Below are 93,351 nucleotides of genomic sequence, written 5' to 3' on the forward strand. Positions count from 1 at the left end.
GAAGCTTTCTGTACTAGTAAATTTAATAAATGTTGTACCATAAAAATTATTTAATAATGCAATACTAAAAATTAATAAAAACCATATCGCACCGCTTATATACATAATTAAAAACTCAGTTCTTTTATGCTTAAATGATGCTGTTCTCATCCCCCATATTAATACAGTAATTCCTACAAAAATCATAATCGGATAGCCAATTAACTCAATTAAAGAATAAGACAAACGATGGTCGGCTGCACTAAAGAATACGCTCTTCATCATCGTGAAAGCCAATAAATTTACAATAAAGTAAAGTAATAATTTATAATTACCTTTTCTATCTATATCCATCTCTTTTGCAAGTTGATTAGCATATTCTTTTGGAGCATGACCGAATATATCACTTACCGTCTTACCTTTCTTCTCACCTTCTATTAAATGTAGTTCTGCATCTTCTATAAAAGAAATAATATCATCTTCTCTAATGCCCTTCGTTCGTAAATAACCTTTGGTATCCTCTAAAAACTTTTGTCCTTCATTCGATAGCACTTTTATCCCCCCTTTATTTAACCATTTCTCTTCTATTTGTCTTCATCATAATTTCAACAAAAATTAAAATAAATAAACTTCCATATAAACATATAATTTGAAATAACATTGGCATGAGATCTTCAGATGTAAATGTTTTAAACAGTAACATAATAGAAAGCGGAATGATTAAATATAAGTTTTTAAACCATCCTTCAAAATACATATTTATCACTACTGTGATGATAAAAATACCACCAGCCAATAAATAACTTTGCATTTGAGTGAATATAAACATTTTTGTAGGATATATCACATCTAGTACCATAATAACTCCCATTAAAAACATTGGCGCTATCATTACTAAAAACCACATAGAAAACCACGTTTTTGAAAAACTTGTTACAAAAGTCATTTTGCGAAGTAGAAAATTAGGACCTATAACAACTAAAATAAATGAAAAACTGTAACCGATACACTGAATAAGTGAAATCTGTAACATTCCATGGTTCACTATTAAGATAGAAGCAATAATCCAAAACGATACGATATTCATTACTGTAAAACCAATTTGCTTCCACGTTTCCTGTCTATCCCTTTCCATCACTTTTACAAGTTCATTTGCATATTCTTTCGGTGAGCTTCCGAAAATATCTTCTACACTCTTCCCCTCACTCTCACCTTCTATTAAATGCAACTCTGCATCTTCTAAAAAGTTTTCAACATCACTTTCTTTTACACTCTTTGCCGTCAAAAATAATCTCATATCTAACAAAAACTTTCGTGCTTCTCTTGATAGCATTATTTTTTTCTCCCCTTCCCTTCAAGTAGACGCTCTACACTACTTTGCATCGCTTCCCAGCGATCCATAAATTCACCAAGTGCTTCCTCGCCTTTTTCTGTTAATGTATAATATTTTCTCTTTGGACCAGATGGAGATTCCTTCATTACGCTTGTTATTAGTCCTTCTTTTTGCATTCGTATTAATAACGGATAAATACTTCCCTCACTCGCCATTGTAAAACCATACTTCGCTAGCTTTTCACTCATTTCATAACCGTATATTTCGCCTTCAGAAATAATAGCAAGTAAGCATCCTTCTAAAATCCCTTTCAGCATTTGACTTGTCGACATAATTTAAATCCTCCTACTATCTTGTTTTACAAGATAGATAAGCGTAAGTATCTTGCTTTACAAAATAGTATAGCAAAGACTATTTTGCAAAACAAGATAGCTAATGATATTTTTTTCCAAATGTTTGCAGGAATTTCATTATAGCTTCTCTAAATAGAGCACTATGAAAACTTTATTATGAAGGGATGTTTTTCATCATGGTTACAAATCGAGTTGTCTTTTTAACAGGTGCTGCAAGTGGTATTGGTTATGAAATGGGAAAGGCTTTTGCAAAAGAAGGTGCAAAAGTTGTGATTACCGATCGACTTGAAGAACGTGCAAAAGAAGCTGCTGAACAATTACAAAATGAAGGTTTTCAAGCTATCGGTTTAAAATGTGACGTTACATCTGAAGAGGAAATTACAGCAGCAATTTCTCAAACAGTTGATCATTTCGGTTCATTACATATATTAATTAACAACGCAGGAATGCAACACGTTTCACCCATTGAAGACTTTCCAACTGAAAAGTTCGAGCTACTAATTCAAATTATGCAAATTGCTCCGTTTATCGCAATTAAGCATGCCTTTCCGATTATGAAACAACAAAAATATGGTCGTATTATTAATGTCGCTTCTATTAACGGCCTTGTCGGATTTGCTGGAAAAGCTGCCTACAATAGTGCAAAACATGGCGTAATTGGATTAACAAAAGTTGCTGCTTTAGAAGGTGCTACGCATGGTATTACTGTTAATGCCCTTTGCCCTGGTTATGTCGATACCCCTCTTGTACGTAATCAACTACAAGACTTAGCTACTACACGAAATGTACCACTTGAAAATGTTTTAGAAGATGTTATTTATCCACTCGTCCCACAAAAGCGCTTATTACAAGTACAAGAAATCGCTGATTATGCGATGTTTTTAGCGAGTGAAAAAGCTAAAGGTATAACGGGACAAGCTGTTGTTATAGATGGTGGTTATACCGCTCAATAAAAATAAAGTTTGCTCAAGAAGAGCAAACTTTATTTTTATTCCCGAGGATCTTCGTACTTTAGTAATTGCCGCGGGAGCTTCTCAATTGCAACAATTACCCCCTCTAGTTTACTTTCAATACGGTGGAGTAAATATAATGTTACAACAATCGGAAACCCTACATTACCTATCATCTTGATCCACTCTTCCATCCTCTTCCCCTCCTTTCATTATATAAGTAAGAGAAAACACTGCATTTAGGCATAAAAAAACAAGCTATTATGTATTAGCTTGTTTTTCAAATAATGATGCAATTTCTCGTTTATAGTCCCCGCGTATAATACCTTTCTCAGTAATAATTCCTGTAATTAATTCATTCGGCGTTATGTCAAATGCTGGATTATAAACATCCGTTCCAATTGGTGCTACTTGTTTTCCAAAGATTTTCGTAACTTCTGTTTCATCTCTTTCTTCAATAATAATTTCAGCTCCAGTTTCTTTCGTAACATCAAATGTTGACAGTGGAGCAGCAACGTAAAATGGGATATTAAAGTGCTTTGCTAAAATAGCTAAATTCATTGTCCCTATTTTATTTGCCGTATCTCCATTTGCGACAATTCGATCCGCCCCTACAATAATTGCATTTATTTCTTTCGTTTGAATAGCATGAGCTGCAGTATTATCTGTAATAAGGGTCACATCAATATTTGCTTGCTTCAATTCCCAGGTCGTTAAGCGACCACCTTGTAAAACTGGTCTCGTTTCACACGCATATGCATGTAAACGCACACCTTTCTCTTTTCCAATATAAAAGGGAGCTAATGCAGTTCCATATCTGGCAGTTGCGATACTTCCAGCGTTACAGATTGTTAAAATATTATCGCCATCTTTAAAACATGTTAACGCATATTCCCCAATATTTCGGCACACCTCTTCATCTTCCTGCTGAATGCGAAGCGCTTCTTCTTCTAATGTTTTTTGTGCTTCTTTTATTGTAGTAATCTCTCGAATAGATTCTCTCATACGATCAATTGCCCAAAATAAATTTACTGCTGTCGGGCGTGACGTTCCTAAATAATTACAATCTCTATTAAACTTCTTTTGAAATTCTTCAATATGTACAGTGTTATATTTTTTTGATGCAAGCGCCAAGCCAAATGCAGCTACAATTCCAATTGCAGGCGCTCCTCGTACTTCTAACATTACGATGCTTTTCCAAACCTCTTCAATAGTCGTCAATGTTTTGTATTCTGTGCTATGCGGCAATTTCGTTTGATTTAATACCGCAATTGCATCACCTTTCCAGCTTACAGATCTCGGAACAGTAACAATTGTACTCACGCTTTTACGCCCCCTGAAACTGTCTGTTGAAATAATGTTCGAAACAGTTGAATATCAGCACTTTTAGATTCATATTTTATTAGTTCTTTACCTAAGGATAGCGCTTGTTTCTTAGCTTGAATTCTTGTTTCTTTATTTTCTATTTCATCTAAATCTGCTACATGAGCTAAACCAATTGTTCTACGAATCAGTTCACATCCGGCAAATCCAACTGCATCAGTAAAGATATTTTGCAAAATAATTGGTAACCATTGTTTTTCTTTCGTATATGCTTCTACACCTTCTCCAATCCATAACTTTGTAAAAGTTTCTACAAAATAACTCCACGTCTTTTCTATATGGAAAAATAGTACACTTCTTTTTTCTTCTTCTCTAGATAAAGCATTTAATAATAGATTTGCAATAAATTGACCTATGTCAAATCCAAATGGGCCATATGTCGCAAATTCTGGATCAATCACTTTCGTTTCAGAAGGTGACGAAAAAATACTACCAGTATGTAAATCACCATGAATAAGAGTTTCTTTTCTTGTTAAGAACTTATATTTATATTGTGCTACTTTTAGTTTTAAAGTTTTATCACTCCAAAGTTCATCAACCACGAGCTGTAAATCTGGCTCATAATCATTTGTATCATAATGTCCAAACGGATCTGTAAACACTAAATCCTCTGTAATTTTACAAAGGTCCGGATTTACAAAGGTACCTTCTAGTACCCTCTTCTCTTCTGACTGTAAACCAAAATCTGAAGTATAAAATAAAACATGTGCTAGAAAACGGCCGATATGCTGGGATAAAAGCGGATATTCTTCTCCGTCTATTAATCCTTTTCTTGTAATTGTTAGTCTTGATAAGTCTTCTATTACCGTTATCGCTAACTCTTCATCATGACTGTACACTACTGGAACATAATCCGGTACATACTGCGCAAAAATTTGTAATGCCTTGCTTTCAATCGTTGCTCTTTTTATAGACAATGGCCAGCTTTCACCAACTACTTTCGCATAAGGCAGTGCTTGTTTTATTATAATTGATTTCTCTCCATCATCTAATTTGAACACGTAATTTAAGTTTCCGTCTCCAATTTCATGACAAACGACATTTGCCTTCGCTTCAAAATAGCCATGATCTTTCGCATATTGTACAGCTGTTATTTCTGGTAATGAATAATATCCCATCGTCTTCTCCCCCTTTTTAAATTCAGAGGTTTTTCTAACATAGAAAAACCTCTTTCCACTAAGAAAGAGGTTTGAAGTTTATCTTCTCCCCTCTTATCTGCCAGAAAGTTTTACTTTCTGCTGGAATTAGCACCGTGCCTTTTGGCGTAATAAACGCCCCATTTCACAATGGTATTACGGTCGGTTGCTGGGCTTCATCGGGCCAAATCCCTCCACCTGCTCTTGATAAGAGTTGTATAATTTTTTGAATTTTTAACTTTATGTTGAAGACTATACCAAGAATAAAAATCACTTGTCAACATTTTATTTGTATAATTCTGGACGGCGATCCGCAAAAACTGGAATTCCTTTACGTACTTCTTTAATTTTCTCGAATTCAAGCTCTCCAAATAAAATTGATTCCTCTTCATTCGCCTCTACTACAACTTCACCCCAAGGGTCCACAATTAAAGAATGACCCGCAAATACATTATTTGGATCCTTTCCTGCTCTATTACACGCAACAACATAACACTGATTTTCAACTGCTCTTGCTTGCAATAGCAAACGCCAATGTGCTAAACGAACTAATGGCCATTCTGCTACAACAAATAATACTTTTGCCCCTTTAGCAGTATGGACACGCATCCACTCTGGAAAACGAATATCATAACAAATTGTTCCAGCGCATTCGACATCATCTAGCTTAAATTCGCCCGTACCATTACCGGCTATTAAATATTTATGTTCATCCATAAGCTGAAATAAATGTACTTTACTATATTCGTTGACTAGCTGTCCTTCATTATTTACAACATACATCGTATTTGTAACGCCTTGCTCTGTTTGCTTTGCTATAGAACCACCAACAATATGTATATCATATTGCTTCGCCCATTCTATTAACTTTTCTTTCGTTTCCACTCCATCCCTATCTGCAATTTCAGAAAGTCTCGTTAAATCATATCCTGTTGTCCATAGTTCTGGTAAGACGATAACATCTGGCCTTTCCTTCATAGCTTCGCTTATTTTATTTTTAGCATTCTCAATATTTTTTTCTACATCTCCAAAAACAATATCCATTTGAATACATGCGACTTTCATTTTTTCAGCCCCATTCTTATTTTTTTCTTTACAAAATACTGGAAAGATTATATCATTTGTCACTAGAATTGTAACAACTTTCAAAAGAGGTGGAAAGTATGAAATTATTTCAACCTTCTGAGATAGTAACATCATTGCCAACACAATTTTTCGCTTCACTTGTTGCAAAAGTTAACAAAGTCGTTGCAGCTGGTCACGATGTTATTAATCTAGGTCAAGGTAATCCAGATCAACCAACACCGCAGCATATCGTAAAAGCTTTACAAGATGCTGCCGAAAAGACCATTCATCATAAATATCCGCCATTTCGCGGACATGAAAGCTTAAAGGAAGCCGTGGCTACATTCTATAAACGTGAATACGGCGTCGAATTAAACCCCAAAACTGAAGTTGCTATTTTGTTTGGCGGGAAGGCTGGACTAGTAGAATTACCGATTTGTTTTACAAATCCTGGTGATACGATTCTCGTTCCGGATCCAGGTTATCCAGATTATTTATCCGGGGTTGCTTTAGCAAAAGCACACTTTGAAACAATGCCGCTTATTGCAGAAAATAACTTTTTACCAGATTATACGAACATTGATGACTCTATTGCAGAGCGTGCAAAATTAATGTTTTTAAACTATCCAAATAATCCTACCGGTGCTACTGCATCAAAAGATTTTTTTGATGCAACCATTCACTTTGCTAATAAACATAATATATTAGTTGTTCACGATTTTGCTTATGGCGCTATCGGATTTGATGGTCAAAAACCTGTTAGTTTCTTGCAAGCAGATGGTGCGAAAGATATAGGAATTGAAATTTACACATTATCAAAAACTTTCAATATGGCTGGCTGGCGCATCGCTTTTGCTGTAGGGAATGAAAGTGTGATTGAAACAATTAACCTATTACAAGATCATATGTATGTTAGTATATTCGGTGCAGTTCAAGATGCTGCTCGAGAAGCGCTATTAAGTTCACATTCTTGCGTAATAGACCTTGTAAATAGTTACGAATCTCGAAGAAACGCTCTTATTTCAGCCTGTCACTCAATTGGTTGGAATGTAGACATTCCAAAAGGATCATTCTTTGCATGGCTTCCCGTTCCAAAAGGATATACCTCTGAGCAATTTTCTGATATTTTACTAGAAAAAGCACATGTCGCAGTTGCTCCTGGTGTTGGATTTGGTAAGCATGGGGAAGGGTATGTCCGTGTTGGTCTCTTGCATGCAGAAGATAGATTACGAGAAGCCATTAATCGAATTGATAAATTAAATTTTTTCAAAAAGTAATTGACAACACGAAAAATATCTGACAAAATTCAGTTATCTTAAAAATTTAAACATTTCTAAATACTTCTTATCAAGAGCAGGTGGAGGGACGAGCCCGACGAAACCCGGCAACCGATCTACAATGTAGACACGGTGCTAATTCTCGCAGCATTACGCTGACAGATAAGGAGCTGGTTGTAAAAAAACCTCTCCTTAGCTGAGAGGTTTTTTTATTTAACTAGGAGGTTATAACAATGAGCGGAATTATAGCGACGTATTTAATCCATGATGATTCACATAACTTAGAAAAAAAAGCTGAGCAAATTGCACTCGGTTTAACAATTGGCTCTTGGACTCATTTGCCACACTTATTGCAAGAACAATTAAAGCAGCATAAAGGCAACGTCATTCATGTTGAGGAATTAGCTGAACATGAATATACCAATTCGTATTTACGTAAAAAAGTAAAACGCGGAATTATTAAAATCGAATATCCGCTATTAAACTTCAGTCCAGATTTACCAGCGATTTTAACGACTACATTTGGAAAGCTATCACTTGATGGCGAAGTAAAACTAATTGACTTAACTTTTTCAGACGAGTTAAAAAAACATTTTCCTGGTCCAAAATTCGGGATAGATGGTATTCGAAATCTTTTACAAGTGCATGATCGTCCCCTTTTAATGAGTATTTTTAAAGGAATGATTGGACGAAACATTGGGTATTTAAAAACGCAATTACGCGATCAAGCAATTGGTGGTGTAGATATAGTAAAAGATGATGAAATATTATTTGAAAATGCATTAACACCACTTACGAAACGCATTGTATCTGGAAAAGAAGTTTTACAATCTGTCTACGAAACATACGGTCATAAAACGTTATATGCCTTAAATTTAACAGGACGAACTTTTGATTTAAAAGAAAATGCTAAACGTGCAGTGCAAGCTGGAGCTGATATTCTATTATTTAACGTATTTGCTTACGGACTAGATGTACTACAATCACTTGCAGAAGATGATGAAATCCCAGTTCCTATTATGGCACATCCTGCTGTAAGTGGTGCTTATTCAGCATCCAAGTTATATGGAGTTTCATCACCATTATTACTTGGAAAGCTACTACGTTATGCTGGGGCTGACTTTTCATTATTCCCATCTCCATACGGAAGTGTTGCGCTAGAAAAAGAGGAGGCTCTTGCTATCTCAAAATATTTAACTGAAGACGATGCATTTTTCAAGAAGAGCTTTTCTGTTCCGTCTGCTGGTATTCATCCTGGTTTCGTTCCCTTTATTGTACGAGATTTCGGTAAAGATGTTGTTATTAATGCTGGCGGCGGGATACACGGACATCCAAATGGAGCGCAAGGCGGCGGTAAAGCTTTCCGTACTGCAATTGATGCTACTTTGCAAAATAAACCACTCCATGAAGTAGACGACATAAATTTGCATAGTGCACTACAAATATGGGGAAATCCCTCTTATGAGGTGAAATTATGAGTATTCAAGTATTTTGTGATTTCGATGGCACGATTACAAATAATGATAACATTATGTCCATTATGGAAAAATTCGCACCACCAGAAGCCGAAGAAGTAAAGAATAAAATTTTATCACAAGAACTATCCATTCAAGAAGGTGTTTCTCGATTATTTCAATTAATACCTACTAATCTGCACGATGATATTATTCAATTTTTAATAGAAACTGCTGAAATCCGTAGTGGTTTTCATGAGTTTATACAATTCGTAAAGGAAAATAACATTTCTTTTTACGTGATATCAGGTGGAATGGATTTCTTCGTCTATCCACTCTTACAAGGAATCATTCCAAAAGAGCAAATTTATTGTAATGAAACAGACTTTTCAGCAGAGTTTATTAAAGTTAAATGGCCTCATTCTTGTGATGATCATTGTCATAATCATTGCGGATTATGTAAATCATCATTAATCCGTAAATTAAGTGATACAAATGACTTTCATATTGTAATTGGAGATTCTATTACTGATTTACAAGCCGCGAAACAAGCTGATAAAGTATTCGCTCGCGATTTTCTTATTACAAAGTGTGAAGAAAATCATATTGCTTATACACCGTTTGAAACGTTTCAAGATGTGCAAGCTGAATTAAAACTTTTGTTGGAGGTGAAGGCATGAAACAACTTTTTCGTCAATGGTATGACTTAAGCGAGTTAAAAAAAGAGTTAACAACACGAAATTGGTTTCCAGCAACAAGTGGTAATATTTCTATAAAGGTTAGCCATGAACCACTTACTTTTCTTATTACAGCAAGCGGTAAAGATAAAACAAAAACCACTCCAGATGATTTTCTATTAGTAGATCATGTAGGAGTTCCCGTTTTAGAGACTGAATTACGCCCTTCAGCAGAAACAATATTGCATACACACATTTATAACAATACGAATGCCGGGTGCGTACTTCATGTTCATACAACTGATAATAATGTCATCACAAATTTATATAGTGATGCAGTCACCCTTCAAAATCAAGAAATTATTAAAGCACTCGATATTTGGGAAGAAGGTGCAACAATTCAAATTCCTATTATTGAAAACCATGCCCATATCCCAACGCTTGGAGAAAACTTCCGAAAGCATATACAAGGAGATTCGGGTGCAGTATTAATCCGTAACCACGGTATTACTGTATGGGGCCGAGATAGCTTTGATGCAAAGAAGAGATTAGAAGCTTATGAGTTTTTATTCCAATTTCATATAAAACTATTATCAATTCAAGGAGGCGTTTCTAATGGCGCAAATTCGTATTCATGAAGTAAATACTCGTATTGAAAATGAAGTGGAAGTATCTAAATTTCTACAAGAGGAAGGCGTTTTATATGAGAAATGGAATATTTCTAAACTTCCTACTCATTTAAATGAAAATTATTCGTTAACAGATGAAAACAAAGCTGAAATATTAGCTGTGTTTTCAAAAGAAATCGCTGATGTTTCAGCACGCCGTGGTTATACAGCACATGATGTAATTTCACTTTCAAATAGCACCCCTAACCTTGACGAATTATTAATTAATTTCCAAAAGGAACACCATCATACAGATGACGAAGTTCGCTTTATCGTCAGTGGTCATGGCATTTTCGCTATTGAAGGTAAAGATGGGAAATTCTTTGATGTTGAACTTGAGCCAGGCGATTTAATATCTGTTCCTGAAAATGCAAGACATTATTTTACCTTGCAAGATGATCGCCAAGTTGTAGCTATTCGTATTTTTGTGACAACTGAAGGCTGGGTTCCAATCTATTAAGGTAGTTAGTTGAATAAAAGGACTTGGACCCCCTTTTCCAAACTTTTATTCACTCTACATATATACATCCTCCTATGGAACAGGCTTATTTCATTTTGAAATAAGCCTGATTTTTTATTTACTTGAAAGTACTATTTCATCACAAATTTAACATCTTGATTTTTCAAGTGCATTTTTCGAACATTTTTTGAACATTTATTGAATTTTTTCTGAAAATTCTGTTTTATATGTGATATACTACAATTAACTAAGAAGGAAAATAATATCGCAAACAGAGGGGGATAATCATGAGCTTACTTATCGCACTTATACTTGGAGTTACATGTGGAGCATTTCCTGTTATTTTAGGAGCTATTATGGAAGAGTTAGAAATTGGTGTTTTAGGATTTGTCGCATCTTGTGTAAGCGCTTTATTATTTGGTTTATTCGGCGCTATTCCTGTTTCAATTCTGTGTGCTTTTTATATAATACGCCATGCTCGTACAAAACAATTTGGCCCTAATCACATCGCACAAATTATCCCGTTCCCGGTTGAACGATGCCGCCGGGCTTCTAACTTATAATTATAAAAATTAAAGATGACTAAATAAATAAAAGTCCTCATTTGAGGACTTTTATTTATTTTCTTCTAGAAATTGAAACAATTCTTGTAGATGTAGGGCATCTTCACCATAGCTAATAGATACATAAAATATGCCGTCAATCTCAGCTTGCATATAAAGATCCACTCCATCACGATCATATTTCAATGCTAAATAAAACTCCATTTCTTCTAACATCTTTTTTGAGGTTCGAATTACATAATGCCCCTTCTCATCTCTTCCATATTCAAATTCTGGTTCAAAATCATATTTTTGTTTAAAAGCTTCTTTTTGTCTTTCATTAATTTGCATACAAGTAGCTCGCTGTACAGTATCAATCATCTCATCAAACTTTTGAAGGTCCACCTCGTTTACCCCCTTATATATTTTTTATATAATACTTGTGTTCCACTATTTTCTTCGCCATCCTTAATTAACTCTTCATACAATTCTTTCGCCAAACTTAAGCCTGGGACTGGTAATTGTAATTTTTCTGCTTCCTCTAAAGCAATTTTCATATCTTTCATAAAATGCTTTACATAAAATCCTGGCTCAAAGTCTCCTTTTAACATTCGAGGAGCTAAATTACTTAATGACCAGCTACCTGCTGCTCCTGTTGAAATACTCTCTAACACTTTATCTGGATTCAGTCCAGCCTTCTTCGCGTAAGCAACAGCTTCACATACTCCAATCATATTGGAAGCAATGGCAATTTGATTGCACATTTTTGTATGTTGTCCACTCCCAGCTGGTCCTTGTAATTGAATGTTTGTTCCTAACTTTTCAAGTAAAGGTAAGCATCTATCATATATTTCTTTCTCTCCACCTACCATAATTGCGAGTTTTGCTTCTTTCGCGCCAACATCTCCTCCTGAGACAGGTGCATCTAACGTATATATTTTTTTGCTTTTTGCAACTTCATTAATACGTTTTGCTAAAGTAGGTGTAGATGTCGTAAAGTCAATTGCTATCGTACCTTCTTTTGCATGTTCTATAATTCCTTCTATACCAAAATACACTTCTTCTACATCATGTGGATATCCAACCATTGTCATTACAATATCAACTTGCTTCACTAACTCTTTTGGCGTATTACACCAATTTGCACCAGCTTGCACTAAAGAATCTGTTTTTGCTTTCGTTCTATTATATACATATACTTTATGACCATCTTGCATTAAGTGATAAACCATACTTTTTCCCATTACGCCAATACCAATGAAACCTATTGATACAGTTTTATGTTCCATTTTCTCATCCCCTTTGTTCTAATAAATCATTTACCATCTTTCGGAACTCTTTATTAAAGTCATCATCCATACTATTTTTCACATTTGAAAATAACATAACAAAAATTCCTTTTTCTTTATTAAAATTATTGAAAGTGTTCCAACCAGATAACACACCATGATTATGAAAATAATCTGGATATATATAAAAACTAAATGCATATTTCCGTTCTGCTGAAGGCGAAAACATTGCTTGTATACTTTGTTCAGAAAGAAGTTTTCCATTTATAATTGCTTCGTCTAACTTCTTCATATCTCCAACTGTCGTATACATCTCACCACAACCATATAGCCAATCCATGCCTAACTTCTGCGCTGGTACAAGCTCTTTATCTTTTTTCACATAACCCTTTGCAAAATTTTTATCTCCAGGTACCATATTTCCCATACCGGATTCATGCATATCTGCTTTTATAAATATGTTTTCTTTTATGTAATCTCCTAAAGGTTTTTTGGAGATATGTTCTATTATATAAGCAAGAACCATATAATTATAATCTGTATATCTCCAACCTGTTCCTGCAGGAAATTCTAAATTTTGACGTCCAATCCAATTAATTAACTGTAAACGGGAAGCAGCATTCACATTTCCTTTCGCATGTTCAGGTAAACCAGAGGTATGCGTTAATAAATGATATAGCGTAATATTTTTATTCTCCGGAAATGAAGGAATATATTTATTTACATTATCTTGAATATTCAATTTACCTTGTTCTTGCAACTGTAAAATAGATGTGGCAACAACTGTTTTCGTAATAGAACCGATACGATATTTTGTTTGAGGCGTATTTTCTATTTTATTTTGAACATCAGCATACCCATATCCTTTATTCAATATAACATGCTCTTTATCTGTTACCAAAACTGTTCCATTAAATTGCTTTCCGACTAAATATTGATCTAATTTTTGAGATATGCTAGCATAATCAATTTGTTGCTCTTCTTTTTCTTCTATATTCCCTTGTACTTCCGATTCAATAGTAGGATTCACTTTAGTTGTTAATACAGTGTTTTCCTTTATATTGGGGCTAACAAGAAAATAGTATACTCCGCCGCCAACTATAGCAGACAGTGAAGCCATCACCATTACTTTTTTTATCATATTGATCCTCCATAATTCCTTCGCTAAAAATTATCCCCCCTATTCTATTATCAAACAATAAAAAAAAATCGCAACAATTTGTTGCGAAAAATTACATTTTTTCTTTTCTATACACACATACTTGATTCTTTCCATTTTTTTTCGCTTCATATAATGCAATGTCCGCTCGTTGCATTAATTCTTCTCTTGTAGTTCCTTGTTCATATAACGCAACTCCAAAGCTAGCTGTTAACTTCGAAATTCCAGTAAATTGCTTTGTTTCAATAAAGAATCGTAATGACTCCGCAACTTGAAATGCTTCCTTTTCTACTGTATTTGTCACTAATATAATGAATTCTTCTCCTCCCCATCTTGCAAATACATGTTGCTGCTCCACTTTAGATTTCATAAGCTCTGCAAGTTGTATTAATGCTAAATCGCCAAAATCATGACCATATGTGTCATTAACTGTTTTAAAATTATCTATATCAAATAAAATGATTGCTATTTTCTCATCACTACGTATTACCTTTTCCCATTCTACCTCTAGTATTTGTTGAAACTTTAAACGATTATAAATCTCTGTCAATGAATCTATCATAGCAAGTCTTTCTTGTTCTTGATAGATTTCATCTAATTCTGTAATTTCCGTGCACTTTACAATAAATCTTGATAAATCTTCTGGCAATGGTGTCGCACGTAATAGAAAAGTAGATACTGCCCCTTCATAATTTAACATCTTAATTCTTCTACCACTAGATAAAGTATCGTCTAGCCATGTTATATCATGCGTCGTCGAGTAGTATCCATTTTCTCTAATAAAATGTTCAGCAAATACTAAATGTTGCTCACGATAGGCAAACAAATTTTCATATCCGAAAAAAGCTAAAAAATTTGTATTACAATCAACTATTTCATCATCTTCTACTATAAATAATAGATCATTTTGAAAATCAAACATCGTTTGAAGCAATTCCTGCTGCAAACTAACTTGCCTTACTAAAGAAAGTTGATACAAACTCTTATTCACTTCCTCTAACACTGCTTGCGGAGTTACAGGAGCTATTACAATATTACGTATTCCTAATGCAAGTACATCTGTGAATTCTTTTGTTATTTGTTGATCCCAAATGACAATGAATGTACTGTGCGGAGTATACATATTCTTTATATATTTTATTTGAGAATAATCTGTTACATACGTAATGATAATGTGTGGTTTCGTTCTTTGAAATAATAGTTCGCCCTCTTCAAAACTATTTGCTATAAACATACATTTTGGATGGATATTTTCTACCGTTTGTTGATGCTTACATCCATTTTCTATATAAAGGACATTTAACTGCAGATCTTGTAACACATTTTGGAAAACCGTATTCTCTAATAAAAAATGTAGTATGTTCATCACTAGTCTTCACTCACTTCATATATCTTGTTCTACTGAATTCCTCACAAACTTTTTTAAAAGACTGGTCTCCAATAAACTTTAATTTGTGAGAGATACATATTAACAAGCTAATTGAGAATGTTATCTTCGCTTTTCACTCTATAAATTCCTTTTTTAGTGTATGATTGTAGGAATTGTATCGTTTGTATGAATGCCCTAGCTAATTTTTAAAACTTGACAATTAAAATAAAGATATTATATTCTTAAATTCGATAACTTACAAAATGTAAGTAGTGTATATTATTTTTTTGAAAATAATTCGATATACAATTTGGAGGATATACAATGACAAACGACAACTTTTTTGACGTTCTATATGAACGCACATCTACACGTGCATTCAACCCAAATAAAGAAATCTCATCTACAGAATTACATGAGATTTTAAAAGCCGCAGCACAAGCACCTTCCGCTTGGAACTTACAACACTGGAAATTCCTTGTTTTTCAAGGCGAAGATGTACAAAAACGATTACACCCAATAGCTTATAACCAACAACAAATTCTTGATGCTTCTGCAGTAGTCGCTATTTTAGGCGATTTAGAAGCTTATAAAAATGTTGAGCCAGTATATGGTCCAATTGTAGAACAAGGATTTATGAAAGAAGAAGCAAAAGAACGCTTAGCTAAAAATATTGAATCTGCATATGCTCGTGAACAATTCCCAAGAGATGCTGCCTTTTCAAATGCATCTTTAGCAGCAATGCAACTTATGCTTGCAGCTAAAGCAACTGGTTGGGATACTTGTGCTATTGGTGGCTTCAATCCACAAGCACTGACAGACGAATTTAACGTTTCATCTCGTTACGTTCCAATTATGCTTATTACAATTGGTGAATCAACTTTAAAAGGCCACCCTGCACCTCGCATGAGCGTAGAGCAAGTGAGTGAGTGGGCAAAATAATAAAAAACGAAGGTAACTACGTTGCCTTCGTTTTTTATTTTCTGTCATACTTTTGTAATATTACTACAAATCATTCGACATTTATACTTATGGAAAAGTATATTCTATTCCCTCCTCATAAATAAACGTGACGTTTCGTGTCGAATTTTGTTAAGGTGTTGAAATATACCCGTGTATTTTTGTTACAATTATGATACAATGATAACAAATAGATAACAAGAGAGGGATTTTCATTGAGTTCATACGGAAGCTTTATCGCACTTTTATGTTACATAGTAACTGTACTGCTTCTATATTTTATTGGTGATGCCGCAAACATCTCCATTTTACAATTTCCAAAAGAAGAAGCATTCCAATTAGAATCAGAAAAACATACTGCACGATCCATTGTGCCACTACTCCTAGCTCTTCCTGTATATATCATCGTTTTATATAAAAGTAAAAAAGTGTAAAGGCTACCCATTTCATTTATTTCGGTGGTTTTTACATTTTTTTGTTATATTCCCCCTATTTTAAACATCATTCCATACTAAACACCCAGCTAGTCATTTAAAATGAGAAAATCCCCTAGAAAAAATTCCACTCTCTGTCCAGTCACTAACTACCGAACTTACATAGATTATAAGTGTGAAGGGGGTGATGAGGATTATGTTTGGATCATTTGGATGCTGTGATAACTTTAGAGACTGTCATCATCGTGAAAGAGAGTGTGACCATCGCGAACATCGCGAGAAAGAGAGAGAAGTAGTTAGACCACAACAACCAGCTGTATGTAACGTACTTGCTAGCATTTCAGTTGGAACAGAGCTTTCTCTTTTAAGCATTAGAGGTAATGGCACTTTCAATAATGTAATTTTTGAAGGTTTCGCTAACGGTGTTGCTCTTTTCTCTGCTTTAGCTCGTAATAACAAAGATAACAAAGATAACAATAAAGACGATAAGAACAATCAAAATCGAAATACTTTTACTGGTATTTTACGTGTATGCCCAACTGATATCGTTGCAATCGCTATCTAATTCTGTCTCTTATCCTCGATAGTAAGCAAATAAGATTTACTTTTCTCATAGAAAAAACCTGAGACCGATTTCAAATCGGCTCAGGTTTTTTTATTGATTATATGCTTTTAACTAGTTCAACAACTTCTTCAGCAGTTGACATCATTAATGCTTTTTCTGCTAATGTTTCCATTTCTGCTTTCGACAACTTGCTTAGCTGTGTTCTTGCAGGAAGAATAGATGTTGCACTCATACTGAACTCATCTAAACCTAATCCTAATAATAATGGGATAGCAAGTGAATCGCCCGCCATCTCACCACACATACCAGCCCATTTGCCTTCTTTATGAGCAGCATCGATAACCATTTTTACAAGACGTAAAATAGATGGGTTATATGGTTGGTATAAGTAAGATACTTGTTCGTTCATACGGTCTGCAGCCATTGTGTATTGGATTAAATCATTTGTTCCGATAGAGAAGAAGTCAACTTCTTTCGCGAATTGATCTGCTAATACTGCTGAAGCTGGGATTTCAACCATCATACCAACTTCAATAGAATCAGAAACAGTTGTACCCGCTTCTACAAGTTTCGCTTTCTCTTCTAATAAAATTGCTTTCGCTTGACGGAACTCATCAAGAGTTGCAATCATTGGGAACATAATTTTTAAGTTACCGTATACGCTAGCACGAAGTAATGCACGAAGTTGTGTACGGAACACATCTTGCTCATCAAGACATAAGCGAATTGCACGGTATCCTAAGAATGGGTTCATTTCTTTTGGTAAATGTAAGTATGGAAGCTCTTTATCTCCACCGATATCAAGTGTACGAACAACGACTGGTTGACCTTCTTTTACACCTTCAAGAACTGCTTTATACGCTTCGAACTGCTCTTCTTCTGTTGGAAGATTGTCACGGCCCATGTATAAAAATTCTGTACGGTATAAGCCAACGCCTTCTCCGCCATTATCGATAATACCTTGTACATCATTTGGTGTTCCGATATTTGCAACAAGCTCAACGTGATGTCCGTCACTTGTTACAGTAGCTTGGTCTTTTAATTTAGCCCATTCAGCTTTTTGCTCTTCAAATTTCGCTTTCTTTTCTTCAAACGAACGAAGAGTTTCTTCTGATGGGTTTACGATTACTTCTCCATCTAAACCGTCAATGATAACGATATCGCCGTTTTGGATTTTCTCCATAACAACTTTCGTACCAACAACAGCTGGAATTTCCATAGAACGAGCCATAATTGCAGAGTGAGATGTACGTCCACCGATATCAGTAGTGAAACCTTTTGCATACTTACGGTTTAACTGAGCTGTATCAGATGGTGTTAAATCTTCAGCAATGATGATTACTTCTTCAGAAATTGTACCAGGATTTGAGAAGTTAATTCCTAGTAAATGTGCAAGAACGCGTTTTGTTACGTCACGAATGTCCGCAGCACGTTCTTTCATATATTCGTTATCCATGTTTTCAAACATAGAAATAAACATTGATGCAACTTCATCCATTGCAAATTCAGCATTTACTTTTTCGCTATTTACTTTATCTTTTACTGGGTTTACTAGTTCTGGATCATTTAACACTAATAAATGTGCTTCAAAGATCGCAGCTTTGTCAGCACCTAGTTCAGCAAATGCGTGGTCCTTAATAGCTTCTAATTCAGTTTTTGCTTTCTCAAGCGCAGCGTCTAAGCGTGCAATTTCTGCAGCTTCGTTTGTAATTGATTTCTTTTCAATGTTAAATTCAGGATTTTCAAGTCTGAAAGCCTTTGCAATAGCAATCCCACTTGATGCAGCGATCCCTTGAATGTTAAGAGTCATTATTCTCCTAATCCTTCGTTTTTCATAGTTTCTTCGATAGCTGCTAGTGCTTGAGCTGCATCATCACCATTTGCAGTGATTTTAATTTCTGCGTTTTGTTGAATACCTAAAGACATAACGCCCATGATTGATTTTAAGTTAACGTTCTTTCCGTTATACTCTAAGTTAATGTCAGAACCGAATTTGCTTGCAGTGTTTACAAGTAGAGTTGCTGGACGAGCATGAATTCCTGAGTCGCTAGTTACTTTAAAGATTTTTTCCATGATAATTTATCTCCTTTAAATTACAGTATTTTTTAGTTGTATAGACGTGAGTACTACACCATCTATTGTATATAATAGGCGATGTTCGGTCAACCACATCGCCTATTATAATTATAAACATTTTGCGTCAAATTCCTACTGAATGTCAATAATAGCGGTTTCGCCCTTCTTAACATTTCCATCTTTTTTCAATTCGACTTGTTGCCCTTGTTGTAAGTTTGTAAAGACAATTGGTGTAATGATAGATGGTGCATTTTCTTTTACAAATGCAAGATCTACTTTTAATAATGGTTGGCCTTGTTTCACCTTGTCGCCTTGTGCTACAAGCGCTTCAAAACCTTCACCATTTAATTTTACAGTATCAATACCGAAGTGGATTAAAATTTCTTTTCCGCCTTCAGATTGAATGCCAATCGCATGTTTTGTAGGGAATACATTGACAATCTCACCGTTCACTGGAGAAACTACTGTTCCTTCAGTTGGTTCAATTGCAAATCCGTCTCCCATCATTTTTCCTGAGAATACTTGGTCAGGTACTTCTGTAATTGGTAAGATTTTTCCTTCGATTGGTGATACAATTGTTTCATTTTCATCAACTTTTTGAGGAGTTTCTTCCACTTTTACAGGTTCTTCTTTTTCAACATGAGGTGTACGACCTGACATAATATCATGAATTTGTGATTTTAATGTGTCAGATTTCGGCCCGAAAATAGCTTGAATGTTATTTCCAACTTCAAGTACGCCAGCTGCTCCAAGTTCTTTTAAGCGGTCTTTGTTTACATTCTTTTGTTCGTTAACTTGAACACGTAAACGAGTAATACAAGCATCTAAAGAAGCAATGTTTTCTTTACCACCAAGTGCTACTAATACTTCACGAGGAAGTTCGCCTGCTTCTGCTTTTCCTGCGCCGTCATTTGCATTTGCCACTTCACGACCAGGTGTTTTTAGATTCCATTTGCGAATTGCAAAGCGGAATCCGAAGTAGTAAATAACTGCTAGTACAAGACCAACAATAATTACCCACCACCATGCTGTACGGCCTGGTAATACACCGAATAATAGGAAGTCAATTAAACCACCAGAGAATGTCATACCAATTTTAACACCTAAAATTTGCATTGTCATAAATGATAGACCAGCAAATACAGCGTGAATTCCGAATAATACTGGCGCTACGAATAAGAATGAAAATTCAAGTGGCTCTGTAATACCTGTTAAGAAAGATGTTAATGCTGCAGAACCTAAAATACCTGCTGCTAATTTTTTATTTTCTGGACGTGCTTCATGGTACATTGCTAAAGCTGCTGCTGGAAGACCAAACATCATGAACGGATACTTACCAGTTGTAAATGTACCTGCTGTTAATTCTACACCGTCTTTTAACTGTGCCATAAAGATTTTTTGGTCACCACGGATTAATTCGCCAGCTGCATTTGTATACTGACCGAATTCGAACCAGAACGGTGAATAGAAAATGTGATGTAATCCAAATGGAATTAATGAACGTTCAATTAAACCGAATATAAATGCTGCGATTGTTCTATTTGCATCAATCATTTGATGTGAGAACGTGTTTAAGCCACCTTGAATGTATGGCCAAATGAAGCACATGATAATACCTACTATTAAAGAAAATGTTGCAGTTGCGATCGGTACGAAGCGCTTACCTGCAAAGAAACCTAAGTATGATGGTAATTCAATGTTGAAGTATTTATTATAGCAATATGCCGCTACTATACCGACGATAATACCACCAAATACTCCTGTTTGTAGCGTTGGAATACCTAATACGTTTGCATACGCTGGATCTGCAAATCCAATTTTTACTGGGTCTGCTCCAGAACTTGTTACTTTCACTAGCTTATCTACTTCTAAGAACACACTCATCGTTTTGTTCATAATTAAGTAGCCGACGAATGCTGCTAAACCAGCTACTCCGTCTCCACCAGCTAAACCAATTGCTACCCCAACTGCGAATAATAATGCAAGGTTAGCGAAAATAATATCACCAGATTGTTCCATAATTTTTGCAACCATTACGAACCAATCTGCTTTTAAAGCAGGAATAACATTTGTTAACTGTGGATTTTGAAATGCATTACCAAATCCAAGTAAAATACCTGCCGCCGGTAAAATCGCTACTGGAAGCATTAACGCTTTTCCGACTTTTTGAAGAACACCAAAGATATTCTTAAACATGGAAACCCTTCCTCTCTTATCTATATTGATACCTTCCGACAAACGCCAAAAAGACATGAGGAAAAAAAGATAGAACGATAGCTATACAAAGGGTAGTATATCCCTTTCTCTAGCTTACATTCCTTACTTTTCTCCACTCATGCCTGATCGAATCAGTAACACGTGTCAAAAATAGGTTTACGTATAAGTTCACTATAATTAAGGCAAACGTTTTCGTTACTCACCTTAATGTGTTTGTCGAAATTTGTATAACTTTGCAATAGTTATTATACATAACTATTGTAAGCGATTCAATCATTTTTTTTAACGTTTTCATTTTAGACAAAAATATATGACTTTTTACACATGCTCTGCCTTTACTAAGCGTTGCAAGTGCATCGTTAAATAAATACTTTCAGCTTCATATACAGGTAGTTGCAACTCTTTTTGCATGACCTTAACTAGCTTCCAAGCCAAGTTATAGCAAACTGGATACTCCGCCTTTAATAAATCAGCAAAACTTTGCGATTCTTCTACTTTTTCTCCTTTTTTCACCCTCTCAATGGCATATTGAAGATGACGAATAAGGCGTAAATAATGAATGCTCTCTTGGTCTAATGTAATTTGTAAGTTTGTCTCAATTAAAGATACAAGTTGTGCAATGAGACGGGAGTTTTGATTAACTGAAGATAAATCAGAATTTGTAAGCGAACTGTAAATGTGAAGTGCAATAAAACCAATTTCTCCTTCTGGCAATGTAATTTGCAAACGAGAATTTAAAAGTTGTACAACACCTTCCGCAATTTCATATTCCTCTGGATAGAGCATTTTTGTTTCAACTAAAAAAGGGTTATCAATTGTAAGTCCTTGTTTTAACCTTTTAATCGCAAATGAAATATGATCCGTTAACGCAATATGAATATGTTCATTTAGTGGAGATTTCGCTTTTTCTTGAATGTACAGCATAATATCGTTCATCAATTCAATTAATTTTTCACTAATATGCGGCACTAATAATTTGTATTGTTCACGATCACGTTCATTTTTTAAGACAAACATTTTTTCGATTTGTTCTTGCTCCAATACATCTTTCGCTTTTTTCCCAAATCCAATTCCTTTACCAATCACTACTACTTCCTCGTGTTCCGGATGGCTAGCAATGATGACATTATTATTTAAAACTTTTTTAATTTCTAGATAATTACTCATATAACACCACCCTCGTACTTAAATAGCCTACTTTTATGTTACAGAATATTCTTCTTTGTCGTCAATGTAAAACATCTGCCATTTAATAAAAATTCATTTTTTAGACATGTTTATATATGATGCGTATAATGTAAGAGCAACTGTACATAGAAAGGAGATAACAGCATGATTAAAATGTTTGTAAGTGATATCGATGGTACAATGATGCAACACGGAGGTCTTATTGATGAACAAGATGTTGCGGCACTACGCAGCCTTGCCGAACAAAATGTTATTCTTTGCTTCGCTTCCGGAAGACTTGATAATGAAATTGCAGACTTAATGAAAGCTGTAAATACAAATTTTCATCGCATTAGTGTAAATGGTGTTTTTGTATATACACATGAAAATAAACAACTATTATCTGCAACTTTTGATTCCAGCATACTTCCCGATTTGTTAGCTATGACGAATGAAGATCCTTATTTCCGTTATGTAAGTGATGAGCATAATTATTACATTGAAGAGAAAACACCTTTTATTCAAGAACTTGAACAACAAGTAACTATGACTTCTGTTGAAGAACCAAACTTACTACAGAAGATTGATGATACAATTTTCCCAAATAAAATTTCTGTCGGTGGAACAAAGGAGAGCTTACAACTCCTTCAGAAAAAAATTGATGAAAAATTCCACGGGAAAGTTAGTACTTTCATCTCAGCAGAACAATGTTTAGATGTAATGCCACCGAATGTTAGTAAAGGCTCTGCCATTTCTGTTTTATTAAATGAGTTTCAAATAAAACCTGAGGAAATTGCTTGTATAGGGGATTCTTACAATGATATTCCTATGTTTTCTTTAACTCCTCACAGTTTTGCTATGTCACAAGCAGATAATGCAGTAAAAAATCACGCTCACTATGTAGTAAATCACGTCAAAGATGCTGTTAACCACGTAATTGCTCATAATAAAAATACGACTCATTCCTTATAAGGATGAGTCGTATTTTTATTTCTTTACATGTTAACCATTTTCAATTCCACTGTACTTCACAAACTGAAATATACTATTTGTTACGTGCGATATTCGTAATAAATTTATAACGATCTCCACGATAAATACATTTCACGTACTCTAGCGGTACCTCACCTTCTGAATATGACCATTGACGCATTACAAGTACAGGCGCCTTTTTAGGAATATGCAGATGTTCAGCTTCATTTTCCGTCGCAACGGAAGCTTCAATTGACTGAGTAGCGCTAACAAGTTTAAAGCCCAGTTTTTTCTCTAAATGTTCATATAAAGATTGTTGCAATATCTCTTCGTTAATATCTTTTACAAGAGCTGGCGACAAATATGTCGTCTCAAAAGCAATCGGTTCATCATCAGCTAAGCGAATACGCCTCACTTCATAAACCGATTCCCCCTCCTGTATTCTCAACCGGTCTGCTATTTTCGCAGTAGCTGGAACTAGGCGGAAACTAAGTAATTGACTACTTGGGTTCATCCCACGAGAAATCATGTCTTCTGTGAATCCCGTCATTCCTTGCAATTTTTGTTCCACTTTCGGAAGTTGGACAAATGTTCCAATTCCACGCTTCCGATATAAATAGCCCTGTTCCACTAAATTATTAATCGCCTGTCTGATTGTCATTCGACTCACTTCGAACTTATCACAAAGTTCATTCTCAGATGGGATTTTATCTCCCGGCTTCCATTCGCCGTCCTCAATTAGCTGTTTCACCCACTCTTGAATCTGATAATAGATCGGAAATGGTGAATACTTGTCGATGTTCATCAGCAATCGCCTCACTGCATAAAGATAGAGCTTCTTGATCAGCGATTACGGTTACATTCGGATGACGTTGTAAAACTGTAGCCGGACACTCTTCACTATATTCACCTTGCAATAATTCTTTAACAGCTTCTGCCTTTTTAGAACCCATAGCAACAAGTAGAACTTGTTTCGCTTTCATAATGCTTCCAATTCCCATTGTAATCGCATGAGTTGGCACATCTTCTTCTTTTTCGAAGAAGCGAAGGTTTGCTTGGCGTGTAGATTCTGTTAATTCAACAATGTTTGTTGGAGAATTAAACGGTGTTCCTGGCTCATTAAATCCGATGTGACCGTTTTCACCGATTCCAAGAATCTGTAGGTCAACTGGGTTAGCAGCTAGAATGCTCTCGTAACGTTTGCACTCTTCCTCTAAATCACTTGCCATCCCGTTTGGTACATAAGTTTGTTTAAATGGAAGATGATCAAACAACTGTTCTTGCATGAAATAGTGATAGCTGTTTTTATCTTCATGTGGTAAATTTACGTACTCATCTAAGTTTACAGTGGTTACACGGCTTGTATCAAGTTTATTTTTTCGCATTTCTGCATAAATACCTAATGGAGAGCTTCCTGTAGCCATTCCTAACGTTGGATTTTCTTTTGTTTTTACAACTTCTTCAATTAATTTATAACCTGCTTCTGCTAGTTCTTCTGGAGTTTTTACAACAAGAATATTCATTTAATTACTTCCCTTCCTTCATATGAATTCCTAAACGAACCGTATCATATACATGTAAATCTTCATTCATCACAACAAAGTCTGCATCTTTTCCTACCGCTAATGCACCTTTATTATTTAATCCAAACTCTTCTGCTTGGTTAACTGATGTCATCAGTACTGCATCTTCGATTGAACAACCTGTAAATTCAATTACATTTCGGAAAGCTTGATCCATTTTTAAAATACTACCAGCTAACGTTCCATCTTCTAATCGAGCACTACCATCTTTTACATGTACTGGCTGTCCGCCAAGCTCATATAATCCATCTTCAAGACCCTTTGCACGCATTGCGTCAGTGATAACACTTACTTTTTTTGGTCCTTTTAACTTATATGCTAATTTCACCATATCAGGGTGAATATGAATGCCATCTGTAATTACTTCAACCATTACATCTGGATTTAATAACACATGACCAACAACTCCTGGTTCACGGTGATGTAATCCACGCATTTGATTGTATAAATGTGTCGCATGTGTAATCTTTCTATTTTTTAGTTGCTCATCAATTGCATCTGTATGCCCCATTGTGCCAACTACACCAGTTTCAGCAAGATATTGCTCAAACTCTAATGCTCCCTCTTCTTCTGGTGCATATGTTACTAATTTAATTAAATTCCCACTTGCTTCTTGCCATTGTTTAAATTGCTCAATATTTGCAGGAACGATATGTTCAAGTGGTTGTGCACCTGCACGTTTCTTTGAAACATAAGGTCCTTCTAAGTGAATATATTCGAAATGCGCTCCTTTTTCTTTTGCTTCTTTTGCAGCAGTTAACGCTGCTTCAATTGCCTCTGGAGCTTGTGTCATTGTTGTTGGGAAGTAAGTTGTAACCCCTTCTTTTAACATTTCTTTACCTAGAGTTACTAACCCATCGCTATTTGCATCCATCGCATCAATATCGTATCCACCATGAATATGAACATCGATCATACCTGGAATTACAATCTTCCCTGTAGCATCAAAAACAGTTTCATTTTCTTGTGGTACATATTGAGCCATCAAACCAATTTCTTTAATGGTTTCTGCGTAACGAATAAATCCGTTTTCCACTATTTCTTGACCTGTGTAAATTTTGGCATTGATGACAATTTGCGTTTTCATTTTCATCGATCCTTTCCCATGAATTACCTACTTTTTATTATTACCTTATTCGCCTAGTTCCATCTTAATATACGCACGAGTAGTTGTCTATACATTCTAATGAAATTTCCTTTTTATTCAACAGAAAAGGAAATTTCTTACGTCTCTTATAATTATAATATATATTATTCATTTTTCCAAAAAGGGACAGTATCGCCCCCTAATCTAGAAATCACTTCAATAATGGCATTAACCCGCTAGACTCTAACATAATATGTTCACCATCTGTTTCCATTTCTACTGTACGTTTATTCGTTCTATATACCATTATACCGTGCCTTTTTAAGCGTTTCACTACACTTTGGTGAGGATGTCCATACGGATTACTACTCCCGTACGACAAAATAGCAAACTGCGGTTCCACTTTTTTTATAAACGTTTCACTTGTTGAAGTATATGAGCCGTGATGCCCTACTTTTAACACATCTGCATGGACATCAAATTGTTTTAATATTTCATGTTCTGTCCGTACATCCGCGTCACCCATTAATAAAAAATCCGCTTTTCCATATCGCACCTTTAAAACAATTGAGGATTCATTATTTTCATCTTTTGATTTCCCGTTGTTTAATACTTGTATAGAAACATGTGGATCCAGCGGTATATATTGTCCTTCCTTTACTGAAACGAAAGGTATCCCTCTTTTTTTAATATTATTCCGATACGTATGATAAGTAAGAGAACTATATGTTTTTCCGCTATCTAATATAAGCGATACCGGCATTTGCTCTACAATTGGAATTAACCCCCCTATGTGATCCATATCGGGATGCGTACTGACAATTACATCTAAATGATTAATCCCTTTCTCAATTAATTTCTGAATAATAACCTCTCCTGCTTCATAAGGTCCTCCATCAATTAACATTGTTTGTCCATTTGGCATTATAATAAGTGTTGCGTCACCTTGCCCCACTTTTAAAAAGCTCACTTTCATTTTACTAAGATGTTGCCGATGCATATGTAAAGGAGACGTAGTATGAATGGACATCATATACCTTTTAGCTGATGCGCTATTTAAAGAAAAACATAATAAAACAGAAACTAATAATAAAATAATCCGCATACCTCTCATAACTCGTCTCCTTTTTTCATTTAGTATGGCACTGTAAATAATTGATATACAAAAAAAGCTTAGCAAAATGCTAAGCTTTTATTTCGATATCTCTTGTAAGGAACCGAAGAATAAATCTGCTTCATTCATTTGTTCATTCTCTTCAGAAAGCAGTGGTAAATCATCTAATGTTTTCAATCCAAATGTGTCCAAAAATTCTTTTGTTGTTCCGTATAAAATAGGACGCCCTGGTCCTTCTGCTCTTCCCATTTCTTTTATAAGTAAATGTGAAACCAACGTTTGTAACGCCTTATCGGTTTTAACTCCTCTAATCTCTTCCATTTCAGTCCTTGTGATTGGTTGGCGATATGCAACAATCGCTAAAGTTTCGAGGGCAGCTTGTGAGAGTGAAGCAGCTGTTGGTGTATCTATTAATTTTTGATAATATGAAGCATGTTCTTTCTTTGTAGCAAAACGATATACTTTTGCATACTGTACAATTTGCAAACCACGGTTTGCACCTTCACATTCTTGTTGCATTTCTTCTAAAATATTAATTACTTCATTCATTTCAATTTCAAGAACTTTTGCTATTTGTTCTGGATAAATCCCTTCATCACCAGAAACAAATAAAAGGCCTTCAATAATTGACTTTTGTTCTTTCCTATCCATTTCACGAGCTCCTTCCTTCTATTTTCCCATAAAAATACACATCAAAAAACCGAATCACAATTAATGCGTTCGGTTCAATATTTTTTCTCTTGTTCCAAACGATACATTAAAACATAGCATGAGATAAAATGTTTGTATCCCATTTTCACATACTTGCTCTATGCAGATTTATTAGAGCTTGATACGAAAATTTCATCAAAATTATGTTCTTGCTCAATTATGATTTGTTGATTTTTCATAAGTTCCAGAACTGCTAAAAATGTTACAACCATTATTTCACGTTCAGCATCAACAAACAAATCGTAAAAGCTTTGGCGACCACCCTTTATTTTTAACTGCTTTAAAATATCAGTCATTCGCTGTTCAATTGGTATTTCTTGACGAGTAATACGTGTTGTTACAGGTTTTTTTGCCTTTTTACGGCGCATTAATTTTTGAAATGCTGCTAGCATATCATATAACGTAACATCAAGAGGTAAGCTTGTCTCCTCTTCTTGTTGCAACGATGTAAAGTCAATTGGTGGACGTGTATATAGCTGTGCTCTTTCTTGTTCTCTTTCTTTTAACTCAGTAGCAACTTGCTTATATTTCTTATATTCAATTAACCTCTCCATCAATTCTTGACGAGGATCATCTATAAAATCATCACCGTTATCAAGTACATCTTCTTCGTGTTTCGGCAACAACATCTTACTTTTAATTTGTAATAACGTTGCAGCCATTACTAAATACTCACTTGCAACATCTAATTGAAGTTCTTTCATCGTATGCACATAAGATAAATATTGCTCTGTAATATCTGCTACAGGAATATTATATATATCAATTTCATAACGATGTATTAAATGTAACAATAGATCTAACGGCCCTTCAAAAGCCTCTACTTTAAAATTATATTGCACAAAGCATCCCACCACATTTTTTCTATAACAACATAAGTATAGAGCATACTCATGTTCTATCCAACCTTTTTAAGAAATTTAATTAAAAATAGACCGATGCCTATGTCATCATGCCCACCACTTCATATGATAACAGTGTAGTAAGAACAATGTAGGAGGTCAAAAAACTATGGGTCACGTTGATTGTGGTTTTAGCGGTGGGTTCGCATTACTTGTTGTACTGTTTATTTTACTAATTATTGTAGGAGCAGCTTGCTTCTGCTAATATGAACAATAACGGCTAGGGGGAAACCTCCTAGTCGTTTATTGTTCATATTTCTATGATACACTTATATGTATAACCGTTAGATAGGAGCGAGAAAACATGTATCCTACCGAATACATACAATTTTTAATTCATTTCCATGGAGATTATGACTATTTTGAATGCCACGAAATACTAGAAGAGTATTGGAAAACAAAACCAAGAGGTAATCGTGATTATTACTTAGTTGGTCTCATTCAAATCGCAGTTTCTTTATACCACCAAAGACGTGCTAATTGGAATGGTTCCACAAAAATGATGAAAAGCGCAATCACAATTTTAGAAAAAAGCGGTGTGCCTTTACAACGTTTAGGAATTAATCAAGTACAACTTCTTTCCTTGCTCAATGAAAGATTGCAATCTATCCATAAAAAAGAACGTTTTTTACCTTTATTTTTACCCTTATCAGATCCATCGTTAGAGAAGCAGTGCATAGAGTTATGTCAAAAACAAAACCTCTCTTGGAAAGACTTGAATGCTATCCCAGGTGAATATATTATAAACAAGCACACTATGCGTGATCGCACAGAGGTCATTACTGAACGAAACAAACAATTACAAAAAAGAAAGCAGAGATAATAAACTACTTATCTCTGCTTTCACGAATGTATATTTTGTTCTAGCCCTTTACATTTTTCGCAAAAACTTGCCGTTTGCTCATTTCCGCAAATTGTAAACTCAAGAAATTTACTCTTTAACTCTTGAACCATCTTCGTCCCAATCCCCACATGACGGTGAGACGGGTTCACACTCAAATGCTGAATTTCTAATACTTGATTCTCTTTTTTTACAATCCCCATTATTCCAACAAAATCTTCATTTTCTTTCCACAAATACAATTGCCAATCATCTTTTGCTTCATATTCTTTCATTGTCAATTGTAATGTTTTCACATCTTTTTCAGTTGGCATAAACGAAAGAAGCCCCATTGCAATTTTTTCATAACTTTTTTTAAAACGAATTAACATAACCCTTATCCCTTCTTACAAAAGTTACAAACTAGTAATCCCCTCAATCACTCTTTTCATATCACATTCATTTTACAATATTTTCAACAGAGTGAGAAGAGTCTAAAACAACTTGATAATCATACAAAGCGAAAAGAAGAAAGTCAAATCTATGTTTCAGCACTATTCCTTTAATAAATAGAGTTAAAAAAAGAAAATTTTATATGGAATGGAAAGAAACATATCATTCAACACCACTTCATTCATAGTTACCCTAAAGCAGCACAATTCTAGCAAAATTAATATAACAAAAAATATTTATTGAAACATATAATGTAATGTATTCTATGTAATTGGTTAAAGGTTTGTTCTCACAAGCAATATATTTTAGCAACAATACTACTTGTATGATGAGCTGTAGAAGAAGTACTCAATCTCATTAAAAATAAAAAAGAGAGCAAAAGCTCTCTTTTTCCTTACCTTATTCTTCCCAAACTTTAACTTCTTTCATTACATCGCCTTGACGCATTTTTAATACTGTTTCAATACCGCTTGTTGCTTTACCAAATACAGTATGAACACCATCTAAATGCGGTTGTGGCTCATGAACGATAAAGAATTGGCTACCGCCTGTGTTACGGCCAGCGTGAGCCATAGAAAGTGATCCTACAAGGTGTCTATGAGGGTTTCCATCAGTTTCACATGGAATAGAGTAACCTGGGCCACCTGCACCTGTACCTGTTGGGTCTCCACCTTGGCTTACGAAGCCAGGAATAACACGGTGGAATGTCACACCATCATAAAATCCTTGCTCTGCTAATTTTTTAAAGTTTTCTACTGTTTTCGGTGCTTCTTCTGGGAAAAATTCCAAGTCGATTTTTTCACCGTTTTCCATTAATATGTATCCTAAAGTTTTCATGCGTATATGTCTCCTTTCAATTATCTCAGCACTATATTACCACATTCATGACTAGAAACAAAAAGAATCCGACAATCTAGATACTTCTTTTTTGAAATGTGGAAAAAGCTAGGTGACAAATAAGAAATATATACTATAATAACTTTGTTGCCCGAAAATTTTAGAAAGAGAAAGGGAGCGATTTTTCGTGAAAACGAAATTATTAGCTCTGCTATTAGCTGTAACGGTATTTATGATGCCAACAGCTTCATTTGCAGACATCATCGAGGGAGAATCAATTGTTACATTAGGAGAGAACTTATCCGAACAACAAAAACAAGATCTGTTAAAAGAAATGAAAGCACCAAAAGATGCTACAATTATCACTGTATCTAATGCGGAAGAACATAAATTTCTAGAAGGCATTGTTCCAAAAGCACAAATTGGTACGAGAGCAATTTCTTCTTCTATGATTACATACACAAAACCAGGATCTGGTCTTATTGTACGATCAAAGAACATTAACTGGGTAACAGATGCAATGTACACTAACGCTTTGATTACAGCAGGTGTAAAAGATGCAGAAATTCAAATTACTGCACCTTTTAAAGTTTCAGGAACTGCAGCTTTAACTGGATTAATGAAAGCATACGAAACTGCGTCCAATAAACAAATTCCTGAAGAAGTTAAAAAAGTAGCGAATGAAGAAATGGTACAAACAGCCCAGCTTGGTGATAAAATTGGTGAAGAAAAAGCAGTTCAACTTGTTGCAAAAATTAAAGAAGAAATTGCAAAAGAACAGCCAAAAACAACAGAAGATTTACGTTCATTAATTAAAAAAATTGCTGATCAACTCGGCATTACATTAACAGATGAACAGTTAGATAACTTAGTATCGTTATTTGATAAAATGAAAAATCTTAATATCGATTGGAATCAAGTTGGTAGTCAATTAAACAAAGCAAAAGAACATGTTTCTGCCTTTTTAGGATCTGAAGAAGGGCAAAGTTTTCTAGATAAAGTGAAAGATTTCTTCTCAAGTATCATTGATTTTGTTAAATCTTTATTCAAGTAAAAAAGAAGCCCGCCAATGACGGGCTTCTTTTTTATACAAGTAACGGTAATTTCATAACAGCCTCTTCAACCGAACGCACTATATGATTTGCTTTCTCCTTTACATATGGATGGGCATGATGAAGAGTAAATGAATGTGGGGTTACTTCAAACATAGAAATATCATTGAAAGAATCTCCAATACAAGCAACTTCATTTGCTTCAATTTGCAAATGATCCATTAGTCGCTTTAGAGCACTCCCCTTACTCACGCCTCTTGGCATAATATCAACATAGCGTTTACCTGATATAAAAACTTCCGCTTCGCCTTGAAACGTATCTCGTAGCTCTTGATCTAACGTCACAATTTTCTCTTCTTCTCCAAAAACAAACAATTTTGCAGGGTGTACAGTCTTACCAAACTCTTCTTCTAACGCTTCAATTTCAGCGATATGCACGCCCATATATGCTTCAAAATTATGGTGATGTTCATTCTTCCTTTTTGTATATCGCTGCTCATTTGCACAAACAATATCCGCTAGTCCTTTTTTATGTATATATCGATATATTTCCTGGGCAACCACATTTTCAAAACTCGATTCATGAAATAAATTTCCATCCGGAAGTAACATTGTCGCTCCATTTAAGCCAGTTGTGTAATATGGGAATGCAAACCTTTTTACAACTTCATCAATTCTGTGTGTAAAGCGGCCAGAGGCAAAACAAATATTTGTCCCTTTCTCAGCTAACCAACACAGCGCACGTTCATCTTCTTTTTGCATATGATTCACATCGTAAACGAGCGTGTCATCTAAATCACTTACAAATAATTTAATCATGTCCTCTTCCCCTTTCATACACAATATCTACTCTAAGTGTACACAAAAAATGTTTGATTTTTGTTAAAAAATAATAAATTTTTTGCTAAAAAAAATAAACGGGTGTATAATCCCGTTTATTTTTGTCTTTTTACATTTTGAGGTCTTACAATACTTGGTCGTACTTTTAAACTAGACATCGTTGGACGGAGTAAAATTTTTGTTAACGCGCCCCAATCAAATGGTAAAAACGGCCATAAATAAGGTGTTTGTAAACTTTTTATAGACGTTAAAAATAAAATTAATATCGTCATACCAATTACAAATCCCATCTCATGGAAGAGACCTGTTAAAATAATAACAAACAATTTCCCAACCTTATTCCCTAATCCTAATTCATAACTCGGTGTTGCATATGCACCAACCATCGAAACTGCTACATACAAAATTACTTCTGGCACAAACAAACCTACATCAATTGCAATTTGACCAATTAATATAGCGGAAATCAACCCTGCTGCAGACGATAACGGCGTTGGAGTATGAATGGCTGCCATCCTTAAAAACTCAAGTCCGACCTCTGCCATTAACACCTGTAATAAAATTGGTAAATGCGTCATCTTAGTCGGTCCAATAAAAGCAAGATTTGCTGGCAAAAGAGTTGGATCAAATACAAACACTAACCAAAATGGTAATAAAAATAACGAGAATATAACACCTAAAAAGCGCACCCAGCGTAAAAATGTACCGACAGCTGGATTTTGTCTAAACTCTTCCGCGTGCTGTAAATGATGAAAATATGTTGTCGGTGTAATCATAGCACTTGGCGATGTGTCAACAAGTACTAACACATGTCCTTCTAGTAGATGATTTGCTGCTACATCTGGCCTTTCTGTATATCGAATAAGTGGGAATGGGTTATAGCTTTGCTTTACAACAAATTCTTCTACTGTTTTATCCGCCATCGTAATTCCATCTACATCGATGTTATTTAATTCTTGTTTTATAATCTTTACTAAATCTGGATTTGCAACATCTTGAACGTATGTAATACAAATATCCGTTTGCGATCTATCTCCTACTCGAACCATTTCATTTCGAAGACGTGGATCTCGAATTCTCCTACGAATTAACGCTGTATTTACAACGATATTTTCAACAAATCCATCCCTCGCACCTCGTACTACCTTTTCGGTATCTGGTTCTGTCGGTGTTCGCCCTGGATAACTACGAACATCGATCGCGAACGCTTCCGTTTCACCTTCCACAAATATCACGATGAGTCCTGATAATACTTGGAGCATTACCTCATCCATCGTTTTCACTTTACTTACTTGTTGATGGATTAAGCGATTCTCTAAAAGCTTCACTGTATCTTCTTCTACATCCCTTATCTCATTTGTATCCACCGCTTCTTCTAAAATAGGGATAATATAATTTGTATCACAAAGTCCGTTTACAAATAACACACCAATTTCTTTATTCAAAATTTGAAATTTACGAATGCCAACATCGTATGTAACGCCTAGTCCAACTGTCTGCTTTAAATAATTTTCATTGTCACTTATGAAAGTTGATATAGGGATATCCACTTTTTTAGGCTTCGTCATAAAAACCACTCCTTTCCAAAATTAATTGAATTGCTTTCTTTGTAATAGGTGACCCTCTCTCCCATTCATCATTTCCGCACATTTTACCAATATCACCAACTCCAACAATGACAGGAACATTTAAATCGTCTAAACAATATATTGTATCTCCACTAATCCTGCCAATTTCACCATCTGGAAGTCCAAATTTATCAACACCATATTCGGTTAAATTCCCGTTCCGATCTACACTTACATCTACACGTGCCCATTCCCAATGATGCGTATTAGACGCCACTGCTAAAATACCGAGCACATCAATTTGTTTATGGGTAGCCACATATTTTAATGCCTTTTCACCAGATCCTTCTCCAATAAATCCACTGTCATCAAACATGACAAATACAGGGTCATATGGCGTTTGCATAATAAGCTCAACAACTTTTTTCCCTGTCAATTTGGTTGGATTACTTTGTGATGCTGAAATACACCTTCCCCCAAATTCCTTCGTTAAAAGCTCAATTGTCCGCTTTGCATATTCATCTCCATCTGTGACCAAAACAACCCTTCGTCTCATTTGATTTATCCTTTCGGTTTACATATAAGTGCTATAAAAAATGAAAACAATATCGCTGCGGAAATGCCCGCAGACGTTAAACTAAACATGCCAATACCAATTCCTAAATATCCATGTTTTTCTGCTGCATGCATTGCTCCGTGCAATAGTGAATGTCCAAAACTTGTAATAGGGACTGTCGCTCCAGCACCTGCAAATTTTATTAGTTTATCGTACAATCCAAATCCATCTAAAATTGCTCCGATGACTACAAAAGTTGCCATTAAATGAGCTGGTGTTAACTTTACGAAATCTAACAATAGTTGCCCAATTAAACAAATAGCTCCACCTACAAGAAATGCATATATAAAATCCACAATTCACTCTCCTTTAACTCTCTCAAATACGACACCATGTGCAATTGTTGGAATCGTTTCCTTCTGTTGCATCATCATCGGGCTTAATAATGCACCAGTCGCAACGACAAAAATTCGTTGTAAATTCCCTTTTTGCATCTCGTGTAATAAATGGCCATACGTAACAACTGCTGAACAAGCGCAACCACTACCACCTGCAAACACTTCTTCTTGACTTGATTCATAAATCATCAATCCACAATCATTGTATATATGCCCAAGATCATAACCTTCCTCAAGTAAAAGTTGTTTCGCAATCGGCGTCCCAACAGCTGATAAATCACCCGTAACAATCAAATCATAATCATCGGCACTTCTTCTTAAATCTTCAAAATGTTGTTGAATTGTATGAGCTGCTGCTGGAGCCATCGCTGCCCCCATATCCAAAGGATTTGTGATTCCTAAATCTTGCACTTTTCCGATTGTAGCTGACGTAATTTTAATTGCACTTTTTTCATTGCTAATTAATATAGATCCTGCACCAGTCACAGTTGAATTTGCTGTCCCTGGTTTTTGCCCACCGTACTCTGTTGGATAGCGAAATTGTCTTTCAGCCGTTGCATTATGACTGCTTACTGTAGCTAAGACACGATTTGCAAATCCACCGTCTATAAAAGCTGAGCCAACTGCTAAAGTCTCCATAGACGTTGCACAAGCGCTAAACATTCCTAAAAAAGGAATGCCCCACTTACGCGCAACATAATTTGCTGTCACTGTTTGATTTAATAAATCTCCCGCTAAAAAGAAATCAATTTGCGATGTTTTTATATTCCCTTTTTGCACTGCTTGTTGAATTGAGTCTGACATTAATCTTCGTTCGGCGAGCTCCCAATTTTCTTCTCCACAATGCAAGTCATCATATGAAATATCAAATTTTTTCCCAAGAGGGCCCTCAGCTTCTTTCGGACCGACAGCAGTACCCGTTGCATTCACATATATATCATTTTGAAATACCCACGTTTGTTTTCCGGTCAACCTCATACTAGCCCCTCCTTTAAGACATAAAAATTTTAAAGGTATACCTTATTAACCCAATGATATATGCACCAACAACCCCAAATACAATCACACTTCCTGCCAGTTTAAACATATTTGTAGCAATCCCTAGAACAACCCCTTCGCTCTTATGTTCTAAGGCAGCGCTCGCCATAGAATTTGCAAATCCTGTTACCGGTACCGCTGATCCTGCTCCAGCAAATTGACCGATTTTATCATATACACCACACCCTGTTAAAATCGCGGATAATAAAACAAGGGTTGCAACAGTTGGGTTTCCTGCCTCTTGTTCACTGAAGTGAAAATAATGTATATAAAATTTCATCAATACTTCTCCAACTGTGCAAATGAGTCCACCTACAAGAAATGCTTTGATACAATTTAGTAAATAGTTTGGCTTTGGATGATACTCCTTCACTTTATTTATGTAATCATCCTTCAATTTCTGACTTGTCATTTATATACTGCCTCCTACTTTACGAAATAAATCCAGTGAAACAACGATCCTATTACTTTCCCAAGTACAAGAGCAACGAGTAAAACAATAATCTTCCCCTCTACCCCTACTCGTTTCGCTAAAATAGGTAGAACATTTAACACCTCTGTTAATGCCGCAGCAAGCATTCCAATGAACGTGCCACAAAATATCCCTAATATAACGAGCCAATATTGCGACGTTTGAAATGTAATGTTTTTCAAACTGCACCAAGCCCCTGTTAAAGTACCTGCAATGACTGCCCACTCAAAATATTGAATATGCTTTCCACTTCTCGTTAATTGGGCTAAACGGGGGATTATACCAAGTACAGCTAAAAATGCGACATATCCGCTACCTACCGCAATCCCTCCAGCTAAACCAATTAAAATAACAAATCCAGACTCAATCATCGGTAAGTTGTTTCATATTATCCTTGTTTTCATTAACGATTACATACTGATCAAGTGACTGTTGGTATTGAAACATCTCAACTTCTAGCGGACTTGGCTCTTCATTAATTCGCTTTTGAAATACATGATTAAAGAATAAAACCATCCCTAAACCAAGACCTAAAGAATAAGGAATTTGAAATAAAAGTGGTTGCGCATTAAATTCTCCAGTAATCATGTAATATAACCGTTGATGTACTTGTTGCATACTTACATCTTCATGGAAATAAATGATCGCAAGGGCCGCTCCAATGAAAAGTAATAGCCATACAAGCCCGAAAAAAATTGGGTGTGTCTTCTTTTTTTCGTATATAATTTCAACAAGAGTTTGTCCAGAACCGAGTAAATTAATTTGTAGATGAGATGCTTTCTGTTGAATAATCTCAATTACTTTCATAACATCAATTACAACATGCGTCTTATCATGCGCTGTTATTTTGTAAACTATCTCATTTTGTAACAACTCAACTACGGAAGAATCTCCGGCAAGTTGAGCAACATCGCCCAGCTTTACTTCATAAGTAGGAGAAACTTTTAAACGATTGCGCATTTTAATATAAATCGTTTGTTCCAACTTTCATTCACCCCTTCACTCTTCCTCGTAGTTGTAGTATGGTTATTGAATTTTTTTCTAATACAATTTTTTCATAAAAAAACATCTGCACCATTTCGGTACAGATGTTTTTTACTTATGCCTTTTTCTTAAATAAGTTTGCAATACTTAATGCAAGCCCTCCCCAAATGACTACTATTCCAATAACCATCATCATAATTGCTGATCCACTCATTATGAAACACCTCGATCTTTCCATTCTTTTTCAAGCTTGGCAGAATCCGAATGTATTTGTGCATTCCATTTCTTTAGACTAATAATTAGCGCAACGATAAGGAAGGCTGCTGCTATCGACCAACCATACGTTACAACAAACTCAGTCGGATAATCTCCATAATTCTTTTTAATGTTTTGGATTGTACCATCAATTAGCATATACCCTAACATAAGCGGAGTAATAACGAGTAAACTTACTCTCCAAAACGTTCCTAATTTAATATCAGATACAAAGTTTGCATGATTTTGATAAACTGGTAAACGACGTAAAATGAGCCCTATCGTCACTACTTCCGCAAGTGCAATTGTAATTAATCCGAAATTATTAGCGAAATAGTCGACAACATCTAAGAACATAAGCCCACCACGTGTTGCAAATACAAGAGAAACTAACACGAGAAGGGTTCCCATAATTCCAATGGTTTTTTCCCGACTCAAACTGAATTTTTCAGATACAGCGGCAAAACATACTTCCGCGAGTGAAATAAGTGATGTGATTCCAGCAACCGTTAACGATAAGAAAAATAATACACCAAACAACGGTGACATCGGCAATTCATTAATAATTTGCGGAAATACTACGAACGCAAGCCCAACGCCAGCACTTGCTACTTTATCAACCGGTACTCCCATATTATTCGCCATAAATCCAAGAGCTGCAAAGACCCCAATACCTGCTAATAATTCAAATCCTGAGTTGGCAAATCCAGTAATAAAGGCATTATTTGTTGTATCCGAGTTTTTCGGTAAATAACTAGAATACGTAATCATAATTCCAAATGCTAAAGATAGACTAAAGAATATTTGACCATAAGCAGCAAGCCATACTTTCCCATCAAAAATACGACTCCAATCTGGTTTAAAGAATGCATCTAGTCCTTGCATAGCACCTTCCATCGTCACTGCACGAACGACGATAATAAGGAACATAACAACTAATAAAGGAATAAATATACGGTTAACAACTTCTATTCCTTTTTTAACTCCTTTAAATGCAACGCCAAGCACAATAATCCAAACGAGAGCTAATGGAATTAATACTTCCGGTACAAGTCCTCCAAATTGCCCTGGCTTATCTGCAACATGTAAGTACTCTTTAAATAAAAATGATTGCGTGTCTTTTCCCCATGCTCCAGTAATTGCAAAGTATGTATACGATATAGACCAAGCAATAATCACTGCATAATATGTTGAAACGATAAATGTTACGCACATTTGCCACCATCCAATAAATTCGGCACGCGGGCTAATACGGAAAAATGTAAGTGGTGCTGAACCACGATGACGATGACCAAGGGCAAACTCAAACGCTAACAATGAAATACCAGTCGTTAATAATGCAAATAAGTACGGTAAAAAGAATGCTCCTCCTCCATTTTCATACGCTGTATAAGGAAAACGCCATATGTTTCCTAATCCAACGGCAGATCCGACCGCTGCAAAAATAAATCCAGCTCTCGTTCCCCATTGTTGCCTCGTTTCCATGTTTCCTTCCCCCTTTATGACAAGTTCATACTTGGATTATATTTTAAATTGACTAAATTATCAATAAATTCTGTTAATTTTTGCGAAAATTAACATCTCTCTCCTATTAACGGCATAAAAAAATCGAATAGACAATTATTCGTCTATTCGATCTTTCATCTGTTTTAATATTTTCTTTTCAAGTCTTGAAACTTGTACTTGCGAAATGCCTATGCGCTCTGCTACTTCTGACTGTGTTTGATCTTTATAGTAACGCAAGTATACAATTAAGCGCTCTCGTTCATCTAGTTCTCTAATCGCTTCTTTTAAAGCAATTTTATCGAACCATTTCGTTTCAGATTGATCTGCAATTTGATCTAAAATAGTGATTGGATCTCCATCGTTTTCATATACAGTTTCATGTATAGACGAAGGGGCCCGGCTCGCTTCTTGTGCTAGAACAACTTCCTCTGGCGTTAGTTCTAGTGCCTCTGCCACTTCATTAATCGTTGGAGCCCTTCCGAATTCTTTCGAAAGCTCATCTCTCATCTTTCGAATTTTGTTTCCTGTTTCTTTTAAAGACCTACTAACTTTCACTGATCCATCATCACGTAAGAAACGTTGTATTTCACCAATAATCATTGGAACTGCATATGTTGAAAATTTCACGTCGAAAGATAAATCAAATTTATCTACCGATTTCAAGAGCCCAATACATCCAATTTGAAATAGGTCGTCTGGTTCGTATCCTCGATTAAGAAACCGCTGTACAACCGACCAAACGAGGCGCATATTACTTTGAACGATTGTATCTCTCGCTTGTTGATCTCCATCTTGACTTTTTTGAATTAACGCTTTTAGCTCGTGGTCCTTTAACTGAGGTTTCTTCTTCTCATTTTTGACCTCTATGTCCATAGGCTATTCTCCTTAATTGCATAGAGCGTTACTATTTGATAAGTATTTTGTCAAATGGATTGTTGTCCCGAAAGATTCGTTTGAAATAACTTCTACTTCATCCATAAAATTTTCCATGATAGTAAATCCCATTCCGGAACGCTCTAATTCAGGTTTAGTTGTAAAAAGGGGTTGTCTCGCTTCATCTAAGTTAAAGATTCCAATCCCTTCATCTCGAATCGTGAGTTTCACCATTGCTTCTTCCAAAATTACAGAAATATAAACAATACCTTCTGCATTTCCTTCGTATCCATGAATAATTGCATTTGTAACCGCTTCTGACACAACTGTTTTAATCTCCGTTAATTCTTCCATCGTTGGATCTAGTTGTGCAATGAAAGCCGCTACTGTAACGCGAGCGAACGATTCATTTTGACTTAATGCTGAAAATTGAAGGTTCATTTCATTTCTCATCTATGCCACCCCCAACGTCGCGAGCGCGTGCGCTTCACTTTCTTCTAAGCGAACGATTTTGAATAAGCCCGACATTTCAAATAAACGCTTAACAGGCGGTGAAATTGCACAAACAACCATTTCTCCACCTAATCCCTTTACGTGTTTATATCGGCCTAATATAACACCTAGACCAGAACTATCCATAAAAGATAAGTTCTCTAGGCTCAAAACAATATGATGAACACCATGTGTCTCAATCATATCTGTTACTTTCGTTCGCAACTCTTCAGCCGTATGATGATCTAATTCACCCTCTAGTCTCACACATAGGACGTCACGTTTTACTTCTAATTGCATGGAAAGACTCACACGATTTCCTCCTTATGCTCAAACTTTACTTATTCACATACATAAAGATTTTCGTGATACAAAATAAGAATCCTTCCTGCTGACAAAAGAAGAACTATTTCGTCATAAAGTGAAACCTTTCAGCATTATTCACTTACATACGAATAGAAAAGCGGCAAAATATTTGCCGCTATTTTGATGTTGAAAACATCCCAAAGCTTCTTTTAAATAACTCCCACCAGCTCGCTGCAGCAACATCTTCTTTTGCTACAATTGTTTGTTTTAATAAAACATCCTTATCTTTTTTAATAACAAGTGTACCAAGCGCGTCACCTTTTTTAATCGGTGCTTTTACTTTCTTTTCAGCAATTACTTCTTGTTTTACCTTGTCCATATTCTCGCCCTTCTTCATAAGAAGGGAAACATTATCTGATGCAACTAAATCTACTTTTTCTTTTTTCCCTTTCCCTACTTGAACTGTCTTAATTTTTTCGCCGCGCGTATACAATTTCTTTGTCATATATTGACCAAATGCATAGTCAAGAAGCTTCGTCACTTGGTTGTTCCGTTCTTTTGATGTTGGTGCTCCCATGACAACTGAAATGACACGCATGCCATTTTTTTCAGCCGATGCTGTTAAACAATATTTCGCTTCTGTCGTAAAACCTGTTTTTACTCCATCTACGCCAGGATAAAAACGTACTAGCTTATTCGTATTAACGAGCCAAAACTTTTTATCCGTATCTTCACGTAAATAATCTTCGTACTTACCTGTATATTTACGAATAAGTGGATACTTCATCAATTCTCTCGCCATTATAGCCATATCATTTGCTGTCGAATAATGGTCTTTGGCCGGAAGACCTGTTGGGTTTTGAAAATGTGTATTTTTCAGCCCTAGATCTTTCGCCTTTTTGTTCATCATATTTACAAATCCTTCTTCTGAACCTGCGATATGCTCGGCTACTGCAACAGATGCGTCATTTCCAGATGCAATGGCAATACCCTTTAACATCTCATTTACAGTCATCTCTTCCCCAGGTTCTAAAAAGATTTGCGATCCACCCATTGAAGCTGCATGTTCGCTCGCTCTAACTTTATCGGTCAGCTTTAATTTTCCTTTTTCAACTTGTTCCATAATTAAAAGCATTGTCATAATCTTTGTCATACTAGCAGGTGGTAATTTTTCATTTGGGTTTTTATCAAATAAAACTTTACCTGTATCTTGCTCAATTACGATTGCTGACGACGCTTGTTCCGCTAACTTCGGTGTTGTTTCTTCTGTTTTCTCCTGCTTCGTTTTCTCAGATTGTGCGAAACTCACTGAAGTTCCAGAAAGCAATAACATGAAACAAACAAGTATTCCAAAAACTCGCTTCATGACTAACCCTCCATTCTATATCAGACCTATTTTTTCCAATTTACCTTTTTTTAATACCAAATTTTTCTAAAATTTTCAGTTGACAAATACATTCGTCCCCTATATTGTATTAAGTGTATTACACACAGTAGTACACTTAATACATATGAGGAAGGAGACATTGCTCTTGCATATTCAACTTGACCCAAGAAGCAACACTCCGATATGGGAACAAATTGTTCAAAATATAAAAGAACTCGTATTGAAAAACATGTTGGCTCCAAGTGATAAACTTCCTTCTGTACGCGAACTCGCTTCTTTACTCGTTATAAATCCAAATACAGTGAGTAAAGCGTATCAAGAGTTAGAGCGACAAGGAATTATTGAAACGTTACGAGGAAAAGGAACATTTGTATCCCAATCGATTACCCCAACATTAGACGAAAGGAAAATCGCTATGGTTGAAAAGCAATTTCATCAATTACTATTAGAAGCCTCTTATCTTGGTATTACGAAAGATAAAATTCATGATTGGATAGATTCATACTATAAAGAGATTGGAGGGAATACGGATGTTGAAAGTGACAAACTTGAAGAAAACAATTGATAATCAAACAATTTTAGACGATGTTTCTTTCACATTGCAAAGAGGGAGTATCATCGGATTACTCGGAAGAAACGGTGCGGGGAAAACAACTTTATTGCGAACGATGGTCGGTATTTTAGACCCAGACGAGGGAACTGTTACATATGAAGATACAAACATTCATCAGTTTCCTGAAATAAAGAAAAAAATTGTATATGTTCCTGATTCTACTAATATATTGAACGGCTATACGATAAAAGAAATCGTAAAGTTTTATAAAGAAGTTTATACCGCATTTGATGAAACACATTTCTATGAACTGTTAGAACGTTTTAACTTACCAAATAAACGAATTCGTAGTTATTCAAAAGGAATGAAAGCACTGCTCGCCATCATTTTAGCCGTTTCTACAAAGGCAGAATATATCATTTTAGATGAACCGACAAATGGACTTGATCCTATCGTGAAAAGGAAAATTTTACAGTTTCTCGTTGGAGAAGTTGCAGAAAAAGAGATTACCATTTTCATCTCCACCCACCATTTAGATGAAGTAGAACAAATTGCAGATACAATTATTATATTAAAAGGCCATACTATCTCGTCTATTACATCACTAGACGATGCAAAATCACGATTTGCTAAAATACAAGTTGCTTATGAACGTTCATTACCTCAAAAACTAGAAAACTTAAGCAATATTAAAATATTAAATCAAACAGGAAAAGTATATACAATCTTAATCGAAGGAAATGTGGCTACAACACTGGAGAAGTTTTACAAAGAGCAACCTATACTTATTGAAGAATTAACAATGTCACTTGAAGATGTCTTCGTTACGACACTGGAGGAGGATGGGTATGTTTCATAAAGCGTTGTGGATGTGGAATTGGAAGCGTGGGAAATATGCTGCGTTACTTTTTCTCTTCAGTTCACTTTATTTTTTATCTTTCGAATACTATCAAGAAGCAGAAACTCAACAGTCTCTCTTTCTCCATCCAGAAAAAATAGGTGAAGAAAAGTTCTACTATCATTATTCTTTTTATTCTTCTAATAGCTTTTGGTTAGGTATTATTACAATTATCCTATCCTGTATATTAATTGGCTGGGAGCGAAGTAATCAAAATGGAGATTCACTTATGACATTTCCATTTAAAAGACGTGATATGTTCTTATCGAAATGGGTTTTCGGTGGATTTTTCATTGTACTATCATTTCTAATCAATTGGGGTCTTATGTATTTTATTTATAAATCTACGATTCACTTTGAATATCAATCTTTCGAACCATTTCACCGATATTTCCTGTACGCAATTTTCACATATATCGCTATCTATACTGTCTCTTTATGTATAGGTACATTTACTGGCAGTATTATTTCACAAAGCATCTTCAGCATTACTTTTTGCATAATGGGAATGGGAATCTTTTCACTCTTACTCCTTTTCTTTACAGCTCACGCTGAGGCAATACAGGGGAATAAAAGTTATACGAATTTCGAAAACATTTATAAATTCAATAAAAAGACCAACATTTCAAGCGCTATATTAGACTTTTCAATTAGTTATAATTACCACCCTACTGTCCAATCAGATGAAGATCATGGAAAAGTAATACAAAGGGGACCCACTTTTCATAGTTACTACTCTGCAAAAGTAATACTTGTTCCTATCTTCTATACTATTTCCAGCTTACTAATTGGTATGTTTCTTTATGCACGATCACCTAATGAACATAATAAGAAAATTTTCCTTTTTCCAAAATACAACTCACTCTGGATGTGGGGTACTACCTTTTATTTTGCATTAATAGGTGGGCAAATGTTAAAACGTTTTGATTTATTATTTAGTTACTATGTTGGATTCTTTTTATTTGGAATCGTCACTTATTTTATATTATCACGTCTTACAAACTATAAAGTTTTTTAAAGGAGAGATCCTATGTTTCAAAAAGCATTATGGGTGCATACCTACAAACAAAGTAAATATATTGTTTGGCTATTTTGGTTAGTAAGTTTTTATGTACTATCATATAAATACTATTTAGCAGCTGCCGAGCAATTAAAATATTTTCATGAACATAATGAATGGAAATATATATACCGATATAATTATCAACTTTCACTTCCCGATGCTATTATGGTTCAAGGAGGACTCCTTATTATATTAGCCTGTATTCTTATTGGATGGGAACGTCAAAATCAATCAAGTGACATTTTATGGTCTATGCCATTTAAACGAACACATCTCTTCATAACGAAATGGCTTTTTGGTGTGTGTAATATTGTAGCTATCGTTATACTAAATTGGGGACTTTTTGCTATTATGAAAAAGACAACCTTTCATAATAAGTATCAAATATTTTCACCATTTCATACTTACTTCTTATACATGGTTATTATCTTAATTGCTATATATACACTTGCATTATGCATAGGAACAATTGCTGGTAATATGATTTCACAAGGATTTTTCAGTGTTGCTATACTTGGATTCCCTTTTATTTTGCCGACTCTAATTGCCGGGGCTATTTCTATTCATACGGTTGGACTTATTTCCAATCATCCCGTCTATACGGAGGAAAATGTAGATCGTTACGGTTCAGTAATAGAAAAAGTGAGTATTTTAGCGCCAGTTCGCGGATTCAATATTAATTTTAATTACGATCCTCAACGTGCTTATACTGATCAACAAGGCGTACGTCATGATGAACCTAATTTTACGTATATTCCTTCAGCAACAAAACTTATCGGTCCAATCGTAAATATACTTATTCTATTACCTTTAGGAATGTACTTATATACAAGATCACCTAATGAACAAAACGGAAACTTTCTATTATATCCGAAGCTTAAAACACTATGTATGATATGTTGTGTAACCTTTATTGGAATGTTTGGAGGAATGGCAGCGGGCGGAAGTCATTCTATCGTAAATTATTATATTGGTTTTATAGGGACCAGTACGATAGTCTACCTACTATTATCTCGCTTATTAAAATTCAAATTTTCTTGGCGTGTGAAATAACCTCCTTTTAAAGGAGGTTATTTCACATTCTCTCTCCTATCCCCATACACCATCTCTTCTTTCATCCCAAATCCATCACCATTTTGCACAATTTGCTCTGTCGGTGCAACTACACTTTCAGCAATTTTCCATTCCCCACGCTCTTTCACAAATACTTGTAGAAAATAGTTCATGCCATCTAGTTGATATGCATTTTCTTTTTTCACATTATAGTGAATCGCAATGTAGTACACTTGAATGTTTTCTTTTCCTGTTTTTGATACGTATTGCGATAATCTCGGTATATAGAGGGCCGCTTTCTGAAAAGATAGTTGTTTCTCTTTAACAAGCGATGAACTTGTTACATTACGTAATGTGTCCTGATTACGAATATTATCGCTATGATGGAATAATACTGCGTTTTGCATAGAACGAACCCATAATTTCGAATATAAGACTGTATTATCGGTTTCAATGTACTTCACTTCTTTTCGCACCACTTGGATAGGCGTATCTGCGTACGTAAATGTTTGAAAATAGAAAAAACCACCAAATAAAATGGTAAGTGCAGCAATATATTTCATAATCTTTCCTCCGATCTTTTAATTAAAGTATCGGAGTTTCAAAATATTTTTATTCAAAAGAAAAAGGATAGGAATGCTTTCGCTTCCTATCCTCATTTATTATAATACGCGGCCAAATAGTTCTAAGACCATTTCTATTTCTTGGTCGCTCCAACCTTTAAATCTCTCTTTATAATATTCTTTACGCACAGCTTCAAGTTTTTCAGTTACTTCTCTTCCGTGCTCTGTAATTTCTAAATACACGATTCGACGATCTGAATTAGAACGTTTTCTTTCTACTAATCCTTTTCGTACGAGACGATCTGTAACAGCTGTAATATGACTGGAGGTTACGTTTACTTCACTCGCAATTTGCGAAGCCATCTGTGGACTCTTTAAAAATAACGCACGTAATACAGAAAATTCATTATATGGCATATGTTCTGCAAAACGTGTATTAATATCATTTTGTAATAAACGTATCATTTTTCGAAATGATGCAGATAAATCTAAAATCAGCGTTTCTCTTTTTTCGTTCAATAGCCTCGTCCCTTTTTTATCATATTTACACATATTATAATCTATAAATACCTATGTTGTACATGCTTTCTTTCCTCAACATTCTCATTTATGTAACTTTTTTCATATAAATTTCTTTTTTGTTCACACATATACATATAAAAAGGATGGTGATGGAAAATGCAGGGTGGAATGAATCCTTATTTACACAACGTACGCACAGCTAATACTGGTAAAGAAGCTACTATTACTGTACAAGGCGAAGGCGTCGTTAAAGCAAAACCGAATGTTGTTATATTAACGCTTGGCATTCGAACAGATGATAAAAATGTAAAACAGGCTCAAGAAGAAAATGCAGTGCAATCCAAACAGTTGCTGGATGCACTTAAACAGCTTGGAATTGCCGATAAAGATATAGAAACGATTTCTTATACGATCACTCCTCAATACGAATATGTAAATGATAAAGCATTGCTACAAGGATACCGCGTGGAGCATTTGTATGAAATTACCGTTTTAAATGTACAAAAAGCTGGGGAAGTATATGATATAGCCGTTTCAAATGGCGCAAATGTAGCAAAAGGTTTACGTTTCCGAGTATCTCATCCAAATAAATATTATGAGCAAGCTCTCATTCAAGCTCTGCACCAAGCAGTAGAAAAAGCTCGTGCTATTGCGAGTACATATAATTTAAATATTAATCCTGTTCCCCTCTCATTCGTTGAAGAATCTGCCCAATTACCACGGGAGGTTACGTCTTATGCTACTTTACATGCGCAAGCAGCCCCGCCCATTCAATCGGGTGAATTAGAAATCATTTCATCCATACGGGCTATTTTTACGTATTTATAACGAATTCTCTTTACAAGTAAACGTTATCATTTTACTTGTTGTAAAAACATGATGTTCTGATATAATAAAGGACGGTGAGCTCTTACAAAAGAGATATCACGGGTGGGAGAGGGATATGAAAAAGAAGGTTTAACATGAAAGGAATACTTGAAAGAACATTTAAATTAGGTTTACACGAAACATCACCAAAACAAGAAGTATTAGCTGGAGTTACGTCATTTTTCACAATCGTATATATTATGATTGTAAATGCGTCAATCTTATCAGATGCTGGCATTCCTCTTGAAGCTGGAATTTTAGCAACTGTTTTTAGTTCATTTGTCGGATGTCTACTCATGGCATTTTGGGCAAATGCACCTGCTATTCTTGTCCCGGGTATGGGTGTAAATGCATTCTTCACGTACACAGCTGTGCATACGCTTGGACTAACTTGGCAAGAAGCATTGGCTGCTGTCTTTATCTCTGGTATTATTTTTGCAATTGCCGCTTTTACACCAATCGCTCGCGTGCTATCAGTATCAATTCCAAAGTCATTAAAGGAAGCGATTACTGTCGGCATCGGATTATTTTTAGCGTTTATCGGATTGCAAAAAGGTGGTTTAGTCGTTTCGAACCCAAATACTGCTGTGGCGATGGGGAAATTAAGTAATCCTGTCGTTCTTGCGACATTACTTACTCTTATCATTGCACTTGTATTATTTATTCGTAACGTACGTGGAAACTTTTTATGGACGATTGCAATAGGAACTGGTATCGCCTGGCTATTTGGTCTTGTGGATACGAGTCAAGTGGGAAGTAGTTCATTCTCATTCGCTAATTACGGTGATGTGTTTGGAGCTATGTCATTTGGGAAACTTTCTTCCTTACCATTTTGGATTGCAACATTCTCTTTAAGCATGGTGCTTATCTTTGAGAACATGGGACTTCTGCACGGTTTATTAGAAGATGATCGTAAATTCCCACGTGCTTACCAAGCCAATGCAATTTCAGCAATGACATGTGGTCTATTTGGCACAAGTCCTACCGTTTCAACAGTAGAAAGTGCCGCAGGTATTACTGCAGGTGGCAAGACAGGTCTGACGTCTATCGTTACTGGGTTGCTATTCTTTGCATCACTGTTTGCTCTTCCATTTGTCAAATTAATTCCTGATAGTGCCATTGCACCAATCTTAATTATTATTGGCGGTCTGATGATTACAAGCATTCAACAAATTCCTCTGAATGACTTTTCAGAAGGATTTCCAGCATTCTTAATTATCGTTATGATCCCGCTCACATATAGTATCGCTGATGGCATTGCGTTCGGATTTATTGCTTACCCTATCTTAAAAGTTGCTCTTGGAAAGCGTAAAGAAGTCGCACCATCTATGTATATCATTACATGCTTATTCTTAGCTATGTTTGTATTACATGCTATTGGTTAAAAAAAACACCGAGGAAATCCTCGGTGTTTTTTTACTTAAACCATCCTTTTTTATAAAACCAGGCCATCATTCCGCCGCCAATTAGTGCCATGATAAGTAGACAAATAAAATAACTATATTGTCCACCAAGCTCTGGCATATGCGTAAAGTTCATTCCATATACTCCCGCAATAAATGTTAATGGCATGAAAATAGTCGAGAATACAGTTAATGTTTTCATAATATTATTCATATGATGTGAGTTTAATGAAAAATAACTATCCCGAATATCTGCTGTTAACTCTCGGCTTGCCTCAATCATTTCTGTTAGTTTAAGCAAATGATCATGTATATCTTTAAAGTAAATTTCATGATCGCTTATACCGTAAAAACGAGTCGAATTTAAAATACGATATAATAAATCACGCATCGGAATGATTGTACGCCTTAGCTTTGATAAATCTGTACGTATATCAAATACCTCTTCTAATACACTTCCTGCTGTCTCCCCCGTTAAATTATCATCAATTGCATTTAAATGATCCTCAATGTAATATACAGGCGCAAAATAGTCATCTACAATTTGGTCGATAATTGTATGAGCTACGTGTAAAGGACTATTTTTAATGCGCTTCTTTTCTCCAAGTGTTTTCCATACTCTTTCGATTGCATTGTTATGAGAAAAGTGGAAAGAAACAATATAACGATCACTAATAAATAAATCGATTTCGTGCGGTTCTAGTCCATCTTCCCCAAATGCATGAAGTACTAAAAAGTTATATCCATCATAAAAATCAACTTTTGGCCTCTGTACATATTCTATACAGTCTTCAATTGCAAGGGGATGGAACTTAAAATGGTCTTGCAGAATATATGTATACTCTTCTTTCGTTGGCTTATATAAATCTAGCCAATACCATACAATATGGTCTTTCTTTGTTTCTTCTAGAGAAACATCATATAATACTTCATCTGTTTTTGTTACTGCACAAATTCTAATCATAATTTCACCCATTATTATTATAAACAAAAAATAGTAAAAAAAGCCAAGGAGAAATCTCCTCAGCTTTTTTTATTACTTCGTTACGATACCGTGTACTAAAGTTGGTGCATCTACGTGTTCTTTAGAGATCTTCATGTTCTCATAAATTTTCGCTTTTACATCTTCAACATTTTCGCGGTTTGCGTAAATTGTAACGAGAGATTCACCTTGCTTCACGCTATCGCCTACTTTTTTGCGCAGCATTAGACCAACTGCTAAATCAATTTCAGACTCTTTCGTTGCACGTCCTGCTCCTAAAAGCATTGCTGCTGTTCCGATTTCGTCTGCAACGATTTCTGATACATATCCGTCTTCTTTCGCTTCCACTTCAATTTTAAATTGTGCTTGTGGCAATTTAGAAGGGTCATCAACAACAGATGCGTCGCCGCCTTGCGCTGATAAGAACGTTTTAAATGATTCTAGCGCTTTTCCGTTGTTCATTACTTCAATTAGCTTTTCACGTGCATCTTCTAAAGATGAAGCTTGTCCAGCAAGGTACACCATTTGACTTCCAAGTGTTAAACATAGCTCTTCTAAATCTTTCGGCCCTTTACCTTGTAATGTATCAATTGCTTCTTGAACTTCTAATGCGTTACCGATAGCTTCACCGAGTGGTTGACTCATATCAGAAATAACTGCCATCGTGTTACGACCAACGTTATTACCGATGCGTACCATTGCTTCTGCTAAACGTTTTGCATCTTCATCCGTTTTCATAAATGCACCTGCTCCAGTTTTTACATCAAGAACAATTGCATCTGCACCAGCAGCAATTTTTTTACTCATAATCGAACTTGCAATAAGCGGAATTGAGTTTACTGTTGCTGTCACATCACGAAGTGCATATAGCTTTTTATCAGCAGGTGTTAAGTTACCACTTTGACCGATAACAGCGATTTTGTTTTCATTTACAAGACGCATGAATTCATCGTTTTCAATTTCCACATGGAATCCTGGAACTGCTTCTAATTTATCAATTGTACCACCAGTATGTCCTAAACCGCGTCCAGACATTTTCGCTACTGGTACATCTAAAGCGGCTACTAATGGACCTAATACAAGTGTCGTTGTATCACCAACACCACCTGTTGAATGCTTATCTACTTTTACACCTTCAATAGCTGATAAGTCGATTGTATCACCGCTATTTACCATTGCCATCGTTAAATCGGCACGCTCTTGATCGTTCATATCTTGGAAGAAAATTGCCATTGCAAGTGAACTTACTTGATAATCAGGAATATCACCATTCGTATATCCTTCAACAATAAAGTTAATTTCTTCTGTCGTTAATGCATGTCCGTCACGTTTTTTTGCAATTAGGTCCACCATTCTCATTGTGAAGTCACCCCTTCATTTGTTTTACGATTGCTTTTACTAATGCTAAGAAGTTAGCTTTAACACGTTCTGTCGTTTCAATTACTTCATCGTGGTGAAGTGGTTGATCTAAAATACCAGCTGCCATATTTGAAATACAAGAAATACCTAACACTTTCATACCAGCATGACGCGCTACAATTACTTCAGGTACTGTTGACATACCAACTGCATCTCCGCCAAGTGTACGAAGCATACGAATTTCAGCAGGTGTTTCATATACAGGACCTGTCATTCCTACGTATACACCTTCTTGTACTTTAATATTTAAGTCTGCTGCAACTTGTTTCGCCATTTCGCGAAGTTCTACTGTATATGATGTAGACATATCAGGGAAACGTACGCCCATTTCAGAATCATTTGGTCCGATTAATGGATTCGTACCCATGAAGTTAATGTGGTCTGAAATTAACATAAGATCGCCTGGCTCAAATGATGTATTTACACCACCAGCTGCGTTTGTTACAACTACTGTTTCTACACCTAGTTCTTTCATAACACGAACTGGGAATGTTACTTTTTGCATGTCGTATCCTTCATAGAAGTGGAAACGTCCTTGCATTGCTACTACTGTTACACCTTGAAGTGTACCAAATACTAGTTGACCTGCATGGCCTTCTACAGTTGATACTGGGAATTCAGGGATTTCACTGTAAGGTACTGTTACTGCGTTCTCAATTTCGTCTGCTAATACACCTAGTCCTGATCCAAGGATTAGTCCTACTTGTGGTGTCTCTTGAAATTTCTCTTTTAAGTATGAAGCTGATTTTGTAATAAGTTCACGATTCATTTGTTTATCCCCCTATTTCTTTAGCTCGTTTAAGAAGCTTGTTCCGTATTCTGGCATTTTCACACCGAAGTTTTCTGCTACTGTTGCACCAATATCAGCAAATGTTTGACGAAGTGGTAATTCTTGTCCGCCTTCTTTCATGCTTGGGCTATATGCCAATAATGGTACATATTCACGTGTATGGTCAGTACCAGGGTGAATTGGATCATTACCGTGGTCTGCTGTAATTAATAATAGATCATCTTCTTTTAGTTTTGCGAATACTTCTGGAAGACGTGCATCATATTCTTGCAGAGCTTCTCCGTATCCTTGTGGATCACGGCGGTGGCCGAATAATGCATCAAAGTCAACTAAGTTTAAGAAGCTAAGACCTGTAAAGTCCATATTTAATGTATCTACAAGCTTATCCATTCCATCCATGTTAGACTTCGTACGAAGTGATTCAGTTACCCCTTCACCATCATAAATATCAGAGATTTTACCGATAGCAATTACATCGTAGTCACTATCTTTTAATTCATTCATTACTGTACGGCCGAATGGTTTTAATGCATAGTCATGACGGTTTGGGGTACGTGTAAAGTTTCCAGGTTCACCAACGAATGGACGAGCAATAACACGACCTACCATGTATTTCTCATCTAATGTTAATTCACGTGCAATTTTACAGATTTTATATAACTCATCAAGTGGCACTACTTCTTCGTGTGCTGCAATTTGCAATACGCTATCAGCAGAAGTATAAACGATTAAAGAGCCTGTTTCCATTTGCTCTTGACCAAGTTCATCAAGAATCTCAGTTCCAGAAGCTGGCTTATTACCGATAATTTTACGGCCTGTTTTTTCTTCTAATTCATCAAGTAATTCTTTCGGGAATCCTTCCGGGAACACTTGGAATGGTGTATCAATGTAAAGGCCCATGATTTCCCAGTGACCTGTCATTGTATCTTTACCAGTAGATTTCTCTTGCATTTTTGTGTAATATCCAAGTGGTTTCTCTACTTTAGAGATACCTTTCATTTCTCGAATGTTACCAAGACCTAATTTCACCATGTTAGGCATTTGTAACCCATTCATATGTTCAGCAATGTGACCAATTGTGTCAGATCCTAAATCACCAAATTGCTCAGCATCTGGTGCTTCACCGATTCCCACAGAGTCCATTACGACTAGGAATATACGTTTATATTTATTCATAACTGCGACCTCCTATAAGTTCAGTTCTACTTCTTGTAGTATGTTCAAAACGCTATAAAGTGAAACTGTTATCAAAAAAAATTCTCATTGTCAAACAGTACTTCTTTAAATCATTTTCTAACCTATTTCGTTTACTTGAAACGATTCAAAAACATTTCTAGTTTTTTCTAAGTCAGATGTCAGACATCTGATACTGATATCATAACATGTTTACGCTTTCTTTTTAATACATTTTCGTAGAATTTCTCATTTTCTTCACACTTCTATTGTAATCCATTCTGCAACGAAGTGCTAATTTTTTTATGATTTATTTCTTCATATTAAAAATAAAAAGTAGCTCTAAAGAGCTACTTTTTATTTTACTTCTATTGTTTCTTCTTTATGTTCATGCAATTCGCCTTTTCTTACATGTACTTTCACTTTGTAAGCACCGTTCTCTTTGAAAGTATGTTTCGTTTCATACTCTCCTTTATTTCCTTCTTTCGCTGGAATAAATTCGTGTTTTTCAACACCATCTTTCCAAATCTCTAGTTGTACTTCAGCACCAGTTAATGCTTCTTCTTTTTGCTTTAAATGAACTTTCATTGTAGATTCAGCATTTGCCTTTATGTCTCCAGCCATAAGATGGATCATTGTGTCACTTTTATGATCTCCATGTCCTGCACTGTGGTCACTATTTTCTTTTTTCGCATCTTCTACTTTCGCATTTCCTACAGCAACTTTTACTTCTGGCATAACGTGCATTTCACGTGCATTTGTGTGAGCGATAATATGGTATACTCCATCCGTTTCGAATGTTTTCTCTACTGCATAAACACCTTTTCCTTTATGCTTACCATCTAACATCTCGTGTTTTTCGTCGCCATCTTTCCAAATTTCAAACTTTACATCATCGGCATCCGTTACTTTTTCTTTCCCTTGTGTAACAAGTGCTTGTACTTCTGTTTTTTCACCTGGTTTAATTTCTTTCGGATTTGTTTGTACTGCTACTTTTACAGCTTCAAGTTTCTGTTCTTTTTTCGGTTCTTCTTTGTTTGTATTACAGCCAGCCAACGCTAGCATCGCGATAAATAAAGTTATAATCAGTTTTTTCATCATCATTTCCTCCTTTATACTTTATTTAGTATAGAGGAAATACATTGTAATATTCCAGTCTTCTGCTGAAAACAATATACGAAATGTTTGTGAAGTTTCTGTGAAGCGGTCTTCCCCTCTTAATCTATGAAAAAAGAGCATAGTAACTATGCTCTCGGATGAAACTGTTTATATACATCTTTTAATCTAGTTTTTGAAACGTGCGTATAGATTTGAGTCGTTGAAATATCTGCATGTCCAAGCATTTCTTGTACAGCACGTAAATCTGCTCCATTTTCTAATAAGTGCGTAGCAAACGAGTGACGCAACGTATGAGGTGTAAGCTCTTTTTCAATATTTGCTTCTTTCGCTAATCGTTTTAATATTTTCCAAAATCCTTGTCTTGATAAACGATTACCATGATGGTTTAAAAAGAGTGCATCTACTACTTTTTTCCCCATTAATTCTCTTCTTCCTTTTTCAATATACTTTTGAATCGCTTCCGTTGCTAAACTTCCTAGTGGAATAATTCTTTCTTTATTCCCTTTCCCTATGCAACGAACAAATCCCATCGTTAAATGTACATCTTCTAAATTGAGTGCAATCAATTCTGAAACACGAAGTCCTGTCGCATACAGTAACTCTAGCATCGCCTTATCACGAATTCCAAAAGCACTTGTCATTTTTGGTGTTTGAAGTAACGCCTCTACTTCATCAACTGATAATACTTTTGGTAATTTCCGTTCCCCTTGTGGCGTTTCAATATGTACGGATGGATCGTGTTCTACCGCTCGTTCACGAAGTAAAAATTGGTGGAACGAACGAATTGATGCGATATGACGCGCTAATGTTTTCGAAGATTTTCCGTTCTCTTTTAAATACTGCAAAAAATTAACAATATGTAAACGGGTCACTTCATGAAAAGTTTTCGTCTGTTCCACATTTTGCAAATACTTTACGTAGCTTTTTAAATCCCGTTCATAAGATACTACTGTATTCTTTGCTAATCCTTTTTCGACAACCATATAATGAATAAAATCTTTTAATTGATCTTCCACTCTACACTACTCCCCATTTTCATAGAAAAACATCATTCTATTTACGAAAGCATCCTTTGCCGGTTCTTCATTCCCTGATACTTTTTCTACAGTCTCTTCTTTAGGTTTTTCATAACGATGATAGCTTTCATATTCTTCATTTATCCATAGTATAGCGAAATAAAACAAAATCGTACAACTTGTAAATAATAAAAATACTTTTATTCCATCAAAAGTTAATTTTAAAGCTCGGCGCATTGTAAATTCCTCCAAAATATAAGTTATTACAACATATGCCAAGCTTTCACCAATTTATACCTTATTCAAATAAAAAACCTCTTCCTAGATAAATAGGAAAAGGTTATTTTTCATCCGTTTCATTTTCTTGACAATTTTTACAAATCCCATGGAATGTTAAACGATGATCTTTCACCTTAAAGCTCCAGTCTCGTTCTACTTTCCTTTCCACTTCACCAAGTAAATCTTCTTGTATTTCTTGTACAGCACCACATTGTGTACAAATCAAATGATGGTGGAAACGCTGCGCACCTTCTTGGCGTAAGTCATAGCGTGAAACACCGTCTCCGAAGTTAATCTTATCGACAACTTTTAACTCAGATAATAGTTCTAAAGTTCGATAGACGGTTGCTAATCCGATCTCTGGCGACTTTTCTTTTACAAGGAGGTAAACATCTTCTGCGCTTAAATGATCTTCTTCATTTTCTAGCAGCACACGAACTGTTGCTTCACGTTGCGGTGTTAATTTGTAGCTCGCTGCATGTAATTGCTTCTTAATTCGTTCAATTCTTTCTTCCATTCGGTACTACTCCCTCCTCGCCACTCTTACACCATTATATCAGAAGAAGGGCTTCTGTCAAAAGAAAAAAACAATAAAAACAAATTGATAATTATTCTCAAAAAGTATTTATTTTTTATTAATAGCCTCAACGACTTCTTTCATTAAAACTGGTGATGCGTAAGCCTCCACACTAGAAGCAAGTGCTAACACCACTCCAATTACGAGAAAGAAGCATGTATAACGGATTAATAATGGTAATAGTGGCTCGGTTATTTTTCTAATAAATTGATGCCTAATCATCCGTAAAGAAAAACTTGCAGCAATAGTTGTCATAACGAGAAAGACTGGAATGATAATTAAATTTTGTGGCAAAACAGATACAAATGCTAATAATAGTCCATTCCATCCATGCTGACTTACTAAAAAACCAACTGTAAATCCAACGACAACTCCTTTTACAAATAATAAAATAAAAATAAGTGGTAATCCAATAATTGAAATCCCTAAAATCCAAATAAATCCGATGTATTTTAATTGCGAAAAGTAACTTTCTCGAAACATTTCGCCCGCAATGGCAAATTCTCCTTTAGAGACTTGTCCAAAAAAACGTTGTAAGTAAAATGATAAATCTTGTTTTTGATTGATTTGTAAACTATTCACCAGAATAGCTCCGAATATTACTCCCATCAATAATAAAACGGCGTTAAATATATATAATGAAGAGTTTTCCTGTATGTGAGACATTACACGGTCTTGCCAATTTTTTCGCCACATTTTTCTTCCCTCCGTTCACACTCTTATTAAAAATGTATGAAAGAAAGAAAAAAGTATGACGAATTAACATTGAAATTCCGCTCTACTTTGCTAAACTAAAAAGTAGAGAATAGGAGGGATTTCTCTTGAAACCATTATTATTAGATTTTCCAACATTATTTCAAACTGAACGCTTGCAAGTTCGTAAACCATTTCCAGGTGATGGTGCAGAAGTATATGAAGCAATCCAAGCTTCTCTAGAAGACTTAGTACCGTGGATACCAATTAACGCTGAAACAGAAGAGAGTGCTGAAGAAATTGTTCGCGAAGCTCACGGACAGTTTTTACTTCGTGAAACACTTGATTTTCACTTATACGATAAAGTATCTGGTACATTCATCGGAGCAATTACACTAAAGCCTGAAAACTGGGATATTCCAAAGTTTTCACTTCACTTCTGGCTACATAGTGCCTATACAAAACAAGGCTATATGACCGAAGCTGTTAAAGGTGCAATTCAGTTCGCCTTTGATAAACTAGGCGCTAGAAGAATTGAAATTCGTACTGATGCAACAAATATAAATGCATGTAGCTTAGCAGAACGTCTAGAATTCATTCTAGAAGGTACAATGGAAAATGATTTCCTAGCACCAGATGGTAGCTTACGTGATGCACGTGTATATGCAAAAATCAATTAAAAAACACTCGCCTTTGGCGAGTGTTTATTTTTGTAGTTGTAAATATTGTACTGCAAACATCGTCTTCGCATCATGAATACGAAGATCTTTCATAAGAGTAATCGCTTCTTCTAACGATACTTCCATTAATTCCACAAACTCATCTTCATCTAACTCAGCTTTATTTTCTTTTTTTGTCAAACCTGTCGCTTTATATACATATAAAATTTCATCTGCGAATCCTGGAGATGTATAAAAAGAAGTAATGAGCTCCATATTTTCACATACATATCCTGTTTCCTCTTCTAATTCACGAACTGCTGTTACCTCAGGTTTTTCACCAGGTTCTAACTTACCAGCTGGAATTTCTATAATCGCCTTTTCAAGCGCTTTACGATACTGCTCAACAAGCACAATTTTCCCCTCATCAGTAATAGCAATAATAGCAACTGCACCAGGGTGATTTACAATTTCACGTTTACTCATTGCTCCATTTGGTAATACTACATCATCAACACGAACTTTTATAACTCTACCATCAAAAATCGGCTCAGTTTTTACTGTTCTCTCTGCAAGATTACTCATACTACTTCATCTCCCTGTTCTATTTCCTATTCTTTCCTCATACATTTTACCACATTGAAAGGAGCGTGATAGAAATGAAAGTTTATATTTTACCAAATCGCGTCACTTTAGTCGGAAAAGCATGGCAAATTCGCCATAAGCTAAAGCAATATAGCAAAGAGTATACAACTGTACAAGAGTGGATTACAGCAAATAAAGTGAAACATTAATCATGCTTTTACGGGCAGTTAATGCGAAACGAAAAGTAAACGTTTGTCAACCTCTTTTCCCTCTCGTACAATAAAGGTAAGGAGGTTGACCTATGAAAAAACGTCAATTAGGAAACTCAGATTTGTTTGTTACAGAAATGGGCCTTGGCTGTATGTCTCTCGGTACATCTGAAACAGAAGCTATGCGTATTATCGATGAAGCAATCGATTTAGGAATTAATTTTTTTGATACAGCAGATTTATATGATTACGGATTAAATGAAGAATTTGTTGGAAAAGCCTTGAAGGGAAGAAGAGACCAAATTGTTCTTACAACGAAAGTTGGAAATCGTTGGACAGAAGAAAAAAATGGCTGGTCTTGGGATCCTTCTAAAGCTTACATAAAAACTGAAGTAAAGGAAAGTTTACGTAGACTTCAAACTGATTATATTGATCTTTACCAACTTCATGGCGGAACGACTGAAGATCCAATAGATGAAACAATTGAAGCTTTTGAAGAATTGAAAAAGGAAGGTATTATTCGCCATTACGGTATTTCTTCTATACGCCCAAATGTCGTTCGTGAGTATGCAAAACGCTCAAACATCGTTAGTGTACTAATGGAATATAGCCTTTTAAATCGTCGTCCAGAAGAATGGTTCCCCCTTCTGAATGAACACCAAATTAGCGTCATTGCCCGCGGACCACTTGCAAAAGGAATTTTAACTGACAACAATGCAAAAAAAATAGAAAGAGTAAAGGAAAAGGATTATCTCTCTTATTCTTACGATGAATTACATACAACTCTAGCGAGTGTAAAAGAAACGATTGGAGAACGCTCTTTAACAGGAACAGCTATTCAATATTGCTTACATAGTAAGACTGTTGCAGCTGTTATACCCGGTGCAAGCTCGCTTCAACAATTACAGGAAAATATACGAGCTAGCCAACAGTTACCTTTAACGAAAGAAGAATATATACAACTTCAAAAGATTGTTAAATATGACACATATGCTTTGCATCGTTAAAAATATCGAATTACCGATAAACAGAAGACTGTCTCCAGTATTAGGAGACAGTCTTTTTTATAACGTATCATATTTATCAGGATTCGTTCCTACATGTAAATCACGATTCAACGTGTTAATTTGACGTATCTCTTCTTCAGTTAGTGCAAAATCAAAAATAGTAAAGTTTTCTTCAATACGAGATGGTGTAACAGATTTAGGAATTGTAACAATTCCGCTTTGAATATCCCACCTTAATATAACTTGTGCAGGTGTTTTTTCATATTTGTTAGCAATAGCCTGAATGATTGGATGCTGGAATACTTCTCCGCCCCTCATTAACGGACTCCATGCTTCCATTTGAATTTGCTCATCTTGACAATAATTGCGCAACTCAAATTGCGTCAACATCGGATGAAGTTCCACTTGGTTTACCATCGGCTTCACTTTGCAATTTGGTAATAATAGTTCTAAATGATGTTTATGAAAATTAGAAACACCAATCGCGCGCACTTTACCTTCTTCATACAATTTCTCCAAAGCTCGGTACGTATCAACATACTTCCCTCTTACCGGCCAATGTATTAAATATAAATCTACATAGTCCATTTGTAATTTTTTCAAACTCTTTTCAAACGCCTCGAGTGTCTCCTCATATCCTTGATCGTCGTTCCATACTTTTGTTGTTATAAATATATCTTCTCTTGGAATTCCTGATTCACGTATCGCCTCTCCGACACCGCTTTCATTTTCATATACAGTTGCTGTATCAATCGAACGGTATCCAACTTCTAACGCTGTTTTTACTGCTTGCTTTACTTCGTCTCCTTCTTTCGCTTTATATACGCCTAGACCAATCATCGGCATTTTCACGCCATTATGAAGTGTAGTTGTTGGAATATGCACAGTCGTCTCCCTTTCATTGTTACATTTTTTATAAGCCACAACTTTATTTCAACAAGATTCATCCCAAAAGTCAAAACATACGTACAGTTTACATAACACTTTTATATAGCTAAAAAATAACGTGAACTCATTCATTTAAGTTATTTTCTCTCCATTCTTTCGCTTTTTCATCCACATTGCGCACAAACTCATTTTTCCCTTCCGTATATAACGTGCCATCATATGTATACTTTTCGGCTAATTCTCTCTTTAAGGTTGCATATGCCTCTGCTTCTTCACAATGAGCCATCATATAATCACGAAACGCTAAATGCCTTACAATCTCTGGATTTCCTTTTTCAAACACGTGTAAATGATACGAACGTTTTTCTTCAGTTCCATGAATAAAATATCGGCGTCTTGAAATACCATTTTCCCCTTTTACGATGTAACCAAGCTCTATAAATCGTTCATTCCACCCATCTACTCTTTCGATATTTTCTACTTCCATGATCATATCAATAATAGGTTTAGCTGCTAGTCCAGGCACTGACGTACTTCCAATATGATGAATTTTCACCGTTTCTGGCATCGCTGTTTTTAATCTTTCAGCCTCCATTTGAAATTTTTCACTCCAATGGTTTTCATGTGGAACAACGATAATTTTTCTCATTCTAACTCCCCTTTTCTTACAAGCTCGTCAAAAAATGATCAGTGAAATACCACTGATCATTTTTTATTATTTAAAGTCTTTCCAAGTAAGGTTACTTTCACTTAGCAGTTCTTCAAATGATTTATTCTTTTCACGTTCTTTTTGTTCTTGGCGCTTTCTTTCCAGTTCAGCTGCCTCTTTTTCCTCTTCCCTCACTTGCAACTCTTTCTTCTTACTCTTTAATTGTTGCATGAGTGAATCATTTAATTGATCGCCTAATGTAAGTGTTTCTTTCTTCGGTTGATTCACTTGTGATTGTCTTTGTATTTGTCTTTGTTTCTTTTTCTTCATGCTACTCACCTTTTACTTTTTTCTCCATTATAGTAGATACACGATGAAATCGACAATAAAAAAAGGTCTTCACTCTATTATTCACTTTTTGTAAATATGTTAATTTTTCGAAAAGACTAAATTTTTATGTAGCTATAATCCTATGAATCTATTAAAATTATGTCGTATGATGTCAGATTATAAAAAAAGGAGAATTATATTATGTGGAAAAAAATTATTCCTGCCGTTGCTGTTTTAAGCACCATTACTTTTTCAAGCGTATTTGCCGCTCCCCCATCTCAGAATCCAACTGAACAAAACCGCTACATAGACGTACAAATGCTTGGTATTAATGATTTCCATGGACAACTAGATACTGTTAAAAAAATCAATAATAAAGAAGCTGGTGGCGCTGATTACTTAGCTACTTATTTAAAAGAACGTAAAAAACAAAACCCTAATACACTTCTCGTACATGCTGGTGATATCGTCGGAGCTAGTCCACCAGTTTCAGCATTATTACAAGATGAACCGACAATTGAATTTTTAAATGACTTAAAATTTGATGTCGGTACAATCGGAAACCATGAATTTGATGAAGGTATTGATGAAATGCAACGCCTCATTTACGGTGGATATCATGAAAAAACAGGGAATTTCAAAGGGGCTAACTTCCCCTATGTAGCTGCTAACTTCTACAACAAATCAACTGGCCGCTTATTTTTACCACCGTTTACTGTAAAAATGGTAGATGGTGTTCCTGTAGGATTCATTGGGGTTGTTACAACTGATACACCAAATGTCGTTATGCCTACGATGCTTAACAATGTACAAATTACTGATGAAGTAGAAGCAATTAATAAATCAACACAACAATTAAAACGTCTCGGCGTTAAATCTATCGTCGTTCTTGCTCATGTCGGTGGAACAACCGATGAGTCTGGGGTAACAAATGGCGATCTTACTCGAATTGCAAATGAAACAGACCCAGAAGTTGATGTTATTTTCGGTGGACATAGTCATACGTATGTAAATGGTACAGTAAATAATAAACTAATTGTCCAAGCAAATTCATACGGAACGGCTTTCTCAGACGTGGATGTAACAATTGATCGTAAAACAAAGGATATTGTAAAGAAAAAAGCTGAAGTTGTTACAACGTATCATGAAGGTGTAGAACCTGATAAACAAGTAAAGAAAAAACTAGATCAATATAAAGAAAAAATTGCACCACTTGTAAATGAAGTAGTCGGAAAATCTACAGCACCTATCGACCGTAAACAAAATGATGCTGGTGAGTCCACTCTTGGAAATTTAGTTGCCGATGCTCAGCGTCAAACGATGCAAACTCAAATCGCCCTCATGAATCCTGGTGGCATTCGTAATGACTTAGATGCTGGTGATATTACGTGGGGTGAGTTATACGGCATTCAACCTTTTGGAAATCAATTAATTAAAGTAGATTTAACAGGTCAAGACATTCGCGATATTTTAAATCAGCAATGGCAAAAAGGAACAACAAGAATGCTTCAAATTTCAGGTATTCAATATACGTGGGATGCAAATAAACCAAACGGTGAAAAAGTTACAAATATACGTTTAACAAACGGAGAAGAATTATCTCCATCTAAAATGTATAGCGTAGTTGCAAATGCCTTCTTAGCTTCTGGCGGTGACGGATTCGTATCATTTAAAAATGGTAAAAATGCAGAAACTGGTCCAAACGACTTTGAAGCGTTAGTCGATTACGTAAAACAATTAAAAGAACCAATTCAGCCAGTTATTGATGGAAGAATTCAAAAAGTAAATTAAGTGTTTCTCTAATAATAAATTTCATTTTTCACGCCATAAAGGATTTATACTGATCCTCTATTTTATACGTAATATACATCATAAAAAGGATACTCGTTCTTCCAATGAACATAGTATCCTTTTCTTTAGTTATCAAAATGTGATGTTTTGTCAACTTCATATTGCTGTAAAAATTGGTGCAACGCCTCTTCTACAAGTTTAGATTTTTGAATTCCTTTCGATTCTGATATAAGGTCCAATTGTGATAATATTTCTGTATTAATAGAAAAGGTTCGTCTCTTCTTCTCTGTACTTTTACTCATAATTGGTACAATTACTTCTTCTCTTTTTCTTAATAATTCATAAATGCTTTGTAATTGCTCATAAATTAACAATTGATAATCTGTTTTCTCATATTGAAGGGCGGTCGCTTCTTGGAGTTGTAAGTGACGTGGTTCTTCTCCATCTCCTATAAAAATACGTTTCTTCTGCTCTCCATCATATTCGTATCCAATCAATCTTAATTTCTTCGATAATGTATACGGGCTTATTTCAAGACGTTTTGCTATAATAGCGATGGGTTCACGTCTATTTAAACCATCTATAATTTCTCCAATCGTCACAATTTCCCTCCTCCCGTGTTGAAATGACACTAGTATGGTATGTTACAATGATTTTCTAACAGTATATGCAAAATGAATAGCCTGTGCGATTCATACGATTTCACAAAAGGAGGTTTTCAATATGCTTTTTCGTAGCTACACCCCTCAGTTCTATAATGAAAACAAACAACTCATTCCTAACAGTATCGCTACGATAGAAAGCGTTATGATTAATAATCGAAAACAAACTCTCCTTATGCGTGGACAAAACGTAGAGCAACCTATTTTATTATGCTGTCACGGCGGACCTGGGATGGCACAAATCGGATTTATTCGCCATTTTCAAAAAGAATTAGAGAAGCAATTTATTGTTATTAATTGGGATCAGCGCGGGGCTGGTAAATCCTTTTCAATGAAAGATTTCGGAGCAAATTTCACAATCGAACAATTCGTTTCCGATGCAAAAGAAGTGATTCAATATGTACTTAAAAGGTTCAACAAACAAAAACTATTTCTCGCTGGTCATTCTTGGGGAAGTATTATTGGGCTTAACATAGCACATCAATATCCAAAGTATATTGAGGCTTACATCGGTATTGGGCAAATTGTACATATGAAACAAAATGAAGAATTGCTATATCAACATTTAATTCGTTCTGCAAAAAAACATAATCATAAAAAAGCATTAGCTTCCCTTTTAAAATTAGGAAAGCCACCATTTTTAGATACGAGACGTCTCATTATTCAAAGAAAGTGGCTTGGCACATTCGGAGGCGCAATCCAAAATGGATCTTCCTTTTCTTTCATACGAAAAGGTTTCTTTTCTCCTGAGTACACGCTATTAGATTGGTTCAAGTTTCTCGCAGGAAATTTAAAATCTGGCGTTTTATGGGAAGAAATGCTGACAATCGATTTCTTTTCTTCTATCTCAAGTTTATCTATTCCAGTTTATTTTTGTTCTGGTCGCTATGATTATCAAACTCCTTATGCACTCGTTCAGGAATATTGCGATATTATTGAAGCGCCTATAAAAAAGATGATTTGGTTCCCAAACTCAGCACATTCTCCTGATCTAGAAGAACCAGAATTATTCGCCAATTCTTTGCAATCAATTAAACAAGAGCTAGCTTTTCAGCATTAGTAACAAAAGGCTCTTTTACATTTCATAGAAAACATTTTATAATAATATGTCGCAAGTATGTATAAACATAGCAAAATGTTTCATATGTACTTGTCTTAACAGAATAAAAATTTAGGGAGATTACATTTATTATGAACGCTGTACTCGTCGCAGTAGCAATTATGCTATTGCTTAGTTTGTTACGTGTCCAGGTCATTGTCGCCATCATTGTTGGAGCTTTAACAGGCGGACTTATCGGCGGACTCGGTATTTCAGAAACGATTAACACTTTTACAACTGGTCTTGGAAACAGTGCTCCAATCGCTTTAAGTTATGCAATGCTTGGTGGTTTCGCTATTTCCCTTTCCAAAACAGGACTTCCAGATGCTATGATTCAAACTGCATTAAAATGGATTGGCAATGAACAAGACACGAAAAAACAAGTTTATTCTAAGGTACTTATTTTATTCATTATTTTAATGATGGCTTGTTTCTCACAAAATGTGATTCCTGTTCACATTGCTTTCATCCCCATCTTAATTCCAGCACTTTTAAAAGTATTAACTGAGCTGAAAGTGGATCGCAGACTTGTCACATGTATTATTACATTTGGATTGATTACTCCTTATATGTGGATCCCTGCAGGATTCGGAAAAATTTATCATGACGTATTACAAACCAACGCTGCGCAAAGCGGCCTTACATTTGATGTCACACTTATTCCAAAAGCAATGACTATTCCAGCAATTGGTATGATTATTGGATTATGTGTAGCGGTATTCATTACGTACCGAAAACCTCGTACGTATGAAACAGAACAAATTCATACTACCGAAAATGAAATCGTTCCCTATACAAAACGTAGCATTACTTTCGGGTTATTATCTATTATTGCTACATTAACTGTTCAATTAACAACCGAATCAATGATTTTCGGTGCTTTAGCAGGTATTATCGTCTTATCAGTTAGTGGCAGTCTACCACTTAAAGAAGCAGATGCGATATTAACAAGCGGAATGCGTATGATGTCCTTCATTGGCTTTGTTATGATTGCTGCCGCTGGATTCGGCGCTGTTCTTCGAAAAACAGGACATGTTGAATCTCTAGTGCAAACGAGTGCACATCTAATCGGAAATAACAAACCACTCGCTGCATTTCTTATGCTCGTTATTGGACTTCTCGTTACGATGGGAATTGGTTCATCCTTTTCAACCATCCCTATCTTAACAACCATTTTTGTACCTCTTTGCATTCAGCTTGGATTTAGTCCAATGGCCACAATTGCAATTATCGGTACAGCCGGAGCGCTAGGTGACGCAGGATCTCCAGCATCGGATAGTACCCTTGGACCAACATCCGGTTTAAATGCTGATGGTCAGCACCATCATATATGGGATACATGTGTACCCACTTTTCTACATTACAATATACCGTTACTTATATTTGGCTTTATTGCCGCAATTACATTATAAAAAGGTGCGTATAAAACGCACCTTTTACTTTTTTATTTTTCCTTTTAATTGTTGAAAAGCTACTTTTCCATTATCTCTGACATAGTTTTCAATTGTCGGTAGTGATGAACCTATCCATTCACACTCTATACTCCCATTCGGTCCAACAATTTTTAATTTATCTGGTATATGTATATTTAGAAATCTCGCTGACCGAATTAACTCAATAGCAATCTGATCACTTGAGGCTACAATTCCATCTACATACGGATTGTTTTGCAATAATGTAATAAATTGTTTATTTGTATACTCTTGTACACATTCTTCTCGATAAGAGATTCCTTCATCCCAAACAGCGTCTAAAAACCCTGCTATATGATCTTCCATTTCTTCACTTTCTTCTCCCTCACCGAAATATGCAAGAAAGTGACACCCTTTCTCTTTTAATAAAGAAACAGCTCTCTGTCCACTTTCATAATAATTTCCATGTGATTGTTGCTCATCGATCACAACAAACGGAAATGGAATTTTTCCTACACTTTTAAAAACTGCTCTTGTCAAAATAACACCTGCAATGTTATTTTGCTTCAGCATATGTATGTATCTATCTTTATTCTCTATATTACAAATAATGATTTGATAACCTTCTTTATATGCTATTTCCTCAATACAATGTAGCAAAGTGATGTTTGATTGGTTACATAAATTATCTACAAGTAATGCAATTATCGTTGAATCCTCTTTAAATAGTGGCTTCGCTGCACTGTTTGGCCTATAACGTAATTCTTCAATTGCTTCCTTTACTTGTTTTACTGTGTCCTCATGAACGTATCCTTTTTCATTAATAACTCGTGAAACGGTTGCGACTGAAACACCTGCCAATTTTGCAACATCACGTATAGTTGCCACATCGTCACCCCTTAATATGGTAATAGATTACAATTTTACGGTAACCTAAATTAAACTATCCGTCAAGATTAATAACTCATATTTCTGAAAATTGTTACATCATTTCACTAAACGATACTCCAACTGAATTTCATGTAAAATTGGGATATTATCATATCCCATACGTGGAATTTCTTTCTTTATTTTTCGTGCCTCCTCTACCGCATTCACATATAAATTAGTCATTACAAAATTACGTTTTTGGTAAAATCGTAACGCATTCATATTATCATTAGTTGTAATAAGCCAAACCTGTCTGCACCGTTCTTCTTCTGCAACTTGTAATACACAATCCACAAGTTTCGTCCCTATTCCTTTTCTTTCTTCAAAGCTATCTAGCGATACAATTTCGCACATATTTCTGGTCACTTCATACGTTATAATTCCGATTATTCTGTCATCTGAGAGCGCAACAAATCCTGGCAACTCTTCTAACTGATGTCCCTTACCACGTGAAACCATCAATGAACTTCCCCAGTTCTCACACATGAACATTCGGATTGTTTCTTTCATCGCTGGCGTAATTTTTTGTATATGCAGCATTTCCTATTTCTCCCCTTTTATATCATTGTGATACAATATAAGTGTATCACATGTAACGGTATTTGGAGGATGAGGTAAAGTATGAAACGTTTTTTTGCAGCATTGTTTACTATACTAGGTGCAATAACTGCCCTTGGGATTTTCTTTACAAATAAAGTGATGTACTTAAAGAAAAAAACAGAGGAAGAAGTACTCGAAAGAGAAACGAAAAAACATTTTCGTATAGAGGATTTTGATGCTCTTCATAAAGAAGAAATTCATATCCCTTCACAATTTGGATACGACCTTCACGGATATTACATTCCTGCTGGTCATTCCACCAATAAGTTTATGGTTTTTTGCCACGGTGTAACTGTAAATAAAATAAACTCTGTAAAATATGCAAACTTATTCTTAAAAAGAGGATATAACGTCCTCATTTACGATCATCGTCGTCATGGTAAAACTGGCGGAAAAACAACAAGCTATGGATACTATGAAAAACATGATTTAAAATCCGTAGTTGACTGGCTAAAAAACCGTTTTGGCACCAATATTACACTTGGTATTCATGGTGAATCTATGGGAGCTGCAACACTTCTTCAATACGCAGGACTTGTAGAAGATGGTGCTGATTTCTATATTGCAGATTGTCCTTTCTCTGATTTTCACGGACAATTACAGCACCGTTTAAAGGTTGAATTCCATTTACCAAAATGGCCTTTATTACCTTTAGCAAACGCATTTTTGAAAGTTCGTGACGGTTATACAATTCGTGAAGTTTCACCAATCGACTGTATAAAAAACATTAACAATCCCGTTCTCTTTATTCATAGTAAAGATGACGACTATATTTTAGCTGATATGACAAAAGCGTTATATGAAGCGAAAGAAAATAATAAGCAGCTTTATATTGCAGAACACGGTGCACACGCTTGCTCTTATAACGAAAATAAAGAAGAGTACGAAGCAGCCGTCGATCAATTTTTAAACACATATGTGAAAGAAACAAAAAACAGGCTTGCATAAGCCTGTTTTTTATTGCGCTAAAACGTCTGTAACTTGTTCCATATTTTCAGAAATCCATTGCATTGCATCATCTAACGTTGGGAATTCTGTCGTTTGAAATGTTACTTCATCTTGCAGTAACCAAACATCCTTTGCCTCTTGCCCTACACCTGCAATGGACCAATGTAACAAACTATATGGATGATTATCATTCAAAAATGATGCCCACGTGCGCTCATTTGCAATGTTTCGTAATGTATGTAATTGTTTATCCATCTCTCGTCACCTTACTCTAGTCAGTTATGAAAACTATTATAACACTCTCTTCTTTCTCAAACAAAGTGCTCTTTTTTCTCCGCTATTTGCGGGCAGTAAAACTCCCACCTCAAAATTCGGCTGAAACAAAGAAGTTAGGTAGGAGATTAACTGCCCCTAAAAGCCCGATTGGTTCAACTAATAATTAGTGGGGGATGCCTCCCCCACTAATTAAAGTTTCACTTTATATTGCCAAGCACTTCCCTTGATTATATGATGAAATTAAGCGTTTGGGAAGGAGGGATAACGTTGGCAAAAGTACAAATTAAAGTAAATGATAATGGCTCTTTTCGCGTTACAGGGGACGTGGAATTAGTCGACTCACAAGGGAATGCATTCCCAGCAAAACCGGCATTTTCTTTATGCCGTTGTGGTTTATCAAAAAATATGCCTTATTGCGACGCTTCGCATAAAGGTAAATTCGAGTCTGTTGTTAGAGCACCAGAGGCAGAATAATTTTACATGTGACATGCACATTTTTTTGTGCATGTTTTTTCTTTTTAGCAACTCCGTTATATCCCTTCTCTTTACAACATTTCTAATACTTTTATTTCCATTCCAGCCTGCATATATTTTCACACAATTCTTCACATTCGAATATTTTTTACTAGCCTTTTATTTTTTTTGTGCTATAATTTGAGCAAACAGCATCCTTCGGGGTCGGGTGAAATTCCCAACCGGCGGTGATGAAGTGAAAACTTCTAAGTCCGTGACCCGTTTTCAACTCGAAAACGGTGGATCTAGTGAAACTCTAGGGCCGACAGTATAGTCTGGATGGGAGAAGGATATGTTTCTAGTTTTTTATATAGTGAATACACTTTTATTTCAGTATGCATATTTTTAAAGATTCATTTTGATTCTTTATATATGTTTAATTTTCTATACTTATTTTTTATACTGAAATAAAAAGAGACAACTAGCGTTTAAAAATTCGATATTTTGCTAGGTTTTTTCCTTATGCAGAAATATCAATTATCGTTAGGTTTCTTTCCTATGCTTTCGTATTCAAACTATATTTCTAGAAATCACGTCTCCCAAACCCCAAGGATATTAAATCCTTGGGGTTTTTTGATTTTTTTTGGAGAGGTGAAGAAAATGACAGATCAAGAATATATGAGGATTGCCCTGCAGTTAGCAGAAGGAACATCAGGACAAACAAGTCCAAATCCTATGGTTGGTGCTGTTGTTGTAAAAGATGGAAACATCGTTGGTATGGGCGCTCATTTACGAGCTGGTGAAGAACACGCAGAAGTTCATGCCCTTCAAATGGCTGGTCAGAACGCCAAAGACGCTACCGTTTATGTAACACTAGAACCGTGTAGCCACTTTGGAAAAACACCACCTTGCTGTGAATTGCTCATCGAAAAAGGAGTTAAGCGTGTTGTAATTGCTACTCTCGATTGTAATCCGCTCGTTTCTGGTAACGGAAAAAGAAGATTAGAGGAAGCTAGAATTGAAGTAACTACTGGTGTTCTTGAAGCAGAAGCAGTTTTATTAAATCGCTACTTTTTTCACTACATGAAAACGAAACGCCCTTTTGTAACAATCAAAACAGCGATGAGCTTAGATGGAAAAACAGCAACTGTAACTGGTGAAAGTAAGTGGATTACAGGTGAAGAAGCACGTGCTGATGTTCACCAATATCGCCATACACATGATGCAATTCTTGTTGGAGTGAATACAGTTATAGCTGATAATCCTCATTTAACAACAAGAATTCCAAATGGTGGGAAACATCCTATTCGCGTTATTTTAGATACCCATTTACGAACGCCACCATCTTCTCATGTTATAACAGATGGTTTAGCACCGACATGGATTATTGTCGGTAAGGATGTAAAGAAAGAGAAGATATCTTCTTATGAATCTAAAAATATAGCTATATTCCAAATGGAAACGAAGTATATAGAAATCGAGGACCTTCTTTCCTTTCTTGGAGAGAAACAAATTCTTTCTCTATTCGTTGAAGGTGGCCAATCGATTCATGCAAGTTTCTTAAAAACAAACAATTTTAATGAAATTGTAACCTATATAAGCCCGAAATTAATTGGTGGGAAAGATGCTCCTACTTTATTTGGAGGAAATGGTTTTTCAAAATTACAAGATGCGCTTTCCTTGAAAATTCAAGAGATGAAACAAATTGGTGATGATATAAAAATCGTTGCGAATGCCCGAAACGAGGTGACGAAATGTTTACAGGAATTGTAGAAGAATTAGGAACGATAGCAAACATGCAACAAAGTGGAGAAGCGATGAAATTAACGATTCATGCAAAGAAAATTTTATCAGATGTTCACTTAGGTGATAGTATCGCGGTTAACGGTATTTGCTTAACTGTAACAAACTTTACAACTACTTCATTTACAGTTGATGCAATGCCCGAAACGATGCAGTCGACATCACTTCGTATACTTAAACCACACTCTAAAGTAAATTTAGAACGAGCAATGGCTGCAAACGGACGATTCGGTGGACATTTCGTTTCAGGACATATTGATGGCATCGGAACGATTTTAAATAAAAAACAACATTACAATGCCGTCTATTACAAAATAGCAATTTCTGATGAACTGCTGCGCTATTGTTTGCAGAAAGGGTCCATTGCTGTTGATGGAACGAGTTTAACGATATTTGCTATAGACGAATCTTCCATAACGATTTCACTCATCCCGCACACAGTAAGCGAATCTGTCATTGGAGAAAAAAATGCCGGAGATATCGTAAACATTGAGTGTGACATGATTGGTAAATATATCGAACGCTTTATTACTAAACCTACAAAACGAGTAGGTTCAATGACTGAAAGCTTTTTACAAGAAAACGGATTTCTATAAGGGGGAAGCACAATGTTTCATCGTATTGAAGAAGCTCTAGAAGATTTAAAACAAGGTAAAGTCGTTATCGTATGTGATGATGAAAACCGAGAAAATGAAGGCGATTTTATTGCTTTAGCAGAGTACATTACACCAGAAACAATTAATTTTATGATTACACATGGCCGTGGTCTCGTTTGTGTACCGATTACAGCAGGGTACGCGGAACGTCTACAATTAGAACCAATGGTATCTCATAATACAGATTCACATCATACTGCGTTTACAGTGAGCATTGACCATGTTTCTACAACAACAGGGATTAGCGCTCACGAACGTGCAACTACGATACAAGAATTGTTAAACCCCGCATCAAAAGGCGCTGATTTCAATCGACCTGGACATATCTTTCCATTAATTGCGAAAGAAGGCGGTGTCCTGCGTCGTGCAGGTCATACAGAAGCTGCTGTTGATTTAGCAAAGCTATGCGGTGCCGAACCAGCTGGAGTTATTTGCGAAATTATAAATGAGGACGGCACGATGGCACGTGTACCTGATTTAATAGAATGTGCAAAACAATTTGATATAAAAATGATTACAATAGAAGATTTAATTGCTTATCGCCGCCATCATGAAACACTTGTGACGAGAGAAGTGGAAATTACATTACCTACAGATTTCGGTACTTTCCACGCAATTGGCTATTCTAACTCATTAGATACGAAAGAACATATCGCACTTGTAAAAGGTGATATTTCAACAGGTCAACCGGTACTTGTACGTGTTCATTCTGAATGCTTAACAGGAGATGTATTCGGTTCATATCGCTGCGATTGCGGACCACAACTCCATGCAGCACTTGCTCAAATTGAGCGTGAAGGAAAAGGTGTTCTTCTTTATATGAGACAAGAAGGAAGAGGCATTGGGCTTCTTAATAAGCTTCGCGCTTATAAATTACAAGAAGAAGGATTCGATACTGTAGAAGCAAATGAAAAACTCGGCTTCCCTGCTGATCTTCGTGATTACGGTATCGGTGCTCAAATATTAAAAGATTTAGGTTTACAAAGCTTACGATTATTAACGAATAACCCAAGAAAAATTGCTGGCTTACAAGGTTACGATTTAGAAGTAGTCGAGCGTGTACCGTTGCAAATGCCGGCAAAAGAAGAGAATAAATCGTATTTACAAACGAAAGTAAATAAATTAGGACACTTACTAAACTTATAATTAAAGGAGAGATTTATTATGGTATTCGAAGGTCATTTAGTTGGTACAGGATTAAAAGTTGGAGTTGTTGTTGGACGTTTTAACGAATTTATTACAAGTAAGTTACTTGGCGGAGCTTTAGACGGATTAAAGCGTCACGGTGTAGAAGAAAGTGATATTGATGTTGCTTGGGTTCCTGGTGCATTTGAAATTCCTTTAATCGCTAAAAAGATGGCTAGTAGCGGAAAGTATGATGCTGTTATTACATTAGGTACTGTAATCCGAGGTGCTACAACTCACTACGATTACGTTTGTAATGAGGTAGCAAAAGGTGTTGCGTCTTTATCACTACAAATGGACATCCCAGTTATTTTCGGCGTATTAACGACAGAAACAATTGAACAAGCGATTGAACGCGCAGGTACGAAAGCTGGTAATAAAGGATATGAATCAGCTGTTGCTGCAATTGAAATGGCTCACTTATCAAAACAATGGGCATAAAAAAAGAGGCTGCGGCCTCTTTTTATTTTTTCACCTTTTTTTGTACATCTTTTATTAATTCATTCATCGTTTTTCCTTCTGTTTTTATATGAAGAGCTTGTGCTGTTCTCCATACATTCTCTCTTTTTTTCGCTTCTTCTATAATAGTAATTTCTTTTCTAACTTCCTTTAAATCTTTTCCTTCCGTTTTCAATCCAAAATGTTCAGCTTTCGTTCGAAAGTGTTGTTCGATTCTTTGTTGCATCTCTTTTTGTTCAGGATTTTCGGTAGCCTTAACTGGATCAGAACTTATTGCTTTTATTAAAATTAAACAAGTCATAATCGCTAATATGTATTTGTACATGTAAAATCCTCCAACCCAATATAAATTACATATTTACTATGTACAACTAGGGCTTGGAAAATTCGTCCACAAAAATTCTTTTTTTCGTTCAAAAACCAATAGTATCAAGCGTTCACAACTATTTATTACATTTTATTTACAAAAAAGCAAACTCTTTTACAAGTTTGCTTTTTCATCTATCTTATAATGCACATTCTTCAATCTCAAATCCTAAATCTGCAATCATACCCCAGTCCGCAGTCGGCTCTTGTCCAGCTGTCGTTAAGTAGTCCCCGACAAAAATAGAATTTGCTGCAAATAAACCGATTGGCTGTACAGAACGTAAATTGATTTCACGTCCTCCTGAAATACGAATTTCTTTTGTTGGGTTTACAAAACGCATCATTGCAAGTACTTTTAAACATTCTACTGGCGTTAACTCTTTTTGCCCTTCAAGAGGTGTCCCCTTTACAGCAACAAGGAAATTACAAGGGATAGAATCTGCATCTATACGTTGTAATTCAAATGCAATTTCAGCACGCTCTTCAATTGTTTCTCCCATGCCAAAAATCGCTCCAGAGCATGGTGAAATACCAGCTTGTTTTGCTTTTTGAACTGTATCAACACGATCATCATACGTATGAGTTGAACAAATGCTATCGTAATTATTTGCATGTGTATTTAAGTTGTGGTTATAACGGTGCACGCCTGCTTCCGCTAAACGTCCTGCTTGATCTTCATTTAAGAAACCTAAACAACAACAAATCTTCAAGTCTGTCGTTTCACGAATTTCCTTAACTGCTCCAATTACGTGATTTACCTCTTTATCCGTCGGACGACGACCAGACGCTACAATACAATATGTACCTGCTTTACGGCGTATTGCTTCATGTGCCCCTTCTACAATCTTCTCCTGCGTTAACCATGCATATTTATCAATCGGTGCTTCTGAAATAATAGACTGTGAGCAATATCCACAATCTTCAGGACATAATCCAGATTTCGTATTAATAATCATATTCAATTTTACTTTCTTACCAAAGTGATGATGGCGAATAATGTAAGCTGCATTCATAATTTCTAAAACTTCTGTATCATCAGCTTCTAATATCGCTATTGCATCTTCTTTCGTAATCATTTTCTCTTCCACTACGTCGTATGCAAGTTTTTTCCAATCCCTTTTTGTTTGTACTTGTTTCATTTCATCTCTTCCCCTTTTTTGTTATATGTATAAATAAAGCATGATACGTTGCCATTATCCCTTCATTTCCCGTGAAGTCTCTTTCGTATATGCGTAGCATCGCACGAAAGAGTGAGGGACTTTGACAATATGATCCTTCATTGCTATTAGTTGCTCCTACTTTTCGAATAGAATGCAGAAACTCCTTAACTTCTGTAAAACTCTCTATGTAACATGTTTCAGAAACATGCACATCCCCTGTTTCTATCTTACATATATGAAGCAACTGATCTTTTGAATAAAAACGTTGACCAATCGATATTTCATTTTTTATATTTCTTTCTTCTTTCGCACGTTGGAACGAAGCATGCAATTCTTGAAATGTTTCATGTCCAAACGTTGAAAAGAGTAATATCCCATCTATAGACAAATGTTGAAATAAATTTCTTAACACTTGTTGTAAATTATTTAACCATTGAAATGTAGCATTTGAAATAATGACATCATATGATTCTTCTAATCGTAATTGCTCAATATCTTCACAGTGAAACGTTACATTTTTTACATTTTGTCTAGTTTGCGCAATCGCAATCATACTTTCAGCAAAATCAACTGCTGTAATATGTGCTTTCGGAAATAACTTTGATAATTGTTCTGTTACATACCCCGTCCCGCATCCCAGTTCTAAAATACGTATTGATGCCGTTTCACTATATCGTTCCTTTAAGATTGAAAGTAATGAATGTGCCATCTTTTTTTGTACATTTGCATATCGATCGTAAGATACGGCTGCCCCATTAAACCGTTTTTGTAGTAACGTTTTGTTGATCATGTCGTATCCCCTCTACAAATTGAATTATCTCATTTGCACAATATTCAAAATCCGTTACACATAATGCATGCCCTGCTTCACTTACTACTTTCAGCTCGCTGCTGCTATTCTCCGTCATACTACGTGCCGCAGACAATGGGCATATTACATCCTGTTCTCCGTGAATAAGTAGTATAGGTACTTTAATTTCTTTTAGTTCTTCTCTCATATCTGTTTCTATTAAATAATCCAAACCTAGTTGTAAAGACTGAATAGAATCACCTTTAAAACGGTCTACAATGTCTTCAAAGTTTTTATTCCCTTTTAGCTCATCTTTCGTAAACATATTTTCATAAAACCGCTTGAGCGTATCTTCTTTCCTTCTCGCCAAATTCCTTTTCAGCCGTTCTACATGCAAAGCATTCCATCCATTACTATAGTCGCTCGTATTTGTAAATTTAGCAGTCCCACCAATTAATACGATGCCTTTTGCCTGAATCTTTTTATAAGCTTCAACTGCTGCTAACGCTCCTAGTGACCATCCAACTAAAATTACGTTGTCGTTATGCGCTACATCTATAATTCGTTCCGCAAATTCACTTCGTTCTTTCACATTACGCCAATCTACGCATTGAACAGGATATCCTTTAAAATACGGAAGTACTAAATCCCAAATATTCTCTTCCATTCCCCATCCGGGGATAAAAATAATCTTTAGCTCGTTCATACGAAAATCTCCTCTTCTTTCGCAATGTGAATAATTCGGTCAATAGCCCATTTTAAATCAGCTATTGTATGTTGCGATGTAACTGCAAAGCGAATTCGAGAACTATGAACCGGCACAGTTGGCGGACGAATTGCAATGGCCGCAATCCCTGCCTCTTGCAACCTTTTACTAAATCGTAAAGCATGTTCATTTGAACCGACTACAATCGGTACAATATGAGTTGAACTATTCCCAATATCAAAACCAGCATCCCTTAATTTAGTTCTGAAGTATTCTCCGTTTGCTATAAGGTTCTCTCTTCTTTCGTTATCTTCTTTTACAATTTCAATTGCTTTTTGCACTGCTCCTAACGTACTTGGTGGTAAAGCTGTAGTAAAAATAAAGCTTCTCATCATATTTTGTAAATACTCTATATAAATTTCATCACCTGTCAAATACGCACCATAACACCCTAAAGCCTTGCTAAACGTCCCCATATGTATATCAATTTTTTGAGCAAGATTTTTTTCTATATGAGATAACCCAGCTCCGCCGATTCCATATATTCCACTCGCATGTGCTTCATCGACTATAATGATTGCCCCGTACTTCTCTTTCAGCTGTACTAAATCTCTCAAATACGCAGTATCACCATCCATACTAAAAACGGTATCTGTTACGATTAATTTTCTGTTTTCAGGCGAAGCCATTTTCAACAGCTTCTCTAAATGATCCAAATCATTATGACGATACCTTTTATGCTCTGCCCCGCTTAATATGATTCCATCAACAATACTTGCGTGATTTAACTTATCACTAAAAACAATATCGTGCCGAGAGGCCAAAGAAGATATGGCACCTATATTTGCCGTATACCCACTATTTACAATTAAAGCTCTTTCAGTACCTTTCCAGTCACATATGCTTCTCTCAACCTCTTCATATAATGGATGATTTCCTACAACGAGACGAGAGGCAGTCGCTCCAGTTCCATATCTTTTTGTACAGGCAATAGCAGCTTCTTTTAACCTTTCATCTCCAGCTAACCCTAAATAATTATTTGACGCTAAATTTAACATCCTTTTTTTATCTCGAATAAGCCAGGTCTCTTCTGCCTTCTCTGTTACATGCAAATCACGATACTGCCCTTGCTCATGTAATTGTTGTAATTTACATTGAAGGTGCGCCCGCCACGTTTGATTCATTTTGGATAAACTCCTCTAATTTTGAAATCATAATATGTTCTTTTGCAGATTCTAAGACTTCTTCTTTCGTAAACTCACCTTCAAAGAATGGTAATAATCCTAAAACTGGTACCCCGCTCAGCTCTTCAATCATCTCTTTATTTTCTTGCACTCTTTCCATTTCACATTCTTTGCAACCTGATAAAATGACACCCGCTACGGTTAAGCCATGCGCCTTTGCGTAAGCAATCGTTAACACTGTATGATTTACTGTTCCTAATATAGGACGAGCTACTACAATAAGAGGCAACTGTAATTCTTTTGCAAAATCAATTACTAAAGCATCTTCTGTATATGGGACAGCAAGCCCACCTGCTCCTTCTACAAATAAGCTATTAAACTCTTTTAATAGTTCATTATAGTAATCAGTAATTTCTTTTAACTTTACTACTCTTCCAGCTCTTTTCATGGCAAGTCTCGGAGCAAGTGGTTCTTCAATAGAATAAGGGCAAATTTCATTTTCTTGTGTCGGTACACCTGATAATGCTTTTAACCTTGCCGCATCTCCCTCAGGGTTTGATGCAACATGCCCACTTTGCAACGGTTTATATACCCCTACGTTATACCCAAGTTCTCTAAATACACCTGCTAATGCACCTGTAACTACAGTTTTTCCAACTTCAGTATCTGTTGCTGTTATAAAAAAACCGCTCATTATTCTCCCTCCGTAACATCCGAGATTGCTTTATATAAAATACGTAACATATCGTCAATCTCATCAATTGTAGAAGCAAGAGGAGGCATAAATACAATCGTGTTGCCGAGCGGGCGCAAAATCATACCCAGCTCTCTTGAGCGTTTACATACTTGAACACCGACTCTTTCTGTCCAGTCGAACGCTTCTTTCGTTTCCTTATTCTTCACAAGCTCAATACCAACCATTAATCCGCACTGACGAATATCACCTACATGTTTATACGCAAAGAGCTTTTCTAATTGCACTGCCACATAATCCGTTTTACGTGCCACTTCTTCTATTAAATTTGTTTTTTCATATAGTTCTAGATTCGCGATTGCTACGGCACACCCTAACGGATTGCCTGTGTAGCTATGTCCATGGAAAAATGTTTTTTGTTCTTCATATTCTCCTAAGAAGGCATTATATATTTCATCTGTCGTTACCGTAACTGCAATTGGTAAATATCCACCTGTTAAACCTTTCCCAGCAGTTAAAATGTCTGGCGTCACATTTTCATGTTCACACGCAAACATTTTCCCTGTACGCCCAAATCCAGTCGCTACCTCATCTGTAATAAATAATACATTGTACTTAGTACATAAATCGCGCAGTCCTTTTAAATATCCTTTTGGCATTGTAATCATCCCGCCAGCACCTTGCATTAATGGCTCTACAATGATGGCAGCTACTTCTTCATGCTTTTCTTTCAACAATTCTTCCATTTCTTCTAAATGGCTTTTTACAATTTCCTCCTTATTATTTCCGTAAGGAGAACGATATGTATATGGATACGGCATTTTAATCGCATCAAATAAGAGCGAACTATACACTTGGTGAAACAAGTCTATTGCTCCTACTGAAACAGCTCCAATTGTATCACCGTGATATGCTTCTTTTAATGTAACGAATCTTTGTTTCTTTGGTTTCCCTTTATGCTGCCAATATTGGAAAGCCATCTTAATTGCAATTTCAACAGCGGTAGAACCTGAATCAGAATAGAATACCTTCTTCAATCCATCTGGTACAACCTCAATAATTTTTTCTGCTAATAAAATAGATGGAACGTTAGCAAGTCCTAACATAGTAGAATGAGCAATTTTATTTAATTGCTCACGAATTGCTTCATCTAATTCCGGTACTTGATGTCCGTGAACATTTAACCATATAGATGAAACACCATCCCAATATTCATTACCATTTACATCGTAAAGCTTTCTTCCCTCTCCACGTTCAATAATGACAGGATCTTCTTCTAAATAATCTTTCATTTGTGTAAATGGGTGCCATACGTAAGCTTTATTTTTCTCTGCTAATTCTTCATATGTATAAGATGATTTTTCAATCGTTTTACTATTTATTGTCACAATTGTCACCCCTAATGTTAACCCGTTTATAAATATAGTTAACATTAAATCTGAATGACTGTCAATTATTTTAAAATCAAATAGTTCTTAAAAAAGAACAACTTATCATACGATAAGTTGTTCTACTTTCCATGCTGTATCTTTCCAATTTCTAAAATAATTTCTTCATCTTTTTTCCCCTCTGTATCAATTCCAAGTTGCTTAGCGTGCTCAATTAATAAATCATGACGCTTCTCAAACCTAGCGGTATTTACTTCTTTCGTAACCTCTTCTTTTGTTTTTCCCTCTGTAGAAACTCCTAGTTTCTCTGCTGCTTTTTCCATTGATTTCTTCTCTTCTATTTCTTTTACTTTCTTCACTTCTGATTGTTGTATTTGCTTTTGTTTCAGCTGCTCTGATTCAGCCGCAAAAGCTGTGTAAATTCCAGCACTTCCTCCAATAACTAATAAAGTGGTAAAAAGAATTATTTTTTTCTTCACTCTTTCCTCCCCCTTTCAAATTCATTATAACGTACATTTTTACAGCATTAAAAACAATTATCCTTTATTTCCCTAAAAAAACATTTAATATTTTTATTGACATGTAAGATGAAAATATGATAAAAATTTAACTAACATCATATGAATCGGCGTTGATAGGATTTAGTAGTATTTCGATTTCTGATTTCAGAGAGCTGGTGGTCGGTGCGAACCAGTACAGAGCGAATTATGAATTACCCCCTGGAGCTTCTTTTACGAAACGTGAGGAGTAGTGAAAGACGGTTATAGACCGTTATGTCTAAAGAGTGGTGAAACGACACTGTTTCACAATTTAGGGTGGTACCGCGAATTTTTCGTCCCTGCATATATTGCAGGGGCGTTTTTTATTTTATAAGCGCATATCATATGACCCTTTATTTTGTGATACATTCATTTCACAAGCTAGGGTGGTACCGCGATTTCTTCGTCCCTGCATAATTATATGCAGGGACGTTTTTTTATCCAATCATTTCCGTATCATATAGAAGAACAAACAATTACCGGTAATTTGTCACAAAATTCTAAATTTTAGAAGGAAATATACAATATTGGCGAATTTTATATAAAAAAGAGCTATTTCATATTACTTAGGAGGGGAAAACAATGGTTTCAAAAATTGAGTCTGTTCTTTTAACAATTTTTATCTTTTTCTGCATTGGCTTTAGTGTTATCAAATTAGAAGTTTCACCACACATCCCGATTTTATTTGGCATCGTTCTTTTATTAGCGTTTGGATTTATGAAAAAAATTGATTGGTCTACTATGGAAAAAGGAATGATAAGTAGTATTTCAGCTGGTATTCCATCTATATTTATTTTCTTACTTGTAGGCGTATTAATTAGCATTTGGATCGCAGCTGGAACTATTCCAACTTTAATGGTATACGGCTTCCAACTTGTATCTCCAAAAATTTTCGTTCCAACTGTTTTTGTTGTTTGTGCAATTGTTGGAACGAGTATCGGTAGTGCATTTACAACTGCTGCAACTGTAGGACTTGCCTTTATGGGAATGGGTACTGCCCTTGGATACGATCCAGCTCTTATTGCTGGGGCAATTATTTCTGGGGCATTCTTCGGAGATAAAATGTCTCCTTTATCTGATACAACAAACTTAGCGCCTGCTGTAACGGGTGTAGATTTATTTGAACATATTCGTAACATGCTTTGGACAACAGTGCCAGCTTTCATTATTGCTTTTATCGCATTTTTCATTTTAGGAAGCGGATCTGGTGGAAACGTTGATTTCTCAGCATTTATTAACACATTAGAAAAAAATGCAACGATTTCTATCGTTACACTGATTCCTATTTTATTACTGTTCCTATTCGCATTTAAAAAGGTACCCGCAGTTCCAACATTACTTGCAGGAATTGTGGTAGGGATTATTATTCTCTTTATTTTTAAACCTAGCACTTCTTTAGCTGATTTAATAAAAATTATGCAAGACGGTTACGTTTCTAAAACTGGTATCAAAGATATTGATAGCTTATTATCTCGCGGTGGCCTGCAAAGTATGATGATGTCAATTGCTCTTATTTTCCTAGCTCTTTGTATGGGAGGATTATTACAAGGAATGGGTATTATAGCGCAGCTGATGAATATTATCTCTAGCTTCGTAAAAACTAGTACACGCTTAATTATTTCTACTGCTTCAACTGCAATTGGTGTAAACTTCTTACTCGGTGAGCAGTACTTATCCATCGTTTTAACAGGACAAGCATTTGCTAATAAATACGATGAAGTCGGTTTAGAACGTCGTAATTTATCACGAGTATTAGAAGATGCTGGTACAGTAATTAATCCACTCGTACCATGGGGTGTAAGTGGCGTATTCTTAACAAACGTTCTTAGCGTTCCAACATTCGATTACCTGCCATACGCAATCTTCTGTTTAGCATGTCCAGTCGTAACCATTATCGTCGGCTTTACTGGATTCGGTCTTTCATGGAAAAAAGAAAAAGCAGTACCAGTTTCATAATATAATAAAAAGGATTACCAAATCGGTAATCCTTTTTATATTTCTCGACTATCTATTCGCTTTCTTTCTTCTAAATAACATAAGTAATCCCGCTCCAACAAACGCAAGACCCGCTCCAATTGTAGAAGCAATACTTGCACCTGTTTTCGGTAAATCACGTTCATCTTTTTCAGCTTCTTTATTTTCACTTACAGTTGTTGTTGTTTCTTTTGTATTTTGATCATCTGTTGTAGTTTGTCCAGATCCAGTATTGTTTCCATCTTGTTTTGGTTCATTACCATTATTACCTTCTTCTGTTGGTGGTGTTGGGTTTTCTCCATTACCTGTTGGCGGTGTCGTTTGGTTTTCTCCACCACCTGTTGGCGGTGTCGTCGGGTTCTCTCCATCACCTTTCGGTGGTGTCGTTGGATTTTCTCCACCAGTTTCTTTATCATCATTTTTCTTCGTTATATCAATTGCATATTTAGCAAATTGATTTTCAGATGGTCCAACATATGATATGTTCCCATCTTTCTTTATATACTTTTGTGCATTTGGTGAAGAATCAAATGTTGTATTTAATTTATCTGCAACAATCGGTTTAAACGTCCAATTTTTATCTGCTGTCGGGTTAATAACTGGCGTTTCTTGCATATACTTTACAATAATTTGACGTGTTTCATCTTGCGATTGATATACAACTTCCCCTTTACTTACACCCGGGAACGTCTGGCTACTTCCACGATAGTTATTTGTAGCAACGATGAACTCTTGATTGTCAGCTACTGGCTTACCTTCATATGTCATATTTACAATACGATTCGTATTTGCATTTACAACTTTTCCATCTTTATCGTATTTCGCCGGTTGTGTTACATCAATTTCATATTTTAAGCCATCTAAAATATCGAAGTTATATGTAGGATAGCCTATATTTACTAATGGCTGTTCTTCTGTTTTCTTTGGATCAATTGTATTAAACTGACCTGCAGACATTTCAAGCCATTCTTTCACTTGTGCCCCATTTACTTTTACAGCATATAACGTATTTGGATATACGTATAAATCTGCAACGTTTTTAATCGCTAACGTTCCAGCTGGAATATCCGTATAATATGTTGCACCGTTTCGACCACCTGCTTTAAATGGTGCCCCTGCAGATAAAACCGGAATATCTTTAATCTTTTCGTACTCTGGTTTTTTAAGTTCTTGTTCTACATACCATTTTTGCGCATTTGTCACAATTTGTACAGAAGAATCATCTTGTACTAATGAAAAATAACTATTAATTGGTGCTTTCGTTGTACCTACAGCTGTATTTACATAATCGATTGTCGCTTCATGCTCACTTTTAATCTCATTAACTAATCTTGGATCAGGTCCTACATTACCTTTACCATTAACAATTGGGCGATATTGTGGCTTAGATTGATCTTTTTGTACTTCCCATTTTCCGTTTACCTTTTTCAATTGCATATCAATAATACCTAAGTTATTTCCAAAAACGCCAGGCATTACAACTGGAACACCATTAAATACACTTGCCACTTCAGTATGTGAATGTCCCATTAATACTGCATCTACGCCAGGAACTTCTGTCGCTAAATAAAACGATGCATTTTCCATTCCTTCGTTGTATCCACTCTTATCAACACCTGAATGCGCTAGTGCAACTATAATATCCGCACCTTGCGCCTTCATTTCCGGAACTAATTTTTTCGCTGTTTGCACAATATCTTTTGCTTTTACTTTTCCTTCTAAGTTCGCTTTATCCCAGTTCATGATTTGTGGTGGAACAAATCCCATTACACCAATTTTCACTATTTGTTTTTGGCCTGCTTCATCCACTACTTCTTTCTCTAAAATATGATATGGTTTATCAAAGTAATGCTCGTCATTCTCATCATTACCATCATGGTCATCTATATAGACATTCGAGTTAATAACCGGGAAATCCGTTTTTTTAATCACTTTTTTTAAATAATCTAAGCCGTAGTTAAATTCATGATTCCCAAGAGAGATGACGTCATACTTCATTAAATTCATTACACGATATAATGGATGTGTATAACTAGGATCCACAGGATTCTTCGGATCTTTTATTTTATTTGCTACATAATCTCCAAGCGGTGTCCCTTGTAATGCATCTCCATCATCAAATAGGACAGAGTTTTTCGCTTCTTCACGTGCTTTATTAACGAGTGTTGCAGTTTGCACGAGACCTACTTTATTATCTGTTTTCGTTTGATAATAATCGTAATTCATTAAGTTAACGTGAATATCTGATGTTTCTAGAATTCGTAAGTTAACTGTACTCTCCCCAGTGTTCTCATCTGCATGAGCTGTTGTTGGCATTACTTGCGGTGCTATAACACCAATCGCAAGAGTTGCTCCAGCTAGCATTTTTTTTGACTTTTTCACAAAAAATCCCCCTTATACAATTACCAGAAATAATGAAATGAATCCCTATCTGTCTCTAACCACATACCTTTTTTCTTCTATTAGAGACACAATTTTCATTTCACCCTGCGCTAACGAGTAGTCCCCTTAAACGCCCGATTGATGAAGACTATTAATTAATAGGAAATAAAGCTCCCACTCATTAAATTTTCACCTTATCTGACATTATCATATATAAAGTTCTTTCCTATCGTCAATATTTTTTGACAAACTTCAACAAATTTTCTGTAAAGTTATTATAAACTTTTCATAAACATATAATATGCCCTTACATTGCTAATACTGCTGAATATGATACAATTACCAATTACAAGGAGGATGAATTTATGAAAAAAGTCATCTTAACAATTGTTTGTCTCCTCCTTCTGATCATTTCTTATTCTTATTTTGAAAAGAACGACGAGACAAAACAAAATGAATCTGAAGAAAAAACAGAAAAAACATCTGCCCCAAATTGGATTGATAAGCAAACAAACGAATCTTTTTATCATCTTGTATTAGGTGATTCACTCGCTAAAGGATATGGATCGACACAAGGTGGATTTGCTGAATTAGCTTCTAAGCAAATAGAAGCACAAATTCATAAACCAATTACAGTAGAAAACCTTGGGGTAAACGGTCTTACAACAGATCGTCTCGCTAAAAAAGTTCAATCAGAAGATGTAAAGGAAAAAATTAGAGCAGCAAATATAATTACAATTAATATTGGAGGAAATAATTTATTTCGTTTAAATCGTGATGTTGGTGTTATAGATGGTATAAAAATGTTAAATAAAGAAAAAGCCCATTTTGAAGCGGATATAAAAAGTATTGTAAAGACAGTTCGAGATCAAAATCCGGACGCTTTACTCATTCTCTCAGAACTCTATAACCCGTTACAACTCGATGACTCCATCGCAAGTTATGCAGATATGTTTTTAGATGGCTGGAATGAATCTGTTTATTCCATTTCCAAAGCAAATCAACCATCTATCGTTTTACCAATTCGCAAATTAATATCGAATGATAAAAAAGAGTTATTATTTGACCAAGTACACCCAAATGATAACGGCTATGCAATTATTGCCAATACATTTACAAAGCAAGTGTTATCCTACAAATATTAAAGCGACCATGAAACAATTCTATTTTTATAACATGTCTTTTTTGTTACAATGATAGTGGAAGGGGGCCTTTATATGGAATCACGCGAGTGGGAACGTATTGTTGATCATCTTCTTTCGCTAGTGCCTCTTTTTTATCGCAAATTTATGCTTCCTGGAGAATTTTCTTCTCAAAGACATATGCCGCCATCACATACACAAGTATTACTGCTTTTGCATGAAAACGGCACATTAGCAGTTTCCGAAATCGGCAAGCGGCTAGCGATTTCACGGCCTAACATGACACCTCTATTAAACAAACTTATTCAAGAAGAACTAATAGAGCGTCATTATAGCGAAAAAGATCGACGGGTCATTTTAATTTCCCTAACAGCTGAAGGGAAATTATTAGTAAATCAGTATCAGCAATTCATTTTAGACAAACTAAAAGAAAATTTCCAAACATTATCTGAGGAAGAGCGCGAAAAGCTCATTCATTCTCTTCAAACCATTCAAAATTTAATTTTGAAAACAAACGTATAAAGCTGCTTCTAAATAGAAGCAGCTTTATGATTCGTAATAATTACCATAGTATACATTGGAATATGGCCATGTTGTTAAATATGGTTTTTTTTCCTGTGTAGGCTGTTGTGTTGGTAATTGTGGTATTTGTGATAATTGCTGTAATTGTTGTTGCCGATATAATTCGTATTGTCTACTCGTATCATAAACCGGATAATAATTTACATATGGATATACTTGAGGTACGTAATAATAATACATTATCCTCTCCTCCTTTTTCTTAAACATATTCAAAGGAGAAAATGAATGTGACATTGTTTATAATTGTACAAGTGGTTCTCTCACTCGTTTCTTCCTTTTCTTCAAACGTAACTTACGGTTCTTTTCGTATAAATAATGCACAACGAAATATGAAATGAGACCAAACACAACTCCTAAAATCGTCATTCCAATTAATACATACACTTCACTTTGTAATAAGCTCTTTAATATCGTAAAAATGTGACTTGAAAACAAGTCCGATATCGTAAATGGTTCATGATGAATTTTCTGTACATGAAATGGATAAATCATTTTTCCTAGCGCATACGCAAGCGGAAATAAAAATACTGGGAGAAACGATATTTTCCCAATAATATTGCCAATAACTGCCGCAGGAAAAGATCCCTTTGCTAACCTGACGATTGGATAAAATATTACATATACGAGCGATGCCGTATAAATGACTAACATTTCTAAGCCGAATCCTATAGCAAACCCTAACGATACTTTCTTTGCGCCTTCTGGCGATCGAAGCAACTTATAATATTGAAACTTTAATATTCTCCACATCCGCTGGAAAAACGAATATGTTTTCTTAGTTGTTTTCACCCTCATCATCTCTTTAACTATATTTTTATATGTAGTATGTCCTTACACACTCTGAAAAACAAATTTAGTTTTCTCTTTTATTATAAATGATATCGAAATGGTTAACCAAATATACATCCGACATTTTAATATAAAAAAACCTCCCTTTTAGGAAGGCTCTTCTACATTTTTAAATAAACTCACTAATAACGCTTTTTGAGCATGCAATCGATTACCAGCTTGCTCAAAGACGATAGACTGCGGTCCATCTATAATTTCTCCTGTTACTTCTTCTTCACGATGGGCAGGTAAACAGTGTAAGAAACGATATGTTTGCTTCGCATGCTTAACAAGTTCGTTATTGATTTGGTAAGGTTGAAATAAAGTATACTTCTCTTCTTCGCCCTCTTGCCCCATGCTCATCCAAACGTCAGTATAAATGAAATCTGCTTCATTCACCGCTAATTCAGGATCATGCAAAACTTCAATTTCAGCTCCTGTTTCCTTGGCAATTGCTAACGCTTTTTTTACAATCTCTTCATTCGGTTCATACCCTACAGGCGTTGCCACAGTCATATGCATTCCGACTTTTGCACTCGCTAGCAACAATGAATGACATACATTATTTCCGTCACCTACGTAAGCCAATTTTATTCCTTTAAATGTATTTGTTTCTTCGTATATCGTCATAAGGTCTGCCAATGCTTGACAAGGATGGTGATCATCCGTTAAACCGTTAATAACAGGAATACTCGATTCTTTTGCAAGCTCTTCTACATCCGCGTGTGAGAATGTACGTATCATGATCCCGTCAATATACTGCGATAATACTTTCGCAGTATCTGAAACGCTTTCTCCTCTTCCCATTTGCATCTCTTTCCCACTTAAAAACATACCATGTCCCCCGAGCTGTACCATTCCTGCTTCAAAAGATACACGAGTACGAGTTGAATGCTTATCAAAAATAAGCCCTAATATTTTGCCTTGTAATAAAGGCTCTTGCTTATTCTTTTTTAAATATATAGCGAACTCAATTAAAGAAATAATTTCTTCTTTCGTTAATTCTTCTAGTGTTAAAAGATCTTTCGTATTTAATTTCGGTACTTGTACAGTTGACATGAAACTTCCCCCTTATATGATTGATACGTTTTTTGTACAAACTACTTTTTTTATTATATATACTGCCTGTTCTAACTCTTCATTCGTGACAATGAGTGGCGGTAATAGTCTTATCACATTAGGACCTGCTTGTAATACGAGAAGTCCTTCGTTTTCTAGTTGTTCTATAAAACTTGCAACTTCATGCTTACACTCAATCCCAATCATAAGCCCCTTACCACGTATATTTTGAATACATTCGACATGCTGTAATTCCTCTTGCAACTTCTCTAATACGTACTCGCCTTTTTCTTGTACTTCTTTTAAAAAAGATGGTTTTTTACTTACTTGCAATACTTCTTTCGCTGCAGCCATCGCGATGTAATTCCCGCCAAAAGTTGAACCGTGTGATCCTGCAGGAAACGACGCTCCGAGCTCTTTCCGGCCAATCATCGCTCCGACAGGAATCCCATTCCCAAGCGCCTTTGCAACGGTAACGATATCAGGCTCTATTCCCACTTGTTCATAAGCGAATAGTGTTCCAGTTCTTCCTATCCCCGTTTGTACTTCGTCTATAATAAATAAGGAACCGAACTTATTACATAATGTTTCAATCTCTTTCAAAAAAGATAGATCAGCAGGTATTACTCCTCCCTCTCCTTGAACAACTTCTACCATTACCGCCGCAACTTCTTCATTCATTACTTCCTCTAATGCTTTAATATCGTTAAAAGGGATATGTAAAAAAGATGGAAGTAATGGACCAAATCCTTCTTTTACCTTATCTTGGCCCGTTGCACTCATCGTTCCAAATGTTCTACCGTGAAAAGACTGCTGGCATGTTACGACGAGAGATTTTCCAGTATGCTTACGTGCTAACTTTAAAGCCGCTTCATTTGCCTCTGCCCCACTATTACAGAAAAACACATAATCTAATTCTCTATTTTCTGTTAATAATGACGCAACTTCTTCTTGCAAGCTGTTTGTAAACAGGTTAGATATATGCCATATATCATCAAGTTGCTCTTGTACACCTTTGAGAACAGTAGGGTGACAATGTCCTAAATTACATACGCCAATTCCTGATGTGAAATCTAAATATTCCTTACCGTTATTATCAATAACTTTCGTTCCAGTTCCCTTTACAAACTCAATAGTTCTTCTGCCATACGTTTGAAAAAGATGACTCGTCATGCAATACTCACACCTTTCGTTACCGTCGTTCCAATACACTCTCCCGTAACCTCAGTAAAATCTTTTGTACCATTCACAATACTTATCTTTTGCACTCCCATTTTTAATGATGCTAGTGCCGCCTGTACTTTCGGAATCATCCCACCTGTAATAACACCTGTTTCTATAAAAGTAGCAATTTCAGATTCATCCGTTTCCTTTACCAAATTCCCTTCATGTAATATTCCATCTACATCCGTAATAAAAATAAGCTCTTTTGCCCCTAACGCAGCCGCAATCCCAGCTGCAGCATTGTCCGCATTTATGTTATAAACTTCATTACCATTTACCCCGATTGGAGCAATAACAGGAATATACTCCATATTCATTAATCCTTTTAATAAGGCTGTTTCTACATAACTTACTTCCCCCACATATCCTATCTCTTCACTGACAGGTTGAACTTGAAGTAAATTGCCGTCACATCCTGAACAACCTACCGCAAGTAAATTATGCTTTTGTAAATTCATTACGAGTTTTTTATTCGTACTTCCGCATAGCACCATTTGAACAACATCCATAACTTCTTTTGGTGTTACGCGTAATCCATCTCTTTTTTCTACGTTGATGTTACAATCTTTTAATTTGGCATCAATTTCTGGCCCACCACCATGAACAATCACTACTTTATACTTCTGTTGCAATTTCTTTATACATTCAAAAAACACAGCTTTTAATTGATTCAACATACTACCGCCGCATTTCACTATAATATATTCGCTCATCTTCTCTCTCCTTATGTACGATAACAAGCGTTTATTTTCACATATTCATAGCTTAAGTCACAGCCCCAAGCTGATCCTGTCTCTTCTCCTAAGTGTAAGTACACATTAATGACTATTTCATCTTCTTGTAATCTCTCTTTCATTTCTTCTTCAGAAAATGTTTGAGGCTCACTATTTTTTAATACCAATATAGATTGAAGAGTAATGTCAATTGTATTCGGACTAATAGCTACTTCACTTTGTCCAATACTGCTAATAATTCGTCCCCAGTTTGGGTCTTCACCATGTATTGCTGTTTTCACAAGACTCGAACCGACTATTTGCTTTGCAATTTTTTTTGCCTCTTCATTCGTTTGAGCTCCTAGCACATTTACTTCTATTAACTTCGTAGCGCCTTCACCATCTTGCGCAATTTTTTTTGCTAAATCTTCACATACCTTCTGTAAAGCACATACGAAAGTTTCCCAATCTGTATGTTCCATATTTATCGGCCTTGTTTCTGATAATCCACTTGCCATAACGATGACCATATCATTCGTAGAAGTATCGCCATCTACCGTAATTTGATTAAATGTATGATTCGTAATTTGGGATAATGCCGTTTGCAATACGTCATGCTCTATATGAGCATCTGTCGTAATAAAACTAAGCATCGTTGCCATATTCGGATGAATCATCCCTGAACCTTTTGCAACACCCGCAATCTTCACTTTCTTCCCATCAATAATCATTTCATAGCAAGTTTCTTTCGTTATGAGATCCGTCGTTAAAATTGCTTCAGAAAAAGAATATGCTTCACTTTCTTCCTTCGTCGGTATAAGAGTTGCAACTCCCTTTCGGATTATATCCATCGGCAGCGGAACACCAATTACACCTGTTGAAGCTACTGCAACGTAATTTTCTTTCAATCCAAAATGTTCCGCCCCTAATGTGCGCATCTCGTATGCGTCTTGTAATCCTTTCATTCCAGTACAAGCATTTGCATTTCCACTATTAACGATAATTGCTTGTAACTTCCCTTCTGCCGTTATACTATCCTTCGTTACTTGCAAAGGGGCTGCTTGTATTTGATTCGTTGTATACACAGCGGCACATGATGCTGGTACGTCACAAACGATTGCCCCTAAATCCTTTTTCTCCTTTTTCAGACCATTTGCAGTACCAATTGCCGAAAAGCCTTTCGGCGTTACAATTGAACCATTTTCTAATTTTGTAATAGACGCTACTTTAATCATCATGTCCCCCTTATAGATAAAGCGGCATATGTTGTAAACCTGTTGTCTCTTCTAGTCCCGCTATTATGTTTGCATTTTGAATCGCTTGCCCAGCCGCGCCTTTCATCATATTGTCTATAACAGAAACGACCGTAACTCTTTCTGTTCTCTCATCGTAAGCTATGCCAATATCACAATAATTTGAGCCTCTCACTTCTTTTGGACTTGGAAATTTCCCTTGCGTACAAATTCGGATGAAAGGCGATTGTTCATACGTTTCTTCATACAATTTTTGAAGTTGCTTTATTTCCATCTTTTGTTTTACTTTTGCATAAAGTGTAATCATGATTCCTCGTGATATCGGTATTAAATGTGTGCTAAATGTAATTGGCTGTAATTCACTATTCCATTCTGTAAGCATTTGCTCAATCTCTGGAACGTGCTGATGCTGGTTTACTTTATAGATGTGTAAGTTATCGTATAGCTCAGGAAAATGAGTCATTGTTGTTGGTGTTTTACCTGCTCCTGATACCCCTGATTTCGCGTCAATAATAATCGAATCTTCTTCAATCCTGCTACTACGTACTAACGGTGCTATCGCTAGCAATGTGGCTGTAGCAAAACATCCTGGGTTTGCAATTAAATTTGCCTTTTGAATCTCAGTCCTTTTCCATTCACTTAACCCATACACTGCTTTTCTAAGAATTTCTTCTTTCGCTGCTGGCCTTTTATACCACAGTTCATATGACGAAGGATCTATCATACGAAAGTCTCCAGATAGGTCAATTACTTTTAAACCTTCTGCTAATAACTTGGGAGTTAACTCCGCCGATACTCCTGCTGGTGTTGCTAGAAATACGATTTCTGCTTCTTTCCCTATTGTCTCCACATCAATTTCTTGTAACGTATGAACGAGGACATTTCGAAGATGCGGATATACATTTGTTATACACTCACCAACTTGTGAAAAAGAATGAAGAGATGCTATAGAAAAATATGGATGTTGTTCTAATAAACGAATTAACTCAATGCCCCCATATCCAGTGGCTCCAATAATTGCGACTTTCATAAGTTCCTCCTCAAATCGATTCTTTAAATTAAGTATGATTATAATAT

At 35.7% G+C, this 93,351-nt stretch carries 107 protein-coding genes, 3 riboswitches and 1 other annotated feature; of the genes, 35 read left to right on the forward strand and 72 right to left on the reverse strand.

The genetic code is table 11. The annotated features are described in order from the left end of the window. From ACQGSG_RS01700 to ACQGSG_RS01710, 3 genes are all read right to left on the reverse strand, one after another. Window positions 1-531: DUF1129 domain-containing protein (locus ACQGSG_RS01700; protein ID WP_426947013.1), on the reverse strand; the 531-nt coding region annotated here is incomplete at its 3' end. A 13-nt stretch (window positions 532-544) separates the two neighbouring features. Beyond that, window positions 545-1,312, reverse strand: a complete 768-nt coding sequence (locus tag ACQGSG_RS01705) for a DUF1129 domain-containing protein (protein ID WP_097813870.1) — start codon at window positions 1,310-1,312, stop codon at window positions 545-547. Then, window positions 1,312-1,644, reverse strand: a complete 333-nt coding sequence (locus tag ACQGSG_RS01710; RefSeq protein ID WP_000107984.1) for a PadR family transcriptional regulator — start codon at window positions 1,642-1,644, stop codon at window positions 1,312-1,314. The genes ACQGSG_RS01705 and ACQGSG_RS01710 overlap by 1 nt, the downstream gene beginning before the upstream one ends. Window positions 1,645-1,841: 197 nt before the next feature. Here ACQGSG_RS01710 and ACQGSG_RS01715 point away from each other — a divergent pair, with 197 nt between their 5' ends. Further along, the gene (locus ACQGSG_RS01715) at window positions 1,842-2,618 is read left to right on the forward strand and encodes a 3-hydroxybutyrate dehydrogenase (protein ID WP_000258428.1); all 777 of its coding nucleotides are present in this window, start codon (window positions 1,842-1,844) and stop codon (window positions 2,616-2,618) included. Between the two features lie 35 nt (window positions 2,619-2,653). On the opposite strand, the gene ACQGSG_RS01720 is transcribed toward ACQGSG_RS01715, so the two are convergent. The 4 genes from ACQGSG_RS01720 to ACQGSG_RS01735 all read right to left on the reverse strand — a co-directional run bounded on the left by ACQGSG_RS01720 (window position 2,654) and on the right by ACQGSG_RS01735 (window position 6,283). Continuing rightward, on the reverse strand, window positions 2,654-2,809 hold the full coding sequence (locus tag ACQGSG_RS01720) for a YvrJ family protein (RefSeq protein WP_000393337.1): 156 nt from the start codon (window positions 2,807-2,809) through the stop codon (window positions 2,654-2,656). Between the two features lie 67 nt (window positions 2,810-2,876). Further along, window positions 2,877-3,938: an S-methyl-5-thioribose-1-phosphate isomerase gene (mtnA, locus tag ACQGSG_RS01725; protein ID WP_000104612.1), complete on the reverse strand. Its 1,062-nt coding sequence runs from the start codon at window positions 3,936-3,938 to the stop codon at window positions 2,877-2,879. Beyond that, window positions 3,935-5,116, reverse strand: coding sequence for an S-methyl-5-thioribose kinase (mtnK, locus tag ACQGSG_RS01730; protein WP_426947014.1), 1,182 nt, complete (start codon window positions 5,114-5,116; stop codon window positions 3,935-3,937). Before mtnK ends, mtnA begins: the two co-directional genes overlap by 4 nt. A gap of 90 nt (window positions 5,117-5,206) precedes the next feature. After that, window positions 5,207-5,348, reverse strand: a riboswitch (SAM riboswitch). Window positions 5,349-5,419: 71 nt separating this feature from the next. Further along, a complete protein-coding gene (locus ACQGSG_RS01735) occupies window positions 5,420-6,283 on the reverse strand; it encodes a carbon-nitrogen family hydrolase (protein ID WP_000869881.1) in 864 nt (287 codons plus the stop codon). A 14-nt stretch (window positions 6,284-6,297) separates the two neighbouring features. On the opposite strand from ACQGSG_RS01735, the gene ACQGSG_RS01740 reads away from it, so the two are divergent. The 6 genes from ACQGSG_RS01740 to ACQGSG_RS01765 all read left to right on the forward strand — a co-directional run bounded on the left by ACQGSG_RS01740 (window position 6,298) and on the right by ACQGSG_RS01765 (window position 11,298). Beyond that, a complete protein-coding gene (locus ACQGSG_RS01740) occupies window positions 6,298-7,476 on the forward strand; it encodes a pyridoxal phosphate-dependent aminotransferase (RefSeq protein ID WP_325842492.1) in 1,179 nt (392 codons plus the stop codon). 64 nt (window positions 7,477-7,540) lie between these two features. Beyond that, window positions 7,541-7,645, forward strand: a riboswitch (SAM riboswitch). 64 nt (window positions 7,646-7,709) lie between these two features. Next, complete coding sequence (gene mtnW, locus ACQGSG_RS01745; protein ID WP_000014192.1) at window positions 7,710-8,954, forward strand: 2,3-diketo-5-methylthiopentyl-1-phosphate enolase; 1,245 nt, start codon at window positions 7,710-7,712, stop codon at window positions 8,952-8,954. Further along, complete coding sequence (locus ACQGSG_RS01750) at window positions 8,951-9,610, forward strand: 2-hydroxy-3-keto-5-methylthiopentenyl-1-phosphate phosphatase (RefSeq protein WP_097813872.1); 660 nt, start codon at window positions 8,951-8,953, stop codon at window positions 9,608-9,610. The genes mtnW and ACQGSG_RS01750 overlap by 4 nt, the downstream gene beginning before the upstream one ends. Continuing rightward, window positions 9,607-10,245, forward strand: a complete 639-nt coding sequence (locus ACQGSG_RS01755) for a methylthioribulose 1-phosphate dehydratase (protein ID WP_000811347.1) — start codon at window positions 9,607-9,609, stop codon at window positions 10,243-10,245. Before ACQGSG_RS01750 ends, ACQGSG_RS01755 begins: the two co-directional genes overlap by 4 nt. Then, a complete protein-coding gene (locus ACQGSG_RS01760; protein ID WP_000057321.1) occupies window positions 10,223-10,735 on the forward strand; it encodes a 1,2-dihydroxy-3-keto-5-methylthiopentene dioxygenase in 513 nt (170 codons plus the stop codon). The genes ACQGSG_RS01755 and ACQGSG_RS01760 overlap by 23 nt, the downstream gene beginning before the upstream one ends. A 287-nt stretch (window positions 10,736-11,022) precedes the next feature. Continuing rightward, a complete protein-coding gene (locus tag ACQGSG_RS01765) occupies window positions 11,023-11,298 on the forward strand; it encodes a hypothetical protein (protein ID WP_000054659.1) in 276 nt (91 codons plus the stop codon). Window positions 11,299-11,349: 51 nt separating this feature from the next. Here ACQGSG_RS01765 and ACQGSG_RS01770 read toward each other — a convergent pair whose 3' ends face one another. The 4 genes from ACQGSG_RS01770 to ACQGSG_RS01785 all read right to left on the reverse strand — a co-directional run bounded on the left by ACQGSG_RS01770 (window position 11,350) and on the right by ACQGSG_RS01785 (window position 15,091). Beyond that, a complete protein-coding gene (locus tag ACQGSG_RS01770) occupies window positions 11,350-11,682 on the reverse strand; it encodes a DUF3909 family protein (RefSeq protein ID WP_000365624.1) in 333 nt (110 codons plus the stop codon). A gap of 5 nt (window positions 11,683-11,687) precedes the next feature. Then, window positions 11,688-12,566, reverse strand: a complete 879-nt coding sequence (locus ACQGSG_RS01775; RefSeq protein ID WP_000400473.1) for an NAD(P)-dependent oxidoreductase — start codon at window positions 12,564-12,566, stop codon at window positions 11,688-11,690. Window positions 12,567-12,570: 4 nt separating this feature from the next. Continuing rightward, window positions 12,571-13,707 carry a serine hydrolase gene (locus tag ACQGSG_RS01780; protein WP_000592898.1) on the reverse strand — a complete coding sequence of 379 codons (1,137 nt, stop codon included), beginning with the start codon at window positions 13,705-13,707 and terminating at the stop codon, window positions 12,571-12,573. 91 nt (window positions 13,708-13,798) lie between these two features. Next, window positions 13,799-15,091 (reverse strand): GGDEF domain-containing protein, encoded by a 1,293-nt coding sequence (locus ACQGSG_RS01785; protein WP_001023189.1) that lies wholly within the window; start codon window positions 15,089-15,091, stop codon window positions 13,799-13,801. Window positions 15,092-15,418: 327 nt separating this feature from the next. On the opposite strand from ACQGSG_RS01785, the gene ACQGSG_RS01790 reads away from it, so the two are divergent. The 3 genes from ACQGSG_RS01790 (at window position 15,419) to ACQGSG_RS01800 (ending at window position 17,053) form a co-directional block, all read left to right on the forward strand. Continuing rightward, a complete protein-coding gene (locus ACQGSG_RS01790) occupies window positions 15,419-16,036 on the forward strand; it encodes a nitroreductase family protein (protein WP_000180372.1) in 618 nt (205 codons plus the stop codon). Window positions 16,037-16,269: 233 nt separating this feature from the next. Further along, window positions 16,270-16,488, forward strand: a complete 219-nt coding sequence (locus tag ACQGSG_RS01795; RefSeq protein ID WP_000100485.1) for a hypothetical protein — start codon at window positions 16,270-16,272, stop codon at window positions 16,486-16,488. A gap of 196 nt (window positions 16,489-16,684) precedes the next feature. Then, window positions 16,685-17,053 (forward strand): DUF3915 domain-containing protein, encoded by a 369-nt coding sequence (locus ACQGSG_RS01800; protein ID WP_000468039.1) that lies wholly within the window; start codon window positions 16,685-16,687, stop codon window positions 17,051-17,053. Window positions 17,054-17,150: 97 nt separating this feature from the next. On the opposite strand, the gene ptsP is transcribed toward ACQGSG_RS01800, so the two are convergent. From ptsP to glcT, 4 genes are all read right to left on the reverse strand, one after another. Further along, the gene (ptsP, locus tag ACQGSG_RS01805; protein ID WP_000174207.1) at window positions 17,151-18,863 is read right to left on the reverse strand and encodes a phosphoenolpyruvate--protein phosphotransferase; all 1,713 of its coding nucleotides are present in this window, start codon (window positions 18,861-18,863) and stop codon (window positions 17,151-17,153) included. Then, window positions 18,863-19,126 (reverse strand): phosphocarrier protein HPr, encoded by a 264-nt coding sequence (gene ptsH / locus ACQGSG_RS01810; RefSeq protein WP_000411080.1) that lies wholly within the window; start codon window positions 19,124-19,126, stop codon window positions 18,863-18,865. Before ptsH ends, ptsP begins: the two co-directional genes overlap by 1 nt. 135 nt (window positions 19,127-19,261) lie before the next feature. Then, window positions 19,262-21,325: a PTS glucose transporter subunit IIABC gene (gene ptsG / locus ACQGSG_RS01815; RefSeq protein WP_000475797.1), complete on the reverse strand. Its 2,064-nt coding sequence runs from the start codon at window positions 21,323-21,325 to the stop codon at window positions 19,262-19,264. 339 nt (window positions 21,326-21,664) lie between these two features. Next, window positions 21,665-22,513 carry a glucose PTS transporter transcription antiterminator GlcT gene (glcT, locus tag ACQGSG_RS01820; RefSeq protein ID WP_000073854.1) on the reverse strand — a complete coding sequence of 283 codons (849 nt, stop codon included), beginning with the start codon at window positions 22,511-22,513 and terminating at the stop codon, window positions 21,665-21,667. A gap of 165 nt (window positions 22,514-22,678) precedes the next feature. On the opposite strand from glcT, the gene ACQGSG_RS01825 reads away from it, so the two are divergent. Continuing rightward, the gene (locus tag ACQGSG_RS01825; protein ID WP_000594245.1) at window positions 22,679-23,485 is read left to right on the forward strand and encodes a Cof-type HAD-IIB family hydrolase; all 807 of its coding nucleotides are present in this window, start codon (window positions 22,679-22,681) and stop codon (window positions 23,483-23,485) included. A gap of 73 nt (window positions 23,486-23,558) precedes the next feature. On the opposite strand, the gene phnF is transcribed toward ACQGSG_RS01825, so the two are convergent. From phnF to scpA, 6 genes are all read right to left on the reverse strand, one after another. Further along, window positions 23,559-24,290: a phosphonate metabolism transcriptional regulator PhnF gene (gene phnF, locus ACQGSG_RS01830; protein ID WP_021727649.1), complete on the reverse strand. Its 732-nt coding sequence runs from the start codon at window positions 24,288-24,290 to the stop codon at window positions 23,559-23,561. Then, window positions 24,220-25,008, reverse strand: coding sequence for a glucosamine-6-phosphate deaminase (gene nagB, locus ACQGSG_RS01835; RefSeq protein ID WP_001024210.1), 789 nt, complete (start codon window positions 25,006-25,008; stop codon window positions 24,220-24,222). Before nagB ends, phnF begins: the two co-directional genes overlap by 71 nt. 4 nt (window positions 25,009-25,012) lie before the next feature. After that, window positions 25,013-26,155 carry an N-acetylglucosamine-6-phosphate deacetylase gene (nagA, locus tag ACQGSG_RS01840; protein WP_002103552.1) on the reverse strand — a complete coding sequence of 381 codons (1,143 nt, stop codon included), beginning with the start codon at window positions 26,153-26,155 and terminating at the stop codon, window positions 25,013-25,015. 211 nt (window positions 26,156-26,366) lie between these two features. Then, a complete protein-coding gene (locus ACQGSG_RS01845) occupies window positions 26,367-27,269 on the reverse strand; it encodes a ComEC/Rec2 family competence protein (RefSeq protein ID WP_001214829.1) in 903 nt (300 codons plus the stop codon). A 78-nt stretch (window positions 27,270-27,347) separates the two neighbouring features. Beyond that, a complete protein-coding gene (gene scpB / locus ACQGSG_RS01850; RefSeq protein ID WP_000375170.1) occupies window positions 27,348-27,920 on the reverse strand; it encodes a segregation/condensation protein ScpB in 573 nt (190 codons plus the stop codon). 158 nt (window positions 27,921-28,078) lie between these two features. After that, window positions 28,079-28,822 (reverse strand): segregation/condensation protein A, encoded by a 744-nt coding sequence (gene scpA, locus ACQGSG_RS01855; protein WP_001199752.1) that lies wholly within the window; start codon window positions 28,820-28,822, stop codon window positions 28,079-28,081. A 169-nt stretch (window positions 28,823-28,991) separates the two neighbouring features. On the opposite strand from scpA, the gene ACQGSG_RS01860 reads away from it, so the two are divergent. Next, complete coding sequence (locus ACQGSG_RS01860; protein WP_000510194.1) at window positions 28,992-29,087, forward strand: YjcZ family sporulation protein; 96 nt, start codon at window positions 28,992-28,994, stop codon at window positions 29,085-29,087. 99 nt (window positions 29,088-29,186) lie between these two features. Next, entirely contained in the window at window positions 29,187-29,705 is a 519-nt protein-coding gene (locus ACQGSG_RS01865) for a DUF309 domain-containing protein (RefSeq protein WP_325842494.1), read from the forward strand. A 20-nt stretch (window positions 29,706-29,725) separates the two neighbouring features. On the opposite strand, the gene ribT is transcribed toward ACQGSG_RS01865, so the two are convergent. Together ribT and ACQGSG_RS01875 are read right to left on the reverse strand one after the other, a co-directional pair. After that, window positions 29,726-30,094 (reverse strand): GNAT family N-acetyltransferase RibT, encoded by a 369-nt coding sequence (gene ribT / locus ACQGSG_RS01870; RefSeq protein ID WP_000908401.1) that lies wholly within the window; start codon window positions 30,092-30,094, stop codon window positions 29,726-29,728. A gap of 460 nt (window positions 30,095-30,554) precedes the next feature. Continuing rightward, complete coding sequence (locus tag ACQGSG_RS01875; protein ID WP_000853782.1) at window positions 30,555-30,992, reverse strand: peptidylprolyl isomerase; 438 nt, start codon at window positions 30,990-30,992, stop codon at window positions 30,555-30,557. A gap of 187 nt (window positions 30,993-31,179) precedes the next feature. Between ACQGSG_RS01875 and ACQGSG_RS01880 the strand changes: the two genes are divergently transcribed. Then, window positions 31,180-32,046: a DUF1002 domain-containing protein gene (locus ACQGSG_RS01880; protein ID WP_000850515.1), complete on the forward strand. Its 867-nt coding sequence runs from the start codon at window positions 31,180-31,182 to the stop codon at window positions 32,044-32,046. 31 nt (window positions 32,047-32,077) lie between these two features. Here the strand turns inward: ACQGSG_RS01880 and ACQGSG_RS01885 are convergent, their stop codons facing one another. The 14 genes from ACQGSG_RS01885 to dacF form a co-directional block, all read right to left on the reverse strand. Further along, window positions 32,078-32,881, reverse strand: coding sequence for a Cof-type HAD-IIB family hydrolase (locus ACQGSG_RS01885; protein ID WP_001987215.1), 804 nt, complete (start codon window positions 32,879-32,881; stop codon window positions 32,078-32,080). Between the two features lie 98 nt (window positions 32,882-32,979). Next, window positions 32,980-34,452: a spore germination protein SpoVAF gene (gene spoVAF / locus ACQGSG_RS01890; RefSeq protein ID WP_000165596.1), complete on the reverse strand. Its 1,473-nt coding sequence runs from the start codon at window positions 34,450-34,452 to the stop codon at window positions 32,980-32,982. Beyond that, window positions 34,439-35,008, reverse strand: coding sequence for a stage V sporulation protein AE (locus ACQGSG_RS01895; protein WP_001254415.1), 570 nt, complete (start codon window positions 35,006-35,008; stop codon window positions 34,439-34,441). Before ACQGSG_RS01895 ends, spoVAF begins: the two co-directional genes overlap by 14 nt. Window positions 35,009-35,013: 5 nt before the next feature. Next, window positions 35,014-35,364 carry a stage V sporulation protein AE gene (gene spoVAE, locus ACQGSG_RS01900; protein ID WP_000345904.1) on the reverse strand — a complete coding sequence of 117 codons (351 nt, stop codon included), beginning with the start codon at window positions 35,362-35,364 and terminating at the stop codon, window positions 35,014-35,016. Window positions 35,365-35,367: 3 nt separating this feature from the next. After that, window positions 35,368-36,384: a stage V sporulation protein AD gene (spoVAD, locus tag ACQGSG_RS01905; protein ID WP_001241163.1), complete on the reverse strand. Its 1,017-nt coding sequence runs from the start codon at window positions 36,382-36,384 to the stop codon at window positions 35,368-35,370. Between the two features lie 13 nt (window positions 36,385-36,397). Continuing rightward, window positions 36,398-36,856: a stage V sporulation protein AC gene (spoVAC, locus tag ACQGSG_RS01910; protein WP_000203810.1), complete on the reverse strand. Its 459-nt coding sequence runs from the start codon at window positions 36,854-36,856 to the stop codon at window positions 36,398-36,400. A gap of 14 nt (window positions 36,857-36,870) precedes the next feature. After that, entirely contained in the window at window positions 36,871-37,287 is a 417-nt protein-coding gene (gene spoVAB / locus ACQGSG_RS01915; RefSeq protein WP_000572936.1) for a stage V sporulation protein SpoVAB, read from the reverse strand. Further along, window positions 37,280-37,900 (reverse strand): stage V sporulation protein AA, encoded by a 621-nt coding sequence (locus tag ACQGSG_RS01920; protein ID WP_000438366.1) that lies wholly within the window; start codon window positions 37,898-37,900, stop codon window positions 37,280-37,282. Before ACQGSG_RS01920 ends, spoVAB begins: the two co-directional genes overlap by 8 nt. Before the next feature lie 115 nt (window positions 37,901-38,015). Beyond that, entirely contained in the window at window positions 38,016-38,114 is a 99-nt protein-coding gene (locus tag ACQGSG_RS01925; RefSeq protein ID WP_000016826.1) for a methionine/alanine import family NSS transporter small subunit, read from the reverse strand. After that, window positions 38,114-39,640: a sodium-dependent transporter gene (locus tag ACQGSG_RS01930; RefSeq protein WP_000450089.1), complete on the reverse strand. Its 1,527-nt coding sequence runs from the start codon at window positions 39,638-39,640 to the stop codon at window positions 38,114-38,116. The genes ACQGSG_RS01925 and ACQGSG_RS01930 overlap by 1 nt, the downstream gene beginning before the upstream one ends. A gap of 135 nt (window positions 39,641-39,775) precedes the next feature. After that, window positions 39,776-40,534, reverse strand: coding sequence for an RNA polymerase sporulation sigma factor SigF (gene sigF, locus ACQGSG_RS01935; protein ID WP_000350729.1), 759 nt, complete (start codon window positions 40,532-40,534; stop codon window positions 39,776-39,778). 12 nt (window positions 40,535-40,546) lie between these two features. Then, window positions 40,547-40,987: an anti-sigma F factor gene (gene spoIIAB / locus ACQGSG_RS01940; RefSeq protein WP_001243398.1), complete on the reverse strand. Its 441-nt coding sequence runs from the start codon at window positions 40,985-40,987 to the stop codon at window positions 40,547-40,549. Continuing rightward, window positions 40,988-41,338, reverse strand: a complete 351-nt coding sequence (gene spoIIAA / locus ACQGSG_RS01945; protein WP_000059135.1) for an anti-sigma F factor antagonist — start codon at window positions 41,336-41,338, stop codon at window positions 40,988-40,990. Window positions 41,339-41,507: 169 nt separating this feature from the next. Then, window positions 41,508-42,698, reverse strand: coding sequence for a serine-type D-Ala-D-Ala carboxypeptidase DacF (dacF, locus tag ACQGSG_RS01950; protein ID WP_000831998.1), 1,191 nt, complete (start codon window positions 42,696-42,698; stop codon window positions 41,508-41,510). Window positions 42,699-42,864: 166 nt separating this feature from the next. Between dacF and ACQGSG_RS01955 the strand changes: the two genes are divergently transcribed. The 4 genes from ACQGSG_RS01955 to ACQGSG_RS01970 are packed head-to-tail and all read left to right on the forward strand — an operon-like array spanning window position 42,865 to window position 46,286. Next, window positions 42,865-43,284 carry a GntR family transcriptional regulator gene (locus ACQGSG_RS01955; RefSeq protein ID WP_000548027.1) on the forward strand — a complete coding sequence of 140 codons (420 nt, stop codon included), beginning with the start codon at window positions 42,865-42,867 and terminating at the stop codon, window positions 43,282-43,284. Next, window positions 43,250-44,131 (forward strand): ABC transporter ATP-binding protein, encoded by an 882-nt coding sequence (locus tag ACQGSG_RS01960; protein ID WP_325842495.1) that lies wholly within the window; start codon window positions 43,250-43,252, stop codon window positions 44,129-44,131. Before ACQGSG_RS01955 ends, ACQGSG_RS01960 begins: the two co-directional genes overlap by 35 nt. Beyond that, entirely contained in the window at window positions 44,121-45,188 is a 1,068-nt protein-coding gene (locus ACQGSG_RS01965) for an ABC transporter permease (protein WP_000468528.1), read from the forward strand. The genes ACQGSG_RS01960 and ACQGSG_RS01965 overlap by 11 nt, the downstream gene beginning before the upstream one ends. A gap of 12 nt (window positions 45,189-45,200) precedes the next feature. Beyond that, a complete protein-coding gene (locus ACQGSG_RS01970) occupies window positions 45,201-46,286 on the forward strand; it encodes a hypothetical protein (protein WP_000486561.1) in 1,086 nt (361 codons plus the stop codon). A gap of 17 nt (window positions 46,287-46,303) precedes the next feature. On the opposite strand, the gene ACQGSG_RS01975 is transcribed toward ACQGSG_RS01970, so the two are convergent. Continuing rightward, complete coding sequence (locus ACQGSG_RS01975; protein WP_325842496.1) at window positions 46,304-46,849, reverse strand: hypothetical protein; 546 nt, start codon at window positions 46,847-46,849, stop codon at window positions 46,304-46,306. Window positions 46,850-46,948: 99 nt separating this feature from the next. Next, window positions 46,949-47,368, reverse strand: coding sequence for a MarR family winged helix-turn-helix transcriptional regulator (locus tag ACQGSG_RS01980; RefSeq protein ID WP_001003305.1), 420 nt, complete (start codon window positions 47,366-47,368; stop codon window positions 46,949-46,951). 159 nt (window positions 47,369-47,527) lie between these two features. Between ACQGSG_RS01980 and ACQGSG_RS01985 the strand changes: the two genes are divergently transcribed. Next, window positions 47,528-48,199, forward strand: coding sequence for an SIMPL domain-containing protein (locus ACQGSG_RS01985; RefSeq protein WP_001161448.1), 672 nt, complete (start codon window positions 47,528-47,530; stop codon window positions 48,197-48,199). 134 nt (window positions 48,200-48,333) lie between these two features. Beyond that, a complete protein-coding gene (locus ACQGSG_RS01990) occupies window positions 48,334-49,623 on the forward strand; it encodes an NCS2 family permease (protein WP_000676242.1) in 1,290 nt (429 codons plus the stop codon). Window positions 49,624-49,654: 31 nt separating this feature from the next. Here the strand turns inward: ACQGSG_RS01990 and corA are convergent, their stop codons facing one another. From corA to spoIIM, 9 genes are all read right to left on the reverse strand, one after another. Next, the gene (corA, locus tag ACQGSG_RS01995; protein ID WP_002005674.1) at window positions 49,655-50,617 is read right to left on the reverse strand and encodes a magnesium/cobalt transporter CorA; all 963 of its coding nucleotides are present in this window, start codon (window positions 50,615-50,617) and stop codon (window positions 49,655-49,657) included. Between the two features lie 60 nt (window positions 50,618-50,677). Next, window positions 50,678-51,982: a pyrimidine-nucleoside phosphorylase gene (locus ACQGSG_RS02000; RefSeq protein ID WP_001243069.1), complete on the reverse strand. Its 1,305-nt coding sequence runs from the start codon at window positions 51,980-51,982 to the stop codon at window positions 50,678-50,680. Window positions 51,983-51,989: 7 nt separating this feature from the next. Beyond that, window positions 51,990-52,811: a purine-nucleoside phosphorylase gene (locus ACQGSG_RS02005; protein WP_001078446.1), complete on the reverse strand. Its 822-nt coding sequence runs from the start codon at window positions 52,809-52,811 to the stop codon at window positions 51,990-51,992. A 12-nt stretch (window positions 52,812-52,823) separates the two neighbouring features. Next, window positions 52,824-54,008 (reverse strand): phosphopentomutase, encoded by a 1,185-nt coding sequence (gene deoB, locus ACQGSG_RS02010; protein ID WP_001046079.1) that lies wholly within the window; start codon window positions 54,006-54,008, stop codon window positions 52,824-52,826. A 354-nt stretch (window positions 54,009-54,362) separates the two neighbouring features. After that, window positions 54,363-55,103: a FixH family protein gene (locus ACQGSG_RS02015; protein WP_000733456.1), complete on the reverse strand. Its 741-nt coding sequence runs from the start codon at window positions 55,101-55,103 to the stop codon at window positions 54,363-54,365. 146 nt (window positions 55,104-55,249) lie between these two features. Then, window positions 55,250-56,140, reverse strand: coding sequence for a site-specific tyrosine recombinase XerD (gene xerD / locus ACQGSG_RS02020; RefSeq protein WP_000390088.1), 891 nt, complete (start codon window positions 56,138-56,140; stop codon window positions 55,250-55,252). Window positions 56,141-56,146: 6 nt separating this feature from the next. Next, the gene (locus ACQGSG_RS02025; RefSeq protein WP_001250432.1) at window positions 56,147-56,377 is read right to left on the reverse strand and encodes a YqzK family protein; all 231 of its coding nucleotides are present in this window, start codon (window positions 56,375-56,377) and stop codon (window positions 56,147-56,149) included. Between the two features lie 103 nt (window positions 56,378-56,480). Next, window positions 56,481-56,936, reverse strand: coding sequence for a Fur family transcriptional regulator (locus tag ACQGSG_RS02030; RefSeq protein WP_000392657.1), 456 nt, complete (start codon window positions 56,934-56,936; stop codon window positions 56,481-56,483). A gap of 108 nt (window positions 56,937-57,044) precedes the next feature. Then, window positions 57,045-57,662 (reverse strand): stage II sporulation protein M, encoded by a 618-nt coding sequence (gene spoIIM / locus ACQGSG_RS02035; protein WP_013142149.1) that lies wholly within the window; start codon window positions 57,660-57,662, stop codon window positions 57,045-57,047. Between the two features lie 155 nt (window positions 57,663-57,817). Here spoIIM and ACQGSG_RS02040 point away from each other — a divergent pair, with 155 nt between their 5' ends. After that, window positions 57,818-58,369 carry a GNAT family N-acetyltransferase gene (locus tag ACQGSG_RS02040; RefSeq protein ID WP_000803479.1) on the forward strand — a complete coding sequence of 184 codons (552 nt, stop codon included), beginning with the start codon at window positions 57,818-57,820 and terminating at the stop codon, window positions 58,367-58,369. Window positions 58,370-58,393: 24 nt separating this feature from the next. Here the strand turns inward: ACQGSG_RS02040 and ACQGSG_RS02045 are convergent, their stop codons facing one another. Further along, a complete protein-coding gene (locus tag ACQGSG_RS02045; RefSeq protein WP_000067041.1) occupies window positions 58,394-58,933 on the reverse strand; it encodes an NUDIX hydrolase in 540 nt (179 codons plus the stop codon). 74 nt (window positions 58,934-59,007) lie between these two features. Here ACQGSG_RS02045 and mciZ point away from each other — a divergent pair, with 74 nt between their 5' ends. Together mciZ and ACQGSG_RS02055 are read left to right on the forward strand one after the other, a co-directional pair. Continuing rightward, entirely contained in the window at window positions 59,008-59,142 is a 135-nt protein-coding gene (gene mciZ, locus ACQGSG_RS02050; protein ID WP_000870302.1) for a Z-ring formation inhibitor MciZ, read from the forward strand. Between the two features lie 92 nt (window positions 59,143-59,234). Then, a complete protein-coding gene (locus ACQGSG_RS02055; protein ID WP_000747227.1) occupies window positions 59,235-60,149 on the forward strand; it encodes an aldo/keto reductase in 915 nt (304 codons plus the stop codon). A 57-nt stretch (window positions 60,150-60,206) separates the two neighbouring features. On the opposite strand, the gene ACQGSG_RS02060 is transcribed toward ACQGSG_RS02055, so the two are convergent. From ACQGSG_RS02060 to ACQGSG_RS02070, 3 genes are all read right to left on the reverse strand, one after another. Beyond that, window positions 60,207-61,034, reverse strand: coding sequence for an aldo/keto reductase (locus ACQGSG_RS02060; protein WP_000547991.1), 828 nt, complete (start codon window positions 61,032-61,034; stop codon window positions 60,207-60,209). A 127-nt stretch (window positions 61,035-61,161) separates the two neighbouring features. Further along, window positions 61,162-61,686, reverse strand: a complete 525-nt coding sequence (locus ACQGSG_RS02065; protein ID WP_001226445.1) for a GrpB family protein — start codon at window positions 61,684-61,686, stop codon at window positions 61,162-61,164. A gap of 66 nt (window positions 61,687-61,752) precedes the next feature. Further along, window positions 61,753-62,016, reverse strand: coding sequence for a YqkE family protein (locus tag ACQGSG_RS02070; protein ID WP_000727548.1), 264 nt, complete (start codon window positions 62,014-62,016; stop codon window positions 61,753-61,755). A gap of 201 nt (window positions 62,017-62,217) precedes the next feature. Here ACQGSG_RS02070 and ACQGSG_RS02075 point away from each other — a divergent pair, with 201 nt between their 5' ends. Continuing rightward, window positions 62,218-63,807, forward strand: coding sequence for a bifunctional metallophosphatase/5'-nucleotidase (locus tag ACQGSG_RS02075; RefSeq protein ID WP_000265560.1), 1,590 nt, complete (start codon window positions 62,218-62,220; stop codon window positions 63,805-63,807). Window positions 63,808-63,932: 125 nt separating this feature from the next. Here the strand turns inward: ACQGSG_RS02075 and ACQGSG_RS02080 are convergent, their stop codons facing one another. Further along, window positions 63,933-64,409 carry a ribbon-helix-helix domain-containing protein gene (locus ACQGSG_RS02080; RefSeq protein ID WP_325842497.1) on the reverse strand — a complete coding sequence of 159 codons (477 nt, stop codon included), beginning with the start codon at window positions 64,407-64,409 and terminating at the stop codon, window positions 63,933-63,935. A 121-nt stretch (window positions 64,410-64,530) separates the two neighbouring features. Here ACQGSG_RS02080 and ACQGSG_RS02085 point away from each other — a divergent pair, with 121 nt between their 5' ends. Together ACQGSG_RS02085 and ACQGSG_RS02090 are read left to right on the forward strand one after the other, a co-directional pair. Beyond that, window positions 64,531-65,529, forward strand: coding sequence for an alpha/beta fold hydrolase (locus ACQGSG_RS02085; protein WP_000898975.1), 999 nt, complete (start codon window positions 64,531-64,533; stop codon window positions 65,527-65,529). 131 nt (window positions 65,530-65,660) lie between these two features. Then, window positions 65,661-66,980 (forward strand): Na+/H+ antiporter family protein, encoded by a 1,320-nt coding sequence (locus ACQGSG_RS02090; RefSeq protein ID WP_087948572.1) that lies wholly within the window; start codon window positions 65,661-65,663, stop codon window positions 66,978-66,980. A gap of 24 nt (window positions 66,981-67,004) precedes the next feature. On the opposite strand, the gene ACQGSG_RS02095 is transcribed toward ACQGSG_RS02090, so the two are convergent. Beyond that, window positions 67,005-67,868, reverse strand: a complete 864-nt coding sequence (locus tag ACQGSG_RS02095; RefSeq protein ID WP_325842498.1) for a LacI family DNA-binding transcriptional regulator — start codon at window positions 67,866-67,868, stop codon at window positions 67,005-67,007. A 99-nt stretch (window positions 67,869-67,967) separates the two neighbouring features. Then, window positions 67,968-68,450 (reverse strand): GNAT family N-acetyltransferase, encoded by a 483-nt coding sequence (locus ACQGSG_RS02100; RefSeq protein ID WP_098395696.1) that lies wholly within the window; start codon window positions 68,448-68,450, stop codon window positions 67,968-67,970. An 81-nt stretch (window positions 68,451-68,531) separates the two neighbouring features. Between ACQGSG_RS02100 and ACQGSG_RS02105 the strand changes: the two genes are divergently transcribed. Beyond that, window positions 68,532-69,458, forward strand: coding sequence for an alpha/beta hydrolase (locus tag ACQGSG_RS02105; protein ID WP_000819234.1), 927 nt, complete (start codon window positions 68,532-68,534; stop codon window positions 69,456-69,458). A gap of 9 nt (window positions 69,459-69,467) precedes the next feature. Here the strand turns inward: ACQGSG_RS02105 and ACQGSG_RS02110 are convergent, their stop codons facing one another. Next, window positions 69,468-69,713, reverse strand: coding sequence for a DUF2552 family protein (locus ACQGSG_RS02110; protein WP_000360793.1), 246 nt, complete (start codon window positions 69,711-69,713; stop codon window positions 69,468-69,470). A gap of 288 nt (window positions 69,714-70,001) precedes the next feature. On the opposite strand from ACQGSG_RS02110, the gene ACQGSG_RS02115 reads away from it, so the two are divergent. The 5 genes from ACQGSG_RS02115 to ribH all read left to right on the forward strand — a co-directional run bounded on the left by ACQGSG_RS02115 (window position 70,002) and on the right by ribH (window position 74,272). Continuing rightward, window positions 70,002-70,208 (forward strand): CDGSH iron-sulfur domain-containing protein, encoded by a 207-nt coding sequence (locus ACQGSG_RS02115; protein WP_001151579.1) that lies wholly within the window; start codon window positions 70,002-70,004, stop codon window positions 70,206-70,208. A 190-nt stretch (window positions 70,209-70,398) separates the two neighbouring features. Beyond that, a riboswitch (FMN riboswitch) is annotated at window positions 70,399-70,542 on the forward strand. A 305-nt stretch (window positions 70,543-70,847) separates the two neighbouring features. Then, window positions 70,848-71,960 carry a bifunctional diaminohydroxyphosphoribosylaminopyrimidine deaminase/5-amino-6-(5-phosphoribosylamino)uracil reductase RibD gene (ribD, locus tag ACQGSG_RS02120; protein ID WP_098022468.1) on the forward strand — a complete coding sequence of 371 codons (1,113 nt, stop codon included), beginning with the start codon at window positions 70,848-70,850 and terminating at the stop codon, window positions 71,958-71,960. Then, entirely contained in the window at window positions 71,942-72,586 is a 645-nt protein-coding gene (gene ribE / locus ACQGSG_RS02125) for a riboflavin synthase subunit alpha (protein WP_000493898.1), read from the forward strand. The genes ribD and ribE overlap by 19 nt, the downstream gene beginning before the upstream one ends. Window positions 72,587-72,598: 12 nt before the next feature. Continuing rightward, window positions 72,599-73,792 (forward strand): bifunctional 3,4-dihydroxy-2-butanone 4-phosphate synthase/GTP cyclohydrolase II, encoded by a 1,194-nt coding sequence (ribBA, locus tag ACQGSG_RS02130; RefSeq protein ID WP_325842499.1) that lies wholly within the window; start codon window positions 72,599-72,601, stop codon window positions 73,790-73,792. Window positions 73,793-73,810: 18 nt separating this feature from the next. Then, window positions 73,811-74,272, forward strand: a complete 462-nt coding sequence (gene ribH, locus ACQGSG_RS02135; RefSeq protein ID WP_000230899.1) for a 6,7-dimethyl-8-ribityllumazine synthase — start codon at window positions 73,811-73,813, stop codon at window positions 74,270-74,272. A 22-nt stretch (window positions 74,273-74,294) separates the two neighbouring features. Here ribH and ACQGSG_RS02140 read toward each other — a convergent pair whose 3' ends face one another. From ACQGSG_RS02140 to ACQGSG_RS02175, 8 genes are all read right to left on the reverse strand, one after another. After that, entirely contained in the window at window positions 74,295-74,615 is a 321-nt protein-coding gene (locus ACQGSG_RS02140) for a hypothetical protein (RefSeq protein WP_000280033.1), read from the reverse strand. Window positions 74,616-74,796: 181 nt separating this feature from the next. Further along, window positions 74,797-75,795, reverse strand: a complete 999-nt coding sequence (gene bioB / locus ACQGSG_RS02145) for a biotin synthase (protein WP_000815856.1) — start codon at window positions 75,793-75,795, stop codon at window positions 74,797-74,799. A 1-nt stretch (window position 75,796) separates the two neighbouring features. Beyond that, entirely contained in the window at window positions 75,797-76,606 is an 810-nt protein-coding gene (bioC, locus tag ACQGSG_RS02150) for a malonyl-ACP O-methyltransferase BioC (RefSeq protein WP_000608907.1), read from the reverse strand. Next, window positions 76,572-77,312, reverse strand: a complete 741-nt coding sequence (locus tag ACQGSG_RS02155) for an alpha/beta fold hydrolase (RefSeq protein WP_087948568.1) — start codon at window positions 77,310-77,312, stop codon at window positions 76,572-76,574. Before ACQGSG_RS02155 ends, bioC begins: the two co-directional genes overlap by 35 nt. Further along, a complete protein-coding gene (bioF, locus tag ACQGSG_RS02160; protein WP_001077287.1) occupies window positions 77,309-78,496 on the reverse strand; it encodes an 8-amino-7-oxononanoate synthase in 1,188 nt (395 codons plus the stop codon). Before bioF ends, ACQGSG_RS02155 begins: the two co-directional genes overlap by 4 nt. Further along, window positions 78,462-79,190 (reverse strand): dethiobiotin synthase, encoded by a 729-nt coding sequence (gene bioD, locus ACQGSG_RS02165; RefSeq protein ID WP_098567234.1) that lies wholly within the window; start codon window positions 79,188-79,190, stop codon window positions 78,462-78,464. The genes bioF and bioD overlap by 35 nt, the downstream gene beginning before the upstream one ends. Next, window positions 79,190-80,623, reverse strand: coding sequence for an adenosylmethionine--8-amino-7-oxononanoate transaminase (bioA, locus tag ACQGSG_RS02170; RefSeq protein ID WP_142329644.1), 1,434 nt, complete (start codon window positions 80,621-80,623; stop codon window positions 79,190-79,192). Before bioA ends, bioD begins: the two co-directional genes overlap by 1 nt. A 77-nt stretch (window positions 80,624-80,700) precedes the next feature. Continuing rightward, the gene (locus ACQGSG_RS02175; protein ID WP_000726902.1) at window positions 80,701-81,057 is read right to left on the reverse strand and encodes a hypothetical protein; all 357 of its coding nucleotides are present in this window, start codon (window positions 81,055-81,057) and stop codon (window positions 80,701-80,703) included. A 143-nt stretch (window positions 81,058-81,200) separates the two neighbouring features. Then, window positions 81,201-81,421, forward strand: a binding site (T-box leader). Between the two features lie 278 nt (window positions 81,422-81,699). Here ACQGSG_RS02175 and nhaC point away from each other — a divergent pair. Further along, a complete protein-coding gene (gene nhaC, locus ACQGSG_RS02180) occupies window positions 81,700-83,073 on the forward strand; it encodes a Na+/H+ antiporter NhaC (protein ID WP_000253716.1) in 1,374 nt (457 codons plus the stop codon). A gap of 48 nt (window positions 83,074-83,121) precedes the next feature. On the opposite strand, the gene cpdB is transcribed toward nhaC, so the two are convergent. Then, the gene (cpdB, locus tag ACQGSG_RS02185) at window positions 83,122-85,473 is read right to left on the reverse strand and encodes a bifunctional 2',3'-cyclic-nucleotide 2'-phosphodiesterase/3'-nucleotidase (RefSeq protein WP_325842500.1); all 2,352 of its coding nucleotides are present in this window, start codon (window positions 85,471-85,473) and stop codon (window positions 83,122-83,124) included. Window positions 85,474-85,838: 365 nt separating this feature from the next. Here cpdB and ACQGSG_RS02190 point away from each other — a divergent pair, with 365 nt between their 5' ends. Together ACQGSG_RS02190 and ACQGSG_RS02195 are read left to right on the forward strand one after the other, a co-directional pair. Next, window positions 85,839-86,618 carry a GDSL-type esterase/lipase family protein gene (locus ACQGSG_RS02190; RefSeq protein ID WP_000755850.1) on the forward strand — a complete coding sequence of 260 codons (780 nt, stop codon included), beginning with the start codon at window positions 85,839-85,841 and terminating at the stop codon, window positions 86,616-86,618. A gap of 72 nt (window positions 86,619-86,690) precedes the next feature. Next, entirely contained in the window at window positions 86,691-87,137 is a 447-nt protein-coding gene (locus tag ACQGSG_RS02195) for a MarR family winged helix-turn-helix transcriptional regulator (protein WP_000445819.1), read from the forward strand. A 24-nt stretch (window positions 87,138-87,161) separates the two neighbouring features. Here ACQGSG_RS02195 and ACQGSG_RS02200 read toward each other — a convergent pair whose 3' ends face one another. The 7 genes from ACQGSG_RS02200 to argC all read right to left on the reverse strand — a co-directional run bounded on the left by ACQGSG_RS02200 (window position 87,162) and on the right by argC (window position 93,304). After that, complete coding sequence (locus ACQGSG_RS02200) at window positions 87,162-87,377, reverse strand: hypothetical protein (protein WP_000291957.1); 216 nt, start codon at window positions 87,375-87,377, stop codon at window positions 87,162-87,164. 57 nt (window positions 87,378-87,434) lie between these two features. Further along, window positions 87,435-87,995, reverse strand: a complete 561-nt coding sequence (locus tag ACQGSG_RS02205; RefSeq protein WP_002005691.1) for a DUF2062 domain-containing protein — start codon at window positions 87,993-87,995, stop codon at window positions 87,435-87,437. A gap of 138 nt (window positions 87,996-88,133) precedes the next feature. Further along, the gene (argF, locus tag ACQGSG_RS02210; RefSeq protein ID WP_000108852.1) at window positions 88,134-89,084 is read right to left on the reverse strand and encodes an ornithine carbamoyltransferase; all 951 of its coding nucleotides are present in this window, start codon (window positions 89,082-89,084) and stop codon (window positions 88,134-88,136) included. A 12-nt stretch (window positions 89,085-89,096) separates the two neighbouring features. After that, the gene (locus ACQGSG_RS02215; protein WP_000200559.1) at window positions 89,097-90,257 is read right to left on the reverse strand and encodes an acetylornithine transaminase; all 1,161 of its coding nucleotides are present in this window, start codon (window positions 90,255-90,257) and stop codon (window positions 89,097-89,099) included. Further along, complete coding sequence (argB, locus tag ACQGSG_RS02220) at window positions 90,254-91,021, reverse strand: acetylglutamate kinase (RefSeq protein ID WP_000006036.1); 768 nt, start codon at window positions 91,019-91,021, stop codon at window positions 90,254-90,256. Before argB ends, ACQGSG_RS02215 begins: the two co-directional genes overlap by 4 nt. 11 nt (window positions 91,022-91,032) lie before the next feature. Further along, entirely contained in the window at window positions 91,033-92,256 is a 1,224-nt protein-coding gene (gene argJ / locus ACQGSG_RS02225; protein WP_162280967.1) for a bifunctional glutamate N-acetyltransferase/amino-acid acetyltransferase ArgJ, read from the reverse strand. Window positions 92,257-92,266: 10 nt separating this feature from the next. Then, the gene (argC, locus tag ACQGSG_RS02230; protein ID WP_000861251.1) at window positions 92,267-93,304 is read right to left on the reverse strand and encodes an N-acetyl-gamma-glutamyl-phosphate reductase; all 1,038 of its coding nucleotides are present in this window, start codon (window positions 93,302-93,304) and stop codon (window positions 92,267-92,269) included. Between the last annotated feature and the right edge of the window lie 47 nt (window positions 93,305-93,351).

The sequence above is a fragment of the Bacillus sp. GMa5/1 genome, from assembly GCF_050172015.1.
Classification (GTDB): domain Bacteria; phylum Bacillota; class Bacilli; order Bacillales; family Bacillaceae_G; genus Bacillus_A; species Bacillus_A cereus.

Coding starts and splice junctions, on each gene's coding strand:
- ACQGSG_RS01705 (WP_097813870.1), bottom strand. CDS start 1,312: ATGCTATCAAGAGAAGCACGAAAGTTTTTGTTAGATATGAGATTATTT.
- ACQGSG_RS01710 (WP_000107984.1), bottom strand. CDS start 1,644: ATGTCGACAAGTCAAATGCTGAAAGGGATTTTAGAAGGATGCTTACTT.
- ACQGSG_RS01715 (WP_000258428.1), top strand. CDS start 1,842: ATGGTTACAAATCGAGTTGTCTTTTTAACAGGTGCTGCAAGTGGTATT.
- ACQGSG_RS01720 (WP_000393337.1), bottom strand. CDS start 2,809: ATGGAAGAGTGGATCAAGATGATAGGTAATGTAGGGTTTCCGATTGTT.
- mtnK (WP_426947014.1), bottom strand. CDS start 5,116: ATGGGATATTATTCATTACCAGAAATAACAGCTGTACAATATGCGAAA.
- ACQGSG_RS01740 (WP_325842492.1), top strand. CDS start 6,298: ATGAAATTATTTCAACCTTCTGAGATAGTAACATCATTGCCAACACAA.
- mtnW (WP_000014192.1), top strand. CDS start 7,710: ATGAGCGGAATTATAGCGACGTATTTAATCCATGATGATTCACATAAC.
- ACQGSG_RS01750 (WP_097813872.1), top strand. CDS start 8,951: ATGAGTATTCAAGTATTTTGTGATTTCGATGGCACGATTACAAATAAT.
- ACQGSG_RS01755 (WP_000811347.1), top strand. CDS start 9,607: ATGAAACAACTTTTTCGTCAATGGTATGACTTAAGCGAGTTAAAAAAA.
- ACQGSG_RS01760 (WP_000057321.1), top strand. CDS start 10,223: ATGGCGCAAATTCGTATTCATGAAGTAAATACTCGTATTGAAAATGAA.
- ACQGSG_RS01765 (WP_000054659.1), top strand. CDS start 11,023: ATGAGCTTACTTATCGCACTTATACTTGGAGTTACATGTGGAGCATTT.
- ACQGSG_RS01775 (WP_000400473.1), bottom strand. CDS start 12,566: ATGGAACATAAAACTGTATCAATAGGTTTCATTGGTATTGGCGTAATG.
- ACQGSG_RS01780 (WP_000592898.1), bottom strand. CDS start 13,707: ATGATAAAAAAAGTAATGGTGATGGCTTCACTGTCTGCTATAGTTGGC.
- ACQGSG_RS01785 (WP_001023189.1), bottom strand. CDS start 15,091: ATGAACATACTACATTTTTTATTAGAGAATACGGTTTTCCAAAATGTG.
- ACQGSG_RS01790 (WP_000180372.1), top strand. CDS start 15,419: ATGACAAACGACAACTTTTTTGACGTTCTATATGAACGCACATCTACA.
- ACQGSG_RS01800 (WP_000468039.1), top strand. CDS start 16,685: ATGTTTGGATCATTTGGATGCTGTGATAACTTTAGAGACTGTCATCAT.
- ptsP (WP_000174207.1), bottom strand. CDS start 18,863: ATGACTCTTAACATTCAAGGGATCGCTGCATCAAGTGGGATTGCTATT.
- ptsH (WP_000411080.1), bottom strand. CDS start 19,126: ATGGAAAAAATCTTTAAAGTAACTAGCGACTCAGGAATTCATGCTCGT.
- ptsG (WP_000475797.1), bottom strand. CDS start 21,325: ATGTTTAAGAATATCTTTGGTGTTCTTCAAAAAGTCGGAAAAGCGTTA.
- glcT (WP_000073854.1), bottom strand. CDS start 22,513: ATGAGTAATTATCTAGAAATTAAAAAAGTTTTAAATAATAATGTCATC.
- ACQGSG_RS01825 (WP_000594245.1), top strand. CDS start 22,679: ATGATTAAAATGTTTGTAAGTGATATCGATGGTACAATGATGCAACAC.
- phnF (WP_021727649.1), bottom strand. CDS start 24,290: ATGAACATCGACAAGTATTCACCATTTCCGATCTATTATCAGATTCAA.
- nagB (WP_001024210.1), bottom strand. CDS start 25,008: ATGAATATTCTTGTTGTAAAAACTCCAGAAGAACTAGCAGAAGCAGGT.
- nagA (WP_002103552.1), bottom strand. CDS start 26,155: ATGAAAACGCAAATTGTCATCAATGCCAAAATTTACACAGGTCAAGAA.
- ACQGSG_RS01845 (WP_001214829.1), bottom strand. CDS start 27,269: ATGAGAGGTATGCGGATTATTTTATTATTAGTTTCTGTTTTATTATGT.
- scpB (WP_000375170.1), bottom strand. CDS start 27,920: ATGGATAGGAAAGAACAAAAGTCAATTATTGAAGGCCTTTTATTTGTT.
- ACQGSG_RS01860 (WP_000510194.1), top strand. CDS start 28,992: ATGGGTCACGTTGATTGTGGTTTTAGCGGTGGGTTCGCATTACTTGTT.
- ACQGSG_RS01865 (WP_325842494.1), top strand. CDS start 29,187: ATGTATCCTACCGAATACATACAATTTTTAATTCATTTCCATGGAGAT.
- ribT (WP_000908401.1), bottom strand. CDS start 30,094: ATGTTAATTCGTTTTAAAAAAAGTTATGAAAAAATTGCAATGGGGCTT.
- ACQGSG_RS01875 (WP_000853782.1), bottom strand. CDS start 30,992: ATGAAAACTTTAGGATACATATTAATGGAAAACGGTGAAAAAATCGAC.
- ACQGSG_RS01885 (WP_001987215.1), bottom strand. CDS start 32,881: ATGAAAGGGGAAGAGGACATGATTAAATTATTTGTAAGTGATTTAGAT.
- spoVAF (WP_000165596.1), bottom strand. CDS start 34,452: ATGACGAAGCCTAAAAAAGTGGATATCCCTATATCAACTTTCATAAGT.
- ACQGSG_RS01895 (WP_001254415.1), bottom strand. CDS start 35,008: ATGAGACGAAGGGTTGTTTTGGTCACAGATGGAGATGAATATGCAAAG.
- spoVAD (WP_001241163.1), bottom strand. CDS start 36,384: ATGAGGTTGACCGGAAAACAAACGTGGGTATTTCAAAATGATATATAT.
- spoVAC (WP_000203810.1), bottom strand. CDS start 36,856: ATGACAAGTCAGAAATTGAAGGATGATTACATAAATAAAGTGAAGGAG.
- spoVAB (WP_000572936.1), bottom strand. CDS start 37,287: ATGATTGAGTCTGGATTTGTTATTTTAATTGGTTTAGCTGGAGGGATT.
- ACQGSG_RS01925 (WP_000016826.1), bottom strand. CDS start 38,114: ATGAGTGGATCAGCAATTATGATGATGGTTATTGGAATAGTAGTCATT.
- ACQGSG_RS01930 (WP_000450089.1), bottom strand. CDS start 39,640: ATGGAAACGAGGCAACAATGGGGAACGAGAGCTGGATTTATTTTTGCA.
- sigF (WP_000350729.1), bottom strand. CDS start 40,534: ATGGACATAGAGGTCAAAAATGAGAAGAAGAAACCTCAGTTAAAGGAC.
- spoIIAB (WP_001243398.1), bottom strand. CDS start 40,987: ATGAGAAATGAAATGAACCTTCAATTTTCAGCATTAAGTCAAAATGAA.
- dacF (WP_000831998.1), bottom strand. CDS start 42,698: ATGAAGCGAGTTTTTGGAATACTTGTTTGTTTCATGTTATTGCTTTCT.
- ACQGSG_RS01960 (WP_325842495.1), top strand. CDS start 43,250: ATGTTGAAAGTGACAAACTTGAAGAAAACAATTGATAATCAAACAATT.
- ACQGSG_RS01965 (WP_000468528.1), top strand. CDS start 44,121: ATGTTTCATAAAGCGTTGTGGATGTGGAATTGGAAGCGTGGGAAATAT.
- ACQGSG_RS01970 (WP_000486561.1), top strand. CDS start 45,201: ATGTTTCAAAAAGCATTATGGGTGCATACCTACAAACAAAGTAAATAT.
- ACQGSG_RS01975 (WP_325842496.1), bottom strand. CDS start 46,849: ATGAAATATATTGCTGCACTTACCATTTTATTTGGTGGTTTTTTCTAT.
- ACQGSG_RS01985 (WP_001161448.1), top strand. CDS start 47,528: ATGCAGGGTGGAATGAATCCTTATTTACACAACGTACGCACAGCTAAT.
- ACQGSG_RS01990 (WP_000676242.1), top strand. CDS start 48,334: ATGAAAGGAATACTTGAAAGAACATTTAAATTAGGTTTACACGAAACA.
- corA (WP_002005674.1), bottom strand. CDS start 50,617: ATGGGTGAAATTATGATTAGAATTTGTGCAGTAACAAAAACAGATGAA.
- ACQGSG_RS02000 (WP_001243069.1), bottom strand. CDS start 51,982: ATGAGAATGGTGGACCTAATTGCAAAAAAACGTGACGGACATGCATTA.
- ACQGSG_RS02005 (WP_001078446.1), bottom strand. CDS start 52,811: ATGAATCGTGAACTTATTACAAAATCAGCTTCATACTTAAAAGAGAAA.
- deoB (WP_001046079.1), bottom strand. CDS start 54,008: ATGAATAAATATAAACGTATATTCCTAGTCGTAATGGACTCTGTGGGA.
- ACQGSG_RS02015 (WP_000733456.1), bottom strand. CDS start 55,103: ATGAAAAAACTGATTATAACTTTATTTATCGCGATGCTAGCGTTGGCT.
- ACQGSG_RS02025 (WP_001250432.1), bottom strand. CDS start 56,377: ATGCGCCGAGCTTTAAAATTAACTTTTGATGGAATAAAAGTATTTTTA.
- ACQGSG_RS02030 (WP_000392657.1), bottom strand. CDS start 56,936: ATGGAAGAAAGAATTGAACGAATTAAGAAGCAATTACATGCAGCGAGC.
- spoIIM (WP_013142149.1), bottom strand. CDS start 57,662: ATGTCTCACATACAGGAAAACTCTTCATTATATATATTTAACGCCGTT.
- ACQGSG_RS02045 (WP_000067041.1), bottom strand. CDS start 58,933: ATGAGTAATCTTGCAGAGAGAACAGTAAAAACTGAGCCGATTTTTGAT.
- mciZ (WP_000870302.1), top strand. CDS start 59,008: ATGAAAGTTTATATTTTACCAAATCGCGTCACTTTAGTCGGAAAAGCA.
- ACQGSG_RS02055 (WP_000747227.1), top strand. CDS start 59,235: ATGAAAAAACGTCAATTAGGAAACTCAGATTTGTTTGTTACAGAAATG.
- ACQGSG_RS02065 (WP_001226445.1), bottom strand. CDS start 61,686: ATGAGAAAAATTATCGTTGTTCCACATGAAAACCATTGGAGTGAAAAA.
- ACQGSG_RS02070 (WP_000727548.1), bottom strand. CDS start 62,016: ATGAAGAAAAAGAAACAAAGACAAATACAAAGACAATCACAAGTGAAT.
- ACQGSG_RS02075 (WP_000265560.1), top strand. CDS start 62,218: ATGTGGAAAAAAATTATTCCTGCCGTTGCTGTTTTAAGCACCATTACT.
- ACQGSG_RS02085 (WP_000898975.1), top strand. CDS start 64,531: ATGCTTTTTCGTAGCTACACCCCTCAGTTCTATAATGAAAACAAACAA.
- ACQGSG_RS02090 (WP_087948572.1), top strand. CDS start 65,661: ATGAACGCTGTACTCGTCGCAGTAGCAATTATGCTATTGCTTAGTTTG.
- ACQGSG_RS02100 (WP_098395696.1), bottom strand. CDS start 68,450: ATGCTGCATATACAAAAAATTACGCCAGCGATGAAAGAAACAATCCGA.
- ACQGSG_RS02105 (WP_000819234.1), top strand. CDS start 68,532: ATGAAACGTTTTTTTGCAGCATTGTTTACTATACTAGGTGCAATAACT.
- ACQGSG_RS02110 (WP_000360793.1), bottom strand. CDS start 69,713: ATGGATAAACAATTACATACATTACGAAACATTGCAAATGAGCGCACG.
- ribD (WP_098022468.1), top strand. CDS start 70,848: ATGACAGATCAAGAATATATGAGGATTGCCCTGCAGTTAGCAGAAGGA.
- ribE (WP_000493898.1), top strand. CDS start 71,942: ATGTTTACAGGAATTGTAGAAGAATTAGGAACGATAGCAAACATGCAA.
- ribBA (WP_325842499.1), top strand. CDS start 72,599: ATGTTTCATCGTATTGAAGAAGCTCTAGAAGATTTAAAACAAGGTAAA.
- ribH (WP_000230899.1), top strand. CDS start 73,811: ATGGTATTCGAAGGTCATTTAGTTGGTACAGGATTAAAAGTTGGAGTT.
- ACQGSG_RS02140 (WP_000280033.1), bottom strand. CDS start 74,615: ATGTACAAATACATATTAGCGATTATGACTTGTTTAATTTTAATAAAA.
- bioB (WP_000815856.1), bottom strand. CDS start 75,795: ATGAAACAAGTACAAACAAAAAGGGATTGGAAAAAACTTGCATACGAC.
- bioC (WP_000608907.1), bottom strand. CDS start 76,606: ATGATCAACAAAACGTTACTACAAAAACGGTTTAATGGGGCAGCCGTA.
- ACQGSG_RS02155 (WP_087948568.1), bottom strand. CDS start 77,312: ATGAACGAGCTAAAGATTATTTTTATCCCCGGATGGGGAATGGAAGAG.
- bioF (WP_001077287.1), bottom strand. CDS start 78,496: ATGAATCAAACGTGGCGGGCGCACCTTCAATGTAAATTACAACAATTA.
- bioD (WP_098567234.1), bottom strand. CDS start 79,190: ATGAGCGGTTTTTTTATAACAGCAACAGATACTGAAGTTGGAAAAACT.
- bioA (WP_142329644.1), bottom strand. CDS start 80,623: ATGTTAACTATATTTATAAACGGGTTAACATTAGGGGTGACAATTGTG.
- nhaC (WP_000253716.1), top strand. CDS start 81,700: ATGGTTTCAAAAATTGAGTCTGTTCTTTTAACAATTTTTATCTTTTTC.
- ACQGSG_RS02190 (WP_000755850.1), top strand. CDS start 85,839: ATGAAAAAAGTCATCTTAACAATTGTTTGTCTCCTCCTTCTGATCATT.
- ACQGSG_RS02195 (WP_000445819.1), top strand. CDS start 86,691: ATGGAATCACGCGAGTGGGAACGTATTGTTGATCATCTTCTTTCGCTA.
- ACQGSG_RS02200 (WP_000291957.1), bottom strand. CDS start 87,377: ATGTATTATTATTACGTACCTCAAGTATATCCATATGTAAATTATTAT.
- ACQGSG_RS02205 (WP_002005691.1), bottom strand. CDS start 87,995: ATGATGAGGGTGAAAACAACTAAGAAAACATATTCGTTTTTCCAGCGG.
- argF (WP_000108852.1), bottom strand. CDS start 89,084: ATGTCAACTGTACAAGTACCGAAATTAAATACGAAAGATCTTTTAACA.
- ACQGSG_RS02215 (WP_000200559.1), bottom strand. CDS start 90,257: ATGACGAGTCATCTTTTTCAAACGTATGGCAGAAGAACTATTGAGTTT.
- argB (WP_000006036.1), bottom strand. CDS start 91,021: ATGAGCGAATATATTATAGTGAAATGCGGCGGTAGTATGTTGAATCAA.
- argJ (WP_162280967.1), bottom strand. CDS start 92,256: ATGATTAAAGTAGCGTCTATTACAAAATTAGAAAATGGTTCAATTGTA.
- argC (WP_000861251.1), bottom strand. CDS start 93,304: ATGAAAGTCGCAATTATTGGAGCCACTGGATATGGGGGCATTGAGTTA.